We start from the raw sequence: 115,343 nt of genomic DNA on the forward strand, positions 1-115,343 counted from the left end.
GGAACACGCGGTGCGGGACCTTGCCAAAGTTCGAAGTTCAAGTGAGGCGGCACTTCGGCAGGTTGGCCGACGCCGATGCCGTTGCGGGTGTTGGAATACCAGCCACGGGAGTAGTAAACGTCTCCAATGGCCCCGGACTGAATCGCTTCAATCGCAGGAATGATAGCGGTTCCACTACGACGTTGAGTCCCCATCTGGACGGCTCGTTTGTACTTACGAGCCGCAGCGATCATGAGTTCGCCCTCATGCGGATTGTGACTGCACGGTTTCTCGACGTAAACGTGTTTGCCGGCCTGACAACCGAGAATCGTCGCTGGGCCGTGCCAGTGGTTCGGGGCGGCACATACGAGTGCGTCGACCTCGGGGTCATCGAGAATTTTGCGGAAGTCGCTGATGGATTCGGGTTCCTGACCGTCCATCTTGCTGATGAGATCCAGACAACTGGCTCGTCGTGTTTCATCGACATCGCATAAATATTTGACCACAACGTTTGGTTGCTTCGCGAACGTCGTTGCCAAGGAGCGACCACGCGACAACCCCATCACACCGACAACCACCCGCTCTTTGTCAGCATCGGCATCAGCAGCGGATACAAACGCACCGGGGAGCACAATCGCGGCTCCACCTAGTGCGGCACTTTTCAGAAAATCACGCCGTTCTGCGGAAGGAGCGTTGGAAGAATCGTTCATGAGTCGACTTTCGAATGAAGAAACTCGCTATGGAATTTGAGCACTATTCTGCGCGCACTAATCAGTGGCGGCTTATGTTATTAGAATCGAGAAGCGTTTGAAGAGCAACCAACCTCTGGCCGACTTTGAAAAATCAAAAGAGATTCTCTGCGGATTGTGGAATCCGTTCACTAGGATCTTGCTGGTAGAATTCGCGGAGACACGTATACCACTCGGGGTGGTAGCGCATGAAGGCGTGCGGGCACTCGAAAAACGTCTCTGTCGACACCGCGAAAAACTCGCCACGATTGGTGGCGCCGTATGAATCGAGGAACGTAGCGTACCCGTGTTCCACCGCCTGGACCAGACGAGCATACTCGGCCTGAATAACGGCTTCCCATCTCCGATATCTCGCGGCAGACGTTAGCGGTGGCGTCCCATCGATGAAACCGTCGAGCATATCGAGAACGTGTGCGATCTCATGATAAACCACGTTTTGCCCGTCGCCTGGATGACGACTTCCCTGCAAGACCAACGGCCAAACATACCGGACCGGACCACCCATCAGGGCTTCACCATGCACGACACTGAGTTGCTCGGTGACGACACCATGGTGGCGGGACTCCCTCGGCTTCGCTTGGCTTTGGGGATGAACAATGATCGTCCGTAAACGATCTAAATAGTCGGTCCGGAAGCCCATCACAACGACACCGATCTGAGCCGCGATCGTCACCTGAATCTCGGTGGAAATGGACAGTCCGTCAAGTCCTTCCCAGTATTTCTCCGGGATGAAGATTTGCATCCAACGGTCGAGCCATTGCCGATCCGTCTGGGAGAGCCATCGCAGTGACGGAACATTGACCCGGAGAATCTCATCCCAGTCCGCCGGAACCGCATTCGATAGCCGACTTTTTCGTCGACGTTGTTTCATCCAAGAGAAAAACACGAGCGGACCGCGGGTGGATGGTAAATAGTGAGAACGAATTCCGGTCAATGCCCCAACGGGACTTGCACACGAATTCTACGACGTTCTTCGGAGAATCACCAACCACCAACCGCGAAATTGGACGTTACAACGCCGTGACTTTGGATTTCGTGATGGCTTCCAAAGCGTCTTCGGCTGCATCGGCCACTGTCGTGAAGCGGTAGAGTTCCCAATCGCGAACGAGTTGCGGATCGACACGGATCGCCAGACCGTTCCGCCAAAGGATTTGGCTCGCACGGTCGTTGACAACGTCCGTCAAATGGGAGACTGCAGTTTTGCCAAACGGGCCTTGCTCGGCGAGTCCGCGACAAGCAATCAGACGAACCAGCAATTCCTCATCGCTGAGGCTCGTGATGAGTCGATCGATCACGAGTTCCGAGTCGAGCGGCGACCGGGCCAGCAGACTACATGCCATCGCCCGAACTTCGCTTCGTTGATCCGACTGACCGATCTCATAAAGCTCAAGTCGCTGTGACTGCGTTAACTCCAATTTTGCGAGCAACTGCAAAGACTGACTTCGAACGTGGGCGGATCGCGACGACTGGAGCACGCCGAACAGAACTTCAATCGTGCTTGCATTGTTCGGAGCCAATGCAGCAAGTGTCCGGACCATTTCAAGTTGTACGCTGGCCGATTTGCGTTTATTTTCCCACCACTTCAGAAGGTCGGGAAGCATGGGTGAGGCAGTTGGCCCGAAGGCACGGATAGAAACGAGAACCTCAGCTTGATTGTCTGCCGATTCTTCGCGGTCGTTTAAACGCGACTGCAGGACATCTTGTATCTGAGACGTAAACTCATGGGCTTGGCCCAACCCGCGAATCGCCCAAAACCGTGTTTCGGAGTATTGATCAGCCGCGGCTTCCACAAGGAAATCGGTCGTTTGAACCGACTTCGATCCTGATAGTCCGGCCAATGCCGCTACCGCTGAAGCACGGTCCATATGCAAACCGCTCTGGAATCGGTCTTCCAGAGTTTCTGCCAAAACTTGTTGGACTTCCGGCGTGGTACGGGCTGCCATCTGACCGGCGTGAAATGCGACGGAAAGATTGCTGTCGTGGGTCAAACGCTCTAACACCGGCTTCAACTCCGAACTGTCGGCTCCACAATCGACGAGAGCCGCCAGTGCTATCGAACGCACGCCGGACCGTCGATGCATGGTCCAACCGACGAGTGTCTCCGAATACGGTTTGCCGGCTGTGCCGCACTGTGACATCGCTCGTAGAAACTGAACGGAAAGTCGGGAGTCGTGCCGGAACCGCTCGAGTGCCGCCACCAATTTCGAGGCAACAAGTTCCGAATCAGGGTATCGCGACCAATCGAACCGCAAGGCGTATTGCACAACTTCACTGGACGGATCATCCAGCGCCAGAAGTCGAGCATCGGCTGTCAACATGCGATACTTCGAAAGGGAACTGAAAGCCAAGTACCGCACGTTCTCACTGGAATCGGTGGTGGCTTGCCAGAACAACTCGTGGACGGCCGGGTCGCGTCGCAGGTTGTACTCGAGAATGGTGAGGACGGCGAACCGCACTTGCTCGTTCTCATGCTGCGAGAGTTCAATTAAACGAGCCACAGGCGGAGTTTGGCTGCGTTTTAAGATGTCTTGTGCGGTCTGGCGCACGGTTGCAACCGGATCGACCAACAGATCCAAAGAAATCTTCGTGACTTGTGGATCGTCTCCGGCCACCTCTCGCAACGCGTAAAGTGCATTGCCTCGCACTTTTGCCGAAGAATCCGCAGTACATTTGACAAGTTCCGGAAGTGCCGGTGTGGCCGACTTGCCGATCCGCGCCAAGGCGTACGCTGCGAACGCCCGTGTACGAACGTCGTCATACGCGAGCCCCTCACGCAATCGCGGGACGGCCTTTTCTCCGAGTTTCACCCATTGCTCGGCGGATTGTACACGGTCGGTCAGTGAGGCGGACTTGTCGAACATCGCCTCGAGTTTTTCGGAGTCTGTTTCGAGGAAACAAATCGACCAAACCGTAAAGCCGACACATAACATGCCAGACCAGGCCCAGAAATTCGGCCACGGTACGCGAATTACAAGTTGATCCGAACGCGACATGGAAAGGACATCCAAGGGTGGGGTTAGGAAGTCGTGGAGGGCAGGCAGGAGGCAAATTGGTGGGATTCGGCATAAACCGACTTTTGCCACTACACACTCTACACGGTTATTCAACCCCGTGTCCACCCGGATGATTCGGACCAATTCGAAAAAGCTCGAATCTTTTCCGTTCCATGCCGTTCGAACTTACTTTTTGGCCGTAGTTTTGCCGTCGCCCGACTGTACCAGTACGTGAACACCTTTTTTGTTTGAAAGTACAATGTCCGGACGCCCGTCATTGTTGACGTCGGCGATGGTGAACTGGGTTCCGACGCCTGTTCCACGTCCGGCTTCGATTTCATGACGAATGAACTGGGGAGCATCGCCGTCATCGGACTTTTGAATCTCATACCAGTACATTCCGACCGGATCTTTCCCGCCGGGATCGTTGCCATTGTGGGCGTAGAACCGCTTGCCGGTCACGAGTTCCTTTTGACCGTCTCCGTTCAAATCGACGTAGGCGTCGGCATGCGTTTGCGAGTAACTATCGTCGATCAGATGGTACAAAAACTCAGATGCCACCTCGGAACCGGCTTCCTTTGGCGTCATATTTTCCAGCCACCACACACCATACGCGTGAGCGGAACTCATGAGCAGATCCGCGTCGCCATCGCCGTCTAAGTCGTCAGCGAAAATGTTGGCAACCTTCTGCACTTTGGGTTTGCCATCTTTGCTCTCGCGGCAGGTCATGGGGTGAAACTTCCACGTTTCCGTAGGGGAAGGTTCGGCGGGTTGTTCCCACCAGCCGTGTGCGATGATCACGTCCATACGCCCATCGCCATTCATGTCTCCGGTCCCCAACCCGTGATAGTACTTGAATGTACCGTTCTCGTTGGGATTCCCTTTTGTGGAGACCGCATGGAAATCCCATTTGCGAGTGGCGAACTTGGTTTCCGGGATTGGGAGATAACCCATTTGTTGCTCGGGTTGGGAGCCCATAATCAACTCGGGTTTGTCGTTGCCGACGAGATCGGTGAACAGTGGTGTTTCGTTACAAGCACTGGTCCAAATCATGTGCTCTTTCCAGTGACCCGACTTGTTCTGGGGATTCTCGTACCAATGACAGGGCGCTCCTGGGAATCCGATATGGACTAAGTCGTCCCAACCGTCACTGTTAACGTCGAAGGCCCACATCGCGAAGCTATTGCTGTAGCCCACACCCGCCACGAATTTTCCAGGTGTGCGAATTTCGTGCGTCTTCCAGTCCGGCGCTTTGTACCACAAGTCACCGACGAGGATGTCCATTTTGCCGTCGTGATTGACATCGGCAGCGGCGACACCTTCGGCGCGGAATGCTTCATCGAGAACGAGCTTCTGCCAATTGGAATCGACACGTTGCTCCAACTCGCCAGCAAACAGCCCCGTGACACCGACAGACATCCCGAGGATCAATCCCAAAGACTGCAATGGTCTATTGAACGTCATGACTTCTCTCCTGAGAGCGCGTTTTTCGTGAGGGATTCAGGGCGATAAACACGAACTTTGTTGTTCGAACTATCGCCGATATAGACTTGGCCGGCCTGATCGACGAACACGCCATGCGGGCGTTTCTGCCGACATTTGAGCGGATCGCCATCGGGACCGTCGCCGGGTTTTCCGTCGCCGACAAGCGTTTCGATTGTTCCGCTTTTCATGCGAATCACACGAATGGTATGGCTTTCCGTATCCGCTAGATATAAGTCGCCATCCGGGCCGACGGCGATACCTTTTGGCCCGGAGAGTTTTGCGGTTTTGGCGGGTCCACCGTCGCCGGTGTAGCCACTTTTACCCGTGCCTGCGAGATGTTTCAGGGTAGCCGCCACCGGATCAATCGCGTACACCGCGTTGCCTTCGCGAAGTGCCAGATACAAGGTGCCATCCGGGCCGATATCCAATGCTCGCGGACCACTCAGTGGAGTTCCTTCGAGACTGGCACCGTCCGGCGTTTGGCCTTTCTTACCAGTGCCTGCGAAAGTCGTGATTTTCCCGGCTTGCAAATCGACTCGACGAACTCGATGATTCCCGATGTCACAGATGTAGAGTTGGCCTTTACCATCCAACACGATCGAGTGCGGTCGGTTTAACTCGGCGTCGGTGGCTTCACCGCCATCACCGGAAAACCCTTGCCGACCGCAACCTGCGACAGTGGAAATGATGCCGGTCTCGGCGTCCACGCGGCGAACGATGTGGTTCTGCATCTCGACAAAGAACATGTTCCCGTCGGCATCGAAGCGAACTTCGTAGGGTTCATTGAGTGTGGCTTTTGTCGCAGGGCCGCCGTCACCGGAGTACCCTTTCCGCCCCGAACCCGCAACGATCGTCAGGCGTTTCGTATCCGGATCCCATCGCCGGACCACATGCCCGGTGGTTTCGCAGATGTAAAGTGCTTCGTCAGGACCAATCACGACGCCAAACGGTCCGCCCACCCCCACACTCGTGGCCGGTTCGGTCGTGGAATGTTCGAAGTCGTCACCATTCCCAGCGATTGTTTCCACCTGTCCTGCCGACAGCGATTGCGGGAGGACGAACAGGGCAAGAACCGTCAGCACAAAGCCAACACAGAAGACCCTCATTCTCGGGCACCTTTACCAAGAGATTTCATGCAATTGAAGTTTGAACGATTTGCGAATCCACCATACGGTTCGCGGTTTATCCTGTCCACCAAACCACGATGTGTCCTGATTGTCGAAGACACCAGCGTTGCGGATGTCCTATGAAGACGGCATAGTACAACGCGACCCACACTTCTCGAATCTCGGTCTCTTTCGACGGTTGGACTCATGCGTATCGCCGCCCTGTTTTTCGCGTTCCTGTTGACGACTCAAACGGCCTTCGCCGCCGATCGGCCGAACATCGTGTGGATTCTGTCGGAAGACAATTCGAAGCACTATCTCAAGCTGTTCGACAACGACGGAGCCGAGACGCCCCGCATCGCGGAACTCGCCCAAAACGGACTCATTTTCGACCACGCATTTTCTTGCAGCCCGGTGTGTTCCGTTGCTCGAACAACCTTGATGACGAGCATCTTCGCTCCACGATTGGGCACCCAATACCACCGCAAGATCGAACCTGTCGCGATGCCGACGGGTTGGCAGATGTTCCCAGCTCTGTTGCGGTCGGCCGGTTACTACACCTCGAACAATTCGAAGACGGATTACAACACCTCCAGCAGTCAGGGCGTGTGGGACGAATCGTCGAAGCGAGCCAGCTGGAAGAAACGCCCCAACGCCGACACACCATTCTTTCACATGCAATCGCACGCGCAATCCCACGAAAGTTCCTTGCACTTTTCGAAGATGCAGATCAAACCTGAGAAACTCACCCACGACCCAGCGACCGTGTCCGTCGAACCGCGGCATCCCGATACGGAGTTATTCCGTTATACGAACGCGTACTATCGCGATCGGATGCAAGTGATCGACGGAATTGTCGGCGGCGTGATTGACGACCTGAAGAAAGCCGGCGTGCTCGAAGACACCTTCATTTTTTACTTCGGGGATCACGGCGGAGTGCTGCCGGGGAGCAAAGGGTATCTGCGTGAAGTCGGTTTGCATGTACCGCTCGTGGTGCGAATCCCTAAGAATTGGCGGAAACGGATCGAAGTGCCGGTCGGCTCGCGTGTCGATGGTTTTGTCAGTTTCGTCGACTTCGGACCGACAGTGCTCAATCTTGCGGGTGTCGACGTCCCCGATTACGTCGACGGCAAACCGTTCCTTGGCGAAGGTACGTCGCTGGCAGAAGTCAATCAGCGTCAAGAAACGTTCGGCTATGCGGACCGGTTCGATGAGAAATACGATCTCGTGCGAAGTCTGCGAAAGGGCAAGTGGAAGTACATCCGCAACTACCAAGCGATTTATCCCGATGGTCTGCGGAACAACTACCGCTATCGCATGTTGGCCTATCAAGAATGGCAAGACTTGCACGCGGCCAGGAAACTTTCACCAACCCAGTCGGCATTCTTCGAACCGAAACCTGTGGAAGAACTTTACGACCTGGAATCCGACCCGTGGGAAATCAAGAATCTGGCGAGTCACGCGGAGCATCAAGAGAAGCTTCACGAAATGCGGAACCGGCTGACCGAACGCGTCAAGAAACTTCCTGATTTGAGCTTCTACCCCGAGAACGTACTCGTCGAGGAAGCCGCGAACAACCCGATTCAGTTCGGCGAGGATCATGCGGACGAGATCAGCGAACTTATCGATGTGGCGAACCTGAGTTTGCAGGCATTCGCCGACGCTGAAGAACCGCTGCAAACGGCGATGTCGTCCGACAACCCGTGGAAACGCTACTGGGCACTTATGGTGTGCAGCACTTTCGGCGACAAAGCAGCCCCCCTGACCGAAACCGCTCGCAAGCTGACCAGTGATTCCAATTTGCTCGTCCGACTCCGAGCTGCCGAGTTTCTCGGATTGATCAAACAAGACGATCCACGACCGACGATTCGTCAAATTCTCAAAGAATCCACCTCGCCGGTTGTGAATCTGATCGTCCTCAACACCGTGGTCTTCTTGGAAGACGATTGCGGCTACGATTTCGCACTCACGAACGAATCCGTGCCTGTCAAAAACGATGAAGTCAAACGACGAACCGAATATCTTGTGGATTGATTATTCCACAATGTCCGAAACGTGTGGTACCCGTGTGACTTTCGGCAGGACCTTCGGTTGGTAGATTTCCGTGTAGGCTTTCGCGGTGCGGTGCACGTCGAGAGCTTCCGGTGTACTCCAACGCTCGACGAGAATGAACGTCTGCGGATCGCGTTGCGAGTGGTAAACTTCAAACCGTTCGCAACCCGGTTCTGCTCGCGACAGCCGACCTTGCTCCCGCAGCAATTCCTTGATCTCCGGCACATCGGCAGCGTCGGTCACAGTCAGCACAATGTTCGTGTAAATCATGATCTCTTCTTTGGTTTGAGTCGAAGTTTGCCGGCAGGTGAAAATCCCACCCGTGTTGATTGAGATGCACGTAACTTAGCCGAACGAGTGGTCATCGCCAACCTTTAAACATCGTCGTCATCCGGCGGAGCGATCGTGCAGGTGGCATCCACTCCGAGGGCACATACGGCTGCGATGACAAACGCGCCCAGACAAACAAGGAACATGTGGTTCCAATCATCGCCGGTGGGGTTTTCGCCGAGATAGAAATTGTAAATCAGCGGCGACACGGCCGCCCCCAGGTTGCCCCACATGTTACTCCACCCCAGCACCGAGCCAACATATCGCCCGCCCACATCCTGATTGAACGCCCACACCGCCCCCGTGCCGGAGTCCGTCGAAAACGAAACCAACGAGAATGCCGCCACGTACATCCACACGTTCTGCAAAGGCGAACTCGTCGGCAATGTCGACAACCATAGCACTATCACGTAACCCAATGCGGCCGTTCCGCGTGTGATCAACAATGGCCAGCGTCGGCCCCACTTTAAACCGGCTCGCGTGGTGAGTGAATCCGTCAAACGCCCCCCGAACAACACCCCCGCAATGCCGAATAACAACGGAATGCTGGCGAGAAATCCTCGCTGCAGAATCGGCACGCTATGGACTTCCAACAGATACCGAGGCAACCACGTCACTAGAAACAGCCAACCGACATTCGTGCCGAATTGACTCAAACACACTAGCCACATGCTGCGGCTTCCCAGGAGTCGGCCCAATGGCACTCGTCCGGGTTTTCCGTGGGGACTGGGAGCGTTCGCAGGGCGACTATTGGCGATCATTTCCGCTTCGGCTGCGTTGCACCACGGATGACTTTCCGGCCGCGTGCGAAACACCAACCACACCAAACCCGCGACGAAAACTCCCAGACTTCCGTATAACAACATCACCGGCCGCCAACCGGGTGCATAAAGCTTGCCGATGGCATTCGGAAAACTCTCTTCGAGCAAAAACCGATTCAATCGCTGGCGGTCCGCGTCAGACAGTTCGCCTTCGCCACGGTCGCCGATCAACGAAAGCGCCTCACGCGGCAAACTCGATGACCGGAACGCCGTCGCATCGTAAAGGTCGGAATCAGCAATCAACCGGTTCAAGTCGCTGAGCAACTCGGCATCGGTCTCCCACGCCAGATACGATGGCCATTGATCCGCTGGAATGAGAACCGTCGCGACATGGAATTGCGGTGTCGAACCCGCATCGCTTGCAATGGCTGTCTTCAATTCCGCAATGAACTGAGATCGGTTTAACATGTCGTCGGGTTGCAGGGTCGTCGTGGCGTCCGCAGGGAGGAAGAACACAATCAAAGAAGCCGTCAATAACGGAGCTAACGCGCCACCGGCTCGTCCGCCGAAAGCTACAATCGAACTGGCTAATCCGCGGTTTTGAAACGGCACCCATTTGCTGACGACACTGGCACTCGTGGGATACGCCCCGGCTTGGCCGATTCCACAACCGACACGGGCGAATAACAACATCGCGAACGAATACACCGCTCCGATCATCGCCGTGAACACCGACCATGAGAGCACGTAAATCGCCAGCATGATTCGTGCACCGTAGCGGTCGCTCAGCCACCCCGACGGAACTTGCGCGAGTGCATACGACCAGAAAAACGCACTGAAGAACCAGCCAATCTGCGTCTGCGTCAGTCGCAGGTCTTCGCGAATGTAATCGACGGCGAACCCAACGCAGAAGCGGTCGAGATACAACAAGACCGCCATCAGCATCGCCACGAACACTACGAGGTGACGGATTCGAGTCGGCTGCTGGGAATGCCCGCTTGTAGTTGAATCAGCCACGGTGTCCGTCTTTCGTCAAGGTTCCCCGAACGCATCGATCGACACGACGGTAAACCGGACACACGCTCGATTCAAGCAGAGGGATGAATCGTCCTCGAAATCCTGGCCCCGAACGACCGCGATTGAATTTTTGCGACATCGGATTCGCATCGGCAAACTCAAATGGTTATTCTCGTGTCCTACGCACTCGAATTCTTTTCGGTTCCTGCAGCGAAAGTTGATCCATGAAAGCGATGCTTGGAGTCCTCCTTGCGTATCTCGTTCTGTCATCCGGATTGGTCTTGGCGGATGAACCCCTTGAAGTTGACTCCATGCGTGTGTTGCCCGATGGGGAACGCCCGAACGATTCCCGTCTCGGTGACCTCAAGGACTTGAACGCGTACTTTCCGATGGCACCACCGGCGACACCGGAACAATGGGCCGACCGAGCCGAGGAATTGCGACGTCGCGTGCTGCTGTCACAAGGGTTGTGGCCGTTGCCGGAGCGTCCGCCGATTCAGGCAACCGTGCACGGACGGGTGGAACGCGATGGGTACTCTGTGGATCGCGTGTTCTTTGAAAGCAGTCCGGGGTTGTATGTCACCGGGAGTCTGTACCGCCCGGACGTGCCCCAAGGAACTAAGATGCCGGTCGTGCTTTGCCCACATGGTCACTGGGCCGACGGTCGATTTTATCGTCACAGCGATGACGTGCTGAAACGCGAACTCGAAACCGGTGCGGAACTCTTCGAGGTCGGTGGTCGCACCCCGATTCATGCCCGTTGCGTGCAACTTGCTCGCATGGGATGCCTAGTGTTTCATTACGACATGCTCGGATATGCCGATAGTGTCCCGTTGACCTACGACTTGGCACACCGCTTCGCAACGCAACGCGAACATCTCAATCGCCCGCAACGTTGGGGACTGTTCAGTGCCCAGTCCGAACTTCGGCTCGTCAACGCGATGGGGCTCCAGACTTGGAATTCGCTTCGGGTCGTCGATTGGGTCTTGTCGCTTCCTGAAACGGATGCCACACGGATTGGCGTGACGGGTGCGAGTGGTGGCGGCACGCAGACCTTCGTCATTGCGGCCATCGATGACCGTATCACTGCCGCTATGCCCGCTGTGATGGTCTCGACTGCAATGCAAGGGGGATGCACCTGTGAGAACGCCTCCTACTTGCGGGTTGGGACCGGCAACATCGAATTAGCCGCGTTGGTCGCACCGCGTCCGCTGGGTCTGACGGGCGCGAACGACTGGACCGTCGAAATCGAAACTAAGGGACTGCCAGAACTCAAGGAACTGTACGCCATGCTCGGCGTACCTGATCGCGTGGAGGGCAAACACTTCCCGTTCCCGCACAACTACAATGCAGTCAGTCGGAACTTGATGTACGAGTTCTTCAACAAGCACTTCAACCTCGGTTTCGAAACGCCAATTCAAGAGGCCGATTACGAACCGCTTTCGCGTCAGGAATTGACGGTCTGGACCGACGAATACCCGAAGCCAGCGATGGACGAAGATGCTGAACTTGCTGCAATCAAGGCGTTCTACGAATTGGCAGCCAAACCGGTTGAAAAGACCATGACGCCGCAAACAGCGGCCGAACGAGAGCACTTCCTGAGTGTTGTCGGTGGAGCCTGGAAGACCATGATCGGTCGCGAATTACCTCGGAAAGACTTTGTCGAAACCAAACTGATTCGGGAAACGAAGACAGCGGATGCGAAAACGGATTTTCAGATCGCTCGATATTTACCGGGCGGCGAGGAAGTGCCTTTTGTGTTGATCACACCCGCCGAATGGAACCACCAGACCGTCATCCTGACACACGGACAGGGAAAAGCCGCTTGGTTCGAAAACGGGAAACTTAGCACCGACATTCAGAAATTTGTATCCGCAGGCTATGCGGTTGCCCTGCCAGACTTGCTGTATCAGGGCGAGTTTCTCGAAGACGGCCAAGAGTGGAACCAGACTCGCACCGTCGAGAACCCTCGACAATTCGCCGGCTATACCGCCGGGTATAATCACCCGCTGTTTGCCAAGCGAGTACACGACATCCTGACTGTCACTCAAGCGTTGCCGGTCGAAACTGAACGTGTCCACCTCGTCGGAGTCGAGGGAACCGGAGCGATTGCGGTCGCGGCGAAATTCATTGTGGGACCGGCAATTTCGTCACTCGCAGTCGACACCGAGGCATTCCGCTTTGCAGAAATCACCGACGTCCGCGATGTCAACTTCCTTCCCGGCGCGTTCAAGTACGGCGACCTGCCAGCGCTGCTCACACTGGCAAGCCAACAACCACTCTGGCTCGCTGGCGAAGGAAACGAAACACCATCAGGCACGGTTGCCCTTGCCGATCGAAACATTCAAGTCCAAGCGGACTCCAACGAAATGTTCGAATCCCTTCGAAACTGGCTCGGCAAGATTCCAACGCCATAACCCGCTGGAATCAAAAGCCGAGCGGGACTAGCTCTCACCCTCCCTCTGGGAGGGTCGGATGCGTCAGCATCCGGGGAGGGACGATCACGGGAAGACTACGAAACGTTGAAACAAACGATTGACCCTCGCCGACCGCTTACGATTGCGAGGCCAACACGTCGATCATCGCGCGACAGAATGCGGGCAGATCGTCGGGGCGTCGACTGGATACGAAATGCCGATCGACGATGACTTCGGCATCCTCGAATTCAGCGCCCGCGTTGACGAGATCGTCCTTGATGCCCGGTGATCCGGTGACTTTCACGTCGTTGTAGACCCCTGCGGAAATCGGCATCCAACCGCCGTGACAAATCGCGGCCAACAGCTTGCCATGATCGTGAAACGCTCGGATCAGTTCCAGCACTTTCGAATCTCGCCGCAGCTTGTCCGGCATCCAACCGCCGGCACATAGCACGCCGTCGAAGTCACTCTCGTTCAGCGAGTCGATCGCGACGTCCGCCACACAGGGATACCCGTGTTTTCCCAAGTGTTTCTTGCCCGCTTCGGGACCAGCGATGGTCACTTTGGCACCGGCTTCTTCCAGTCGTAATTTCGGATACCAGAGTTCCAAGTCTTCGTAGTCGTCGTGGACGAAAATCAGAACGTGTTTTCCGCTCAAGCACACGGGGGAGTGGCTCATGAAATTGACCTTCCGTTGGAGTTCGGGACTTCGTTGTTTTAAGGATCAGGGGGACGGAAAAAACGGCCAGACTATCGGCGCAAGCAACACGGTAATCAGCCCCACCAACAGACTCAGCGGACCGCCGAGACGGAGATAATCACTCGCTCGATAGCCGCCCGGTCCGTAGACCATCAAGTTCGTCTGATACCCGACCGGTGAGGCAAAGCTCGCTGCAGCCGCGACGATCACCGCGATTGCGAACGGCATCGGATTGACGTTGCTGCCCAATGCAATCGAGAGATTCGATGCCGCTGCCATTGCAATCGGAAAGAACAATACCGCCGCTGCCTTAGCGGTGATGATGTTCGTGAAAATCATCGTCAACACATAAATCACCGCAAGCACAGCAAATGGACTCGTGCCGACGGCGGATATCAAACCATCCGCGAGAAACCGGTCGGTCTGTGACGCCTTCAAGGCTTCGCCAATTCCCAGACCTGCGCCCATTGTGAGCAACACAGTCCAATCGATACTCCGTCGCGCTTCCGAACCGCGACAACACCGAGTCATGATCATGAAACCGGCCGCCAGCATTGCCGCTCGTAACATATCCAGCTTTTCAGTCGCTACGGATATGACCATCCCGGCAAGGATAAGCTGGGCGACCCAAGCCCGTTCGTGTCGCAACGGTGTAGAGTCTTCGACCTGACTGACGAGGAAAAAATCGCGGTTGTTGCGTTGCAGTTCTGTGAAACTCGGTGGGGCCTCCAAGAGGAGCGTATCCCCAGCTTGCATTTTGATGTCGCCGATTTTCTTGTTAATCCGTTCGCCATTTCTCGCCACCGCGATCACGACGGCGTTGTAACGGCCGCGGAAACGCGCCTCACGAATCGTCTGATTCAAAATCGGGCAACTGTTCGAGACCACGGCCTCCACGAGAGATCGCTCGGAACGTGGGGTCGAGAGTTTGAAGGTTTGATCCGTTGCCGGCGTCAGGCCTGGTATTTTTTGCAGGTCGACAATCGATTCGACGATTCCCACGAACAATAAACGGTCGTTTGCTTGAAGCGGTTCGTTAGGTGAGACAGCCACAATCACATGTTGGCTTCGTTCGATTTCTGCCAAATACATGCCTGGAAGATGTCGCAAACCGGCGGTTTCAATCGTCTTTCCTACAAGCGGACTCGTGGGAGCGATGATCATTTCCACGGTGTACTCGCGGGGATCGTCCAACCGGGCCATCGCGGGTTTCCGTTCGGGAATCAGCCATCGCGTGCAGATGATGAGATATCCCAACCCCGCCGCCGCAGCCGGGATTCCGACCGCTGCCAGTTCAAACATGCCAAGACCAAGCCGGTCTTCCCGCAGGTTTTCAAATTCGATAACCGGACGAACCGCGACCGGCGGGGTGACCGTACGTCCTGCCCGTGCGTCGAGTGTCCGTTGTTGCTCGGCGGCAAGGAGTCCGTTTACGACAAGCGTCGTGCTGGTTCCAACCAAAGTGCACAGTCCACCGAGAATCGTCGCATAACTCAACGGCATCAACAGGTGTGATACCGACATCCGGGCTTTGCGTGCCCAGTCATTGATGATCGGCAGCGTCATCGCGACCACCGGCGTATTGTTCAGAAACGAACTCATCACAGCCGCTGCAATCGTCATTCGCGATTGGGCGACCCGCAACGATCGGGTCCGTCCCATCAAAGCCGGGCCGATAAAACTGATCGCCCCGGTCTGCCGGAGCCCTTCGGCAACCACAAACAGGACCGCCACGGCGATCAAACCGGGATTGGCAAACCCCTTGAGAGCGGCGTCTGTCTCGACGACTCCGGAAACGAGCAGTATCGTCAGGCCGCCGAGTAATACCAAGTCCGGCCCGATATGCAGAAACGACAACGCCAAGACGACTATTGTCAGGACCGCAAGTGTCAGCGCAATTTCCCAGGTCATTGGCGAGTGAAACAAGTCAGGATCAACAGGTTATGAGTTTCCGCTCGACGAAGTTATACTGACCGGACACCCGAATCACCAGTCATTGCATACAGACCAAAACCGATGTTCATTGCCGAGCTGTTCGAATCCATCCAAGGTGAAGGCCGGTATGTCGGCGTTGCGAGTGTGTTTTTACGCACATCAGGTTGTAATCTGCGATGTTGGTTTTGTGACACGCCGGAAACTTCCTGGCAACCGCGTGGCCAGCGACTTTCGCTAGCAGATGTCACAAAAAGTCTCCTCGAGTCTGACTGCGATCACGCCGTGCTGACCGGTGGCGAACCGTTTCTGGTACCGGAGTTAGTGCCACTTACAGAGTCACTCAGGGCAGCCGGGAAGGTCATTACGATCGAAACAGCGGGCACGGTATTCCGGCCGGTTCAAGCGGACTTGATCTCACTGAGTCCGAAATTGGCCAATTCCACGCCCTCTTTGGAACGGTCCGAGCGTTGGCATCATCGACATGAAGAATTGCGACACCAACCTGCCGTAATCGAACGCTTTATTCGTGAATACGATTACCAAATCAAGTTTGTGCTGGATCACCCCAGTGACATCGAAGACGTGCTGAATTGGTGTCAGGAGTTTCCTTCCGTCACGCCGGATCGGGTGTACCTAATGGCTCAAGCGGTGGAAGTCGATGTGCTGGAAACGAAAAATGCGTGGCTGAACGACTTGGCCGATCAGCATGGTTTCCAAGTGAGTCCGAGGTTGCACATTGAACTCTTCGGCAACACGCCCGGAACGTGATCAGGCTGAATGTGTGTCAATCAGCAGAATTTGCTCGGCCAGTTTCGCGTCAGACGCATAGATTCTGAGCAGATCAACCGTCTGAAACGGACTTACCATTTCCGCCGCCCATTTGCGGTATTTCCGCAGTACGCTGAGACGATCGAAATCGAAGCTTGGATCACTCGCCACGCGATGCAGAATTCGTGCGAGTTCTCCAGGGGTCACTCCTAATAGCGGACGATCGCGTGTGGCGAAATACAAACCGTGCACGAAATGTCCCGTCGACGACGCCCGTCGAAACGATGAAAACGACGAGGTGTCGAACAGGTCGGTCCGGCCATCGGCAGTATGAGCGGCAATCCGATCGAAGTGTCCACCTGCGTAGATTCGCGTGCGATATTCGGTTTCGTCGTAGCCCTTGATGTCGCCGGTCAACCAGGCGAGGTTCTCTTGACGCATCAGGAAGCCTTCGGCGAGGTCGTTGATGTTGCGTTTGGCTTCGACGATCGCCCGAACATCCGCAACCTCGGCGGACCGTTTCCGGGAAACGATCACACCGTCTAGTTCCGCTTTGGCGCTGTCTAAAGTGACACCACTGAGATAGTCCAACTCGTCCGTGTTCCCGAGCTCTGGGAAGACAAATCGACGAACGGCTTCTTCGGTGATCGATTCAAATGCTCGCCCCGATTTTCCGACTTGGCCCCCCTTGTGACGTCGCAGTTGTGCCAACTCGCGTTCGGCATCCGCGAGTCCAATTTCTTCCCGAAACCGTGATAAAGAAGCCGCCGCCCGATCACGTTTCTGGCGTTCGGGGGTTGATTCCACCAAGCGACGATGCTCCTCTCGAACATCGGCAAGTTGCTGCTCGAAGTCGGCAAGTTTCTCCGCGTCTGCCCGGTTCTCAGCGACCGCTTGTGTTAGTCCTGCGACGGCACGTTCGAGACCTTCGCGTTTCGATTCCAATCCTTCGAGCAGAAGTCGATTGACATGATTGTGATAGTCGGCTTCCGCTTTATCGAGGTTTCTTTCTCGGCGTCGCAATTTGTCTCGGTGTTCCCGAACCAAGTCGCGAATGGCAAGTTGCTGACGGAACGCCGGTTGTCGAGAGTGTTCTTCGACGCGTTGTCGAAGCCAATCTCGAAACTCCTCCAACGAAGCGGTTTTGAGATTGATAGGACACGCTGCGATTGTTTCACGCAGCGCGTCCTGTCCGCGACGGACGGTGATCATAAATCCCGTCCATTTCGCTTACGATCCATCGGCGGTCTCACTCATTCTGCTGCGGGAAAATAGTCGCGAACATACTCGCAAGGAACCCGAGCATCATGTAGCTGAGCAACATCTGCGTCAACATCACCGTGCGACCGAAGTCGTCCGTACCTTTATCAACGGCCAAGTCCAGGGTCACGAAGACTGCCAAGCTGTTCCGCAAATGATCGACAAAGTCCGGCTTCGGTTGACCGAAATCGAATGAACCAGGAGACGCCGCCATGATGCCTGCGTACAGAAAAACAATCGCGGCGATCCAGAAGATCAACAAATAATTTCGTTTACCACAGCCCAACAACAGCCACCAAAAGAACCCGAGCAACGGTCGCTTTCGGCGGAACTGTTGAATCGTCAGTTCGTGACTGCAATCCGCGCAACGTTGCCGCATCGCCCAGTTGACGTTGAGATCCACGCCGATCGTTTTCGCAGCGTACATGCTCGTGTGGTCGTCGACGATTGCATCGGCTACTTCCGCAGCTGTGAGGTCGGCACCGTCGAGGTTCGCACCGTTCAACTTCGCTCGTCGAAGATCGGCACGTTCCAACTCGGTATGGGACAAATCGGCGTTTGTCAGATCCGCTCCGTTGAAGATCGCGCGTTGCAAATTCGCACGCGATAACGAAGCTGACGCCAACTGCGTATTGTTCAGCCGAGCCGCCTCCAACAAAGCGCGTTCCGCTTTGATGTCGGCCAGTTTGGCGTCGGTCAGATCGGTCCGTGTGAGGTTGGCCTCTACGAACGTCACATGATCGCAATCGACGCGGCTAAGCTGCGCTTCCGTGAGATCCACACCGTCGAACGTGCAGTATTCCAACCGGGTTTCGGTGAGGTTGATTCCCGCAAGTCGAGAGTTCTGAAATCGACAGCACGAAATTTTCGCGCCGCTGAAGTTGGCTTGTTCCAAGAACACGCCATACCAACCCCCACCGATAATTTCGGCTTGCTGAAAATCACCGTCACCGACGGACGCTCCTTTGAGACTGCAATCTTTCAACGTGGCTTCGCGGAAATCGACTTTGCCCATGCGAGCGGCTTTGAAGTCGATGCCAGTCCAATTGACTTTCCGCATACGACATTCGTCGAGTTGTGCTCGTCGGACGAGAGCATGAGACAGCTTCGTCTTTTCGAGAAACGTCGAACGCAAATCAACATCACAAAGATTCGCACCTTCCAAATTCGTTTCAAAGAGTTTCGCTTTGCGAAGGTCGGAACCACTGAAGTTCGCATCTCGCAAATCGAGACGTGCCAAGTCGAGCCCCTTGCCCCGCAGGTTACGAAAATCGCGTTCGCCAGCGGCGTACATCTCCGCAATTTGCTCGCGTGACAACGTACGCGGAGCCGGTGGCGGATCGAGACATTCGAACGATTCTGAACTCGATAGTCGGGTTTTGACTGACGTATTCATGTTGTCAAGACGTTGGTTATCATCAAATGGGTCGAGAAAGCCGATGAACTCACGCCCGCCGTTGGCCCAGCGTGCACCATGTCCGCTCGGGCGTCGCACTTCAAAGACGAGTTCATGTTTGTAATGCGTGAAGACGTTCCACCAGGTGCAGTCGTCCAACAACGTTTCAATGATGCGAATCGCTTCGACGTTGCGGTCGGAGGGAGCCCCCTGTGGCTTCGGCCAGAAATCGTTGCTCGATCGCAACGCGTGTTTCTCCAATGCGCGAGCGGCAACCGATAGGGAATTCGACGGATGACACGGCTCGAGTGCTGCGTCCATCAAGACTTTTCGATCCGGCGGAATCGCACGGTGGTCGGAAACGCTCGCGGAGGTCACACGTTGCCCCATCAGAACCAACAGGTCTCCCGATGTTGTGGACTTTAATGTCTCCGCCCAGACGGAAACGATCTCTCCGTCCGTGTTTCCCCCCACGCGAATCCATTCCTCCATGACGGGTTGGAACCGATCGTAAATAGCCGTCAACGATGGCGTAGATTCATCCGACCACCGCGGTTGAGGAAGTTCCGGCACGCCATGCTGATGAAATTTCCACAGACGTTCCGCCAACCGCCGCGATGGTTCCAGTTCGAACAACCGGCCGCTGCGATCCCAGAAATCATTGGAGAGGTGTGGCTGAGTGGCTCGGAGAACCGCGATCAAACCGTCAATCATAGTTCGAACCAAGAATTGGACTGAGAAGGAAATGAGACTATTATTCTGACACACTCGGGTTCGCGTTTCGACCGACCCGCCTCCCGACGATTCACGGGAACGCAGATCGTTTGAGAATGGATCACTACGTGTCCCGGATTTCTTGTGATACGAAAAGAAAACCCAAGCCAATGAGCCGATCACGCTGGCTGTTCGAGACGAAACTGGTGAATCGTCGCGGGTTCTACACCCTGACTTTCGTATTGCTATGTTACATGAGTCGGGCTGCGGGGGCAGAGATTGCTCCGGCGGTTGCGGAGAAGGCAGCACAATTGCTTTCCCCCGGAGAGCACGTCATCGAGCTACAAGTTGACGGTGTGCAACGATCCGCATTGGTCCATGTGCCGCGGAATTACGAACCAACGCAGCCAACGCCGGTGGTTTTGCTCTTTCACGGAGCTGGGCAGACCAAAGAAATCATTCTGCGTTACACCGACCTGACGAGTACCGCCGAGGATGTCGGGTTCATCATTGTCGCTCCCGATGGCACCGGTTACATCCGGGCGTTCAACGCGGGTGGCGTCCGCGGTTTGACTTGGCGTGGCTCGCTCGATGACGTGAAGTTCGTCGACCAACTGCTCGACAAGCTAAACAACGTCCTCAACATCGACTCCCGCCGAGTTTACGCCTGCGGACTTTCGAACGGGGGGATGTTCGCGTATCGGTTAGCTTCAGAACTTTCGCATCGCATTGCTGCCATTGCATCGGTATCAGGCACGCTCGCTGTCCCGAAGATCAAAGCCACCCGTCCGGTTCCGGTTCTGCATTTCCATGGAACTCGCGATCACTTGGTGCCCATTGGCGGACCGTTTCAAGTGACACCGTTTGTGACTTTTCACTCGGTCGCGGAGACGCTTCGCCTTTGGACCGAACACAATCGCGCATCAGCTCAACCGACCGACGTCAAAACCATCGATGTCGCGGATGACCGGATGAAGGTCGTCAAATCAACATTCCGCCCGTTAGCCGGGAAGGCCGGAGCGGAAGTGGTGTTCTACAAAATCGAGGGGGGAGGACACACCTGGCCCGGTCGCCCGCCCGGTTACCCGATGGTCGGCCGCTCCACCGACGACATTCAGGCCAACGACATCATTTGGAAGTTCTTCCAAAAGCATCGGTTGCCGGACACCATGCCCATGGGTCGGCAAGATTGACCGCTCCGAAATAGCGGGAGGTCCAACGCTCATTCGAGGCAAGGCGATTGGAAAATTGTCACGAGAACGAAGTTGCCCCCTTTACGGGTGGTAAACCTCCTGGTACCTTTGAGTTTCCGGTCTGTGCACCAATTTCCTGGTCGCCTTTTCTATGTCGACTCGAATTCCAACAACTCGACGGATTCCCAATGGGCAGCGTTGGCTGCTCTTGATCGGGACCGGTCTAGTCTTTTGGTGGGGTTCGAACTCCCAGCTCCACGCGAGTTGTGGCGATTATCTGGCCCACGTTGCTCAATCGCCCGATTCAAGTCCGATGCAAGCAACTGCGGACCGTTCCCAAATCACGGTCCACAACACGCTTCGGGATATGCGTCCCGACACCACGGAGTTTCCCTGCATCCGATGTGGAGGACACTTGCCAACTCCGGCCTCGCAAGACGGAGTTAGTTCCTCCGATAGCCGAGTTGCTGTGGCGTATCAAGGCCGCGACTTGCTGGGAGTTGCCTCGGAACCGCTATCGTCGGGTCAGATTCAGGCGAGACTGCACTTCGGCTTTCCCGAAGAAGTGGAACGACCTCCGCGTCGAATCTCTGCGGCTTAGTGACAACGGTTTCCGGTCGGTCAATCATCCGTGACCCGACTGTTGAAGCGTCACGCCGGATCCCAGGTGGATTTCGGTGACCGCGTCCACGTAATGTTTGCGCGGGGGATCTCATTTCACGAGGGGGAACGCATTCGATGAGTGCGGTTAAAATTGACGAGCCCAAAAAGCGTCGGAAATACGAACCGGCAGTTGGGCCGAAGTTGCGAAAACTGCTGTATGTGGTGTTTGGCCTGTCCGCGTTGCTGGCGGCGACTGCGATTTACTTGGCCTCGATCACGTTCATGGAAGCCACCAGCGGGCGGGTTTATCAGAACTGGTTCTACCAGATCGTGTTTTTGGCTCACCTGGTTTTGGGGCTGATCTTTATTCTCCCGCTGATCGCGTTCGGAGTTATCCACCTCCGGAAAACACGACACCGCAAAAACCGGCGTGCGATGAAAGCCGGCATGGCGTTGTTCATCGGTTCGATTGTCGTGTTGATCACCGGGCTGTTGCTCGTCCGTTTGGTGGGGGTATTCGACCTACGACAACCACTCACGCGGGCGACCGTGTACTGGTTGCATGTCGCGTCGCCGATCGTTTGCATCTGGCTGTACTGGTTGCATCGTCTGGCCGGTCCGAAGATTCACTGGAAGATCGGTATGATCGGTGGATCGGTGATTGTCGCCGGGGTAGGAGTGATGGTCGCCGTTCACTCCCAAGACCCACGAGAGTGGAACACTGTGGGACCGGCTTCCGGCCAACAGTACTTCGAACCCTCGCTCGCCCGGACGGCAAACGGCAACTTCATCCCCGCGTCCGCTTTATCGAACGATGAATATTGCAAACAGTGTCATCAGGACGTCCATGAACGCTGGGAACATAGCGTTCATCATCTCAGTTCGTTCAACAACCCAGTGTACTTGGCGAGTGTCCGTGAAACCCGCGAAGTTGCGTTCAAACGGGATGGCACCATCAAAGCTAGTCGTTGGTGTGCAGGGTGTCACGATCCTGTGCCGTTCTTTAGCGGCGCCTTCGACGATCCGAACTTCGACGATGTTCGTCACCCCACTGCCCAAGCGGGCATCACTTGCACGACTTGTCACGCGATTACGCACGTCAATTCAACACGTGGCAATGCCGACTACACGATCGAGGAACCGTCCCATTACCCGTTCGCCTATAGCGATAATCCCTTTCTGAAGTGGGTCAACGGTCAACTCATCAAAGCGAAGCCGGAACTCCACAAGAAGACATTCTTGAAGCCGTTCCACAAGACTGCAGAATTCTGTTCCGTTTGCCACAAGGTTCATCTGCCGAAACCCCTGACGCACTACAAGGAATTTCTGCGCGGCCAGAATCACTATGATTCGTACTTGCTCAGCGGTGTGTCCGGGCACGGAGCACGCAGCTTCTATTACCCCCCCAAGGCGGCGGATAACTGCAGCGTGTGTCATATGCCCTTGCAACCGTCGCAAGACTTCGGCGCCAAACCGCTAGGCGAATCCGGTGAATTGTCCGTGCACGACCACCTCTTCCCGGCAGCTAACACCGGCATCGCTTGGACTCGCGAATGGAAAGACATCGTCGAGGAACAATCCGACTATCTCCGGAACGAGATCGTTCGCGTCGATCTCTTTGGTATCCGCAAGGACGGCGAGATCGATGGCGAATTGATTGCCCCGCTTCGGCCGACGGTCCCCATGCTGGAGCCGGGAAAACGGTACCTGTTGGAAGCGGTGATCCGAACGTTGAAACTCGGTCATCATTTGACACAGGGCACGGCCGACTCAAATGAACTTTGGTTGGAAGTGACCGTCCGCAGTGGTGATCGCGTAATCGGTCGCAGTGGGCATCTTGATGCAAAACAGAAGGTCGATCCGTGGTCGCACTTTGTATCGGCGTTTGTTATCGACCGAAACGGCGATCGTATCTCGCGGCGGAATGCTCAGGACATTTTCGTTCCGTTGTATAACCACCAGATCCCCCCCGGCGCTGGCCAGACCGTGCATTATGCCTTAGAGATTCCGGAAAACGTGACAGAGCCGATCACAGTCGATTTGCGACTGAACTATCGCAAGTTCGACAATGTGTTAATGGAATTCGCCGCTGACTCTGCTAAGCCGGATGATTTAGATTTCCGTGGCAAAGCCGAGTTTGCCGACGGCGCAAACCCACTTCCAATCGTGAAGCTCGCGGAAGATTCCATGACGTTTCCAATCGCCGGAAGCGATCGGCAAACGCCGGAGCAGTCGACGAATATTCCTGAATGGCAGCGTTGGAACGATTACGGAATCGGACTGCTGCTGAAAGGAAAAGCGGAACTTCGCCAGGCTGCTGATGCGTTTTCGCAAGTCGAAAAGCTCGGACGATATGACGGCCCATTGAACTTGGCACGCGTTCTGGAATTGGAAGGACGAATCGACGAGGCGACCGACGCTCTGAACCGAGCCGCTGCTCACACCGATCCGGCTGCCCCGCAGTGGACGGTGAATTGGTTAGCGGGTGTATTGAACCGTGAACAGGGGCGTCTTGCGGCTGCCCAAGAGAACTTTCGATCCGTGCTTTCTCGACCAACAACGGAGATGAAGACACGCGGTTTCGATTTTCGGGATGACTATGTTGTCATCAACCTGCTTGGGCAAACACTGTTCGACCTAGCTCGGCAACAACGGGGAGACGAGCGTCAAGCAGAACGCGAGCAGTTTCTCAAGGCAGCCGTCGAACAGTACCAGAAGACGCTCAAACTCGATGCCGAGAATGTCGACGCGCATTACAACTTGGCCCTGCTTTACCGGGAACTCGGCGACACGGAGAATGCCGAGAAACATCAGGAATTGCACGCCCGGTACAAACCCGATGACAACGCCCGCGACACGGCGGTTCGGTTGGCTCGCGAAAAGTATCCGGCAGCGAACCATGCCTCGGAGGCGGTCGTCATTTACCCGCTCGATCGCCCCGCGACCGCAGAGTAAAACGCTTTCAACATAACCGATAGAGACGGCAAACGTTTGCCGAGTTCTTGGAAATTAGGTGTCCTATGTCCGATGATTCACGTCCCGAAAACAGCGACGATGAGGTCATTCAAGCCGCATTTCGTCGTTCGGTCATTGTTGCGGGAACGGTTGCTGCCCTCGGCTTGATCGGCGGCGGTATTTATTGGTGGATTTCACAACCCACCGAGCAAGTCGTCGAAGCGGCTCCCACAAAGTTGCCCGAAATTCGCGAGCAGCCGAAGATCGACTTGCCATCGATTCCCTTTGTCGACATCACCTCCGTTGCCGGGATTGATTTCGATCATGAGAATGGCGCAACCGGTGATAAGCTTCTCCCGGAAACCATGGGCGGAGGCTGTGGTTTTTTCGATTACGATAACGACGGTGATGCCGACTTGTTGTTCGTCAACTCGCGTCGTTGGACCGACCGAAAAAACAGTGATACCGCCGCAACTCAGAAACTTTATGCCAACGACGGTACCGGAAACTTCACTGACGTCACCCAAGCCGCCGGCCTCGATGTTTCACTGTACGGAATGGGCTGTGCGATCGGTGACTACGACAACGACGGCGACTCGGATTTGTACCTGACGGCCGTCGGATCGAACCGGCTATTTCGTAACGACAACGGAGTCTTCGTAGACGTCACCAAATCCATGCGGGTCGCCGGGCCTGATGATGCCTACAGCAGCAGCGCGGGCTGGTGCGATTTCGACAACGATGGCGATCTCGATCTCTTTGTCTGCAACTATGTGGTTTGGTCTCGTGAGTATGACTTGGCGCAGAACTTTCAACTCACCGGCGGCGGGCGGGCCTACGGTCGGCCGCAAGACTTCGCCGGGGTTTTTCCAATCCTTTTTCGCAATGATGGCAAACGATTCACAGATATTACGGAAACGTCCGGCCTCCAAGTTCGCAACCCCGCGACAAACGCACCGATGGCGAAATCGCTCGGTGTGACATTCGCCGATTTCGACTCTGACGGGCTCATGGATATCTTCGTAGCCAACGATACCGTGCAGAATTTCTTGTTTCACAACATCGGTGGAAATGCCTTTGAGGAGATTGGTGCGATCAGCGGAGTCGCTTTCGACATTGACGGCAGTGCGCGAGGTGCGATGGGTGTCGATGTGGCTCGGCTGCGGGATCGTGCGGACTGGGCTCTCGCAGTGGGTAACTTCGCCAATGAAATGACGGCCCTCTATGTCTCCCCAGCAGATCAAATGACGTTCTCCGATGAAGCCGTTTCCAACGGACTGGGTCCCCAAACGCGGCTTGACCTCACCTTCGGCACGTTGTTTCTCGATCTCGATCTTGATGGTCGTCCGGATCTGCTCTCAGCGAATGGTCACTTGGAAGAGGACATTCATCGCGTCCAGCCGAGCCAAAACTACGCCCAACCTCCGAAAATCTTCTGGAACGCGGACGCAAGCCAGGCCACGGAGTTTGTTCCACTGACCGAAGAACAGGTTGGCAAGGACTTTGTTGCTCCAATGGTTGGTCGTGGCGCCGCTTATGCGGATATCGACAACGATGGAGACCTCGACGTACTCCTAACGGCTTCTGGCAAGGCGGCTCGTCTCTTGCGGAACGATCTTGATCTCACCCAAAGAAACTGGGTTCGATTCCAACTGATCGGCACAAAATCCAACCACGACGCCATCGGAGCAACGGTTGTTCTGCAAGCCGGTGGAAAGAAACAAATTCAGACGGTCATGCCAACTCGAAGCTATTTATCACAAGTCGAGAAAACAGTCACGTTCGGGCTCGGCAGTGCTGAGGAGATTGACGAAGTCGAAATCCTTTGGCCATCCGGCACAAAAACGGTTCTTACGTCACCCGCGATCGATCAGCTTCATACGATCCGCGAAGAGTAACGGCGAGTCTCCAAACGCCAGATTCGGAAACAAAAAAGAGCTTCGAGATGAACTCTCGAAGCTCTTAGAAGTCAATTTGCGTCCGGAAAGCCTAGACCACGCCGGAACTTTTCACAGTGGCGATAATCGCCGAGGCGACCATGTACGGGTCAGCATTCGATGCTGGTCGACGATCTTCCAGCCAACCTTTCCAGCCATTTTCGACGGTTGCGATCGGAATCCGAATCGACGCACCACGGTCGGACACGCCGTAGCTGAACTTGTCGATGGCTTGGGTTTCGTGAAGACCGGTCAAACGCATGTTGTTATCGGCACCGTAAACATCGATGTGTTCTTTGATGCGTGGCTCGAATGCTTGGCAGATCTTCTCGTAGGTCGCTTTATCGCCGCATTCACGCAACGTAGCGTTCGAGAAGTTCGCGTGCATCCCGGAACCGTTCCAGTCACCTTTGACGGGTTTACAGTGCCAGTTGATCGACACAGCATGTTCTTCGGCAACACGTTCGAGCAAGTAGCGAGCGACCCAAACTTCGTCGCCAGCAGCTTTAGCACCTTTGGCGAAGACTTGGAATTCCCACTGACCCATCATCACTTCTGCGTTAATGCCTTCCACGTTCAGACCGGCTTCGAGACACAAATCGAGGTGTTGCTCGACGATGTCCCGTCCGACAGCCTTTCCGGCCCCAACTGAACAGTAGTACGGACCTTGCGGACCAGGATATCCGATCTTCGGGAAACCGATCGGCTTGTCGGTATCTGGATCCCAGATCGTGTATTCTTGCTCGAAACCGAACCAGAAATCCCCGTCGTCATCGTCGATGGTCGCCCGACCGTTGGTACGGTGTGGGGTTTTGTCGGGGTTCAACACTTCGGTCATAACCAGCCAACCGTTTTTCCGACCTGGGTCGGGGAAGACTGCAACCGGCTTCAACAGACAGTCCGACGAACCGCCGGGTGCTTGTTCGGTGGAAGAGCCGTCGAAAGACCACATCGGGGCGTCTTCGACCTTACCACTGAAGTCTTTGACGATCTTCGTTTTGCTACGTAGGCTTTGGGTCGGCTGATAACCGTCCAGCCAGATGTACTCAAGTTTCGATTTGGTAGACATTCCTACTATTTTCCTCTCGTCGAATCGAAGGGTCGAAAAAAGGCCTGGCGACACCATGCCATGCCTCAGTATTACGCACTGATGCAAAAAGTTTAGGCAGAGCGGGTTGCTGGAAGATTCAGCAAGGAGGCTAAAAACCAGTCATTCTGGATCTTCACAGCCGGTCAAATGTTGAGAGCTCGTCGCCCGTTCTAATCGCAAAAACCGTGCCACATTCACATCCATCACTCTCCGCATGCCAAGCATGCATGATCTGTTGGCAGAACTGGGAACAGAATGCGCAATAGCCCGTGATCACTGGTTTCGTACTTCTCTGACGAACTTGCAAAATCTGATCACCGCTATGATGTGGAGATCGGCCCGCCAATGCAATTCCACGGACGCGGATTTGTGGTGACAGTGCTCGCATGGGCATCAAATCTTCTCCGGCTTACCCAGCCCGGTGAAAGAACGCCTCAAAACGGCAAAACCCGGCCTCACAGGGAATTGTCCACTGTTTCTCAGGAGGTATAAGCTAAGATTTTTGCAGCGAACGACGTTTTCTGATGACGGTTCCGTCTGAGGTGGAGTGCAGCTGTGAGTTTTGACTCGAACCGGCGATCCCGATTTTCAGCCTGGGTAATTTGCCTGCTGTTTAGTAGCGTTTTGATCGGGTGTCACCAACTATCGCCGCGACCGGTGGCGACATACAGTCAACCGCCGGCTTATCAATACGCACCGGCAACACCAAGCTACAATACGCCCTCTCCCGATCCGGCGTATGGTTCGCCGACTCCGGTTGACCCGAACTATGGAGCCGCCCGGCCGGTTACACCGACTCTTCCACAGGCTGCTCAGCCTTCGTTGAGCGGACGCCCAGCGGAATCCTACAACCGACGTGTGCCTACGCCCGTCGAACCGCCAGAGGAATCGTCGCCATCGTCCAATTCATTTGTCGGGCCAGTCCTGACACCGCCGACCGACCTGGAAGATTCCGACGCAGATAGTGGTAGCTCGAACTCGTTTCTCAATTCACTGGGGTCGACAGAACCACCCGATTACCCCAGTCGCCGCCCTGTGGAACCGAAGACCAAGCCGGCGGAACTCGAATTGAGTGTCCGTGTTCCCGCCAATCATCGCCTGGGAGCAGCCATCGAGTATAAATTGGTCGTTCAAAACACCGGCGATCTTCCGGCCAGCGAAGTGACCATCGAAGCCGAGTTTGACAACGCCCTGATTTTCCCGGGCCGATCGGACAAACGCGTCCGAAAAGTCCTAGGCGATTTTGCCGGTGGCCAGTCGCAGGACATCCCGCTGACGTTGACCTCCGATGAAGCCGGCGTGCACTGTGCTCGATTCACTCTGAGTGCGGGTGATCTCAAGCCGGTCACGAAACAGGTCTGCGTGACGATCTCGGCCCAAGCGGCAACTCGGTATCCGTAGTCGCCGGGGCGTTATCGACTCAGGGAAATCCGCATGTCGGCGGTTAGGCCGTCTTTGAGCATGTTGCCCTTGTTTTCAACTTCGGCTCGCACTTTGACGAGCAATGTCACCGGTTCGACTTTCAAATCGATCGATGTCACTTTGCCGGAAAATGGAATCGAGCGATCCGATTCGGTGATCCCGTCATAGCTCAAATGGACAACGACCGGCATGCCGACCTGGAGACGAGACGCTTCACTAACGTGAATCTCACCTTCGACACGCACACGGTCCGAATTCACCAGTTCCATGACCGGTTCGCCCTCTTGCACAGCTTCGCCTCGTCGCTTGTGGAGGGTGCGAACCGTCCCGGCGAACGGAGCACGTAGACGGTGCAAAAACAACCGTTCCTGGGTTTCTTTGAGCCGCAGACGTTCGATGGCCTGGGAGTTTTCGGCTTGTTCCAATTGCAGAAGCGACTTTTGTACGGCTAGCCGTTGTTCGTTCAGCGAGAGTTCCGAAACCGTACCAGGAACCGACCGGTTCGCTCGCAGGTCGCTTTCGTATTCCAACTGTTGAAGCTCACTCGCTTTTTTTGCGTACCGAACTTCGATGTCGTTTTCCGCCTGTCGTTTGACGACTTCGAAAGAAGCCTGAACGACCGCATCTTGGATATGGGCGACAGTTTCCCCGTCCTCAACCCGATGCCCCTCGGCAACGATGAAGTCGAGTACGCCGCCTTGTTGGAACGCCAGTTCGACATTATCGACGAACGACAGCGAGCAATTCTTGAGAATCGCCGTTTTGCCATCCGCGGTGATGCTCTTTGAAACCGCACTCGTTCGTGATGGAAAACCTTCGAGCCCAAGGGACTGTGCAGTCGCGTTGCTTGCGGAAATCAACAGCAAAACGACCGACAAGACAGCAGTACGCACGCGAACATCCATGATTCGTCCCTCGCCGAGAATCGATTGAACTCTAACGCGCGGGTGCCCCACGACGCCGTCAACACTTGACCATTGCGGCCGAATCTTAAATCGGGGCGCAATACAGGACAACGTCAATTTCGCGAAGCAATCGATTGCGTCATAAGGTCTTGATGCAGTAGACGCTTACCCTTCCGGGGGCGGCGGTTGCTGACGCTTGCGGAGGTGTTGGTCATAGGCGTGCGTGAGAGAGTTTAGCAGGATCGGTGCAGACCCTGCCGACATGAACACACGACAGGCCACCACAGATCGCGGGAAGAAGGTCGTAATGAAGTCGAACGAGAATTCGGATGGCGTATGCCCAATCATCACAGCATTTGCGTAAACACCGGCGAGCATCTCATCGGGAAACTTGAGCGAGTCGTACAGTTCGGTAATCGAGGTTCCGGAATTGGACGACTGATTCGCGGACTGACTGCTTCCTGACTTCTCCGGCGAGTCGATTCCTGCTCCCGCCATCGCGATATTCGCTTCCGGGATCGAACCTTGGGAGGCGGCGGGAGAACTTCCTTCGGGTGCTTGCGACTCGGGTGTCGGTGAGTCTTCCGACTTCGATGGCAGAGGTTTGATCCGTTGATCGGTGAACTGATTCTCGTACATTCGCAAGTTTTCACGGAGTGCATCCGCAAAACGCTTGAGGACATAGGGCGTCAGAATCACTCGGGCGACGACTTGTTGCGGCTTGGCCATTCGCAGGAGGAAATCCAACGCGAATTCCTGAGCACCTTCGAGGACGACCGCCCCTGTCGAGAACACCCCCTTGGCCACATGTGACGGAACTCGAGCACCAACCTGGGAATGCCGGATTTGCTCGCTCCAAGGTTGATCCGAAGGCTTGGATTGATCGTCGGGGTTGGCGTCGTCGGTCATAATTGATTTCTTCAAGAGCCAAGGCGGCGCAGGCGAAAAGCCCCGAGGGTATCCTCAAGGGCTTCATTGTCGATTCGATTCACGAAATCCGCAAGTTGATAGAGCGTTTCGCAACTGCGAAAACGCGATCAACTATTGTTGCTTCACGCGTTTGCGGACATCGGTTTCCAGAACGCCGAAGGCTTGCTCGTGACGTTGCAACGCCATGCTCAATGCGCTCAACAGACGCTTGGCGGTGTAGTGGTTCATGATGATCCGTTGCGAAACGTTGACCGTTTGTTGGCCGGTCGCGTACGGTTGGGGGTTCAGACCCAAATCGAGAATCAACTCTTCCGGCGTGCTGGAGACGCGACAGAAGTTTGAGTACGCGGCGATCACGTTTTCGTCTTTGACTTGGATCGTCGTTTGAGCCGTTTGGGCTTGTTCGGCGGGGACCGGTTGGGTTGGCTCAGAGTGTTCCACTGTTTCTTCCGGGTTTTGTTCGTCGGCCATGTTGCCTCTCCTCAGGATTGCGTCTGGTTTTTCGTATCCAGCAGTTGACTCGTTATAACAGTCGTCAATCAGGTGTTCAACATTCTGAACGTGCCGATTAGCCTGCATTTCCACAATTTGAACCGGAGAGAGCACACAGGGTTTCTCTATCCCCCGCATCTTCACAATCCAAGACAATCGTCGCTGCAAAGATGACTTAAAAGAGAGGATAAATGAACGGTGCTGCCACCGAACCGGACAGCATGACTAACACCCCGAACAACAGCAGCGAGATTAGGATCGGTAACATCCACCACTTCTTGTTCTCACCGAGGAACAATAGAAACTCGGCAAAGAAACCGGGCGGCCGCTCGTTGGCAGCTTGTTCAAAGGGTGTGACTTCCGAATCGTCTGTGGGGTTCTTCATCGGAATGATCGAATCCGCAGGAGGCTACTTCCGGGGACGTTTTTGCTTGGCGACTTTTTTCCGCTCGGCTTCCTCGCGTCTCTCCTTGCCCTTGCGGTAGGCGAATGGCAACCAAATTACCGCTGCACCGATACCGGTCAGAGTCCCAATCCCCGTGCCGAGTTTCTCGACTTTCGCTTGCGTGACCCGGTTGGGAGCACTTTTATCGATCGTCAAGAACATCACCAGCAATCCGCCGCCGATCATGACAACGAACCAGATGGCGGTCAGCACAAATAACTTCTTTATAGATGCGGGTTTCTTCGGCTTGGACATATTTGTTCTCAGTGTAGTGAGGAATTGATTCCAAACATTTTACCGAACTCCAAAACCAAATCCCAGCAGTGGCCGGAAAGAACGTCTCGGCGAAAATTGATATGTGCGGTGCATCCACGGTCAAAACCATCTTGACACAAAATTCAGAACCGCATAGTTTCCGGCCCTTCTCTCGCCTTATTTCGGCTTTTCGACATCCTGATGCGAATGGAGTCGCTGATGGCTCAGGGTTCTCAGTACGCACCGACACCGGTTCCGTTGATCGATTTGGTCGCTCAGTATCAAACGATCGAACAGGAAGTTCAAGAAGCGGTTCAAGCCGTCTTCGCCAACCAATCTTTCGTGCTCGGCGACAACGTCCTCGAGTTCGAACAGGAAATCGCAAAGTACTGCGATAACCGACACGCGATCGGTTGTGCCTCCGGAACGGATGCATTGATCTTAGCGTTGATGGCGCTCGACATCGGTCCCGGTGATGAAGTCATCACGTCCCCGTTTACGTTCTTCGCCACCGCGAGTTCGATTCACCGCGTGGGAGCGACACCGGTCTTTGTCGACATTGAACCGGACGGTTTCAATCTCGACCCGGCTCAGGTTGAAGCGGCCATCACCGAGCGGACCCGTGCCATCATGCCGGTTCACTTGTTCGGTCAAACGGCCGAGATGGAACCGCTGTGGCGTTTGGCCGTCGAACACAAATTGAACATCGTTGAAGATGCCGCTCAAGCGATCGGGGCCGCCTATCGTGGTCGTCGTACCGGAGTGCTGGGCACGGTGGCATGTTTCAGTTTCTTCCCGACGAAAAACCTCGGCGGTGCTGGTGACGGTGGCATGGTCACCACCGACGACGCCGACCTCGCCACACGACTTCGCAGCTTGCGTGTTCACGGTGACGTCGGGCGGTACGAGCACATCGAAGTCGGATTGAACAGCCGACTCGATGCGCTTCAGGCAGCGGTTTTGCAGGTCAAACTGCGACATCTCGATGACTGGTCAGAGGCGCGTCGTGACAATGCGGCTCGATATGAGGAACTGTTCGAGCAATACGGTTTGACCGACATCGCCACCCTGCCACCGACATTGCCGGACCGGACACACGTCTATAACCAGTACGTCCTCCGAGTCCCTGGAGACGGCCGACGAGATGCGTTGCTAAATAGCCTCCGCGAGCAACAAATCGGAGCAGCGGTTTACTATCCAAAGGCGTTGCACCAACAAACCTGCTTTGCCAGCTTGGGATACAAAGCCGGTGATTTCCCCGAAGCCGAGCGGGCATGCCGGGAAGTCCTCGCGTTGCCGGTTTACGCAGAGCTGACCAACGAACAGCAAGACCGCGTCGTCGAAGGCATTGCGAACGCCTGCGGACGGCTGGGCTCGAACTCCGTTCGTCGCGCCGCATAGAAGATCGGGAAACGAGTCCTAAGAAATTTTAAGCCCCCGTCCGACCGAGTTTTGGTCAGACGGGGGCTTTGTCATTTTCTCGGTTTGAACGCGTTCTATAAATATTCGATCCCGCCGGATTCAACCTGGGCCGGCGTGAACTGCGGGCATTGGCCGAATTCCGGATCGTCCAACGGCAACGTGGTTGGTCCGTTGCGAACGATCACACGTTTGAGTTGGCAGCCCGCTTCCTGTGCCGCCCGCGCAAGATCGCGTCGCGATTCGTCCCAGTCCAACAGTACGCAAATGACTGTCGAAATCTGCCCGAGTTCATCGACGATTCTCGGAGTGATTTTTGCGAGTGGATTCTCCCGGGTCGCTTCTACACACGAGAGGATTTCCAACAGGTTTTCGAAGTGAGCCAGATTGCGACCGGACCGAAACGCGTACAATTCCGGACCGGCGGCGAAGAGATCGATCAGGTACTCTTCGCGTCCCAAGGCGTCGGCGATCGAAGCCGTGAGACTGATGGCAGCTTCCAACTCGGCGTATGTTTCTGGGCCGTCTTCGTGCGGGAAGTACCATTCATGGTCCCACTTTTTGAAGCCGATCCAAAACTTTCGCGGAGTAACGTGCGTGTCCAGCACGACGGCCACCCGGCAATAATACTCCTCTTGATACTCCCGCAGCACCGGTTGCCCGGTGCGTGCCCACGCACGGAAATCGATCCGCCGTACAGGTTCGCCGGGCACGTAGTCGCGGTTGCCGATGTACTCCGAAGACTCTCCCACCCGCGAGGTCAGCGCGATTCCGCCCGGTTGATGACGCGTGTTCGCCGGTACGTCGAGATCCGTCAACGGGTAGAACTTGGGCACCACCAGCAACGGCGGTAGTTGCGTCCGCGAAGACCCGCTCCGAAACAGGTGGAACGGGAACGAACTGTAAGCCCGCAATTCTTTGAGTTGATGCAATCCCCGGCGATGGGCTTCAATCGTGATGGGCAAGTCCACAGAATCTGTCGAGCCAATCGCGATGGTCGAGACCTCATGATCAAGATGTTTGAGCGTTCGGGTAAGATCGATGAAGCCCACGGAAATATCGAACGCGGGCCATCGGGAACGATTAGTCACACGGACCCGCCCTTTCACTGATTCCCCGACGGAAACACGACTTGGGAGGGTGACGTCCAACCGCACCCGCGGGCGGAAAAGCAACCCCACGAGAAACGCCAAAATCAGCAAGGCTGACAAAGCCGAATACGTGAAGAAAATCGGCACTTGAATGGTAATCAGCCCAAAGGATGCGAAGAAAATACACCCCAAGAGCATTCGCCCGGTGAGCGTCATCTTGAATCGCCAGAAGTCCCAGACGAATCTTGGGACAATCAGTCGATTGAGCCAATGCCGACTCATGCCGTCGCATCCTTTCCGCGATTGCCAAACCACACGAACGCACACCCGACGGCCGTCCCCAATAGCGAACCAACCAGCCACTCCGTCGGCAGATGCGATTGTTCAATATTCCCCAAGCCCCACCCGGTCAGTTCATCGCGGAACGACGCAATCGTGAGTAGAGTCGAGTTGTGAATACAGTGCATGACAATCGACGGCAAAACACTCCCACTCGACCACGCAACCCAACCTAAGATCAGCCCCATAAGTGTGCTCGGCAGCAAGCGTTCGGGAGCCGCTCCACCGGCAAGCACGATATGAAACACACCGAACGCGACTGCAGCCGCCACAATACTGCCCCGCCCCTTGGCCTGCGTCTGGATCCCGGACATAAAGAAGCCGCGGAAAAAAATCTCCTCGCAAACCCCGGGCAAAATTCCCAAGCAGAACACCACAATAGGCAACGGAATCGCTTTCCAAGCGAGTAACAAAGACTCGACTTGCTGACGTTTCGCTTCTTCGAGTGATGCGAGCGTCCAACTTTGAAGCGAGACGACGAGTTCAAACACCCACGGCCAACAGCTCAGTCCCAATAGCACAACACCAAGCCAAGTGAGTGGTGATGCCCTGTGAAGTCCGAGTCCGCTCGAAAGCCGGACACGTCGCCAAATCATGACGACGATCGGAACGACCGCGAACAAGGTCACTGTGAGAATCCCGGACGAGACCAAACGGACGATCATCGAAGTCCCTGCGAACCGACCGAGCAAGCCAGACGCTACGAAAAACGCGGGAAACAAGGCGGCCATCGTCATTAAGACGGTCGCACATTCCGGGCGAGTTTGTTCGGAGTCCGGGCGTTGCATCAAGTCGTTCCAACCGCCACGACTACCCACCGCGACTGCGTCCGCACCAAAGACTTTCGCCGCCATCGCGAGTGCCGCCACCGAATAAAGCAACGTCGAAACCGTCGCCACCGCAGCCGGCAATAACGTGGCAGTGCCTTCGAACAACCCCCGTGCGAGCAACAACATATTGATCACCGGCACGATGGATGTGGTCTGATTCAACTGCCAACCTGGTAGGAAAATGATGAGCCCCGGTGTGAGCGAAACTAACAACAAGGGAATCAGATATGCTTGAGCCTCTTTGAAACTCTTGGCGGAACTCGTCAGCACCAAGAGGACGGCGGAGTAAAACACCGCGAATACGCACAGCACCCAGAACAACTGAAGGCCCAGCACCAGCGTTAAACCTTGCTCGCCGAATAACGTGTTCTCAAGCGACAATGCGAACACTGTCGCAGTCATCGCGACAAGATTCATCACACCCGTCATCAACGTGACGGTCAAGACGGCGACGAACTTGGCAATCAGAATCCGAAACTTCGGGATCGGCATTGCCATCAGTGTTTCCATCGTGTCGCGTTCACGTTCACCGGCAGTGAGATCGATCGCCGGATACACCCCGCCCGTTACCGTCATCAACAGCAATACCAGCGGAAGCAAACCGAGAATTGCAGACGTCGACTCTTTGCCTTCGATCCATTCCGTCCGCTGCGAGAAAGGACGATCGAAATTCCGATCCACTCGTTTGACAACTTGCGTGAGGAGATCGAGTTCGAGCACACGAAGCCGATCTTCCACATACGCGGCGGCATCCTGGCTGTACTTCGAATTCGACTTCTGAATGAACGTAATTACCGCGGAATTGTCTCGGCGATTTTCGTCAAAACTCACCCGCACGCCCAAGTCGGCTTGGCCATTGACGATGTTTTCCCGCAATCCACCTCCGCTGGGATCTTCCAGCATCATGTATTGCACGGTCGCCGTGTTCTTCGTGGGTGACTCGGCTTGGAGCAGTTCCTCGCCGCGTTCGAGCACGTCACGCAACCAGGTCGCTTCCTCTTCGGTCGCCAAACCGATCCGAACTTCCGGATTCTCTTGTGCGATTTCCTGAACGGCCAAGAAGCGAAACCCCAGCCCGAGCATGGGGTACAGTAAAATCGGCATCGCCAGTAACGTGATGATCGTCCGTCGATCCCGCAACGTCTCGCGGAGTTCCTTGGTGATCAACTCGCGTTGCAAGAACGAATTGAGATGTCTTCCGTCGGTGGCGTCGTCCGACTCGGGAGGCAGCGCGGTCATGAGTCGGCACCTGGGTTATGATCACTCTCGAGCAACATCAGAAACATCTCAACCAGCGAACCTCGTCCGGTTTGCTCGGTCAATTCGGGGAGTGTGCCCTCGTATCGCAACCGTCCGCGATGCAACAAACCGAATCGGTCGCACAATCGCTCGGCTTCATCGAGTTGATGAGTCGACACAACGATCGCTTTCCCCTGACTGCGAAGCAGGGCCGCATATTCGAACACGACCTGCGAACCCACGACATCCAAACCACGCGTCGGTTCGTCGAGCAGTACCACTGGCGGATCGTGTACCAACGCCCGAGCGAGATTCACTCGTTGTTTCTGACCGGTGCTTAAAGTGGCACAACGACGATCAAGAAACCGCCCGAGGTCCATCAGTTCGGTCAACGTCTCGGTACGTTCCTGAATGCGACTGGCGGATAAGCCGTATGCAGTCGCGAAATAATGCAACATCTCCCGTGGCGTGAGCCATTGATACAGCCCCGCGCTGGCCGACACCAAACCGATCTGGCGTTTGACCATCATCGGTTCCGTGGACACCGAACGCCCCAGAATCGAAGCGTCACCACGAGTCGGTTCGAGCAATCCGAGCACCATCCTCAATGTGGTCGTTTTACCGGCACCATTCGGGCCCAGTAACCCATAAACTTCGCCACCCGTGACCGACAGCGATAGGTCTTCGACGGCCACAACGTCGTGCCCATAGTATTTTGTCAGACGATTCAGCGTGATCATGCACGGCCATCAGAGAAAGGAGTTTCGGGTTAGAGCTGCTTCCAGATGTCGTCGTCAAAGAGGTTCACCATTTTTGCAAGACCGGCTTCGACCAACTCAGGCCCAGTGATGAACCGCCCCGGACGGGTCCATTGCTGCAATTGATCGAAATCCATTCCGAACAACCGAGCTAACAACTGATCGAGATCGACTTCCAACGTTCTGAAATGTCTGGCCCATTCGACGGCTTCTTCGTAACGCACGTCTTCATCGCTCTGCCATCGAATCGGATGAAACAACAACGTGGAATGCGGTGTTACGTAACGCTGTTGACAGGCGGCGAATGGAAACAAGGCGGCGGAAGAACATTCGCCCGCCACCACTCCAATCGCCTGCAACCCGCGTAAGCGGATCAAACTGGCCAACCCGAGTCCGGTATAGACATTGCCGCCATTGGAATCGAAATAGATCAAGCCACGACTTCGCCGTGGTAGTTCGACGATCCGACTAATCAAGTCCGACTGCCGATCACTCAGGTCACCACACAGCGTGATTTCCCATTCCGAGTTTTGCCGATGGGCGGGTGGAAAAAACGTGGTTGTCGGGTCGAGGCTGGATGTCCGACGACGACGGGGAAATCGAGGTGAAGTCGACATATGAGATTCGAAAATCGTCCAAGTTAAGAAATGAATTGCGAGCGTAAGGCTACTTCGCCCCGTTTTGGTAAGCGGTGACGATGTCCTTGTCGAAGTAATTGACCGACATGCCGGCGTCGATGACTAACCCCTGCGTATTGATACCGGACGAACGCGGGCTGAGCAGGAACGCCACCGTGTTGGCAACCTCCTCCGTCTGGACGGCTTCCCGTCGAAGTGTCGCTTGTTCGGCGAATAAGTAGCTATCGACATACCCCGGAATTCCCGCCGACGCACTTGTCTTCAACAACCCCGGACTCACCGCATTGAACCGGACCTTCGAATCCGTCGAAAAGGACTTCGCCAAGAAACACAATGACGAATCGAGAGCCGCTTTCACGGGTGCCATGAACCCGTAGTTTTCGGCGGCCATTCGCGTTGTCGAAATGGAAATCGCGACCACACTCCCGGTTTCGGGATCGAGCATGGGCCGAAACGCATTCGAGACGGCAAGCAGCGAATAACAGGACACATCGACGGCTTGCAGAAATGCGTTTCGTGGTGTTTGTTCAAACGGCAATGGACCAGCGGAGTAGTCGGCAAACGCCACCGAATGCACGAGTCCTTGAAGTTTCTCACCGTCGAGTGTGTTTGCGACATCGATTTGGAGTTGTTCAATCTGCTCCGGATATTCGAAATCGCAGACGAACACCGGCGAGTCGCCGACGAGTTTTTGGACTGACTCTTTGCGAGCGGGTGAGCGAACGGAATACAACACCTTTGCCCCGGCTTCCGCGAGAACTTTGCCAACGTGGAACGCCACGCTCTTGCGGTTTGCCAATCCGAATACAAGTACCGGTCGCCCGGCAAGTTGAAGAAAATCTGACACGCTGATTTGTTTCCTAGAATCCTACTGATTTCTTTGAGACTTCAAGTTCCGTGATGCCGCCGGTTCCGCGACGGCAGGTTGTTTTTCGTCGAGGATATGTCGCCTGAGTTTGAGGTCGTAGCGGTCCCCTGCTTCAAGTTTTGTCACTCGGACCTGGCGAGTGCTTGCATCGATCGGATCCGCGTCGAGGAAGAAAACGTGATGATCCCCGAGCACCGTCGCAACATGTCCGCGAACCATAATAGCGGTCGCTTCGTCAATTCCGATACCGAGAAACTGTGGGTACGTTTTCACGAGTTGCAACAGATCGTCAAACCGGTTCCGCTGCGAAAAATGCTGATCGATCGCGACACCTGGCAGGAAACCGAAACCGCGTTCGTAACCTTCGGCCATGATGTCTAAATTGCCCAGCGGGTTAGCGCGGGCGAGGTATTCCCCTTGAATGGAGGCCCCCGCCGAACTTCCACACACGACACCGCCGCGTTTCAACACCGCATGAAATTCGTCCACGGCCGGCGAGCCTGCGTACGCATCGACAAATCGCCATTGTCGACCACCGCCGAACCACAAGCAGTCGGCCTCACGAATGGTCTTCAAGTACGCTTTGCGACTGACTTGCTCGTGTCCGACCTGCGGAAGCACGGTCACGTCGAGCGCCCCGAACTGGGGAAAAAATCGAGGCACTCCCGACCGCATCGCAAGCAGTTCGGGCACAGCAGTTGGTAACACCACGTACTTCGCATCCGGTCCACCGGCGGCATCGATGATCGCTTGCACGATGTCCTTCGGCATTCCGCCCCCGCCAATAATGACCAAAGTCCCATTGGGGACCTCAGGCACACCGGTCTTCACAGGCGGAAAATCGTTAGTGTGACGTTCATGAGCCGAGCGGCGTAATGCTGTCAGATCGACCACGCGATTCGGCGGAACTTGGGCTGACATCGCCGGACGCTGCGAAGACTTCGCCAGTGACACTGTCACAGGATCCGTTCCAAGCGTGTAGATCGTCCGCCCACGATCCAGATTCCCACCACCGTACGCACGACGATTCCGGAGATCGAGCTGGCCGGGATCACAGCCGACCAACAAGGCGGCATTCGGCGGCAATGAATAACCGACGTGACCGCCCATAACACGGAGATCACTGGATGTTTGATCGATGTCAGTTCGAATCATCGAATCCGGAAGTAGATCGAGCCCGGCGACGCTATCTTGGTCATTAAGTTGCACTCGTGAACCGATGAGCTCAGCACCGCGACCGATACCGGCGACCACACCACCACGTTTCAACAACTCCTTTAGGGAAGCTTCAACGGGTGAACGTGCAAAAGCATTCAATAGGGAGTCCCGCGAACCGTCGAGTATCCAAACGCCCGTCACGGTTTTGAGTCGCTCGAGAAGTTCCTCATCGTTTCGCGTCACCCGCTTGTCGGGTTGCGAAATCGTAACGTCTTTCACCCCCTGTTCTTTCCAGAAACGCAAGATGGCGAGCGGATCGATGGGGTTGTCATCGGCGAGTCCGGTCAGCACAGCGACTTTGGCTTGCTCTGCACCACCAGCCAATTCCAGAAACCGCCGGACCGAATCTTCGTCCGCTGTTTGTCCGCCGTGTAGCAAGATGCTTCCCGAGATGCCACGCGGATTGAAGGGTTTCTCCTCCGCGACCGCTTCGAACTTCCCGAAGCCAACGATCGACATCACCAAGACGAAATACCTCAGTGACACATTGCCCGAACGGAGCCTGGGGAAATCCAAATTCATCGATGATTCCGGAGAAATGGCACGGTATTTCCTAGTTAAAGCCAACCGGGGCATACCGTGTCCCGAATTGACTGGGACTCATTCAAGTTGTGTTTCCGGTATACCGCATTCGACCGACGGTTCGCAACGCGGCAACCGTTGGCCGTATATTTTACCTGACCACGTCAGCCTCACCGGAACGGGTTTCGAATGTCATGGAATCGACATGATCCGACCGTGGGCCATTGACAAAAGTCGGTTTGTGAAGCATCGTTACTGTTGAGGATGTAGTTTTCCTCGGATTCGAAAAGATGGGAACGACTGATGAGCGAAAAACCTCATTCTATTCACTTCGCATTCCTGGCTGCTTGCGTGCTTGGTTTGAGTTCGGCTGCGCACGCACAGAAACCGGCTGCCGCCGAAAAAACCCCGGCTCCCACGAGCATCTCCGCCCCCGGTGCCCCAGAGTTTTTGACGGCTCTCGAGAACGAAACCGATCCGTCTCCGTCCGATCCTGATAGCTCCAATACCGATGGTACCAACACGGAAGAAACAGAGACCGAAGTGGAGACCGAGACCGCCAAAAAGGTCGTCGCTCCGGCAACGCAAACCTCTTCCGACCCGATGGAAACCGTTGTAACTTCGGATGCAGAGACGATTACCATCACGGAGTGGACAAACTTGCTGGCGGACCTTCGTGAGCTGCGAGCGACCATCGCAGAGTTAAATCAAAAAGTCGATGGCTTGCAGAAACAGAACGCCGATCTTGTCCTGCTGAAGGATCAGGTCCGAACGCTGGAAAAGGCGAATCAGGACTTGCGCGATGAGTTGCAAACGCTCTCGACGAACGATCCCACAGCGACCCTACTTACCGATGCCAAGCAACGAATGGAGTTACGTCGGGCGCTCAAGGTCAGTGCGGAAGTGCGGCTGTACAACTGGACGGAACGATCTGCACGTATGAACGTTAATGGTACGTGGCATGAGTTAAAACCGGGGTTGAACACCATCGCGGTCCCTTATGGTCCGGTCACCATGCATCGCTGGACCGCCGGCACACCTCGCAGCTTCGACCGCTGGAAAGAAGACGGCGATACGCCTTACATGGCCTTCGACGTCGGTCTACCACCCTCGAAGTAACATTGCGACCATCGGTAATCTGTGAAAACCGATGGTCTGGCATGCCGGTTGCATGGTAGCTTCGTAACGGTTGATCGTCGGCCAATTGACTGGGATGATCCGAGTTTCTCCTGGCCTGAACAACGCGGCAACGTCACGGATCGACATTGTCTGTTGTAAATTGATCGCCGATTCTTGGACAATTTACAATCGGTCGAGTGAAAACTTGGCCGTTCGGGCAAGGAGGCCTGGACCATGAATCAATCTCTCAGTTTTCTCGCGTTGGTCAATCCAATTCCCGATGTCCTGCATCGACCATTCTGGCAGTGGAAGTATGTGTTCTGCCTCACTTGGGCTTGAACCGAATCTTGCTTCCCATCACGCGATTTCACGTTCGCTGATATCGCATGGCACTTCTGCCCGAACCTCTTCGACATCGATCCAGGAGTTGACCGATGAACGCTCTTGCACTCATTGTGCTGTCCGCTATCAGTGCGGAACCGGCAAACAGCCGCGGAGTTCTTCTCGATTTCACCGCGACTTGGTGTGGCCCTTGTCAGCAGATGAATCCTGTTGTTTCTCGATTGAAACGCCAAGGATATCCCATTGTCAAAGTCGATATTGATCAGCGTCCCGATCTGGCCAAGAAATACAATGTCCGCAGTATTCCCGCCTTTGTTCTAGTGATTGACGGCAAAGAACGGACACGTTCGGTTGGGATGACGGCGGAAGCACAACTCAAGCGAATGCTGACTCAAATTCCGACCGGACCGCCACCGACCCGCGAACGAAAAGCCCCTGTGCAGGTTGCTAGCAGTGAAGGAAAGACTCGCGCAGCAGCCGATTCCAAATCTTCGTTCGATTTCCCGTTCCCGGCCCCGTCAGAGAATCGTCCGCCTCAGGGAAAACCTGTTGAAATGGCGGCCGCGACAACCATTCCGCTGGAGAAAACAACAACGACTCCGTCGCAGCCTGCTGGCAACGATCCCTTGCTCTGGAGTGTTCGGATTCGACTACAAGATGAGCAGGGCGTGAACTTTGGTTCGGGAACGGTTGTCGGTCAAGACGGCGACCGTTTTTTGATTTTGACCTGCGGCCACCTATTCCGCACCCTGAGCAGCGAAGCCGTTATCGAGGTCGACGTTTTCCAGAACGGCACTGTCGACACGATTCCTGGTGAGTTGATCGACTTCGATCTCGACGCCGACGTCGGTCTGCTTTCGGTCGTCAGTGAGAAACCATTGCCGCAAACTCAGATCGCCAGTTTCAACACGGCGTTGCAAGTTGACCAGGCGGTCACAAGTGTCGGTTGCGGCGGTGGCGAAAATCCGTCCGTGCAGAATGTCCAAGTCACCGCGTTAAACCGATACGACGGCCCTGCGAACGTCGAATGCACCGGAACGCCAATTCGCGGGCGATCCGGTGGCGGGCTGTTTTCCAGCGATGGTCAAGTTGTCGGCGTTTGCATCCGCTCGAACTACAAAGAGCATCGGGGATTATACGCAGGGTTGGAAGCGATTCATGGATTGCTTCGTCGTTGCGGCTACGGTCAACTTTTTGAAGACCAACCCATCGGCGAGACACAATTGGCCTCACACACGGACCGTAACAATTTCGTCGGCGAAACCCGGAATTCGCTCACACAAGCCAGCCAAGAATCAGAAATTCCCGACGCTCTAAAGAACGTCGGGAATGCAGAAGTGATTTGTATCGTACGACCGCTCAATCAACCAGAGGCCCAAAGCCAAGTGATTATCATCAACCAGGCGAGCCCACGATTCGTGAGCTACCTCACCGATGAAGTGAACCGAAGTGGCAGCGGTCATTCAGCCAAACCTGTCGGCCCTCCAGATTCATCGAGCGAGTTCGGACCGTCCCCATTTGAGTTCGGCAACTGAAACGGTCTTTCACCTCAACCGTTTTCCAGATTTTCCTTCATGAACTTCTTGTAAGCCTCGACTCCCGGTTGGCCATAAGGGTTGATGTCGATGAGTTGCCCTTCCAACACCGTGGCGAGCATGAACATCTGAAATGTCTGGCCAATGTGGTAAGCGTCGAGTTTTGGCATGATCAAGTCTGCGGTCGGTCGCTCGACTTCGCGATACGCTTGATTGGTGCCTTCGATCGCCGCCCGCAAGAATCGCGGCATCGTTTTGCCTGCGTGTTGATTAAGCTCGTCTTCGTTCCGTGTCGCTTTGGGAAGTGCGAGCGGATCGCTACTTGGTTCTTCGGCAATCAAGTTCGTGAATAATTTGTCGGGACAACCTTCCTGATGTTGCTGCCCGCGGCTATGCAAGTCACGTGTGTTGACCACCGTCAGCGGCAACGCGCCTTGATCTTCCTTCCCAAGACTTTCAGCCAACAACTGATCATACCACAAACCAACTGATTCCAGTCGAGCCCCCCAAGTCGTGAGGACTCGCGTCATCAAGCCCTGGTTCTCCGCAATGTGACAGACGGCGGTATAGTCGAGAACGGGGTTCTCGTTCGGACCTGCAGTGCGGAACTGATCGGTGATATCGGCCGCTCCCCGTAATAGCTCGACGATATCGATTCCCATCACCGCCGCCGGCAGCAATCCGACCGCGGTCAGCACAGAAAATCGACCGCCGATACCATCGGGAATCGGGAAAATCGTTGGGTAGCCACGCTCATTCGAAAGACTTCGCAGCTTGCCGGTTTCGCCCGTAATCGGAATCACCAATTTCCGGCTGTCTTCCGAATCGGCACCGTAATAGTTCTCGAGCGCTTGCCGGAACAAACGGAAAGAAACCGCGGTTTCGAGTGTGCCTCCAGATTTACTGATGACCGACAACGCCCAACGTTGATCACGGTCAGATGTGTCTTTGCAGGTCGCGCTCAACAGATCGAGCAAACCGGTCGTCGTGTCGTTGTCGAGATTGTTTCCCTCGAAATAAATTCGCGGGATCGTCGTCTCGCCGGATTGCCGGGAGGCACTTGGCAACTCGTTGTGATAAGGCACGCACAGCGATTCGAACATCGCTCGCGCGCCCATGTACGAACCGCCAATTCCCAAAATCACGAACCGGTCCGCTTCGGCTTGAATCGCTTTGGCGGCTTGTTGAATCTGCCCGACAAGCGAGCCGTTCGGGTCCGCTTCGTAGTCCGCTAACCGTTCTTTCGGCCACATCAGGAAACCGGCATCGAGCGGTGACTTGCCGGTTTCCTCTTCGGCCCCTGAACCTTTCTCGGCCCACAACTCGGCATCGCGAAACACTTCGGTGCGTTTCTCGAGGAGTTGGTTTTGTGCGTCTTGAACTTGGTCTTCCGGCAACACTTTGAGTGCGTCGGTGGCATCATAACGGAGCATGGGTCTCCCTCGCAGGAAAGTTTCGGCCGGATGGGTGATTCACGTCAACTAGAACGTGTTTTGTTTGTGGATCGCGTTTGCAACTAGGCAGGTCCTAGTGTCAGCCGCTCCACTTAAACTCGACACGATCTAGCATTCCAAACCGCGAGGCATTGTAACGACGTCGCTTCAGTGAATGTAGTCAGCGGACATATTCCAAACCGCCACAAAACCACTCCGACTGAAACCCAAGTCCGCTCGTTTGCGTCCGAGACATTGACGAGCGAGTCGTTATCGACCGGTTGCAACGAGGCAGAGACCACTCCGATCAGAAGTTCCGTTCGCTAATAAGAGAGTGTCACGATTCGACCAGGAATCATGCGAACGACGCGAGAATCTTCACCGACGCCAGGATCACCATCGAATGCGATGACCTCATAAATATGAGGAACGCCTGGCGTCAATGGCCGTTTGCTTTTGAAGTGCCAGACACCGTCGCGATCGCGGAAGCCTTCGAAATCGACCAACCCGACAACATCGACGTATTTCGCCGTCACGCCTTCGATCTCGATTCGTGCTGTGCGTGGGTGTTCGTCGCGGGGGATCAATGCCGAGGGACGAGCGTACGTTTGCCCAAGAGTTCCCGGTGGCGGCATGGTGGTCCAGGCTTGCGGACGTGGTTCTGTCCAAGAGGGCGGCGGACCGTTATGCGGGACAGGGTTATGTTCTACTGGGCCAGACTCCCAAGACGGTTCCGGCGTTGGAATCAAGCCATGAGGATAAGGTGGCGGGTCAGCAGCAGCGGCAGTGCCAAACAAAAAGCCTGTGAGTATCAAGGTCGAAAGACTGGTCCGTAGTGACGGCATGCGGGATCTCCGAATTCGGTTGGGGCGAATGTGCAACGCTATCGCCGTGACACCCAAACGTATCACTCAAAGTGATCCGCCGTCGGAGGAAGCCACAATCTGCAAACCGCATTTTCGTAGACTTTCAGATAGCCAAGCGCAAAGTTTCACTAACTCGCAAACTTTCAGGCAAAAGCTAGACGCGATGAGTCTGTCCTCACTGACAGACTAGACAGTTGCCATACTGCTGATCGGCTGGAGTTGTTCTTGCAATTTTTCGATGGCCCGAATCTGAATTTGGCGGACACGTTCTTTGCTGATCCCCAAACGCTGACCGATTGCACGCAGCGTGTTGGATTCCGACTCGTCACCCAATCCAAAGCGTGCTTTCAGAATCAGCTGTTCCCGCTCATCGAGTTCGCTCGAAATCAGCGAATAGAGATTTCGAATTTGTGACAAATCTGCATGTTCTTCCTCCGCCGAGTCCGACAGATCGGGCAATTCTTCCATGAGATCCGCCGATGCTTGCGAAACACGGCCAGACTCCCGTTGCTTCTTTTTGATTCGCCGGTAGAACGTCCGCTGAATCGCATGAGTGGCATATGTGCTGAACCGAAAACCACGCGAGTAATCGAACTTTTCGATCGCATTCATCAAAGCCACTTGTCCATCCGAAACAAGATCGTCGAAGGTGTGCGAAACGTCGACAAATCGACGTGCAATCGAAACCACCAACCGGAGATTCGCTTGCACCAACTCGTTCCACGCCTCATGCGACTGGGCCATCAGCGAATCGATTTCCCGAATAGTCTCGGCGTCGTAACCGTTCGTTTCTAGCCCTTTTCGCAGCTTCTCCGCTTGGTACTTCAAAAAGTTAAACCGGCGAAAAAGGTCAACTTCCTCGTCCACCGTGAGCAAGGGGGTTTCGTACAACGAGGCGAAGTAAGCCGGGATATTGTCGGGGCGTTTGTTCCGTCGACGCCTAGGCGATTCCACATGTTCGCGTTGACCGAGGATTTTCGTCTTGGCGTTTTGTTTTTTGAATTCTGGGCTGTCGATGTAACTGAGTTTTCGAGACTCGATCTCTTGGCAATTTCGGCGGTCCGTCGCGGGAGTTGTCTCTTGTCTGGCGGGCTTGGTGGTATTGGACATGGTTCGAGTCGCACAAAATGTTTCCAGAAATGGGCCGCAGTGATGACCGACCCGTAAAAACGTTCAAATCGTTCACCCTCATACTATGCAGCCAAACTTTGAGGTCAACACAAAAACGTTCGAATCGTTCATTTTTGGTCAAGGTCGGAAATTTCGCCAAAACCAAGCGTTTTTTGGGCTGGCCTGGGTTGATATCTTTGGCCTATGATAAAGTTGTCCCTCAACCCACTCTTAAAAACCGACCAAATCGGTCACGATATGAGTCAATCCGTCCGCGAAAACCTTACACCCCGACAAGTCGCTCAGGCCATTGGCGTCAGTGAATCGTCATTGAAACGCTGGTGCGATCGTGGGATTATTGAAACAGTCCGAACCGGAGGTGGCCATCGGCGTCTCCCGCGTTCGTCGGTACTCGAGTTCATACGGAAGAATGGTCACGAGTTAGCCGATCCGGGGATTTTGGGACTGCCAAAGAACAGCGGGCAGGGAAGTTCGGATGCCCTCTCGACACGTGAAAAATTCGTCGATGCATTAGTGAAGGGACGCGAGGAACTTGCCCGTCAGATCATTTGGGATCTCTATCTCGGCGGGCAATCGTTGGACCACATCTTCGATGGAGTGATTGCTCCGGCGATGAGTGATATCGGGCAACAGTGGGACTGCGGCGACGTGGCGGTTCATCAGGAGCGTCTCGGCGTGCAGATTGTACTGCGAATCCTGCATGAACTTCGCCAGAGTCTCCCGGCTGTCGAATCAAGTGTGATTGCAGTTGGCGGGACTATCGAAGGCGATCAGTATGTCTTGCCAACGACAATGGTTGAGCTCATGCTGCGAACACACGGCGTTCGAGCCACTTTGCTGGGAACATCGTTGCCATTCGATACTTTGTGCGATGCGATTCAAAAGCATCAGCCAGCTTTATTTTGGCTGAGTGTCTCTCACATCGTGGACGAACAACAATTCCTGACCGGTATTCAACGATTATCCGACGAAGCCCGTTCGCGGAAAATTCCCCTCATCGTTGGGGGCGCGAAACTCAGTCCCGAACTTCGACGAGAAATGCCGTTTGCGATCTACTGTGATTCCATGAGGCAACTCGTGGGCTACCTGGAAACACATCCGCCCCAATCACGGCAGTAGTGTTACTTCTTCCCGAGTGCGCGTTGTTGTCGGAAGAAAGACCGCAGAATTTCCGCGCATTCATGTTGCAACACGCCCGCCAGAGTCGCTGACTGGTGATTCAAACGCGAATCGCTAAGCAGTTGAAACATGGAATCGCACGCGCCGGCTTTTGGGTCGTCTGTTCCGTACACGACACGAGGCACCCGGGATTGCAGAATTGCCCCCGCACACATCGGGCAGGGTTCGAGTGTCACATACAGTGTGCAATCTTCAAGCCGCCATGATCCAAGTTCCTCGGCGGCTTGAGTGAGTGCGATCATCTCGGCATGAGCCGTCGGATCGCAAAGTGTTTCCCTTTGGTTGTAACCTTCGCCGATGATTCGGTCCCCATGGACGATGACCGCACCGACGGGAACTTCGTCTTGTTCGAATGCGACTTGCGCGAGATCCAAGGCGGCTCGCATCCAACGTTCATGCGGATTGAGGGGGTTCAGTACAAAATCGTTCATCCATGAATGTTAGCGATTTTTCACCGACATCGCACGGCCATTTAACGCCCGAAGAATTCTTCCTCACGAGGCAAGGCAATAACGGGCCAGTTGCCGGGGAACACACGCACGATGCGTTTCGGTCGATACCCTTCCAACAGCAAATCCGGCTGGACCTGAATCTGTACGCCGCTGCTTCCGGGTTCAACTGGCACGGTTTTGATGTCGAGAATTGGTCCGCGTTTGCGATCGTTGACGGGATCGTAAGTGCGGGTATTCTCCAGCGCGACTGCAACACCGACGGACCCGCCTTTCTGCAAGTCATCGAATAGAGTCGGGTCGACACCACCGAAAAATGTGACGGTGACCACGCGGTTTTTGTTGTCGACGGCATCCACCCAACCGGCAAGTCCTCGCTGACGGATGTAGAGCCGATGTTTCTTCAGTTGGTGCTCGGTGGCGAGTGAACGGCTTTCCTCGTCCAACCAGATTTCCACAATCCGCCCCGGACCATACAACGTCGCCCAGGTGATATTGAACTGGACCAGTTGGCCCTTTTGGAGATCATCAAACGTCGTGAAACCACGTCCCTGCCAAACCCGTGTGCTTTCTTGCAGGTCGTAGGTCTCCGGCTTGCCAACGGGTTTGCCGTCGCGCATCAGTTGCACGGTGAGTTGGTTCTCGTCGGTGTTAACCTCTTCGATCCGCCAAATTTCCTTCCGCCGCACTCGATAACTAAAATCATCTTCCAGGCGAAAACACCGGGTGAAGTCGGCTTCGTAACTTCGGCGATTGTGAAAGATTTCGAGCGGCTTAGTTTTGTCGTTGGGATCTTTGACGTAGAACCAACCATGCAGATGCGTGCCCAATGGCACATCTTTGAGAGCGGCAGGAGCGCCGTGATACGTGACCGACCCGTAAGGAATCATGCGAGCCGCTACGGGCAAATCAAAATGGCTGCGGTTTTGGCTGTCCGTTCGGTCGACCCGCATGACGAATTGTCGTTCGATGTGATCGACGTCGAACAACTCCCCCGAAAAATAGTGAGCCGACCCTTCCGGCGGAAACCCCCCTTCAACCAACTGAAACCACGGTAGTTTGTCGTCCGCGCTTTCGTCGGTTCGAAACGCCAGTTCCTCAGCGTACGCGACACACGCCGAACATGCGAGGAGGATGCTTATTCCGAGTCGGATCATTGGACACAATTGATCAAAAGGATTCGAGACGCTGCCGATGAATTTCACGATCAGATCACCACATCGCTGATCGTGGTTGTGCTGTCGTAGAAGTTGTCGGTTTCGACGTCCATGCATTGCATCATGGTGAGTAGCAGATTACTGAGGCGGGCGTTGGTATCGACCGGTCGCGAACAAATTTGGTAGTGGCCTTTGGCGTTCGTGACGTCGTATTGTTGAATGTGAGGCAGGTTGAAGTCGACGTGTTGACCATGCTTCATGCCAAGGGCTTTGCCGCCGGCGAGAATCAATGGCAAGTTGGCGTTGCCATGACTGTGTCCGTAAGCCATTCCGCTGCCCCACAGAACTTGCGTGGTGTCCAACAACGGACGATCGCCGTCGGTGTGCGACTTGAGTTGGTCGAGGAAATAGCTGAATTGTTCAATGAGGAAGGTGTCAGTTTGCGTCAGTCGCCGCATCTGCTCTGGGTCGCCGTTATGGTGTGACAATTCGTGTCGCGTTTGCACGATGCCAATCTCCGGAATCGCGAGCCCGTGACTTTCGCTGCCGGTCATGCAAGTGATGACGCGGGTCATATCGGTGCGAAGGGCGAGTACCATCAAATCGTAGATTGTGCGGTAGTAATCACCGGCGGCTTTGTAATCGATATTGCGAGTCAGGTGAGCTTTAAGTTTGTCATCGACTTCGGGTTTGGGCACGTCCAGCCAACCTTCGGCTCGTTCCGTCCGGACTTCGACTTGGCGGATCGCGGTGAGATATTCGTCGAGTTTGTTGCGGTCTTCACTGCCGATGTTTTGACGGAGGGAATTCGCATCGTCGAGGACGACATCCAGTACGCTGCCACGACGTCCGAGATTCCGCCGAGCGAGTTCTTTTCCACCGGGTTCAACGCCGAACAGCCGATCGAAAATCGTCCGGGGTCGGCGTTCGGCAGGGAGTTGAATTCCCTCGCGTGACCATGCGAGCGAACCGCCAGTGATGGCAATTTCGAGTGATGCAAATCGCGTGTGCACACCTTGCACTTCGGCCATGAGTTGGTCCGCCGAAACGGAATTGCGGAACGCCCCGCCATCGGCCGGCACATTGGCCCCGGTCAGCCACACTTTGTCGCAGTTATGGTGTTTGCCGAGTACGTCGGGATGATGCAGGCCGCTAATCGGTGTGATTTCGCTACGGTGTTTTTCGAGCGATTTCAGTGGTGCGGTGAACTCGTAGTCGGCACCGGCTTTTTCAATCTGCCAGGTCAGTGTGTTGACGCCATTCGGAATGTAAACGAACACGCTTCGTTTGGGCATTTTGGCAGATGCGGATGGTGCGGCGTGCAGCGGCTGCATGCAGTTGAGCAACGGCAATGCGATCGTCGCTCCCGCGCCTTTCAGAACGTGACGTCGATCGAGTAGCCAACTTTGCGAATTGAAATTGCTCACAAGGAAACCTTTCCAGTGGGACGCATCGCGCCGCGTTTAACGTTTTTGAAACAAGTCGGAGAGGATGAACGCTTCGACAATCGCCCGCACTTGATAATCGTTGGATTTCGATTCGGCCGCGATTTTGGCGATGTCGTCGTGATCTTCGAAAGTGATGGCCCGCCGAAGACCGTAGGTGGCGAGCTTTTCAATGAATGTGGTGTTGAAGCTGTCGATGTCGTTGAGCAACAGTTTCTTGAATTCGTCGACGCCTGCGAACTCGCGACCATCGGGGAGTATGCCACTCGGGTCGACCGGAGGGTTGGCTCCTCGACCGCGTTCGACTTTTTCATGCGTCCGCCAACTGCCAATCGCATTGTAATTTTCGAATGCCAAGCCCAGCGGATCGATTTTACGATGACACGACGCACAGCTCTCGTGCGACTTGTGCGCATCGAGCTTCATTCGCAAAGTGGCCTTCGGGGCATCGGCTGGGTTCGGTTCGATCGGGTCCACATTCGCAGGCGGCGGGGGCGGCGATTTGCCAAGAATCGATTCCGACAACCACACGCCGCGATGCACCGGACGATGTCGAGTGCCGTCGGAAGTCAACGAGAGAATGGCCGCTTGTGTCAGCAGACCGCCACGATGCAAATCTGGCGTGAGCGAGACTTTTTGAAACCGATCGTCGGAGATACCTGGCACGCCGTAGAACTCCGCCAGCCGCGGATTGAGCATCGTCCAATCGGAATCGAGAAACACCTGCAAAGAGAGGTTGTTGTCGAGAACCTCGCGGAAAAACGCCTTTGTCTCGCCGATCATGCTTTGTTCGAGGTGGCCGTCGTACTCTGGGTAGAGGTTCTCATCGGGCGGGAACATGCCGACCTTATCGAGCCTTAGCCATTCGGTGGCAAAGGAGTCGGCAAAACGACGGGCTTTGGCATCGGCTAACATTCGGGAAATTTGCCCCCGAAGGACGTCCCGTTGATGAAGCGTTTGGTTCTCAGCGAGTGTGAGTAGTTCCTCGTCGGGCATTGTGCTCCAAAGAAAGTACGACAACCGCGAAGCCAGTTCGTAGTCGGTCACGGTCTGTGAGTCGTCTGGTTCGGAACCTTCGACGAGGAACAGAAAACTCTTCGAACACAGAATCGCCAGCATGCCGGTTTTGACGGCCGAGCGAAAATCCGCACCATTGTTCAATTCTTGCTGCACCAGACCGAGGTAGCGATCGACTTCGGTTTCGGTCACTGGCCGGCGAAACGCCCGACTGGCCAACCGTGTGAGACCTGAACGCACTGCTTCGATATTGCCTTCTTCTTTCGGCATGTAATCGTCACGGAGTTGCTGTTCGCGTGCTGTGATGATGGGCCCGGTCCATTCCGCCCAATCGAGAATCAGGAAGGGATAGAGAGCGTTGCCTTCCTCGTCTGTCAGCTTGAGTTGCCAGGGAATCCGGCCATTTGCGATGCTCACGAACGGTTTGCGACCATGTCGGCCTGATCGGGGCAAATTCGACGGACCGGGCACATCGTTGAAGAGTTCGATTTGCTGGTTTCCACCGGGCAGATGGGTTTGGAACGAAATGATTGTCGGTTTGTCTTCCGGGGCGATAATGTCCTGCTCGAACAGCACACGGTCGAGTTTCGAATGGTAGACCTTTAATCGCGGAGCACGACCGTCGACCGGCTTCAATCCACTGAGCTGCATCCGCATTTGGTACACACCCGGAGCCGGCAAACGGCCGGGATTTGAATACCGATGCTTGTCCTGCGGCCAGAGATCATAGCGGACTTTGTCCAACAGCCCCTGGGCTTCGAGTTGCGACTTGTAGGGTTCCTGAACGGTGTTCGGGGGGACGGCGGGCTTGAGAAGTTCTAATGGTTCGACCGGTTTGTCCGGGTAGGCTTCGGCCAGGATAGTTTCGGCGGCATCGAAATACTTCTCGATGTGCGAAGCGGAGAGCGACAGCACCGAACCGATGCGTCGAAACCCGTGCCATTGCGGGTCTTCACTGAATCCGCCGGGGTCGGCAGCGTCGAAGTGGACGCCCAGCAAATCGTAGACGGTGTTGACATACTCGTCGCGGCTGAGCCGATAGAACGACACCCGATCGCGTTGGGCCATCCGGTAAGCTTCGCCTTCCTTGATTTTGGTGGTCAGCCACTCGACAACTGCAGCACCTTGCTCGGCGGTTGGCTGATTGGCGGCGTCGCTGGGCGGCATCTCACCGGAACTGATTCGCTCCCGCACTTCCGCCCACAATGCCGTATCTTCGCGTCCGACATGTTTCGAGAGCGTGTCGACACGGAATTCGCCTTCCTGCAAGTCGGCATTGTGACAGTCGACACAATACGCCTTCAGGTATCCACCGACGGCGGCTTCGAAATCAGCCGCGGAGACCGACCGCAGACACAGGAGACAACCTGCAACCACCCAGTACTTCATAAAACCTCAAACCGCTGAATCTATGAGTGGAGAAAGTTTGCCGGGCTGACATTCCTAGTTACTCGGAATCCCACCGATACGTGAACCCCCATAACGATTCCCTTCAGAATCATTTGTCCGTGTATTCGTCGAAGTTACGGTAAATTGAGACGAATCGCGTTCGGTCGGAAATTATGGCCGGTTTTCTCGATTGTCGCAGTTCCAATGAGCTCACTCAACTCCAATCTGACTGAGGATTCCACCATACATCAGAGGCGAACGTATCTCGGCATACCGAAACCGACCAAATGCGAACGATAAGCGAAGTGTTTTTCCTCAGCGATTCCAAGGCATCTTGGCTAACATCATTCCCATTCCGCAGGTATCGGTGACACCGGCAAATGTGAGACCAGCTCCGATAAAACCAGGCACGATCAGAAAACGTTCATCCACGAACGCTCCTAGCAACGTGAAAACAAAAACCAGCAGCCCCGCCACAATTCGCACTTGGCGTTCCAGAGAAATCGTTTTCCGACCTCTGACGACCGGTAGACTAGCCGCAACCCAGGCATCGGTTCCGCCTTCGACATTCACGACGTTCGTGAATCCAGCCGCAACAAATTTTTGACGAGCCTGCTCTCCTCGTTTCCCGGACTTGCAAATGACGTAAATCGGGCCATCGGCATCTTGGTTCGACATCTCGGTTTTGGGGTCGAGTTGATTGAGCGGGACATTTCGAGCCGGTTCCGCGTGGACTTCGCGAAACTCTGCTGGCGTACGCACATCGATAAGTCGTCCGGACATTTCGGCCTGAGAATCTTTCAACTCCAGAACAGAAACACACGACTGGCGATCATTCGCAGGGAGTACTGACACTTCAAAACCTCACGATATCACGATATTTAAGAAACAAAAAAATCACGACGCAAAAAAACGGGATTCAATACAGCTCATCATTTTTTGAAGATGCGGCTCGCAGACGTGGTAATAAACTCGGCGTCCGTCACGTTCACTGTCGAAGAAGCCGCAACGCTGCATCAACCGCAAATGTTCCGATGCGACATTATCCGCAATCTCACAATCCGCGGCAATCTCGCCGACTGTGTAGCGGCCGTTCAAAAGTAATTGCACCATCCGCAATCGCACCGGATGGGCGAGTGTCTTAAGACATTCGGCCGCCTGAGCGAGTGCATCGGGATTTCGTGGTGGCACGGTTCCAGCCATACCCTTCGATCAACTTTCGTTTTTCGCAGACAAACTCGCCGCATCGGGTGCAACACGGCCTTAGGCATTCACCTGACAATTCCAATGTTCGTTAGGCAGTCGTTTCCTAGGGTTTGATTCGGGTCGCGGTTCCGGTCATGAATGTGTTCCAACTACCGTCTTCGGCTTGCATCAGTGATGTAACCTTGATGTCATCATCCGACACGAACTCGTAAACGTCACGAAACTGAGATTTCTCACCGGCGGCCATGAAATTCGGTCCGGTTGCTTCCAAAGTGAGCGTATCGCCTTTTTCAGTTCCTTCGTACTTCCACATGTGATTGACCATGGAATCGATCCATGTCCCTACGTATTTTTTCGATTCCTCGTCGTAGCCAATCGTCTGAACCGCAGTGAATTTCATCCCGGGAAACGAGGCTTCCGTTTCGGTTACGACCCAGAATCCGCCTACCATTCGTGACTTCATTTTCCCTTCGCACTTCATTTTCGGTTGGTCGGGAGACGCGACGGAATAACTGGTCGTAGCCCAGTCCCCCACGAATTTCTTCAGGAAGGCATGTTCGGCTGTTGGCTTGGGAAATTCGATTTCCTGTGCGTACGCCACATGGACGACGGCGAGCGGGATTGCAATTACAGTGAAGAAGATGGTTTTCATTGTCGGGACCCTGAAAAGGTTCACAAATCACCGAAGCGAATAGCCAACGATCAGTATAACGGTCCGGCGGCGATCAATACCATGCTGATTCCGCTGCAGGCCTTAAAACCCTTCTGCGTGAATATTTGCACTTGCAACGCAGCGAATGAACGATTCCATCTTTAGTCCCTATACAGTTTCAGCGAAGCCATATTGAATTCCTTCGAGGAAACAACGTTTGAGCAGATCGCGATCTTCTTGCTGAGAATGTCCGTGAACTCACACTCGATTATGATGTCACGATTTAGCCCATGCCTTTGATTAAATTGCGGCTAGTGACTCTCCATATAGAAACACGCACACCGGCCAAACGGGGCCGATCTGCGTGAGTTTTTTCGGACTAGCAATGGGACATCAGGCCACTAGCCGAGGGTGATGCTAGTCCTAAACGGCAGGGTATGGATTCTTGGAAGAGTCTTGAGAGCGAGTTATTCGCGGTCGCGGTCGCGTCGATCTTCCTTTGGCCGGTCACTGTCACGCGGCCCGTCTTTCGCACGCTCGCCATCGCGTTCGCCAACTCTAGGACGCTCACCATCGCGTGGACGCCGTTCCGTGTCGTCGTCATCACGTCGGCCACGTTCGTCTTCACGATCCCGACGGTCGCCGTCTCGCTCACCACGAGCACGTTCTTCAACGTCACGGTCTCTTGGTTGTTCTTCAGTTCGATTGTGACGGCCAATCTTGTACCACCAGACGAATTCCGCCGGCATGAACTTGCCATCACCACTGGGCTCGGCCTCTCGGAAGCGTCGGGTTTGAACAGCACGACGCGCGTCGTTGATGTTGCCATTGGTCATGGCGAGCCATTCTTCTAAGTCGACAACCTGATCACCGTTTTTATCGTAAGCTTGAAAAACACGCCCTTCTTTGGTGCGTTGCCAGTTCTCTGGCAAGTCGAGTTTCACAGATTCCGCTTCTGGAACACGATCGCGATCGACTGGTCTTTCCCGTTCGCGGTTGGCTCGCACTTCACGTCTTAATTCCGCCATTTCCTTTTGCAGACGTTCGATCATCTCTAAGAGAGCGGTTTCCCGTTCCGTTTGCGGACGGAAACCTCGAAACGGATTGATGGCCTCGTCGCGTGCATCAGTTTCGGAAGATCGTCTTCTCTCTGCGTCACTCTCTGCGGAACGACGCGGACCGGCTTCCGCTTCGGGTGACCGACGTGGCCCGGCTTCCGCTTCTGGAGAACGTCTTGGTCCGGCTTCGGCTTCTGGAGAACGACGCGGTCCGGTTTCGGCTTCCGCGGACCGTCCGCCCTCACGCTCTTGTGCAATCGCTTGGACGCTCGAATCTCCAAATCCTCCGAACGCACAAAGAAATGCAACTGGCACCGCAATCGCTACGACACCGATCAACCAGGCCGGTTCGCGACTCGGTTGGCCAATCTGCAGCACATGTTTCACACGACGCAACAAGTTCATTTGCCGATCTCCTCGAAAAGGGGTCGCTAAACGATACGCACCGTTTAGCTGAAGTCGTCCGACCTGCTCTAAGGCCATTGCATAGACTTTGCGTTGGCCCGTGGCTTGAATGGCGAGTTCGTCACAGCACAGTTCACGTTCCATCCGCGCTCGATTGGACAACCACCAAACGGCGGGATGGTAAAACAGCAGCGTTTCGACAATCCGCTGAAACAAGTTGATCCAAACATCATGTCGCCGAATATGAGCCAACTCATGAGCAATGACTGCTTCCAACACATCGGTCGGGAGCGCGACAACCCAGGACGCCGGCAGCAAGACCACGGGCTTCCAGAACCCAACGACAGCTGCCTCGCGAATTCGATCGGATGTAAACACGTCGGCATTGACCAACCCGATTCGTGTGGCGAGTTGTTGCGATCGCAAAGCTAAGTCAGCACCAATTTTTACCCGCCCCCAACGCAGCCAGGCGATGTTGAAATAACCCGCGAGCAACCGCATGCCCGATAACAACACACCGGCCAGCCAAAGCATCAGGGTGAAAGGCAAAAAAGAGGTGTCACTTGAAGACGGGTTCAAAATTGCCCGGGCACGCTGTCCAGTATGAGGAGCGATGGACTGGCTTTCGAAATCGTCGGTTTCTCTCATCGAAGCGACTTCCGCAGCCAAATCCTGCTCATCGGCCGACTCGTATCGTCTTGAAATTTCGTCCGAGTCGAGAGGTTGATAGACGACACAAAACGTCACCACCGGGCAAACTGCCATCACGGACAGAGTGCCTAATGCAGCCAAATATCGTTTGCTCGGTGACTGGAAACCGAAGGCGTCTTGCACGATCCAATAGCCGATCGCAAGAAGCAATCCCTGCCACAGAAAGTGAATCAACGTTTCCGCGAAAGCATTCGCGATTGGGGAGGTCAATGCTTCGCTCATTCCTCGCCCTCCTGCCAATCCTCGATGGTTCGCCGAATCTCTTTGAGTTCCTCAGCGGTCGGTTTCGACTGTTCGAGCACATGGGTAATCAACGATGTCGTCGATCCCTGAAACGCACGACCGAGCAGATCTTTGACGACCGAGCCGAGCGTGCGTTCCTTCGACTTCTTCGCCCGATAGAGATGCGCACGGCCTTGCGGTTCCCGTACGACAAGTCCCTTCTCGAACATTACGTTGAGCATGCTGAGAATCGATGTGTAGGCACGCGGTCGCGTCTGATTGAGCACATCGACGACTTCCCGGACCGTCATCGGTTGGTGTTCCCAAAGCACGTGCAGAATTTCCAGCTCGACATCCGTCGGCGTGGCCTGTCGGTGACGCGGCATCGCGAAGCCCTTGCATGAACAGCAATCTCAAGATGCTCTCAATCTACCAATTCATTAGTAGTTGTCAACTAAAAAATCAGTAGATAACTCGAAGCGAGTCCAAGAATGCAAAGTGATGACGATCTTAAAGAAACGCCTCGGTCACCGGCCCACCACCGACAACGCCCAGCGGCGTTTCTCGCAATCCGTGATGATTGAACACGAGACGGTCGGAATCGAGACCCAGAGCATGCAGAATGGTCGCATGGAAATCCTGCGGGGTAACGGGTCTGTCGGTAACGGTGTAGCCTAGCGCGTCCGTTTGTCCGATCGTTTGGCCGCCACGAATTCCCCCGCCGGCGAGCCAACAACAGTAGGCAGCGGGAGAATGATCGCGGCCTTTCCCACGACCTTCCATGGTCGGCGTACGACCGAACTCACCGCCCCATACTACGAGTGTCGAATCGAGGAGTCCGCGACGAAGAAGATCCTCCAACAACGCGGCGATCGGTCGATCGGTGCGGGCAGCCATTCGTTCGTGATTGCCGAGGATGTTGCCATGTGCGTCCCAACCGCCGACGCGAACTTGCACAAATCGTACGCCGCGTTCGATCATCCGCCGAGCGAGCAAACAACCACGACCGACCGTCGCAGAGTTCTTTTCGTGTAGCCCGTACATTTGATGTGTCTCTTCGGTTTCGCCACTCAGTTCGAACAACTCCGGCGTGGCGGATTGCATTCGGAATGCCATTTCGTAGCTTTGAATTCTGGCATCGAGTTCACTGTGCCCTTTCACGGCGCTGGCAAACTGTTGATTCAAATTTCGGATGACGTCCAGTTCCCGGCGGCGTTGTGCGGACGTGACTCCCATCGGCATTTTCACGTGCTGAATTCCACGACTGGGATCGACCACAGTGCCTTGAAATCGTGCGGGGAGAAACCCGGTTTTCCAACCGGCTGCCTGGGGATATTGCATGCCGTCACTGTGCAGGTTCATCGTGACGAACGCCGGCAGATTATCGGTGGCTCGCCCCAGTCCGTAGACCGACCACGCCCCCAAACTCGGTCGTTCGCCGTTCGCCGAGCCCGTCATCGCGACGCATTCACCAGGGCCGTGCACGGGGTTGCGATGTGTCATCGAACGGATTACGCACAGATCATCCGTATGCCGGGCGACTTGCGGAAATAGCGTGGAGACGGACAAACCCGATTCCCCATGTCGATGAAATTTCCAAGGTGATGCCATCAGGTTTTTAAGGCCAGCCCGTTTGATCTTTGGGACGTTATCCGCGATGGAATCGGGCACGTCTTTGCCGGCGAGTTTGTCGAGTTCCGGTTTCGGATCGAAAGTGTCAACTTGGCTCGGTCCGCCCGCCATGAATAGAAAAATCACCCGATCGGCAGTCGGCGGATGATGCGGACGCAACACGCGGGATTGCGAGGATTCTTCACGGGCTAGCAAAGTCTTCAGCGCGAGTGTGCTCGCCCCCAAACCGGATGAGGCTAAGAACAGACGTCGGTTGAGCGGATGCGTGTTCATGGAATGTAAAGAAATTCGCTGGAGTTCAAAATCGCCAAACACGCGCTGGAAAGTCCGTATTTGATGGCGAGTTGGTGCAGAGGTTCAAGTTCCGCTGGTTGGGGTGTTCGCCCCACACAAATCGCGAACGCTGTCTCAACGGAACCGGCTCGCTTGGCCAAGGCAGCGGCGGCATCTTGTGCAAATTCGCTGTTCAACAACCACAACGGTTGGACCGGCGTGGTGGATGTCTCCCGCCGTGTGCAACTGACGAGCGCCGTGACCCCGTCAAAGAGTGATTGTTGCTGTGGAAAATCGTTGCGTCGCTGCTTCAAGTATAAGCTACGTCGGGTCGACGATGTGGGCTCGCTTGGACCTCCGAGTTGCTGATCAAGCAGTCCACCCGCGGCAAGAAACGAGTCGCGGATTGCTTCACTCTCAAGTCGGCGAGGCGTCCAACGCCAAAAGAGACGATTTTCGGGATCGAGCGCGGCATTCGCGGAGGAATAATTTGATGACTGACGGTATGTCGCTGAATCGACAATCAGCCGATGAATCTGATTCGTGTCCCAACCACTTTCGATCAATTCGCTCGCTAGAAAATCGAGCAACTCTGGATGCGATGGTTTCGTGCCTTGTGTGCCGAAATCGCCGCTGGTCTCGACAAGCCCGCGTCCAAAATGCCATTGCCAAACTCGGTTGACCCACACACGCGCGGTTAGCGGATGCTGGGGGTTGGTCATCCAATTCGCCAGCTGCAATCGGGAACCGTTAACGTTATCGGGCGTTGGTCCAAACACCATCGGCCAACCGGCCTCAACACGCGGGCCCTTCGATTGCACGTCGCCGCGAATCAGCATGTGAGTGCGAACCGTCGAGAGTTGCGAAAGATCGTGCGGCAGCGGCCAACGCATTTCATGCGGCGCAATCGTGAATGGCTGCTCCCCATTGGCGAACGGGTAATAACTCCAACTCTGTGGCAAGGCCGCGATTTGTTTTTCGAGCTTTTGAAACCGCGACCTTTCCGCCGGTTTCATCCCGCCGATGACACTGCTGGGTTGAATCAAGATCGGCTCGGGGTGTCCCTGCTTACGTTTTGCTTTCACAAGCCGATCGTGAACTGCATCGAAGATTTGCCAACGCTCATTGACGAGACTTCGCGTGGTTCCATCATCATCGAGCACGACATTGCCAGGCTGTCCGTGCGCGAAGAATGCTTGGAAACGGTAGTAATCGCGAATCGAAATCGGATCGAATTTGTGAGTATGACACTGGCAGCATTCCAGCGTCAGCCCGAGGAACGCCTTGGCGGTCGTGTTGGCGATGTCGACGAGAATATCGTTGCGTTGGATCTCTTTGTCTAATTCGTTGCCACTGTAACGAGCGGCGGACAGAAAACCGGTGGCGACAACGGTATCGTCGCCATCTGCGGCGATTTCATCACCCGCGAGTTGTTCGCGAAGAAAGCGGTCGAACGGCATGTTTGTATTGAACGCCTCGACCACCCAATCCCGATACCGCCACGCATGGGGACGGTCGCGGTTGTGCTGATGCCCGTTGCTTTCCGCCCAACGTGCGACATCCAACCAATGCCGCCCCCAGCGTTCGCCATACGCGGGATGATTCAGTAACTCGTCCAGAGTCAATTTCGTCCCGAACGCAGACGGCGGCAAGCCGGTGAGATCAAGCGTCATACGTCGCATCAGAATGTCTGGTGCCGCTTCCGGTGCCGGTTGCAAACCAAGTTGCTCATGTCGACGAGCGATGAAGGCATCCACGGGGGTCCTGACCCATTCGGCTGACCGGACCGTCGGGATGGCCGGCCGTGTGATCGGTTGAAATGCCCAATGTTTCGTCTGCGGAGTTGGAGTCGGAAACTGCTCTTCGTTCCATGCGAGTCCTTCGTCAATCCACGCGTGCAGGATATCTAACTCGGCATCCGTCAACGCATCGCCCTCCGGGGGCATTTCACCGGTTTTGACGATATCGAACAACCGACTGGCTTTCGCATTTCGTGGCGAGGTTTGATTGATGACTTCATCCCACACATCCAACCGGACACCGGATTCAGGATCGTTGCCCGAATGACATTCGAAGCAGCGAGCCTGCAATAGTGGCAAGACATCGCGGTCAAACGAAACCGTGGGATGAACTGCCGATTCCGCCAGTGCCGGCGGCAATACAACTGGTGCAGGAAGATCCAGAATCTCATGCCAGGTGTGAGCCAGCTTGATGTCACTCACCACAATTTGATCATCGACTTCCGTTTTCCCCCCGGTGGAAAATCCGATCCAACTCACACGCCGAATCGCACGAGCGGCCCGCACCGATGCGTCTGGAGATGGTTCGCTGTTAGCCGCCGGGTTGATCCACAAATCCAATTGATCGAATGGTTCCTGCGGACCAGATTCCGACTTCCATAACCGCGCGACCAGCAAGAACTCACGGTCGCCCTGCAGTTCGGCCGCGTATTGTTCTGCGTTGGCGGCGTACCGCACCATGAAGCGATTCTTCATGCCTGACACATGAACGCCCACATTCGGCACACCGCCACTATGCGTGTTTGCATTGCCACCATCGACATCGTCCAACCACAACACGAAGAACTCGCCTTCGTCTTCGGGCGGCGCATCCAAACTGCGACTATCATATTGCAGCCGATACCGCACGAAGATTTCGTCCGCGTCAATCGGTGTTTCCAACCGACGTTTGAGCGGATTGCTACGAGCCTCGGTTCCGCGAATGACGAACTGCTCACGTACCAGGCTGTTAGTCTGCCAATCTGCGGCGTATGCCGATAACGTGTTGACAACGACGAAGCCACACCAAAAAATCGGCACGACTCGCGAGACGTAGTCACGACGAAATCGGACACGCATAGCGGAGATGCTCTTGGGAATCATCGGAGTTCCGGGTCAGAACGCACAAACAGATCGACATGTAATGTAACGCAAACAAGACCTGTTCGCGATGAACATTCAGTGATCAACACTGAACAAGGCTAGATCCTATCGACTATCATTGATATGATCATCATGGTCGAAAAAGGCTGCTCGATGACTCCCACCAACCAGGACTTCGCATGCTCTCCATCAACACCTCGTCTTCCGGCAACGCAGGTTTTTGCGACGGCATCTCGCGGCGAAACTTTCTCCGCATTGGCACACTGGGGTTGGGTGGACTGACGTTGCCGCAACTGCTGCGTGCGGAGTCCGCCGCGGGAAATTCATCGCGACCCAAGTCGGTCATCATGATTTACCTGGTCGGTGGTCCGCCGCATCAGGATATGTTCGACCTCAAGCCGGAAGCCCCGAAAGAAATCGCCGGTCCATGGCGGCCAATCGCGACCAATGTTCCCGGCATCGAAATCTGCGAAGCCTTCCCGAAAATGGCCGGGATGATGGACAAGTTCGTACCCATTCGCTCCATCGTCGGTTCGCAGAGCGGTCACGATGCGATTCAGGTTTTCAATGGCTTCGATCCCAAGCAAGCGAAGCCATCGGGCGGTTGGCCGCAATTTGGCTCGGCAGCTGCGAAAGTCTTGGGTGGCGGTAGCGGAACGACCTCGCCATCGTTTGTCAGTCTGTGTTATCCCTGCACGCACGGCCCATACAACGAACCAGGTCCCGGTTTCCTCGGACCGGCAGCAAACCCGTTTCGCCCAACCGGACCAACACGGAACGATATGGTCCTCAACGGCATCACGTTGGATCGGCTGGCCGACCGACGGGCACTCCTCGCCAACGTCGACAACTTCCGCCGGGTCGCCGATTCGTCGGGCATGATGGACGGTCTCGATGCCTACACCGAACAGGCAATGGGCTTGTTGACATCCTCGAAACTTGCGGATGCGCTCGACCTTTCCAAGGAAGACCCGAAAGACGTCGAACGCTATGGCACGGGTGACACGACAAAATTCATCGACGGCAACGGTGCCCCGCGTGTGCCGCAAAGTTTGTTGGTGGCTCGACGGCTTATCGAGGCGGGCGTTCGCATTGTGACACTCAACTACAGCAAATGGGACTGGCACGGTGGAAAGAACAACTCCATCTTCAAACGCGAAGCGGAAGACTTCCCGATTTTCGATCAGTGCGTCAGTTCCTTGGTGACCGATCTTCACGAGCGTGGTTTGGCGGACGACTGCACCGTGATCATTTGGGGCGAATTCGGACGGACGCCAAAGATTAGCGCTCAAGTCGGCCGCGACCACTGGCCCCGCGTCAACAGTGCGTTGATGGCGGGCGGCGGAATGCAAACCGGACAGGTGATCGGCGCGACTGATCGGCTTGGAGGCGAAGCGGTTTCACGTCCCGTGACGTTCCCAGAGATTTACTCGACGCTGTATCACAACCTTGGGATTGACACTCAAACCACGACGCTGACCGATCTCAACGGTCGACCGCAATACCTTGTCGAAGGCAATGCGAACCCACTCCCGGAATTGGTGTGACGGTTGCGATCCGAGTCGATGCCATTACACAATGTCATCACACGGAAATAATCGACTACTCACATCAAACAAGAGGTTCCCATGCTTTCTCGACGCTCGATGATTTTGCCGCTCGCATTAATTTGTGTGACGGCATCGGCCCACTCCGCCACAGCTGCGAAACCTCCGGGTGAAGCTCATGTGTATCGTGTTGTCGACGATCGTGAGCTATCGCTGTACGTGACCAAACCGGACGATTGGAAGCGTGGCGACAAACGGCCGGCTGTTGTGTTCTTTCATGGCGGCGGATGGGTCGGCGGAAGTCCCGGGCAATTCACCGAGCACGCAAAATACCTAGCGTCGCGAGGCATGGTAGCGGTTCAAGTCGAGTATCGGTTGCTCGATAAAAAGTCGAATGATCCGCCGACCACGTGTGTCGATGACGCCCGCACGGCCATGCGTTGGGTTCGCAGCCGAGCCGGCGAGTTGGGAATCGATCCCGATCGCATTGCTTCGGCTGGCGGGTCCGCAGGTGGACACCTGGCAGCATTTGTGGGAATGGTCGACGATGCCCAAGACTCGTCCGACAAACCATTGGTTTCTTCAAAATCGAATGCGATGCTGCTGTTCAACCCTGTGTTTGACAACGGTCCAGATGGTTGGGGCCAAAAACGTGTGGGCAACCGCTACAAAGAATTCTCGCCGATGCACAACATCTCCGAGGACGATCCGCCCGCCATCGTGTTTCTGGGGTCCGAGGACAAGTTGATCCCCGTTAAAACCGTTGAACAATTTCAGCAAAAGATGAAGGCGGCGGACAATCTCTGTGAAATCCACATCTACGACGGCCAACCGCACGGGTTCTTTAATCATGGACGAAGTGGGAACCGCTATTACTTCGAGACCGTGACTGCGGCCGATCGGTTTTTGGAATCGCTCGGCTGGCTCACCGGCGAACCGACACTCGCGAAGCCGAAACAAAAATAGTTCGCCACTGCAGAGTTCACCGAACCTGTTGGCACGATCGGTGTCCCTCCACGCCAATAGGCCGTCCAAACGTGTGACGCGGATTCTGCCGGAGATCACGATGTCGTCAACGAAATCCATGCGTGCGCGGTTAGCCCTGGATGGGCTGTCCGTCGGGGATGCGTTCGGCCAACAGTTCTTCTATCCGGGGATTCTGGAAACCGCGACACGCGACAATCCGCCGCCGGCTTCGTGGAACTACACCGACGATACCGAGATGGCGATTTCCATCGTGCAGACACTCGAACAGCACAGCGAGATCGACCAAGACTCGCTCGCCAAACGTTTTGCCGACCGGTATACCACGAACCCGTATCGTAGTTATGGAGCCGGAGCGCAGCAGCTTCTACGTCGAATTAGCGATGGGGTCTCTTGGCAGCATGAAAGTCGGGCGATGTTTGGCGGTTCGGGTTCCTACGGAAACGGGGCCGCAATGCGTGTGGCTCCGCTCGGTGCTTGGTTTGCCGACGATTTGGACGCCACCATTCAGCAAGCCAAGTTGTCGGCGGAAGTCACGCACGCTCATGCCGAGGGAATCGCAGGAGCAGTCGCGGTGGCATTAGCCGCCGGTTGGGCGACTCGCCGACAGGAGTCTGGTCAGAAGACGCCAGGAAGCGAGATGCTCGCATGGGTCATTTCACAACTCGAACCGTCCGAAGTTCGTGAGCGGCTTGAGTGGGCCAGTTCCTACGATGCTGAGACTTGGCCATTCACGGTGGCGTCCCAGGTCGGGTGTGGCGAGCAGATTAGTGCACAGGACACGGTTCCATTTTGCCTCTGGATGGCGGCAACTTTCATCGACGACTATTCGGAAGCAATGTGGACCACCGCCCGCATTGGCGGCGATATCGACACCAACTGCGCCATCATCGGCGGCATCGTCGCCATGAGCGTCGGACGCCAGGGCATCGACGACAAATGGATTGCTTCACGAGAACGGTTCCGCCTCTGAGTCTTTGTCAGCTGATCAGTTCCGGGATCGGGTGGCCGTGATCGACGATTGGGGTTGGGCGACCGTTTAAGTCTTTGATGAAGATCTTGGACGAGTCGATCCCCAGGTGGTGGTAGATCGTGGAGAGGAAATCTCCCGGTGTGCAGATACGTTCGATGGAATCTTCGCCACGTTTATCGGTGGCTCCGATGTAACGCCCGGTTTCGATTCCCCCGCCGGCCCAGATATTCGAGAACGCTCGCGGCCAGTGATCGCGTCCCGGTTGACGCGTTCCCGCCGGTGCGCTGGCGTTACCCGCTCCGGTGCTCGGTTGATAGCTAATCTTCGGGGTGCGACCAAATTCGCCGGTCACCACGACTAACACACGGTCGTCTAAACCGCGTTCGTAGATGTCTTCGATCAATGCGGAAACTGCTTGATCGTAGGCTTGTGCTCGGAAGCGGAGTGCGTCAAAGACGTGATGATTGACGGCATGGTCGTCCCAGTTATTCACCCGGCCACACAACGGACCTCGTAAACTCGTCGTCAGAATATCGACACCCGCTTCGACCAACCTCCGTGCGAGCAACAACTGCTGCCCCCAAGAATTTCGACCGTAGCGGTCCCGCGTGCGATCATCCTCCCGTGAAAGATCAAATGCCTCCTTCGCTTTCGGATTCGTGAGTAACGTCATCGCTTGCGTCTCGAACTCATCGAGGGCTTGCAGTTCACCGACCTGATCGAACGAGCGTTCCAATGAATCAAGGTTTTCCCGAAGCGAAGAACGCCGACTGAGGTGTCGAACTTCGGACGCATCCGAAAGGCCAATGTTCGGAACTTCGAAGTTCGGTTGACTCGGGTCGCCGGTGACGGAGAACGGCGAATAAGTGTCTCCCAGATACGCGGGGCCGTTGTAGGTCGTCGGCGGATTTACACCCACATACCGAGGCAACGGGTTTTCGCGGGAACCCTCTTTGGACCGCAGGTAATTTGCGATCGACATCCAATCGGGATATTTCGGTTTCGGTTTGTCACGGGTGTCGGCATCGCCAGAGAGCATTTGCATCGATCCCGCCGGGTGCCCGCCCGCACCCTGCCGCATGGATCGCAGCACGGTGAACTTGTCGGCGATTTTCGCCTGCATCGGCAGCAACTCGGTGAAATGCATACCGGGCACGGCGGTTGGAATCGTGCCAAACGGCCCGCGGTACTCGGATTCGGCATTCGGTTTGGGATCGTAGGTGTCGATGTGCGAACATCCACCCGGTTTCCAGACCATAATGACTGCGTTTCGTTTGCGATCCGTTGAGACTGGTGTCTCTGCCCGCAATCGCAAGACGCCCGGCAAACTCAAACTGGCGAAACCGGCCAAGCCCATTTTCAGGAAACCGCGTCGACTTTGCGGACCAGGGCAGTACGGCGAGTGCGACGCTTGAAAGGGATGACTGCTCATTTCTTCTCCGCGGGTTGGACGCGAATGGTGATCGGGTGGGAGACGACGATGTCGACAATGTCTTTGGGTTTGGCGTTGTTCGTCGCTTGCTGTAACTGTTTCTTAGTTGCAGCGACGGCTTGCTCGGCCGTCTTTTGACGGGTCGCGGCTGCTTCGGCGGTTCTCGTCAATTCGGTTTTCTGGTCATCAGTGGCAGTTTTGACCGCTTCGGCCAGTCGAGCGGCTTCAGCGGCAGCGGTTTTCGCTTCCTCCTCAGCCAACTGCAGTGCGATTTTCGCGGCGTCGACGGCTGGCAAATTATCGCAGTACTTGGCGACCGCGCTGCCACAGAACGCGATCGTGTAGTCGCCCGGCGGAGTTTTCAGCTTTGCTAAGTCCAACACGGCTTCGGACGAGTCAGAGTCCAATGCGAGATCGAATGCGGGATTACTTTCGAAACCCGTGCCGAAAGTTTTCACACTGAGTTTCGTTCCCGAAAAATCACAGCGACGGATTTGTGTGAGCGGGATGGTCAGTGTCTCACCCGCCGTCACGATGTACGGTTCAGAATTCGCCGGAGCGATGGTGACGGGAGCTTGCTCGGAATCGCTGACGGACACAGGGACATCAGCGACCAGACGCGGGCTGGGAATTTCGGCCCACGCATTCGCCACCGGCCACGCCATCGATGCCAATCGCACAGGGCGGCGAATGGTTTCGCCATCGATGGTGCTCTCGCCAAAGAACGTGGCCCGCGACAACCCGCGTGGGGCATTTTCGTCAGCGGTGACAAGCATGATTCCTCGTGTTTTGCCCGCCGGAATTTTCAGACCCGTCGCGGTGACGCCTTCGGGAAGATTCCCCATTTTAAGTTCGATCTCTCCATCAAATCCGTCGCGACGAATGACCACCACTTCGATCGGCATTGTCGCGCCCCCACGCAGAGCCATCGGCTTGGACAACGCGTTGCGGTCGCCATTGCGGAGATTCATGTGGAGTGCCCAACCGGCCAACGCGAAATCGGGAGCGGCTTTGCGAATGATGAGCCGATACACATTTCGACGGTCACTTCGAGTCCCGCCGAACAAGTCGGACAGTTGCAGCCGATGCACGCCATCTTGCTTGATTTCCAGTTTGCCCAGGATATCGGTTGAACCGGCGTTGTAGGGTGGGCCATCGTATGAGTAACCGTTGCTGGAAACTTTGACTGGGCTGGCAATGTCGGATAGTTCGACCACATCGGTCAATTTTTCTTGTCCGTCGGCTTCACCGACGTGTTGCACGATGATCGAAGGATCGGTCGGACGCCCCAACCGTTCCGACGCCACTTCCACCCACCAAACATCCCCCTTCTTGGCGGTGAATTCGAAGGTGTCCACATCGGCGGCCGGGTAGAAACTCCCGGAGATATCGCAGGGCAACGTGACGGCTTGGGCGACTGTCCGTTCGTTGTTCGGTTCAGCTTCCAAAGTGGCGGCAACTTCCGCCAAACCCGCTGGTGGCCATGAACACGAACTCACAGAGTGCGTGGATGGAAGACGCGCAATGACCTCACCCGCACCGGCCTCCTGTAAGACCAGGCGATAGAAATAGTAAGGCCCGCCGTTGAAGGTCAGGTCGTGAACTTTAATGACGTACTGTGCGGTTTCGGGAGCTGTGAAATCGATGGCTCCACCACGCCGTTCGACGACTAAGTCGTTCCCGTCCGCATCGGCGATGATGACCACTGGGTTGAGTTTCGAATCAATGCCCTGAGCGGCACAGTCGACGACCATGCGTTGCCCTTGTTGCATCGCGACCGTGTAGAAATCGACCGCTCTCGGAGACATTGCAGCATTGCAGGTCGAGTTGATCTCCAACGGCATTGCAGTTTCAAGCGATGTGTTGGCCTTCGACTGCGTGACTTCCGGAAGTTTGCCGACATTAAAAACCCGCGAGGACGAAACACCCAATCGCGTCATCACACGGGCTTCATGAATTCCCAGTGGGCAGTCGGCGGCAATGGTGACGGTGAATTGATTCGCAATCGGTTGGCCGTTCGCATCGCGTTTTGGTTCAGCGGCGATGCCGGGATGAGAGAACGTCAGCACGTCGGCATCGTCGATATGATCACCAGTGATCGTCACGTCGACCGCCGTCCCGACTTGGCCGCCCATCGGCTTTGTCGTCAACAATCGTGGGGCCGGCAAACAAACCGCTTGTGCCCAAACCGTCGTCGACAAACTCAGTCCCAAAAGACAACCGAGCGTCACATGACACATTCGATGCATTGACCGATGAGCGATGGATGGAACAGTGTTGCGAGTACTCTTCATGATTTCCTCAGAGAAATCGGAGCAAAATGACGGCATCACGCCCGATTAGTGGTTGAATAAAAATTCTTTGGTGTTCATCAATGCCCAGATCAAATCCTGCATGTTTTGTCGAAACGCTGCCGCCTCACTGAGCGGTTGACCTTTGGCATCGATTAACGGCTCGCGGAGGTATGCAGTGGCGGTTTCGAGTTCGTCGGTATTCGGCTGACGTGAGAACGCCAGCAAATACAACCGCCGAACTCGTTCTTCGTCGGTGATCTCGGACTTCACCAACTCCGCGGCTCGGCCTTGTGCAATCGTGAGTTTCGACTTGATTTCCGAGGAGTTGAGCAGGTGCAAACTCTGGGCCAAACTCGATGACTGCACGCGTTCGCATTCACAGACGCTGAGGTTTTCCGGTCGCCCGAAGACCTCCAGAAACTTCGACGCTTTGTTGTAGCTGTTATCGGGCAGAGCGACGGCTCGAGTTCCCGGTGGCAAATTCGCAAAGGAAGTGGTGGCACCGGTCAGGTCGTTGATGGAATCCAACAGCACCTCGGCTTCCAATCGACGCGGATAAAATCGCGAGTAGTTTTGCCGATCAACCAAGTTGTACTCATTTGGCGATGCGGTGAGTTGATAGGCTTTCGATTGTGTAATCACACGCACCAACTCCTTCAAATCAAAACCGCTTTCGATGAAATGTCGCTCCAAAGCGGCGAGCAGTTCGGGATTCGTTGGTGGGTTGGTGTCGCGGATGTCGTCTTCGGGTTCGATCAATCCCCGGGTGAAAAAGTGCTTCCAATACCGATTGACCAAAGCTTTCGCGAAGAACGGATTCTCCGGTTCGCTCATCCAATCGGCGAGACGTAGTCGGGGGTCTTCATCGGGTGGAATCGTGCCGACGTCATCGCCCAACGCCATCGGCGGGAGCATAACGCCAGACTTCACATTCTTCGCCGTTGCGGTGCCACGTTGGTGGAAGATCAGATCTTCCCCGCGAATCGCTGTTGGCTTTCGGCCAACCTGGCTGAAGAATGCCTGCAAACTGTAGTAATCGTCCTGGCTCCAGCGTTCGAACGGATGATGATGACACTGAGCACATTGCAGCCGCACACCGAGAAACAACTGCGAGACGTCTTCCAACTGTTGCTTCGGATCTTTAACGCGTTTGTACCAGGCCACTGGCGGATTGGCGATAACGGTGCCAGTCGCTGCAAGCAGTTCCCGTACGATCTGGTCATAGGAAACATTCGCCAGCAGACTATCGCGAATCCAGGCATGGAACGCGAAGTTCGATGTGATATCGCTGGCATCGTCCCGACGGTTCTTCAGGAGAGCCGTCCATTTATTGGCGAAGTAGTCGGCATAACCGGGACTTTTCAACAGCCGTTCGATGACTTGCTCACGTTTGTGTTCGTCTTCGCTCGCGAGAAAGGAATCGGTTTCCTCGGCTGTGGGGAGACGACCGGCGATGTCTAACGAGACACGTCGGAGAAATGTGGCATCGTCGCAAACGGGCGATGGCGGGATTCCGATTTGTTTCAGGTTTGCGAAGACCAGTTCATCGACGAAGTTTTTCGCCGGTGGGAAACTTTCCTCAGGAACCGGTGCCCCCAGCGGAATCGCAGCAGTAAACACGGCGACTTGGCCCTGGTACCGCACCATGACTGCAACTTTGCCGGGCAGATCATGAACTTGCACACGTCCTTCGCCGGACACCTCTGCCAACGCATCGGAATTCGATTCGAACAAAGCCCAATCGGTCACATCCCGTGTGGTGCCGTCAGAGTATTTCGCGAGTGCCTTCAGTTGCACACTTTGGCCGCGTTCGATGACGCCGCGTTTCGGTTCTACAGAGACGGATTCCAGCACGGCTTCGTTCGGGTTACCGAAGGGCATGCCGTCTTCGATCCAACCGATCAAGCGGTCGTAACCGGGCGAGCCAACTTTCAGCCGGACACCACCACCATGAGGCACACGACCGATGGCTTTCTGCAAAATCAAACTTTGCGCGGGATCGGCCGGGAACAATCGTCGGCCCCGCGCTTCCCGCACGAGGCTGTCGTAATCTTCGGACGGCTCGAACCCCAACAGCGACAGTTGAAACCCGTTTTGCCCGCCACCAGCTTTCGCATGACAAACGCCGGTATTGCAACCGAACTTTGTGAAGATCGGCATCACATCGTTGACGAAACTGATCTGAGGCTGCTCCGCGAATGCGGTTTGCCCAGACAACGGCAGCAGAGCGATCGTCGCAAATAACCAACGATGTTGGATTCTAGCCAACCATTTTCGGTCCATGATTGGGCCAATCGTGTTTCGCGATCCTTGATGGATCAATGGAGGGAACTTTCGGCGGGCACTTTGTCAATCGCGGTCGATCTCTGCAGAATAAGACCCGCGGTTACAGCGAAAATCTCGGGACTTGACTGCAAGTGTATTCACATTAACCGATCAATCGACACCGATGCAATAGTCAGTCGCCGAAAAAACTTCTACGGACGGAGAGACGGCTTTGCGACCTCATGCAAGGATATCGTGAATCACGTCGCCTTCGACGTTTGTGAGACGTCGCTCGATCCCGTTGTATTGGAACGTGAGTCGCTCATGATCCAGGCCGAGCAAGTGCAGAATCGTGGCGTTGAAATCATAAAGCGGACGAACATTTTCCACCGCTTTGCGACCGAGATCGTCGGTGCGTCCGTGTCGTACACCGGGTTTGACGCCCGCTCCCGTGAGCCAGCAGGTGAATCCATCCGGGTTGTGATCGCGGCCTTGGGCTCCCTTTTGGAACATTGGCATCCGACCGAATTCAGTGCACCACACGACGAGGGTGTCTTCCAGCAAACCGCGTTGCTTCAGATCACGAATCAAACCGGCGGCTGGTTGATCGAGCACAGCCGCGTGGACATCGTATTGCTCTTTGAGTTTGCTGTGTCCGTCCCAATTTAGTCGGCCACCGCTGGCATACGCACCATTGAAGAGTTGCACGAACCGCACGCCTTTTTCGATCAATCGCCGCGCCAAAATGCAGTTCCGTGCGAAGGCGGCTTTGGTTTCGTTCTGCGTGTCGTCGGCTCCATAGAGTTTCAGAATGTGAGCGGGTTCCGAGGACAAATCCGTCACTTCCGGCACGCTGAGTTGCATCCGGGCGGCTAACTCGTAACTCGCAATCCGGGCGGACAGTTTGCTGTCGGACGCGTGGGTTTCGAGGTGCCGACGATTCATCTGGTTCAAAATCGTACGGGTGACATCGTCGGCTTGTTGCGCGATGCCGGGTGGGGTGAGATGGCGAATCGGTTCCTTGGACGACATCGTCGTGCCTTGGAAGGCAGCGGGTAGAAATCCAGGCCCCCAATTGTTCGAACCGCTCTGAGGCACACCGCGAGGATCGGGAATCGCCACATACGCAGGCAGGTTTTGGTTCTCACTTCCGAGGGCGTAAGTCACCCACGACCCGAGACTGGGAAATCCGTCGAGCACAAAACCGGTCGACAGAAAATTCTCCGCCGGTCCGTGAGTGTTGCTCTTGCTGGTGAGCGAATGCACGAACGCAATGTCGTCGGTGAGTTCAGCGAGATGCGGAATCATCTCCGAGACCATCATCCCCGTTTCGCCACGCGGCCGGAATTTGTACTGGGGTCTCGCGAGATTACCGGCCGGTCCTTGAAACGTGACCGCCGGACCGCCTGCAAGTGGTTTGCCATCCTGCTTGATCAGCTCGGGTTTGTAGTCCCAAGTTTCCAGCTGACTCACCGCCCCGGCACAGAAAATCACGATGACGTTCTTCGCTCGCGGAGAGAAGTGCGACACCCGGGAATCGTACGGTTTGTCGGGATTGATCTTTAACGATTCCGCTGCCAACAAGCCGTCACCACTGAGTAAATTGGCCAAGGCAATGGAACCCAACCCCGTCGCGGCGTTTCCGAGGAATCCCCGTCGATCCAAGAAAGCCTGACCGGATAACGGGTGAATGTGTTTCCCAACTTTTGACACGACTGCCTCACGGGATGAACAAGAATTCGTTGGAGTTGAACAACGCGCGACACAGCGGTTGCAAACCGTGTTTCTCGACAACTTCACGTAATTCGCGAGTCTCGCTGGCACTCGGTTCGCGACTGAGGGCCAACACGAACGCGGCTCGGATTTGCTCGTCGACGTCTACGGGGTGTTCGGTTGCCACACGTTTTGCGAACGCGGCCGATTGGTCGATCACGAAGCGACTGTTGAGCAGGTTCAACGCCTGAATCGGCGTGGTCGAGTTTCGACGTCGCGGCGCACTTTGACCACCGTCGGGGCAATCGAACGCGCCGAACACACGATCGCGTTCTCGGCGAACCCGGTGCGCGTAAATCATCCGCCGTAAACCGTTCCGCGGGAAAACTTCAATCGGCTTAAAACCGGTGAGCCCCCCACGTTTGTCAAACAGATCAAACCCCGGACCGCCGGATTTTGGATTCAACTCTCCGCTAATTTGCAGAATGGAATCGCGGATCGATTCACCATCGAGTCGTCGCGTCGGATACCGCCACAACAACCGCACGTCGGCGTCTCGTTCGGTTCCACCGGAGTGGGACAAACTTGACTGCCGATAGGTTGCCGATAGCACAATGCGACGGTGCAATGCTTTCATCGACCAGCCCGACCGCATGAATTCACGGGCAAGATAGTCCAGCAATTCGGGATGCGAAGGAGTGGTTCCGATGCGACCGAAGTCGTTCGGCGTATCGACCAGACCCACGCCGAAATGGGATTGCCAAATGCGGTTGACCATGACCCGCGTCGTAAGCGGATTGTTCGGGTCGACGATCCATGCCGCCAACTCGCTTCGACGGTTCGATTCCGTATCTTGACGAGTCGGTGAGATCGAGCCGAAGACGTCCGGGATGTTCGCGGACACCAACTCCAACGGTTGCTCGGGATCGCCTCGGCGGAGCACATGAATCTCGTCAGGCTCGCGAAATCGGCCGGCGAAGATCTTAAGCCGCTGGGACAACCGCCGAATGTCCGCGTCGAGATTTTTCTTCTCTTGGAGTAATCGGCTGGATTGTTTTTTCTGTTCCTTGTTGAGCGATTCGGGACTGAACTTCCAACCGTTGTCTTGCGGATTGTAGGCCCGGCGGTCTTGGGAACTGGCGACGAGTTGCCATTCGTCAGCGGCTGTTGCCACGGAAATCTCGTAAGCCGTCGGCAAGCGATCTTTGAATTGTTTGTTGCGATCACGTCCCCATTGGACCCGTTCAATCTCGACCGGTTCGGGAAGCGTGAACTCCAACCAGCCCTGACCGACTTCGTTCGACACCCAACTTCGGGAATTTCCATATTGGCCGTCATTCACAAATTCGAGTTGATGACGGTTCGGCGAAATCTTGCTACCGGACGCTAGCACCGTTGCTCCGAGACTCGCCAACGCCACGTTTTCACCACTGGTGCTGATGATTTCGAATTCATCGATACATGGCTCAAGGTTGTTCGTCGATTGGATCGAAAACCGCATGCGTTGCGTGATCACCGGCGGAAAGCGATCGATGTTCAACTCGGCGTTCACGGGTGATCGTGTCGGCGAATCGGCTTGCACATTGGCCACGGGAACGAAGTTTCGCAACGCAGTATCGATGGTTGCGATCCGCTTTTCGCATTGAGCGATTTGCTCTCGTGCGGCGTTCGCCTGCGGTGTGTTGGCATCACGATCGAGGTATTCGACACCGGCGACGAACGCCTGCATCGCGTAGTATTCCTTCTGCGAAATGGGGTCGAACTTGTGATCGTGACAACGAGCACAGCCGATGCTCATCCCGAGAAACGTTTGTCCGATATTGGTCACAATTTCATCAAGCGAATCTTGCCGGGCAAGCCGTTTGGACTCTTCGTCTTTCCCAATCTGCCCCGGTAATAAGACCGATGCCGTCACCAGAAATCCGGTCGCGGCATCTTGTCCGAGTTGATCGCCCGCGAGTTGTTCTTTCACGAATTGATCGTAGGGCGTGTCCCGGTTGAAGGCGTCGATGACATAATCCCGATACGGCCAAGCGTTCGGTCGCTCTGTGTTGACCTCAAACCCATGCGTGTCGGCGTAGCGTACAACATCCAACCAATGCTGAGCCCATCGCTCGCCATATTTCGGCGATGCCAACAATCGATCGGTCACCTTTTCAAATGCATTCGGTTGGTTGTCGTCGAGAAAGTTTTTCAGTTCGGCCGGGGTTGGTGGCAGACCGGTTAAGTCGTACGTGACCCGTCGCAACCATTCTGCTCGTGTGGCCGGAAGCGAGGGTGTGAGTTCAGCCTGTTCGAGTTTCGCAAGGATGAAGCGGTCGATTTCATCGCGCGGCCAATCGTCGGCTTGCACGGGCGGCGGAACGGGGTCGGTGATCGGTTTGAACGACCAGTGATCGCGTTTGTCGACCAGCGTAGCCAAGTCCACACCATCCGGCCAATTCCCACCGTTGTTGATCCATTTCGTGAGCGTTGCCACTTCATCGACAGTCAACCCGTCACCCTCCGGTGGCATCACGAGTTCACCGTCTTTGTTGCGGGTAAACTGAATCAGAAAACTCGCATTCGCGTCACCGGGAACGATCGGGCTTTCATACAGGTCGCCCCCGGCGAAGGCGGCGGATTTGACGTCCAACCGAAAACCACTTTTTTGCTCATCGCCCGCGTGACAGGCGTAGCAATGTTTTTCGAAGATCGGACGGACGTCTTTCACGAAATCGACTTCCGCCGACCACGCTGTGGATGTCGGCAAGACCGCGACAGTGAAGACTACGAATTGCTGGCGGAGTATTGACATGGGTTTCATCGATTCTCAGCGCTTGAGCGAAGCCAACTTTTCACGAACGAGAGCGGATTGCTTCTCATCGAGAATCTGCCAACACGCTAATCCATTGCCGACGAGATCCCACTCATCAAATTCCCACACGACTTGCTTGTCTTTCGTGATCTCGAAAATCTGGGGATTGTTCTCACCAGCATGGCAGTTGCCGACAACGATGTTGCCGTTGGGAAGTTCCTGAAGACACGTCATCCAACCGAGCGTGATGTCGGTTTTGGGAACCGTTTTCGAGACCTCCCAAACAACTTCTTTTTCCGGTGTCACTTCAACCACACTATTGCCATTGCCGGAGCAGATCATTGTATTGCCATTGGCCAGCCGGATCGCACCGAAAACCCGCGTGCCGATCTCGTACTCCCACACGATGTTCCCTTTCCCGTCGTATTCCGTGACTACGCCAGGATCTTCCGCACAGACGAGGTAATGGCCGTTTTCCAGAACCCGTGTAAGCCGCGTATGCTTGCGTCCGCCATCGCCGAGAGGGATTTCCTTGACCAACTTTCCACCGCGATCGACGTGAATGATGCGTCCCACTCCGCTTTCGACAATCACCGTTTCCCCATTCGGCAAACGATCGAACGCGTGGACATCAACCCGACGATCTTCGTTGCCATTCTGTTGAGCGCTGTCGTATTCCCAGACGATTTTCTTATCGAGCGTGATCTCTTTGAGTTTGGTCCAGGAATCGTGGAACAGGATGGTTCCATTCGGAAGCAAATGCACATCGTGATGGCCGGCGTGCCCGCGTTTCGGTCCGGCGGTTTCGTGTTTCCACAACACCTTGCCGGTGGCATCGCAGATGGCAAGCACGTTCTTCTGGTAAGACGCCCCAACCAACACGAGCCGATCATCCGGTTCAGCCGCGACACAAACAGTCGTCAGCAGACACAGCAAAATTGCCCAACACGAAAATGTCTTCATTGAGTAGAACGCTTTCATCGAAGAATGACGGAGAGAATTGAAACCACAACCGAGCTGAAGGGTCTGTGGAATTTATGTTGTCGCAGCATCGCCGCACTTCATCAACCGTATCGAGGATTTCCGCGTGACTTCGAGTCGTCCATACGCATTGTGATTCCGTGTGGACTGGTATCCATCCCTCGACCCAGGGTAGACTAATCCATCATCAAATGCACATACATCGTTCGAGTAACGGAGAACAATTGGTTATGCTTCCTGGATTTGGTTGGTCCTTCGCTCTCGTGGTCATGGCGTTCTGCCTCAACATTGCGACGCCGGTTATCGCAGCGGACGAAAACGCTTCTCACCCGAATTTCATCCTGTGTATGGCGGATGACCAGGGCTGGGGCGATGTCGCGTATAACGGGCATCCCGTGCTGCAAACGCCCGTCCTCGACGAGATGGCACGCACCGGTTTGCGGTTCGACAACTTCTATGCAGCATGTCCGGTTTGTTCACCGACGCGCGGGAGCGTTCTGACCGGTCGGCATCCCAATCGTTTCGGTTGCTTCAGTTGGGGACATACCCTCCGTCCACAGGAAATCACCATTGCCGAAGCGTTGCAAAAGGCCGGTTATACGACCGGTCACTTCGGGAAATGGCATTTGGGTTCGGTCCGCAAGAACAGCCCGGTCAATCCTGGTAACAGCGGGTTCGACGTATGGGCTTCCAGTCCGAACTTCTACGAGAACAGTCCGCTACTCAGCCAGAACGGCGAAGTCATCGAAACCGATGGCGAAAGTTCGATGGTCACGGTGGACCTTGCACTCGATTTCATGAAATCAGCCGCCGACCGCAAACAACCGTTCCTAGCGGTCATTTGGTTTGGCAACCCTCACACGCCGCATGTCGCTCAAGATCATCTCAAGAAACTGTACCCGGAACAAAAACCCAGCCTGCAAAATTATTACGGCGAGATCACCGGCATCGACCAATCCATGGGGCATCTCCGTAAACAGTTGCGTGAAATGAACATCGCCGACAATACGCTGCTGTGGTACACCAGCGACAACGGTGCCCGCAGACCCGGTTCCACTGGCGGACTGCGTGGGCAAAAAGGCAGCCTCTGGGAGGGCGGTTTGAAAGTGCCCGCCATCATCGAATGGCCGGCCGTCGTCAAGTCGCCACAGCGAACGTCGATTCGGGCCAACACCGTGGATATCTTTCCGACGCTAATCAGTCTTGTCGATGCCGATCTCGGTGAACTCGGAAAACAGATCCCGGTGCTCGATGGTGTGAGTCTGAAACCAACGATCACGGGATCGAAACAACAACGTCCCGGCGTGGGCTTCTGGCAATATCCGGTCGGCGGGCGTGGTCGTAAGAGTCACGAAATGTTGCAGCAATATCGCAAGGAACTTCAAGCCGGGACCGCATTCGATAACCCAGAAATGCTCGATGCCGATGCTGGGGAAATTGTGCCGATCGAAACCTCCGGCGAGTTCCCCGGACACGCTGCCTGGATTAAAGACGATTTCAAGCTGCATCGAATTCCGGTCAAAGGCGGTCAAATCCGGTATGAATTGTACAACCTCAAATCCGATCCGAAGGAAACCGAGAACATCCTCGAAGATCATGCCGACAATGTCCGTTCGATGAAAGCCGACTTAGCTGACTGGCAGGAGTCGGTCATGCACAGCCATAACGGACAGGACTACCAAGACTGACTATGTGACGCCGCTGGCACTTTTCGCATCATTCGCTCCCTCGTCACTCGGGATGAACCATGTTCAACAACCCATCTCCGTTTGATCGACGTCGTTTTCTCGCCACCGCCGGGGCGGGATTCGGGGCAATCGCCCTGTCCGCGATGCAACCGACGGGTTTCTCGTCAGCAGCATACGCGGAAACGCAGAATCGCTCCTGGTTCGATCCCGCACGGGCGAAGGCTAAACGGATCATTTGGTTGTTCATGCATGGTGGGCCGAGCCATGTCGACTTGTTCGATCCAAAACCCGAACTCAAACGCTTAGCCGGGCAGCCGATCCCGGAAAGTTTCGGGATGATTCGCACCCGTCGCAAAGTTGCCAGCAATCCGCTATTAGGACCAATTCGGCCATTCCAACCGCGAGGCGATTCCGGGATTGAAATCAGCGACTTCCTACCAGAGATCGCGAAACATGCGGACGATTTATGCGTCATTCGGAGCATGCATGGCGACAGCGTCAATCATCCGCAGTCCGTCTATCAGATGAATACCGGCAGTATCTTGATGGGGCGACCCAGTGTCGGCAGTTGGGTGGCATATGGCCTGGGTTCTGATAACGAAAACCTCCCCGCATTCGTCGTGCTACCGGACCCGAAAGGTGGACTCAAAGGCGGTCCACCAGCCTGGGGGAACGGGTTTCTACCCGCCACTTACCAAGGAGTCACAATGCGGGCAGGTGCGGAACCCATTTTGCACCTCAAACCCCCGAAAGGATTCTCGCAAACTCAACAACGTGACACACTCGAACTCACCGGATTTTTGAACCGCGAACACCTCGCGATGCGAAACGGTGACGACGAATTAAACGCTCGTATTCAAGCCTACGAACTTGCGTTTCGCATGCAGTCGGCTGCACCGGAGTTAGTCGATATTAATCAGGAAACCAAAGCCACGCAGCAGCAATACGGTCTCGATAGAAAAGAGACCCAAGACTTCGGCCAACGCTGTCTACTCGCGAGACGCATGGTCGAACGCGGAGTGCGATTTGTGCAAGTTTACTCGGGCGACACCAACGGATGGGATGCTCACAAAGATGTGAAGTCCAACCATACCAGCCATTGTTTGGCGACTGATCAACCCGTAGCGGCCTTGTTGAACGACCTCAAACAGCGTGGGCTCTGGGATGATACGCTCGTCGTGTGGGGCGGCGAATTTGGTCGCATGCCGATGAGCGAATCCGGCACGGGTCGGGATCATAATCCGTGGGGGTACAGCATATGGCTCGCCGGTGGTGCCGTCAAAGGTGGCATGGTGCATGGTGCGACCGATCCCGTCGGTTTGCGTGCGGCGGGAAACCCCGTCCACATTCGCAACCTGCATGCCACGCTATTGCACATTCTTGGAGTCGATCCGGAAGCACTGTCCTACTACCACAACGGCCTCGATGAACGGCTCATCGGCCCCACCGACGACGTGGAGATTGTCCGGGAGATCCTCGCATGACGCGTTTCACTCAACTGGTATTCCCGCTCGCGATGCTTCTCAACTGGTCCGGTTTCTCTGAAGCTGAAGAGCGCAAAACAGAATCGGATGCGGAAATCTCAGAACCGGCCATCGACGATGTGGATCGCGATCACTGGTCGTTCCAACCCATCACACGTCCTGATTTGCCGGCACTGAATGATTTATCTCGCGTTCAGAATCCGATTGACATCTTCATTCAAAAGCAACTCGAAGAGAACAATCTCGCGTCAATGCCACGAGCATCCCGGGCCACGCTGCTCCGACGCGTCAAGTTCGATCTTCTCGGATTGCCACCGTCGCCACAGGAACTGACGGAATTTCAGAACGATGACCGCCCCGACGCATACCAACGGCTCATCGAACGCTTCTTGAGTTCCCCTGCATACGGCGAACGGTGGGCACAGCATTGGTTGGATTTGGCCCGCTTCGCCGAGACCGATGGTTTCGAGCACGACAAAGTCCGTAGCGGTGCATGGAAATATCGGCAATGGGTCATTGATGCGTTCAACCAAGACATGCCCTACGACCGCTTCATCAAACTGCAATTAACGGGCGATCAAACCGGCAACAAGGACGATGCCATCGCCACGATGTTTTGTCTCGCCGGCCCGGACATGCCTGATATTAACGAGCAAGATTTGCGTCGACATGACAAACTCAACGAGATTGCCTCAACCATCGGGGCATCTTTGCTCGGTTTGCAGATGCACTGTGCTCAATGCCATGACCACAAGTACGACCCTATCAGCCAAGCCGACTTCTACCGCTTGCGTGGGATTTTCGAGTCCGCGATTCCCGAGATGAAACGCGATCGACCGGTTTTGCAATTGGCGACGCAACAACAATCCGTTTCTCCCTATCTCTACCGTCGCGGCGAATTGTCGAACCAAGGGCCACGAGTTCAACCCAAACCGCCACGAATCGCATGCACGGAATCAACGCATCAGGACTTTGATACTAAGCATCCAAGACAGGAATTTGCCGAATGGCTTTTTCAGGAAGAAAACCCGCTCACTGCCCGTGTTATCGCCAACCGTGTTTGGCAGCACCACTTCGGCATGAGCCTCTGTGAAAATCCCAGTGATTTCGGTGTCGTCGCCGTCGGGCCGTCACATCCGCAGTTGTTAGATTGGTTAGCTTCGGAGTTACGCGACAATGGTTGGAGTTTAAAACATCTACACCGCTTGATTCTATCTTCGGCGACATTCCAGCAAGCAAGCTATCTTCGTTCCGCTGACCCGACCGAACAAGTCGCATTCGAATCGGCATTAGAAGCGGATCCTAGTAATCAATTTTATAGTCGCTTTCCCCGTGTTCGCCTGGAAGGCGAGATAATTCGAGATGCACTACTATCAGTGAGTGGGCAGTTGAACCGCGAGTACGGCGGCCCAAGTGTCATGCCCCCCTTGCCTCAGGAATTGGTAAAAACGCTTCTCAACGGACAGTGGAAGACAGACAGCGACGCCCGCAATCATTATCGACGCAGCATCTATGTGTTCGCGCGGCGAAATCTCCGTTATCCGATCTTCGACGTCTTCGACCGACCGGATGCGGGCGCATCATGTGCACGTCGCAACCGCTCCACAACAGCTACCCAATCGCTGCAAATGCTCAATAGCGAACTGACGTTGCAAGCCGCATCGGGTTTACGTGATCGACTTCTAGCCCAAGGCTTCGAGAACTCACCAACCGGGCACCAGGCGTTGATCGACGAACTTTTTCGAATCACCCTGGCAAGAACAGCCCGAACCAGCGAACACAAGCACATCCAAGAATTCCTAGAACAAGACCAAACGCGGCTTCGCGAGAACATACTCAGTGTCTGTATGGCCATTTTGAACTCAAACGAATTCGTATACCTCGACTAAACGGCATCACGGTGTCACGAGCGATAAAACTTGGTTGGTGCATCCAACAACTTATGCCAAGACGTACCATGATCTAATCGCTTAAAAAAACCGCCTGCAACTACGAAATCGCACAGATCCTCGTCATTGATATCAGATGGAGTTAGTGGTGCGATCAAAGCTTTGTCAAACTTTGGAGAACGAACTGAATCAATGGTCCTAGAAATAAGTTGCTCCGACCGATAGCACCATCGACCCTTTTTGTGTTTGCGTTTCAGCAATTCACTGCCCCTATAGACGACCGGCGTATTGGTCAGGGAAGTTCTGCAGCGATTCCTTCTGCTTTGGTCGAAAGATGCCGGTAGGTTGCCAGATCGACGTTTTCCGATAGAAAACGCACGGAACCATCCGCCCATAGGAAGTTCACTCCGCCGGGATGGTCGCTCCGAAAATTGGCTGTGCTGTGCGTGCCTCCCTGATGACTGGGGCGACAGTCATTCATCGCAGGAATATCGATCCAACTATCTGTCACCGGTCGCTTGTTCGGAGGTTCGATCGTGCTCCCCCACAACCCGCCCGTCAAGAAACCTAGGCTAGAGAACCCGTCTGACCCTACAGCACCTAGTGGCCAAGCCCCAGTCGCTGCTTGGACTCCTAGTCCGCCGGAGAAAGCAGTGTTACACCCCACTCCCCGACAAAGTAGCCACTGCGAACCGCCGGCTCCCTCGCCCATACAGATTGTATTGCTTGTACCGTCCGTGATATGTTCAAGACGAACGACTGAGTTGGAATAAAAGACCCCCGCCTCAGGACGAGTAATGAAAGCGGGTGAATGACAGAAAGAGTCATTCGCTCCCTTGCAGTAGATGTAGTCAGTACTTGCATAAGTTTGGGGCACACCGAACGAACCAAGAATTGCGAACGTGACGGTCGCTTCCTTCGAGTTCGAGGGGCAGTTGAAGATCGGCACGGGTGTCGCGAGGACGCTCGGGTCCTGAAAAAAGACTTCACGTGTAGGATCGTACTTGTCGGCCAGGTTCCCCTGTTCAAAGTATGGCAACAACATAGCGTGACCAGTCGCGTAGATCCGCGTGCTATCACTACTAGCTACGACGGCTGGTGGGAAACTTCCGTGAGGATCATGATAGTTCTGCAAGGCGAGGCCAAACTGTCGCAGGTGGCTTCGACATTGGGCTCGACGTGCGGCCTCACGAGCACTTTGAACAGCCGGCAACAGGAGTGCGATGAGGACGCCAATGATAGCAATTACCACTAGCAACTCGATCAAAGTGAAACCACGAAAGCGGATACGAATTCGAGTATTTCCCGTGCCTATGGTTGGGCAACGGGATTTTCGAATGTCTCGCAGGCGATGCCCCAAAGCCTGCAACAGCGGTCCGCCTAAGACGTACCGAGATAGAGGCTTGTTGCTGTTCATGCTCCGCTCCGATTCCTAGGTTTGCCGTATGCAAGATGGAGCATGTCGACAGCTCCTACGCTGACCGTCACCATCAAAGACAAAGCAGAATGGGTTGCGTTTTTTACTGCTCTCTACTCCGTATGCGAGAATTGCCGCGGACCGAAAATACCGACTGAGTCGTTGTAGAAAACCACCGTCGTGTGATCGGCTAACCCATACTACAAATTCTTAACCGCCAAATGATGCAAGTGAAATACGTGCCGGTTTTCTCAGTGGATAATCAACGGAAGCCAGAAAAATCAATTGGCGCGATCTTACGACCTTAGAAAACATCATTGAAGACTCCACACGATACTACAGTTCGCAGATCTCCATCGCGATGAACCAACTATGGACAAAGCCAGACACAGCAGTCTTCAAGACAGACAATAAAAGAGGAGCGGGCCAGAAGTGAGTTCGCAGCCATGCACACGAAATTCGTCGATTCCGCACCGCGACAACCTGAAATTGGACTCCTGGGAAATCGGGAGAGATCAATTCACCTGTAGATGGTGTACACACGAGCGAGACGTTTTGTCAACGGTTTCCCACCCTATTTCACGCGTGGAGTGTTTCACGGCCAAACATAACTGGGGGATTGAGCCTGCCTCATCGCCGACGAAACCGTATCACGGTCTTGCAGGTGACGCGACAAAAGCGGAAGTGCCTTTGTCTTTAGGCTTCGACCATGCAGAAGCCACCGGCAACTTCCTTGTGTTCCTTACTAGCTTTCAAGCCGACTTTATGGCATAAGGAAAACCATCAAACTTCTCATCACAAGTACTAAGATCGACCGATCCAGCAAGCCGCTTCGGTGAGTGTTCTACATCCACCAGGACATCAACAATGACCACAAGATCCTCAAAACCTGTTTGGCTTTCGATCATAGTCGCATTCGTTTTCTTAGCGGTTCTGTTCTCTGTTGTCGAAACTGTGCATCCCGTGTTTCAACTTCCGGAAGAATTTCAGAATCTACCGGCTGAGATATCCTCTGAGTTGTTGACGAAGTACCTAGCTGCGTCGACTCAGGTTACAACTTGGAATACGATATTAATCGCGGCGATCGCTGGCGGCGGACTCGCCTTGGCACACACAGCTTGCGGATGCTGCTGTCGATCGACACTCGGGCAAGGAATCGCGATAACGCTCCTTGGATTAGTTATCGGAATGTCATGTGGTGCATTGGGTGGATGGGGCGGTCGTTACGTGCGTCTCAATTTCGTTGAATCCGTGCGTGATCTTGGAGGGTTGATGTTCGCCCATTCGATCATGTTAGGATTGATCGGTTTTGGAGCGGGGCTTGCGCGGGGGGTTGGTATTGGAACCCGAAAAGCAGTCCTCATGTCAGCTGCAGGCGGGCTTCTTGGGGGAGTCGCTGCTGCTATTGCCTATGTACTCATTATTTCAATTGCTCTCCCCGGTGAGAAGATTGAATTCTTAATTGCTGATAAAACGACCATTCGCATGATTTGGTTCGCCTTAGCTACCATTTTGGTCTCCATCGCGATTGTGCTAAGTGACCGAGTTGGAAGCCGACCAAACCTTCCTCCGCCCGAACCGGCCGGAAGTGAACCCGTCTAGATCCGGCGAAATTTCGCTCCAATCGCTGCGGTCGCGGACGTGTCGTTATTGACTGTCTCTCACGAATCAATAGTGTTTAGCAACAACCAGTCGTTCTCGATTTACTTCATCGAACTGGCAGCTTTTCGCCACGCGGCCGCCATCTTTGGGCGTTGGAGTTGATCGCATACATCCGCCATCTGCTCTCTAATGGTTGAGTCGTATGGTTCCTTCATCGCCTGCTCGCTCAGCACCGTCAGTTCGTCTAGCAACTGCTTGGAACGCTCGAACTTTTCAATCTCGGATTGACTTTGGTCCTGGTCACCTAGTGCGCGATAGGCCAGTGCTAATTGGTATCGAGCAGTGGTATCATGCGGCTCTTGATCGAGCCCTCGTTTGAGCAATGGAACGGCCTCGGCGGTACGCCCTTGTTCTATTAGGACGTGGGCTCTCCAGAACAACACTTCAGGATTGTCCGAGTTCTGCAGCCCTTTGAGTTGCGCGATTGCCTCTTCTTGCTGACCAAGTGACCATAGACATCGGCTCTGCATGACTTTTATCCGTGGTGTCGAGCTGGTCTCAGCTAAAACGGTCAACGCCGCCTCATAGTTTCGCTCGGCAATCAAACATGTGGCGAGTTCGGCGGCGACTTCTTGGCGGACATGAGGAGAAGGATTGCGTTCAAGCGCATGTTGATAGTCTTGAATAGCTATGGGGTATTGCTCGAAATCTTTATGAATTAACCCCATCAACCGATGGGGCGAGGGATCGTCCGGGACGTGCTTGACTAATTCATTCAATAATGCGACGGCTTTATCCATTCGTCCACAGTCGTAAGCAATCGCGGCGAGCCAACGAATTGCATCAACCTCGTTGGGCTTTAGTTCTCGCAGTTGCTGAAAACACGTTTCCGCTGGTTGAAATTGCCCAGTTTTGTAGAGTGCTTCGCCCGCATAGAGTAATGCCGGTTGACGCAATTCACCCTCAGGAGCAACTGCCGCAAAATGCTGAAGTGCCAACTCAGGATGTCCGTTCCGTAGTAGGACAGCCCCTTGCAACAATCGGGCGTGGCGATCGTAGCCAGGCTGAGATTCTAGAAAATTGATCGCAGCCTTGGCCTGGGGAACGTCGCGGGTCGCAAGAGCATCAAGACCGGCTTGGAAAGCTTGATCTGGCGACCCAAAGTTGAAGCTCGGTTCCGCCGTTGTGTTGGCAAGAACCAAAACCAGTCCGATCCCAATAACGACAAGGAGGCCGATGACGGCTACAAGCTGACGAACTGGCGACTTTGGCAAGTCTCTTTCGCTTGGTAGATTGTCCACAGGCACGATGTGGTCTGTTTTTCGCGACAAGTTAATCTACTTCTCGATTTCAATCACGAAGTGATTGTCTTCGCCGTTTATGACTTCATAAGACAGCGGAGTTTGCTTGAGATCAGCGTATTTTTTGGGAATTAGCGACTTAGGACCTTGTTGTTTGTCTTTGTTTTGTTCGTACGCTTTCATCGCATTTGCCATCGACGCGGGATCGGTTTCGTCATACTGCGGCACGTCGGGTTCTTCACTACCAACGATAGCTTCGACGGTCACCTTCACGGGACCAACAACCACGCCGTTAGGTATGTCGAATTTTCCCTCACCATCCGTTGTAGCCGCAGCGACCGGACCGTCCGACGGAACAATCATGACGACCGCTTCGGGGAGGGGGGCACCTTGGAGCTTGACTTCGCCACTTACTGGAGCCTTCTCGGGGCCGTCTTGACCCCCGCATCCAGGAAATGCAATCAGCATGGCGAGGAGTGAATTGGCAACGATCAGACTTCGAATACGAGACATACCGGCATGGTCTCCCGATGATGTGGCGGCGATGAAATACTGTGATGAACGAAGGCTACACAAAGGACTATTGATACAAGCAAAAATACAATGACCGTAGAAACAGCCGCCGGCGAATATCCTTCGCTAGCGGCTATTGGACCTTGAAGGAACGAGCAGTCAGTGATCGTGCTAGAACCGAGAAGTGCAAACTATGGGAACGCGACGGTTTGTCCGTCTGCACGTCCACCCAGTCTTTGGTAGGATTCGTGGTCGATGTTCTCACTGATGAAGTGGGTCGAACCATCGACGAATAAGAATTGAGCTCCCCCAGCATGCTCCGAACGGAAGCCCCAAGAGTAGTTCCAGTTGTTCTGGGCCGTACAGGACGGATTTGTGGGGTTCGGTTCGTTCGGGCAGGTTGTCATGTCATTCACAGGCACAACGGTCGAAGCGTGGGCATTTCCCCCTCCGTTATAGTTCCACCAGCCGGAACCATGGTCAGTGCAGCGGTTGAGAATCTCACCGACGAAGATTGTACTCGACGTTCCGTCTTGGACGTTAGCCATATTGACCACAAGTCCGATCCGGGAAAACATTCCGGAAATCGCCGATTTGCTAGTCGAGTTTCCATGCCCCGATGTTCCAGGATCGGCCCAGCTTTGCCACGTATTACAGCTGCTGTCGGCTGACGGCGTGCTGTTCGAACCTAGCGAACCACAATAGCTCGATTGAGCCCATCCACCGCGGATACTCTCAGACGTATCTGAAGGACACATGGCGTAAGGAACTTGATGCGCTCGGGCTTCTTGTCCGTCTGACAGAATCTGACGAGAACAGTCGCCTGTTCCACCGGCCCAGTTTGTCGTTGACAGGCCCTGGAAATCTAGCTGATCGAACAGGTTGTTTTGTTCGGTGAAGGGCAAGATCCGAACCTGCCATCCGACCAACGGGTTCCCCCCCCAACCAGAACCACCGATCGGAAACGAACCGTACGTGTCGTGATAGTTGTGCAAAGCCAATCCATACTGCTTCAGGTTATTCTTGCACTGGGTTCGACGAGCGGCTTCACGCGCTTGTTGGACTGCCGGCAATAGCAGAGCGATCAGAATCGCAATAATCGCGATCACAACGAGCAGTTCAATCAACGTAAATGCCAAGCGTCGTTTGTTCCGACAAACCATTGGATCACTTTCCAAAAAAGAAAAATTGAGAGAGGCATTGGAAACAGGTAACAACACCGAGAGTATCGGCGATGAATGTCTGGTTTTTAAGAAAGAACTGTCGGATGACGAGAAGTGATGTCGGAATGACGAAAGAATTGACTTCTCGAACATGGTAGAATAGTTTAAGCAACACCGTATGACACTTTATAAGGAAACATAAATAATCTCCTTTGTCAACACTCCAATTCTTTTTTTCGAATGATCGATTGTCTGAACGGGAGCGTACACTAAGAACAGACAACTGGCGGTCTTCATCTATGAACTGGCAAGCTTGGCGATTTCTTGGTCTTATGATCGTCTTAGCGGCACTGGGCGCTATTTACCTTTACAGCCCCTTCAGGCAGCAGGATCTCGCTGATGCTGAGGCAGCGTTGCAGCAGCGAGATCTCGAAGCGGCCTTGGTCTCTCTGTCTCGTGCAGAACAAAAATCCCCGGACAACCCCGAGGTGCAATTTTTGCTCGCACGGACCGCACGACGAGGCGGTGACATCGATCAGATGCAAGCACACTTGAAGAAGGCCGCAAAGCTGGGATACCCGGCCAATCGCCTGGACCGCGAACAGAAACTTGCTCTTGCCCAGATCGGGCGTCTGTCTGAGGTCGAACAGCAATTACCCGATCTGCTGGTCAATGCCGGTGAAGATGGCCGCGAGATCTGCGAAGCTTTCGTCAACGGATACTTGGTCGCCTATCGGTTTCAAGACGCACTCGGGCTCCTTGAGCCTTGGCAAGCTGAGTATCCGGAGGATCCTCAGCCTCATTTTGTTCGTGGACTCATTCAGTTAAACATGCGGAATGAAGGCGAAGCGATTGATTCGTTCGAACATGCCTTGAAGCTAGATGCCAACCACAAAGAGGCGCGTCTAAACTTAGCTCTGCTGTTGGTCACGCGACATCAATATCAGCAGGCGATGCAACATTTTCGATTGCTGCTTGAGCGTCATCCCGATGATCCCGATGCACGGTGTGGCTTAGCGGAATGCTTGATCGGGGAGGGGCACATCGAAGAAAGTCGTCGCGTGCTTACGGAGCTGCTCGAATCCGATCCGGAGTTTGACAAAGCCCGGCTTACGCTTGGTCGATTGGAACTCGATGCCGGTCAAGCCGAAGAGGCAGTGCGAATATTGGAACCGCTTGTGAAGTCAGAGCCAAAAAACAGTGAGGCTCGGTTCATCTATGGATCGGCTTTGCAAATGGATGGACAAAACGCCGAGGCCAAACACCATCTGGAGTATGCTGCCGAAGCGCGACCGGCTTTGCAGCGAGCTCGCCGTTTGATGGAAGACGTACTGACGGAGCCCGACGATGCCGATTTGCGGTTTGACATCGGTTCGACTCTGATGAAATACGATTCGCCCGTCGATGCCGCCGAATGGTTGCGAAGCGTTGTCGATATCGAACCCGACCACGCTGAAGCGCATCGAATGTTAGCTGAGTATTATCAGGCGGTGGGTAAGGATCAGCTTGCAACTTATCATCAGGAATTAGCCAACCGGCACATGCCGAACGGAACTTCCAATTGACCTTTGTCGGCGAACATTCTTTGAGTTCGCGGTATAAATAGAATTCGAAATCGAATGGCCCAAGTTTCGCCAGCGTTCGCCGTAGTTTGCCTGATTGCTTTGACCGGAATTTGCTCGAGCTGTTCGCAGCAGGAAGTCGATCCATCCGACGAAATCACTTCCGGTCAACAGTCGGACGTTGAATCATCGCGACCTTCTAAGAATGCTAGCATCCCGAAGTCTTCCAATTCAGAAGTCGCCGCGACGATTATTCGCTTCCGTGACCGAACCGCCGAATCTGGCCTTCGAGGGACTTACAGAAACGACGAGGAAGCTAACCATTACTCGATTCTGGAGTCGCTTGGAGGCGGAGTCGCCTTATTCGATTTCGATTTGGATGGCGACCTCGACGTTTTCGTTCCTACAGGTGGAAAGTACGGTCCGAACGGTGAGATTCGGGGGCTTCCTCCGAAGTTGTTTCGTAACGAGGGCAACTGGCAATTCACCGATGTCTCGCTGGAAGCCGGTTTGGAAGCGGATTGGCATTACAGCCATGGAGCGGCCGCCGCAGACTATGACAACGATAGCTATCCGGACATTCTAATCACCGGATACGGGGGCCTAACGCTGCTACGAAACCAAGGCAACGGAACGTTCAAAGAACAAACCAAGACGGCCAAGCTCGACGATTCTCTGTGGAGTTCCAGTGCTGCCTGGGGAGACATCAACGGAGACGGCCATCTCGACTTGTATGTCGCACATTACGTCGATTGGTCGTTCGACAATCATCCCTTCTGTCAGGGACCAACCCGCGACAGCCAAGAGATTTGCCCCCCGAGGCGTTTTGAGCCGCTGAGGGATATCCTCTACCTCAACAATGGCGACGGGACTTTTCGCGACGGCAGCGACGATTGCGGATTGCGGTCGGATGGCAAGGGTTTAGGGGTAATCATGGCGGATATCGATGTGGATGGCGATCTCGATTTGTATGTCGCCAACGATACCGTATTGAATTTCCTCTACCGCAACGACGGCCAAGGAAATCTCAAGGATATTTCTGTTACCAGCGGCACCGGATACAGTGGACGCGGGACGCCCGACGGAAGCATGGGAACTGACCTCGGCGACTACAACCTCGACGGACTTCCCGACATCTGGGTTGCCAATTATGAACGCGAAAGTTTCGGCCTTTATCGGAATGTCGGCGACGGTTTGTTTCGTTATGCTAGTCTCGCAACTGGTGTCACGGCTGTGGAGGGGTTGTTCGTCGGTTGGGGTTCCGTGTTCGCGGACTTTGATTTAGACGGCGATGAAGACGTATTCACATCGAATGGTCATGTGCTTCGGCATCCCTCCGGCGTCCCCGTGCGGCAACTTCCTTTGCTATTCGAGAACCTCAAAGGGCAGCGTTTTCGGAACGTCGCTGACGACATCGGAGCATATTTCGCAGAACCACACTCAGGGCGGGGTGTCGCGGTCGGGGATCTCGATAACGATGGTGACCCAGACTTAGTGATTTCGCACGTCAATGAGCCCGCGACAGTTCTCGAAAATATCACCCCTCATGCCGATCACCATTGGCTGGGAGTCATTTTCGCATCCGAAAATCCCGCACGGAATTTGATCGGTGCAGTCGCGAAAATCCAGACCTCCTCCGGCGTTCAAATTCGACAGGTTAAAGGAGGTTGTAGTTACGCGTCGACGAATGACAATCGGCTGCTTTTCGGGTTAGGGGCAACAAAGGACGTGCAAGTACTCTCTGTCCGTTGGCCAGACGGAAGTGAGCAAACCATTCACCAGCCGCCCATCGACCAATATGTCACTGTGACCTATGATCCTGAGACAACCAAGTAGTCGAGAACTCTAGCGGAAACAAATTCCAATGCGATGGCTTTGGAGATTGCTGCTCGTTGTTTCATTGATGGAGGGCGGATGCCATTCGTCACCGGACTCAAATGACGATCGTGATACGACGATGTCCGATCCTCGGAACGACGACCAATCGAGCGACTTGACTCGGCTCGACATGAAAAAGTTGCGTCCCCGAGTCGAGGCATTCTGCGGGGATTGTCATGCGATGCCGGCCCCATCCACTTTTCCCCGAGCAGCTTGGCATGCCGAGGTCCAACAGGGTTACGATTTCTACTATGCGTCCGCACGCACGGATTTGAAGCCACCGCCAATGCATGATGTGGTGGCGTACTACCGAGCGTTGGCTCCGGAACGACTTGAGCAACCGGTGATTGAAACCGCATCAGAATCACCAATTTCGTTCACTTCTCAATCGATCGTGGCTCCCAATCAGCAAGACGCCATTTGTGTCTCAGGCTTAGCATGGGAACCAGCCCGACCAGATACGCCGGCATCACTCTGGCTCTGCGATATGGGCAGCGGAGTGGTCGCACGAGTGGAATTCGACGGTCGCAATCCGAAAGTGACAAACGTAGCCAAGGTCCAGAATCCGGCAAGTGTCACACTGACGGACTTCGATCGCGATGGAAGCCAAGACCTTTTGATTGCCGACTTGGGAAGTTTTAACCCCGAAGATCATCAGAACGGGCGGGTCCACTGGTTACGACAACCATTCCAACAGAACTCACAACCTGTGCTGCTCGGCAACGAATTTGCCCGTGTAGCAGACGTGCAAACCGCCGACTTCGACCAGGACGGCGATGAGGACGTGCTCGTCGCAGAATTTGGATGGCGAAAAACTGGTCGTATCCTGCTATTGAAAAATGAAGGCTTCGAGAATCGTCTCCCGCGACTAACCCAACAGGTCCTCGATCCACGACATGGCACCATTCACGTCGAAATCGCCGACCTGGATGACGACGGCGATCTTGATTTTGTCGCCTTGATTAGTCAAGAACATGAGGTTGTCGAAGCCTTTCTGAATCGCGGTGACGGAACCTTCGAAACGCATCGTATATTCGAAGCCAATGACCCCTCATACGGTTCGAGCGGAATTGAACTCGTCGATCTCGACCACGATGCAGATCTCGACTTGCTATACACGAACGGCGACACACTTGATAGTTTTTACCTCAAACCTACACACGCCATTCATTGGCTTGAAAATACCGGGAATCTTCAATTTGAAGACCACATCTTGACCCACGTTCCCGGCGTGTATCGTGCCGTCAGCCAAGACTTAGACGGCGACAATGATTTGGACATCGTCGCGGTCACGAACTGGCCAAACAACTTGATCGATCGCGACCGGCAAGCCGTTTCCGATCGGGTCCTTTGGTTGGAACAAACAAGCCCCGGAAAATTTCTGAGACACACGATCTCAACTGACAAAAACACGGGGCACTATACAGTCGCCGTCGGAGATTTCGATGCCGATGGAAAGCCTGATCTCGCCGTCGGCAATGCAGCCGTGAATCCAAAGACTAGTCCCGAGTGGATCTCGATTTGGTGGAACGAAGGCTAATCCCATCGGATCTGTACCGGACTGCTAGGCCTAACAATTCGACGACGAATCTCATAGGCAGATCATCTGCATAACCAACTTGTAGTAGGAAAATTACAAAGTTTTGAAATTGAAAACAGACAAACCTTTGTGCACGTGTTACACTCTAGTCTTCCGTTCGGAAAACATCCCCACTCCACTTGATGAGGCCACAAAATGAGAGTGACTGTCTGCGCATTGTTTGTTCTGGCATCCGGGTTTTTCTTGACACTTGGAGCCGCGAGGGCCAACGCCGCCGGATGTGCCTGCGCCTACTATGACATGGGCCCTTACTGGTATGGCGAGGTCTACGAAGAATGCAACATGGTGGGAGAAGGGTGCGAATGTCTCAACCCCCAACCCCAACCGATCTACTCACCAATTGGCGCTCCTCATAATTGCGTAAATTGCAACTGCGAAGCGGTTGTTTTCGCAGCAGAGAAAGAAGATTCGCAGCCACTCAAACCAGAGCCAGAGAAGCAGGATACTAGCGATCCATGCCTTTCCAAGAAGAAAGATCCCGGACAGGTACTATCGCCCCTGCCCAATCACGTTAAGAAGATCAAACGACATTTCTACAAAATCACAAAAGTCGATGGCGCTGCCCCGGCTCGCGAGGTTTTCGTGATTGTGTGGGACATCCAATTGGAAAAGGGACATTCCCCCAACAAGGAAGAGGAATTCAAGTTTCGAGTCGGTTTTGAATGTCATGAACCGTCAGAGGCATTGCAAATCGAACACGGCCGTGTCAAGCCTATTGCAGTGCGAGTTTATATTGGACGGGATGACGGGCCACACGAATGTGCGGTTCTGCATGATCATGGGAAAAAGAAGACCGCTGTGATCGCCCTGACTAAAAGTCTGACTTCGCCCTAATCGGACGACACCAAAGGTTTCTCAAAAGCCACGATTCCGCCGTTCTTTGGCGGAATCGTGGCTTGTATATGACATCAGCATACGAAGACCAATTTGGGCCACAAGGAGAGACTCAACTCCGGCCTGTCTTATTCCGACTTGCCTTGGTAACGTTGAAAGTCTTCTGGCTTGAGCCGCGGTTTGGCGCTGCGTGCAAATCGGACACCCAGTCCAATATCGTACTCGGTTCTTGGATAATAGACCTGCTGACGCGGGTTTCTCATCTTCGCGGTGACACGAAAATCTCCATGAATCACATCGCGGTTTCCACCTTTGACACCAAAGTGGTTCACAAGCAAATTCGGAATATCCCGGTTGTCTTGCCTAGGAAATCGAATGACAGGCTGACTGTCGACCCATTCCGCAACACCGGAACAAAGACCATGAATCGGGGAATCGTGACGAGTCCGATCAAATGGCGGTTCTCCGACCACTCCTAACCCCGATGTTGTTGGGTCTTCTTGATCGGGTATCTCGTCTCCCCAAGGAAATTGAGTGCGATTTCCGTTCGTTGCTGCGTACTGCCATTCGAGATCTGTTAGCAGCCGCTTTCCGGAAAGTTCCGCGTAATTCAACGCCCGATCAAAGGATAAATTGGAAAAGGGATGGTCCGGTTGGTTGAAACCGGGTTCGTCCGCTTTATCCTTCGGGTTCAAGAAGAACTCTCGGGCTTGTCGTTGAGTCAATTCATACGGTTCGATGTAAAAATCCGGAATATGGACATGCCGAACAGTTTCTGCGGGATTCTGGGGCAAGAGGGTCAGGTTTTGAGTTCCTCGAACGAGGACCATGTTGTCCGCGATGGACGCATCGGGAATTCGAATCTTGGGTAAGACGAATCGATCGCCGACTTTCCGCCAGCGGATGTGTGCCCATTGGGCTTCCGGTATGGTTGCTCGCGCTTCCGGCACTCGGCGATAGACTTCGTGAAATCGGCCGTCAGCCAGATACGCAACAACAAGATAATCGCCCGGACGAAGATCGACTTGAACGGGTGTTACTTGCGAGATGGGAATGGCTTCGGTCGGGTTCACTTCACCGGTTGATGGGTCGATCGGATAGACAGCCAACTTGGCGCCCACCGGTTCCGTTGGAATTTCGACGTGCACTTCTTCGTTCAATGCGGTTGCCGCCGCTGCTGCGACTGTGGCCTCGGCATTTCCGTCTCCCGACAGGTAGATCCCCCCAAAGATGACTAACGAGATGAAGGCCACTGCAACGCCGACGAGCAGCCACGCCTCGGGAGACTTTTCTGTCTTTTTTTGCACCGGGGGCGGCGTTTCTAGGAGTGATTTCAGAATGGCCGTCTCGCCACCAAGATAGTACTCGAGGTCGTTTCGTAGTTCCGTCGCCGATGCGTAACGTTGAGTGGGGTCACGGTGCATGGCTTTCAAGCAAATATCTTCCAACGCTGCAGGAATCTTCCGTTGGTAGGCATGCAGGGGGCGGAAGTCCCCTTTGATGATCTTCTGAATGACGGCTTCCTGTGGACCCTCGTAAGGCAAACAGTTCACGAGCATTTGGTAACAGATTATGCCGAGGGCATAAATGTCGGAACGTGGGGTCAACTCCTGTCCCGTCAACTGTTCAGGCGACATGAAGGGGACGGTACCTAGGATCTGTTCGCTTTGAGAAATCGTGCTAGAATGGCCAATTTGGCGGGCTAAGCCAAAATCAGCGATTCGAAGGTTGCCATCTGATCGAATGAGAATATTCTTCGGTTTCAGGTCGCGATGAACAACTTTCGAGGCATGGATATGCTCCAGTCCCGTGGCTAATGCCAGCATGATCTGCACGATTTCTTCGTTGCTCAGTCGCTTCCTTTTGAGATATTCGGAGAGGTCCTCCCCGTCCACGAACTCGAACACAATGAATGCGAGATTTTCATGGATGCCGAAGTCGTACACACGAACGACATACGGGTTATCCAACTTGGCTAACGCTTGCGCTTCGTGTCGAAACATCTGACGGACCACGGGGGAGTCACTCACCCGAGCCAACTTCACGGCCACCCAACGACCGAGCACGTTGTCCCAAGCCTTCCAGACGACCCCAAAACTTCCTTTGCCTAACCGCTCATGAAGTTCGTACCGTCCGAAGTACATAAATGGATGGGGCCGCTGGTCGTGGACTTTGAGTTCAACGACCTCGGTTTCCAGATCCTGAGCGAACGACAAATAGACCAATGTGCTCGCATGTTGCGGAAGACGCGAAATATAGTCTTGCGGTTCCGGGTGTTCCCCAGCACGACGACGATACGCAATATCGACGGGTACGAGTTCACTCAAGAGTTGATCTTGGGGGAGATTTGTCGCCTCTTCGACGAATCGAACGACATCGGGACGCTGGCCTTCCCGCCATTCGTGTTCCAACCGGTCGCAAAGTTCATCGATTCCGTTTGCAACGGCCAGGGCTTCACGACGACTATCTTCGTACAAATTTGGCTGAGAGAATCTCATAATTGGCCTCGATACGCCAAGTGTCTCGAATAATCCGAAGTTTTCGGATTATGGTTGAAGGCACGACCTGTAGGCGTTCGGCGATTTCCCGAGGCCGACAGCCTTCAATTGTGGCCACAGCAATTCTGCGTTGCTTTGGCTCCCTCAAAACGCGAATCAAGTGCCGGAAAACCTCACGACTCGCATCGAGGAACCGCTGATCGGGATTGGTCGAGACCAAGGCGAAAAATAGTTCCTTGGTCGGATTCTTGGTACCGATACCGTCCGCGTTGTGTTCGATTTCCGAAAGCTTGTCTTGAGCCACGATTTCTGTCTCAACAGACATTTGCACTTTGATCGTGCACAGTAGTAACCACCATAAGTCGGATTGTCGGTTGACTTGCTTGAAGCCTTCATTCCCGCGGGCATTCAGCAAGACTTGAATGAGATCAGGGCAATCGTCGCCCGCGTCCGAAGGGCGTGGCTTGGGTTGACTGCAAACGATCGAAAAGAGAGCCTTCATGAATCGTTCCCACTCGCTTTGCATGCGATCGGCCTCGACTGGGTCCAGTCCGCGTAGCCAAGGGCCAATGGAAGCGTCATCGAACATATTGCTGGTTTTTGTTTACGAAGACGAAATTACTCGGGCAATAACGACAACCTTATCCTGCAGCGACAACGTCCAACTCTTTCTCTGCCACAACGATCAAGTCAGCCGGGGAATTCCCGATGATTTCATTGCAGTGTACATCATCGCGGTTCGAGCGTCGTATCGCAATGGTATTCATCATGTGAACATGACGATTGTCCATGACACCCCATGGCCCCGTTTCCGTGACACCTCAAAGACCCCTGAGCGAATCGCTCAAATCGGACCGGACTTATGAGCAACCTACGATTCTCGATAAAACTGTTAACCCCAGCACGTTTCCGCGTATGCCCACAGACCGCACAGTCCTCGCGAAGCGGTTCGCCTTTGACGTTCAAAGGTCTTTCATCGACTCGACATCGTCAACCGCACGGAAGTTTGCAAGCCTCAAAACCGACCTAGGGCAGTCTGCCGTCTTCGGATTCATCCGACACGTTCAACTTCTGATGACGTGCGTGAGCGTCTTGTCGGCGTGCCCGTATTTCCAACAGCAACAAGCATTTGGACTCCCGGGCTTCACAAAATTCGATCGGGGTTCTGAAAAGAGGCGGATTCCGTGTCTCGCCATCTATTTCGATACGCTACCCAAAATACCGGTGAGTGCTATCAGATTGATGTCGCGGATTACAGAAGTGAAAGAAAGACGGGACAAAAAAGAAGGCGACCCGTCAGGAAACGGGTCGCCAGTCTTTCAAGCGGAGAGAGCGGGATTCGAACCCGCGGTCCGGGTAAACCCGAACACCGGATTAGCAATCCGGCCCATTCGGCCACTCTGGCATCTCTCCGGGGTTTTCTTAGTTCACGAGCGACGATTATCGCTTCCAAACTGGGAATGTCAAGTTCAAGCGCTGGTCTGGCTGAAATGCCTAAGAGTTCCGTTGACGGGGTCGTCGAAATTCCCAGTGCTGGTCCTGGGTTGTGATGGTCGCCCTCTCGGTGTCGCGAGTTCGTTGGACGCTGGCGTACCACGGGCGATTGCCGTCTGTTTCTATTTGGTTAACCAATAGAAAACGGATGCCGACCTAACGCCGCGCATCCGTTTTGTGGATTCTTCATCGCAGTCGTCGACTTAACGATCAACGAATCGCGACTACGGGACCAGACTGGAGACCGATTGCGTTGTGACTGCCACGTCGCGAATGACGGCACGAGTCAACCAATCGCGGGGATGAACCATCGGCACAATTCCGGTTTCCGTGTCTCGTGTTCGTTTCAGCACAAAGGCATCGGTTGTGAGTGCGAGGTTAGCAAAACACCGGACTTCGTCGTCGGTCGTGATATCGAACGTGAACTGATAGAAATTGTGCGTGACTGCAAGGAATCCGCCATAGCCATCGTAGTCGGTGTAGCTCGGATTGTCCCAATCGGACCAGATTCCGGTCGCTCCGATTTGCAGGTTGGGTGTGAGGTACGTTCCCAATCGGAGTTGCACTTCTTCGTCTGCAATGCCGGTGGCTGTTCCAATTTGGCCGGATGGGCCGGCAAGAATCGGGTCACCGTTGCCATAAGCGATGGCCAAATCGAAGCTGATGGGGTGTTGGCCATTGGCGAAGAACAACGCACCGATTTCCGGACCGACGCGGCTGAAGTCTTCTTGAAAATCGTAGAGAACACCGGCTTTGAACCAGTGTTCCATGACGAATTCCGTCTTAAACCCTGCGAACAAATCGCCGGAGAAGCTGAAGGCGTCGTTGCGGTCGTCATTGATCGCACCGCCAAGCAGGGCGCGTCCCGCGAGACCGACACGATCCTCGTAGGTCAGCCCGAGGGTTCCCCCACCGTTGACGAGCGTTTGATTGTCGTTGTGGTAGGCACCGACTTGGATATCGCGGACGTCACTCCAAACGGCATCGCCTTTTCCCGACGTCAGGGATGCCCCCACGCTGAACATGCCCGCGTTCGGACCGGCGAAGACGTTCACACCCGGCGGGACAGATTCGTTGGAACCGTCTGGCTGAAATTCGCCATCCGGACCAATCCCCGCACTGGCGTAGGGATCACTCCCGAATTCGCCTTCGGGAGTCATGCTCGCGTAACCGGAGGGATCGTAGATTCCGGCTGAGGGATCGGAAACGGTGGGTGGGTAGGCACTCGGACCAGTCGGTGGTGCGAACTGGGCATCCGCCGTGTTTGGTGTCATCAGTGACCAACAAAAACCAGCAGCCGCCGCAGCGCGGAAGATCATCTTCCCTCGCGCGAATCGTCGGTTCGTTCCCATAGATGGTTTCCCCCCGGAAATCCGTTGTCAGTAGTTCAGCGCAGTCCACTCCGCATCGTTGAGAACGGACGCTTTTCGTGGCACTTCAGACAGTGCTCAGAATCGTTATCGTCCGAACTCCTCGACCAACTGGAATAAAAGGATTGATCTTGACAGACCAACTCAAGAGAACATTCCGCAGAGGCAAGGATTTTTCGTGCGGTCAGGGTACGTGAGACGAGAGACAGCGTGACCGGTCCGAAGATTTAGGGGGGGAATGATCAAGGAAGTGACCAAAGAAACAAAAAAACACCGCCATCGGTATACGACCAATGACGGCGTTTTAGTTTTGCCAACAAGGTAAGTGCGGGCCAACGCTTGCCTTGCGACACCACACCTATAGTGCAATCACCGCGCCAAAGACGGTTCAAAAACCAAAAAAACCTTAAGTCATTTCACATAGGCAGCTTATGACACTAACCCTCTGATCGCTCAATTCGCTGTATTGTTTGCAGGTGTCCCATATTGCAACGCAGTGTGCGGTTTCGCCACACTTTTTTGATACACCGCTCTACCACAAGACTTCCATGGAATTCCCCAAGCGACGATCGGCTGACTCTTGCGATCATGCACGGTGATTTCGATACTGACTTCGAGTACCTCGCCCGATCGAATTGCTTCACCAAACAGTTGTTTGCCAAGCACGAAGTTAGTGCTGATCCCCGCCCGCAGGAGTTTTCCGCTGATGTCTGCACCCGACCAATCACAGCCTTCTGCGAAACCGATGACTGTGCCTCGGTTTGTGGCGGCCAAGTCTCAGGGGCGAAAGTTGACGATGATCACCGCCTACGATTTCCTGTGGGCGCGATTATTTGACGATGCGGGGATCGATAGCATTCTCGTGGGCGACACATTGGGGATGGTCGTCCAGGGCAAGTCGACAACATTGCCGGTGACGGTCGACGAGATCATTTACCATACGGAAATGGTGACCCGTGCGGTTCGTCGTTGTTTAGTCATCGCGGACATGCCTTTTATGTCGTTTCAGGAATCGCCACATAATGCGGTCCACAATGCCGGTCGACTGCTGAAAGAAGGCGGTGCGGCAGCCGTGAAGTTGGAAGGCGGCGTGAACCAAGCGGCTACGATTGCAGCACTCGCGGCTGCGGACATACCCGTTGTTGCGCATATTGGCTTCAAACCGCAGTCAGTTCGCAAGGTCGGGTCGATGGGCAAGATTCAACGCGATGAAGCCCAACTTCTCGCCGATGCGAAAGCCGCGGAAGACTCGGGGGCGTTCGCGATTGTGCTGGAAATGATCCCTCAGCAAATTGCGAAGAAGATCACCGAATCGTTGGCGATTCCCACCATCGGCATCGGAGCTGGTCCCGAGTGTGACGGTCAGGTTCTTGTCAGCCAAGATTTCCTCGGCCTGACCACCGGTTTCCAACCCAAATTCCTGAAACGTTATGCCGAGTTGCACCAGATTGCGACGGACGCCACACGGGAATATATCCAGGATGTCCAAAGCGGTCACTTCCCTGGCCCTGAGCATAGCCACGATTAAAGGCGGCGTCTTTTTCGAGACGAATGCAGAGCGGATCTTTCCACTTGGTCTCCGACGCGAGTCAAAAAACTTCGTGGAACATCAATGACTTCGCAAATCGGTCCGGCTAGACTATGGAAGATCACCAGAATCATGTGATCAGCAGCTGGTATTCCATTCGAGATCGTGCATGGTATGCATTGTCGATCGAAAATGAGTTGATCGAACCGGGGTCGAACAGGAACGGCCGGGGTCATTGTCAGCCATCAGGAGGGAGTCGGGCTGGTTTAGAGTTCTTCGTCCATGAGGAAGGGGTTCGATGTCGAATTGTCCGATTAAGGCCGTCCAGCGACAACAGGGAGGCGTCTTTGCCGATGCCGACGCTGCCGCGACCACAACGCTGCAATTTGTCAGTGGCGAATTCGCCCTGATGACCGCGTTCGAGCCGTTCGACGATTTCGAAGAGGCCATCCACTTCGGCGACCCGGTGGCTGAAATCACCGCTGCTCGAGAGTCGGCAGCAATGTTCGATTTCTCCACACGCGCCCACATTGAAATCACCGGTGCAGACCGCGTGAAATTCCTGAATAACTTTTGCACCGCCGACATCCAAAGCCTCGCGCCGCGTCAAGGGTGTGAAGCATTCGTTACCAACGTGAAGGGGCGTGTCCTCGCTCATATTTTCGTGTTTGCGACTTCGGAATCCTTGTGGTTGGAGACGGTTGTCGGCTCTGAGGAATCATTGCTGGAACACTTCAATCGCTACGTCATCACCGAGGATGTCGAGTTCAAATCTTGGACAAGTGAGCTCAGTGAAACGCTCGTCTGCGGGCCGGATGCCATGAAGCAACTCGCGGCACTCAAACTCCCGCTGCCCAATCCCGACCCGTATCATCATCGCGAAGACGAGTGGTCGGATTCGGCTGTCTCCGTCCGTTATGTTGAATGGCTGGGAATTCCAAGCTTTTTGGTTGCGGGCGACCGGGACACAATCGCCAGTCTGTGGAATGTCCTGCACAAAGCCGGTGTGCAGCCGGGCGGAGCGTTCGCGTTTCACACGCTCCGAATCCAGGGCGGGTTTCCGCTTTACGGGATCGATATCACCGAGGACCACTTAGCCCAGGAAGTTTCCCGGACTCCGCAGGCGATCAATTTCAAGAAGGGCTGTTATCTCGGCCAAGAACCGATCGCCCGCATTGATGCTTTGGGTCACGTCAATCGCGAACTTCGTGGATTGCGTTTGGATGTCGGCGATTTGCCGTCACCGGGTTCCAGCATTGCTGATCAAGAAGGCCGAGAAATCGGACATATCACTTCGTATGCTCTCTCACCGATTGACGGACACGCGCGGGCGTTGGGTTATGTCCGGAGCGAATTCATTGCTCCCGGTCATACGGTTCTCGTGCGTTGCACTGATGATTGGACCCCCGCTGTCGTGTACTGGCCTCGTGATGCGGATGCTACATAAAGTTCAGCCATCGGTTTAGCTGCCGATGAATCGCAAATTGAAAGACCTCAATGAGTACCACAACCGCTGACAAAATCCGCTCCGTGCCCCCTTGGGTCGATCGAGTCGCCGACTGGTGCAACCCGATTCTGATTAAAGAAGTTCGGCAGTCGCTTAAGAGTCGTCAGTTTGTGGTGACGTTCTTCCTCTTAGTCGCCGGGGCATGGTTGACGGCGGTCTTCGGCTTGCTGATGTGGGGCGAACGAATCGAATACGAAGCCGCCGGTCGCGACTTCTTCTTCTACTTTTACATTGCGCTCGCGATCGCCACGCTGATCATTGTGCCGTTCAATGCGTACTTGAGTTTGAAGTCGGAGCGGGATTTTCTGACGTATGAAGTCCTCAGTGTCACCACATTGCAACCGGGGCAAATCGTCAACGGGAAACTGTTGGCGGCAATGGTGCAACTTTTCATCTATTACTCCGCCATCACGCCGTTCATCGCGTTTGCATCCACGATGCAAGGCTTCGACACCGCGTTAGCTGCGTACCTGCTCGTGCTCTCGTTCTTGGTCTCACTGTGTCTGTGCTGTATCAGCGTGACGGCGAGTACACTCACGAATAACCGTTCGCAACAAGCAGCACTCGCTGTCGGATTACTCATGGGCGTGATCGGTGCGATGTGGGGGATGGCCATCTTAGCGTATACGGCCACTTACTTCGCCCCACTGCCATTCGACAACGCCGAATTTTGGTTGGGCAACGGTTTGTTTCTGGTCGTGGCGACTTCCTACTTCATTTTGCTACGGCAGATTGCAATTGCTCAATTGACGTTCGAGACGGACAACCGCAGCACAGCAATTCGCGTGACGATGACCGCTCAATTCCTGTTGTTCTGGATTGTGACCTTTGTCGTGTACGCAACAGTTGATCTCGGCCGAATCGATCAAGAGATGTTCTTTGCCTATGTCATTATGTCTTGTGTGCACTGGGGAATTTTCGGTCTGGTGATGACTGCCGAACCCGATGCCCTTTCCCGTCGGATTCGTCGGCATATTGGGGGAAGTGGTGTTTGGCGGCTGATCAAAACGCCGTTCATGCCCGGCGGTGCCCGCGGCTATATTTTGCTGCTGATGAATGTGCTGCTAATTTTTGCATTCTATTTGATTGGCGTAGCTGCGTTTGGCGATGGTCGTCGCGGAGGAACAGGAATCGCACCGAACTTTGTCGGGCGGCTGTCCCTTGAGATGTCCCAGTTCGATGCCGAGATGCGAGGCGTCTGGGCAATTTGCTGCTATCTCGTGATGTACTGCGGAATCAATACGGCATTCGCTCGCTGGGGACATGCAGCCGGTGTAGGCATCAGGCCCGGTCATGCGCGTCTGGTCACGTTCATCCTGATGATGGCGTGTGTTGCCGGCCCTCAACTTCTGCTAAGCCTAGAATACTTCCGGCAATACCGTCGTAGCTACCATGCCATGCAGCTTTTCGATCCGTTTACGACCGTGCAGCGAGTCATCTCCGGCTACAGCGATATTCGTTACGTGATACCAGTACTCTCGACGTTTGCGGTACTGGCAGTGTTCTTGAATTTCATCCCGATGCTGCGAGGCATTTCGACGATTCTAAACGCCGGTAAGTCCGACCAAGTCGCTCGCGAAGCCGACTCGCCCTTTATTGACGAGTAACGGAGTTCGGGCCATTCGCGGAGTCGTCTGAAGCGGAATCGACAGGGCGACTCCACTGCGGATTTTCTTCGGGCGTCGGGTACCACTTCAAGACCTCGTGTGGTCCGAAGCGGTTCTTGTAGGCCATCGACTGACATTCCTCGATGTGATAGCCCAAGTACACCCAACGTTTGCCATGGGTGCGGGCGTACTCGATCTCCTGCAAAATCGTGAACGTCCCCGGACCACGTGGCCGCCATTCCGGATCGTGATAGAAGTACACGCTGGAGAGAGAATCGGCGAGTATATCGACCAAGCCCACACCGATGAGCCGGTCGTTCTCGTAGTACAGAAACTCGTGAGCGAACTTCCATTCGCCCATCAGAAACGACTCGAAGTATTGGTTGGCATCGATCGACTCCGCCCGCCAACCGCTGCGGACGTGCATATCCGCATGCCATTCATTGTAGAGCCGAAGATGTTCCTCGGTCACACTCGCGCGTTGCACAACCAGCTGCACGTCGGAGTTACGTTTGATCGTCCGTCGCTGACTTTTCGTGGGTTGGAACGCGGCGACGTCAACCCGTAGCGACCGGCACTTCACACACTCCCGACAAGCCGGTCGAAAGAAGTGCCAACCATGTCGTCGCCATCCGCGTTCCAGCCATGTTTCGTAGGTGTCAGCCGAGATCTGCCCCAGGACACGGTATTCCAGCGAAGCTGTCTCGTCAGGCAAATAAGAACACCGACGCGGCGGCTCGACCGTCCGATAAAGCTCAAGAATCGGTTGGGTCATGAAGTTCGCACGGAAAACAAGGGAATGGAATTCAGGAACGAGGAAATAGGGATCTCGTTGCAACGAGGAATCCCTAAATCCTAACTCCCAATCCCGATATTCTACTCTTCATCTTCATCCATGATAGAAAAGCGATGCACGGTTGTGTGCTTGTAACTCTGCCCCGGTTCCAAAATGCTGGAAGGAAATTCCGGTTGGTTTGGCGAATCGGGCAGGTTCTGCGTTTCCAAGCACAATGCGTGGTGCTGCGGGAATCCCGCGTCAGACGGTCCTCCGCTCAGGAAGTTGCCCGTGTAGAACTGAATGCCCGGTTGATCGGTTTCAATTTCCATGACCCGTCCCGATTCCGGATCGGACAGCCGAGCCACAAGCGTCAATCCCGGTTGTTCCTTGCCCAGATTTGGCGTGATGAAGCAGTGGTCATACCCGCCGTTTTCGGCATCGCCTTTCAACTCTTTGAAGTCTTTGTTGATCGGGTGAGCTTTGGTGAAATCGAACAGCGTACCCTGCACGGACTTCAGTTCCCCAGTCGGAATCAGCGTGTCATCCACCGGCAGATAGCGTTCGCAGTTCAACATCAGCACGTGATCGAGGATGCTGGCTGAGTCTTTCGGGTTCTGCAAATCGACGCCGCCAAGATTCCAGTAACAATGGTTCGTCAGATTGATCGGCGTAGCCTTCTCGCTCACGGTGGCGGTGTACTCGATGCGAAGTTCGTCGTTGGGGGTCAGCCGATAAATGACATCACTTTTCAATTGACCCGGGTATCCTTCTTCGCCATCCGCGCTGATGTAGGTCAGATGCACCCCAACGCTGCCGTCGTCGGTGACATCAGCCGGCATCATTCGGGCTTGCCAGAGCACATCGTTGAAGCCGCGGTCTCCACCGTGCAGGTGGTTCGGATCGTTGTTCGTCGCCAGTGTGTAGCTTTCGCCATTGTTTGTGGCGGCCGTTCCCTCGGGCAAGTTGATCGTGAATTTCCCCTTGGCAATCCGGTTGCCGTATCGTCCGACGATCGCACCGAAGTACGGGTCTTTATTTTCCATGTCCGCATAGGGAGCCAACTCATCGAAACCGAGCGTGATGTTTTCCATCTCGCCGTCGCGGTCCGGCGTCATTAACGATTGCACAATCGCACCGTAGTCAAGAATCGACACAGTCACGCGACCATTGGAGAGAATGTACTTGGTGACTTTGTGAGTTTCGCCGGCGGGGTCGGTCCATTCGCCGAACGGTTCGGATTCCAGTCGCATCATGGGTTTCTCTGTTGGTTGGTCGGAGGAAGCATTCGTCTCACCAGGTTGTGTGCCTCCATCCCCTGGTGGTTTCTCGCCACCACCGCAGCCCGCTACCATCAACAACCCCGTCGCCGCCACCGCAGCCCACCAAGAGCGCTTACGCATGTCTATCCTCATCAGTCGAAAGATGCCGAAGATCCACGATCCTATCAGATCCAGACGCCCAGTGTGCGATTCGCGTCAACTGTGGTCAAGTCCGTGAAAACTCGGCCGAAATCACGACATAAAAATCACTCGTTCGCGAAGCCACGGAAGATGGCTCTTCGCAGCGGATTCTGGCGGTCAGTGAATTCGGAATCGGGTGGGGAAGTCGACAATGCCATCGCAACCATGTGAAATTTGGCGTCGGCATCGTCAGCGATGTGGACGAGCATTGCTTCAGGTGTGTGCGGGGCAATCGGCGAGCCCCACTCCGGCAAGTTTTGATGAGCGACGATAATGTGCTCCAACCGAAGCAACACTTCGGTATCGAAATCGGGAATGGTGGCGGCTTTATCGCGGACCATATCCCGACCGAGCAGAATGTGCCCAATGAGTTTTCCCTCAGCCGTGTATTGACTGCCCTGCGGCCGATAATGAAGCTCCGCGATTTTGCCAATGTCGTGCAGAATCGCCCCCGCGACCACCAACGATTTCGACAACCGCGGCTGCATGTTCGGATAATGAACATCGTACTTGTCCGCCAGATACACCGCAGTCTCCGTCACGGCGACGACATGCTCCAGATACCCGCCCGTGTAGGCGTGATGGTTCCTGGTGGCGGCGGGAAGTTTTCGGAGAACTTCCGCGTTGTCGACCAGCAACTCCAGCACCAGCCGCTTGAGAGCCGGGTCGGCGATCTCGTCCTGGGCAATCCGCCGCAATCGCTGCTCTAATTCATCAATGTCGAACCGCGTGCGCGGGTGGAATTCCCCCAAATCGAAACCGTCGGCTTCGTCAGCCTCGACGACTTCGCGAATCCGGTCGATATCCACTTGCGGACCATACGAGGTGTCCTCATAACGACAACGAATCTTATAGAACAGGTCCGGCTGCCAACGGGTTTCACACTCCTCGAACCAGGCGGAATCCTGCCAAACCATGGCCGTCACTGTTCGCGCCGCATCACGGAACCCAATGCGGTAGAATGGTTTACCGTCGCGAGTGGTATGCCGATTCTTCTCTGTCATTAGCACGAAACAATCGCCACTTTGGCCGTCTTCCAAGTCGGATAAGCGGACAATTCGCGAATCGGCGGCCATCGTCGGATCCTTTGAACATCAATGGGGCGTGATTCATGATACATACGAGCACTTCGCGAAAATTGCAAATCTAATCGAACTTCCGCCTGAATCCTGGCTTGCAATCTGAAAAACCCCTCGTCAATCTGGCCACGGACGTTTATACTACGATACCGATTCGCGGATGGCCTGCGTGTCGCGTTTCCTCATTAAACACTGAACAGCCGAAATTACCTGCTCGATTCGCTCAGGAGAAATTCCAACATGACCGTTCAATTGACTGAAACCTCCTCCATCACCCTGACCGAGACCGCCGCGAAGGAAGTGAAACGAGTCATCAGCGAAGGCGGATACCCCGAAAACACGATGCTTCGCGTCGGTGTGGCCGGTGGCGGATGCAGCGGCTTCCAATACGCTCTCGGTTTCGATGACAAAGCCGACGCCGAAAAAGATGCCGTCAGTGAACAACATGGCGTCCGCGTGGCTGTCGACAAGAAGAGCGCCCTGTTCCTCGACGGCACCACAATCGACTTCCACGAAAGCATCGAACGCCGCGGCTTCACCTTCAACAACCCCAATGCCGTTAAATCCTGCGGCTGCGGCAGCAGTTTCTCCGCCTAGACCGATCAGGCAGCGGAATCAAGAACTGGTAGGCTGGGTCCCGTGCGATTTCGCATTGGTCAGCGTTAACGGGTGCCACTGCTGGCTCGTCCAGCAGTGTTTTTAGCGACGCCCGGACGGCTGGTCACTCGCACTGCTAAGCAAGCTCGCAGTGGTACACAACTTCGTCCTTTGTAATAGGTTGTGTTCCTTGTAATTCTGCACGACCCAACATCACGGCAAATCAAACAGTACCGAGAGCTGGGCAACACTTCGTTGTCCCAGCTCTTTCGGTTGGTTGTTTTGAGAGTGTCTATCGCAGCTCTCTTTTCTCACGCGTCTGATTTCCGCCAGCATCGACAACGATCAACGTGAGATTCAGCAAACCGTCTTTCGGTTTGCCAACGACCGTCACTTCTTTCTCGAATTCCTGGCCTTCGATCGCATCGCCTGCAACATAGGCTTCCGCATTCTGATCGTGGATGGCGAACGCACGAAGACCATTGTCGTCGCTCGCGGTCAGCTTGAGTGTTACTCGTGCGGTGGTCCGGTTGACGGAAAGCACTTCGATGCCGATTTTCGGTGGTGTGTTGTCTTCACGGTCAATTTTGGAATTGAGATATCGCGATGACATGAGCAGTAGCGTATTGATGTCGGAGAATGTCACGCGTTTTGATTTCGGCGTTCGCGATGTCAAGTTGCGACGAATTTGCCGGAAGCCGTTGCTCATGACATGCCGATCGTGATCGCGGAAATCGTGCGGCAGTCCGAGGGCATGACCAAGTTCATGGATCACCGCCCCGAAACCATCTTCCACGAATTCGGCACGCGGCGAATTCATGCGGTGCCCCATCGCGCGACGACCGGCCACAGGCGTTTGGTCGAAGAACCGCGCGATCTGACGTTCGGGCGTGATATCGCAAAACTCATCCCGCAGGATGTGAGCCGAGAACATCGCCAAACCACCGCGGGCGGACTCGTATGCTCCTAACGCCAAGGTCCCATTCCACAGCATATCCGCTGGGCCGAGATCGTAATTCTCACAAAACACGAGCCGTAGTTGCCCAGGCCCGAACCCATTCTCTCGCAACTCTTTTCCGACAAGCCGAAATTGTTTGTTCTTGTCATAGGCTGGTGCGGCATTGTAGAAACTCGCCGGTTGCGAGCCACGCACGAGATGAATTTTCTTCTGCTCGCCTTCCATTTCCCAGATTAACCCATCGGTTTTGAGCCGTTTGGATTGCAGATCGTTCTGGTACATCGAATCCACAAAATGAACCACGGTTCGCGTTTTCTCTTCCCAATTCGCAGTCGGTTCGCGATCGCTGGGGACGAAATAGATCACACGGACTTCGTAGGCATTGTCATCAGTGGCAGGCGATTTTGGTTGTTGGCTCTCGATCCAGTCCTGAACTGTTTTCGCGGGAATTGACCAGGATCCCATATAGTACTTGGTCCACGTTTCTTGTTTCGGTTGTCGCCAGAACGCTTGTTTGTCGGTGAGTTTGATGAAGAGTTTTGACTTCACATTTTGCAGGATGATTTCATCGTCGGACCGCTCAACTTCTTCGAGCGGATTGATCGACTTGCCTGGTCGCGCGAAGATCCATTGGCCGTCCGTCTGCTTTACGTATGCAACGTCTTGGCCCATCATGCGAAACGACCACGCGTCCCGCTTTGTGTCCGCCGCGAATACGAAGCTCGCTGCCCACAAATTCCAACCGAACAATAGCAATGCGAACCGTGGATGGCTGAGCATGGGTGTCCTTCTCAACAATTCATTGATGACTCGTCATCGAAGCCAGATCAGAATAGATTGATGTCGAACATCGGCGGAACGTTCCCACAAACCATCGCAAACCCGAAACCGTTTTTGAGGTCAATGCATGCGAAAAGTTGCAGGCCGAACGCTTTGGATCGGAAACGCGGGTGATTTGTGGAATCCTCGCGTGGTGTGTGATGCCGGGATTTCAGCCGTTGTGGAGTTGCCCGACAACGAAGCATTCGTTTCGCTGCCGCGAGAGTTGATTCGCTGTCGGTTTCCTCTCTCGGATGGTGGTGACAATCCGAGTTGGTTACTTCGACTGGCCGCGCAAACCGTTGCCAGTCTCATCAAAGCACAAGTGCCCGTTTTGGTTTGTTGTTCGGCGGGCATGAGCCGATCGGTCTGTGTGGCTGCAGCCGGAATTTCGTTGGTGGAACAAATTCCGTTTGCCGAGGCCGTGACCGTCCTGTGTGAGGACGGCCCCGCCGACATCTCGCCACGTTTGTTTCAGCAGATACAAAACGCGATTGTCACCTCAGATTAGTCATCGTCTGTGCGGAACGGTGAAGCCGGGAGTCCGGCCGCATTCGTCAGGTTGACTTCGGGATTGGCCTTCCACGCGTACCGCACTGCGACGGGGTTGCTGACTTCCGGATGGGACACAACCACCGTGTCGCCATTGATTTTTGCCGTCGCCGGTTTCCACTCGCCATCCGCACCAGCGATGACGAACCCTTTCGGTTCTCCGCTCTCCGCGATCAGCCCGCCGTCTGCGTGATCAAATTGGATCGTCACTTGCCCGCCCTTGATCTCGTGACTCTTGGGAATCGGTCCGCTCGTGACGACGTCAAGATTGTAAACGTCACCCAATGCCCAGAATGCCAACCGTCGGCCGACATCTTGTTTGTTTCGAGGGTGAATGTCGTTGGCTTCGCCGATATCGATCGTTATCGCCATCCCCGTTTTCGGCAGCCGCAGGGTTTTCAACATGCCCTCGCGGACGAGCATCCAACCTTCGCCGGCGCGTTCAAAATTCGGCAATTGAACCCAAGCGAATGGGAAATCCTCGCCCCAACGTTCCCGCCAATCTTGGACCAACAACGGCAACTGATATTGATAGAGATTTCCTTTCCCCGGTTGCGAATTGGCTTCCCCTTGATACCACACAGCCCCCCGAATCGCGAAGGGAATCAGCGGTGCGATTTTGCCATTGAACAACCCGCCCGGGCCGCTGCGTCGTTTGTGTCGTTCGGCTAGGCTTTGCGGTCGTCGTGGAGTCGGCTTGCCGTTGGCTTTGGCCTGCGCTGCTCGCGTTTTCCACTGGACGAGTGCCGTTTCATATTGAGCCTCCGCTTTCGCGACATCGAAACTCTCATAGGCTTCGACCGCAGCCGCATGACTCTCCTGAAGTTCGGTCGTCGCGGCCTGCGCTTCGGCTGCGATCCAAGATTCAATCGGTGTGCCACCGACGGATGAGTTGATCAAACCGACCGGCACGCCAAGTTTCCGATGAAGTTCCCGACCGAAGAAATACAGCGTCGCCGAGAATCCACCAACATTGTCTGGCGTACATACCGTCCATGTCCCCTTCGCATCGGTTGCTGGTTTGTCCGCTCCGCCGGAAGACTCTTTGAACATGCGAATTTCGGGGAAATCGGCATTCGCTTTTTCGTTTTCGAAGGACAAAGCCCGCGATACCGTCATCGCCATATTCGACTGACCAGAACCCAGCCAAACTTCACCGACCAGCACATCGGAAACCTTCACCAAACCGTCTTGCCGATCCGACCCGACGTTAAGTGTGGTTGGCTTTGCCGAGGCTTTAAGTGGGTCAAGTTTGACCATCCACTTGCCTGCATCATTCGTGGTTGCGGTCTTGACCTGATCGGCAAAGGAGACCGTCACTTTCGAGCCAGCATCGGCCCATCCCCAGACGGGAACTGGTTTGTCACGTTGGAGTACCATGTGATCGGAGAAGATCGTCGCCAGTTTGACGTCCGCCACCAAACTCGACGGCACCGCTACGATGGAACTAACTAGTAACGCGACAGCCAACGGTATGTTTCGCATTGGGGTTCTTTCTATGATGGGAGCGACGTGCGGTTTGATTCGACCACAACATGAGAACCGAAATTGTATCAGTATGTCTTGCGGATCCCAAACGCGACAATGAACGAGCCCAACGATCGAAGCCAAACGGTTGTTGACCTACGCTTCGCCGATTGTAGACTGAGTTGAAGATCCCTTCGCCGCATTTCGAAGAACCGGCCATCGCCCTTTCCGTATCCTTCCTGCGTCATAGACAGAAAGTTGTCATGCGAAAGCAGTTGTTGATTTTGCTTGGACTCCTGTCTGGTGTGGTGGTCAGCACCGGCGTTTTTGCGGACGAGAAAACCAACCTAGCAATTCCGGTCGCCAACAAGCAGGATCTCCAGAAAGCAGTTGGCAAAGAGATTTCCGTTGTCGGCGAGGTCTCACGGACCGGAAAATCGTCTTCCGGGCATGTGTTCTTGAACTTCGTGGCGAACGGAGAGTTCGTCGTTTTCATCCCAAGTGAGGTCGCGAGAAAGTTTCCCCAAGACGCCCTGGCAACCTCGCTTCAAGGGGACTCTGTTCTGGTTCGCGGACGGCTCGAACGGTTCCGCGGGAAACTTCAGATCCGTTTGGATTCCGCCAGCCGGTTGAAAACAATCAAACCGAAACCTGGCAGCAAAGTCGACGAACTTCCCAAACCGGTCGCGTTGAAATCGATCGGTCGAGACGCTTGGATCAGCCCGGCCGGTGTGCGTTACAGCGGACGTGATCCGATGGGGCTGACTCGGAAAGCCCACGTGCTCCGACATGCCCGGGATATCCCCGACCGCGACGGTCCGCATGGCGTTTTCGACGGGGGCGACGAAGTGGCGTTTGGATGGATCGATGAGGCTTGGAAGAAGATCAAGACCAATCGCATCCGCCCGCAAACTGACGACGGTCGCGATGTCTACACGGTATCGATGGGTCGTCGCGTCGGATTCTTGGGTGGCAAAACCGGGGCCGAACGCAATCACCCGCCGCTCACGAAAATCTTCATCGTCGTCCGCAAAGGGACCAGCGAGGTCATCACCGCCTTCCCCCGTTGACCGACCACACCCCGATCAATCTACAAACCTGTTGACACGAATACCCCGAGGAAGACTCGTGAGTGAAGCAAAACCTTATCTCAGAATGTGTCCATGTTGCGGCCAGGGAATGGTTCGCATTGCGGAATGCGACGGTTGCAAGATGTTGTCGGCGGTGTGCGATGAATGTGAGGCGATCTGGAAAGATCCCGCACAGCTTAAACAATCCACCAACTTGCGACCCGACGCACAACATCCGCGTTGCCCACACTGTAACCACGACGTTTCTGAGTGGCGGTTTCTGTCGACCGAAGAACTGGAAGCAGCCGGTCAAGCCGATCTGATTGGCGGCCAGTCGGTCTAAACCGTCAGTGTGCTCGGCTTAGAGCGAACGAGTCGGGATCGACTTCGTGAGTGGTTGCCACCGCATCTGACGCTCTCTAAGGCTTTGCATATCATGCTCGAACAGCAATTCCCCATCTAATTCCATCACTGCGGGTGTCGTGGGATCGAAGCCATCTTCAAAGATGCGGGCCACACTTTGAAACGACAGGACATGACTAATTGACGGCAATGGACGGATCGACAGACAAAGTCCACAGACTACCACCAAGAGTGAAATTGCCCCCAGGACTCGTTCTCGCCACCGGTCATGTTGGCAAGTGCGTTCGACCCGTTGCAACGTTCGACTCCGCAACGTCGCCGGTAACGCCGGCCCGTCGTCAGCGGCACTTCGGATCAACTGCTCGAGTTCGGTCCACTCGGATTCGTGATGATCACTCATACGGCACCTCGTCGGACAATGGTTCCAACATCGGCTGCAACTTCTGTAAGGCGTAGCGATACCGGCTCGCGATTGTATTCGGCGATTCGTCCATCACTGCGGCAATTTCGGCGAACGTCATTTCCTCCCAGACTTTCAACACAACGACTTCCGATTGAGCGACCGGTAACTTTGCAAGTGCCAATTGCACGGAGCGTCGCAAATCTTCCTGATCGAGTTCTATCCCGACATCTGTGTGAGACTCAAGGACGACCGTCGGCAACGGCACCGGGGTGCGACGACTCAATAGGCGGAAAGCTTCGTTCCGTACAATTCGCAGTAAATAAGGCCAAGGGTAATCTGCACGAATCAACCCATGCGGCCGACGCGCCACTCGCACAAACGCTGCCTGGAACACGTCTTCCGCATCATCGCGATGCCGCGTGAGCGTGTACGCATACCGCACGAGCCGCGCGGCGGTCAAGTCGTAAAGCGCATCGAGAGCATCCGACGATCCTGCAGACAATCGCCGTAAGCAATCTCGAACTTGGTCGGATATTTTGGACATCGGATCTTTCACAATACCCGATGGACCTGCCTCGCGATGCAATTTGTCTATAAATTTTTCCCGTCACGGCAAAAAAGCTGTAACGCGTTATTTGTCTAGGAATTGCATCCGCTTGTGGACATCGACGTGCACGCTTTGATAACGGCTTTGGAGATTTCCTGGGCTGAACACGGTGTGCAAAATGTGCTCGACATCGTCCGAACCGATCGCCTTGGTGAAGATCGTTTGCAGGAACTCACGTCCCAATTTCGATGGCTGCATGCGATGCGGGTCGTAGAAAGACGGGTGTAGCCGCCGTGCGTGAATGTGGTTCCAACGGTCGCACATCTTGTTCGCATGAATGGAATCCACATAGAAGCCCCGTGGTTCCGACCATTGCAACGTGGCGATTTCGTTATTGCGTCCTTCGTTGATGAGG

The 115,343-nt window shown here is 54.8% G+C and carries 89 protein-coding genes and 1 tRNA gene (2 of these 90 running past the window's edge); 31 read left to right on the plus strand and 59 right to left on the minus strand.

Going from position 1 to position 115,343, the window contains the following annotated elements; all coding sequences use genetic code 11:
- The 5 genes from AC5DDB_RS17490 to AC5DDB_RS17510 form a co-directional block, all read right to left on the minus strand.
- A protein-coding gene (locus AC5DDB_RS17490; protein ID WP_491741034.1) for a Gfo/Idh/MocA family oxidoreductase crosses the window boundary here: on the minus strand, window positions 1–689 show its 5' portion. Its footprint begins 622 nt before the window's first position; the window shows 689 of its 1,311 coding nt (coding positions 1–689); it begins with the start codon at window positions 687–689; its stop codon lies off the left edge, out of view.
- Window positions 690–822: 133 nt separating this feature from the next.
- Window positions 823–1,599, minus strand: coding sequence for a M90 family metallopeptidase (locus AC5DDB_RS17495; RefSeq protein WP_491741035.1), 777 nt, complete (start codon window positions 1,597–1,599; stop codon window positions 823–825).
- Window positions 1,600–1,738: 139 nt separating this feature from the next.
- Complete coding sequence (locus AC5DDB_RS17500; protein WP_491741036.1) at window positions 1,739–3,721, minus strand: HEAT repeat domain-containing protein; 1,983 nt, start codon at window positions 3,719–3,721, stop codon at window positions 1,739–1,741.
- 186 nt (window positions 3,722–3,907) lie between these two features.
- Window positions 3,908–5,185: an FG-GAP repeat domain-containing protein gene (locus AC5DDB_RS17505; protein ID WP_491741037.1), complete on the minus strand. Its 1,278-nt coding sequence runs from the start codon at window positions 5,183–5,185 to the stop codon at window positions 3,908–3,910.
- Window positions 5,182–6,312: an NHL domain-containing protein gene (locus AC5DDB_RS17510; RefSeq protein WP_491741038.1), complete on the minus strand. Its 1,131-nt coding sequence runs from the start codon at window positions 6,310–6,312 to the stop codon at window positions 5,182–5,184. Before AC5DDB_RS17510 ends, AC5DDB_RS17505 begins: the two co-directional genes overlap by 4 nt.
- 207 nt (window positions 6,313–6,519) lie before the next feature.
- Here AC5DDB_RS17510 and AC5DDB_RS17515 point away from each other — a divergent pair, with 207 nt between their 5' ends.
- Entirely contained in the window at window positions 6,520–8,346 is a 1,827-nt protein-coding gene (locus tag AC5DDB_RS17515; RefSeq protein WP_491741039.1) for a sulfatase-like hydrolase/transferase, read from the plus strand.
- Here the strand turns inward: AC5DDB_RS17515 and AC5DDB_RS17520 are convergent, their stop codons facing one another.
- Both AC5DDB_RS17520 and AC5DDB_RS17525 read right to left on the minus strand, forming a co-directional pair.
- On the minus strand, window positions 8,347–8,634 hold the full coding sequence (locus AC5DDB_RS17520) for a putative quinol monooxygenase (RefSeq protein ID WP_491741040.1): 288 nt from the start codon (window positions 8,632–8,634) through the stop codon (window positions 8,347–8,349).
- A 104-nt stretch (window positions 8,635–8,738) separates the two neighbouring features.
- Entirely contained in the window at window positions 8,739–10,472 is a 1,734-nt protein-coding gene (locus AC5DDB_RS17525; protein WP_491741041.1) for an MFS transporter, read from the minus strand.
- 224 nt (window positions 10,473–10,696) lie between these two features.
- On the opposite strand from AC5DDB_RS17525, the gene AC5DDB_RS17530 reads away from it, so the two are divergent.
- The gene (locus AC5DDB_RS17530) at window positions 10,697–12,889 is read left to right on the plus strand and encodes an alpha/beta hydrolase family protein (RefSeq protein WP_491741042.1); all 2,193 of its coding nucleotides are present in this window, start codon (window positions 10,697–10,699) and stop codon (window positions 12,887–12,889) included.
- A gap of 136 nt (window positions 12,890–13,025) precedes the next feature.
- On the opposite strand, the gene AC5DDB_RS17535 is transcribed toward AC5DDB_RS17530, so the two are convergent.
- Both AC5DDB_RS17535 and AC5DDB_RS17540 read right to left on the minus strand, forming a co-directional pair.
- Window positions 13,026–13,568: a type 1 glutamine amidotransferase domain-containing protein gene (locus tag AC5DDB_RS17535; RefSeq protein ID WP_491741043.1), complete on the minus strand. Its 543-nt coding sequence runs from the start codon at window positions 13,566–13,568 to the stop codon at window positions 13,026–13,028.
- Window positions 13,569–13,613: 45 nt separating this feature from the next.
- Entirely contained in the window at window positions 13,614–15,515 is a 1,902-nt protein-coding gene (locus AC5DDB_RS17540; protein ID WP_491741044.1) for an SLC13 family permease, read from the minus strand.
- A 90-nt stretch (window positions 15,516–15,605) separates the two neighbouring features.
- Here AC5DDB_RS17540 and AC5DDB_RS17545 point away from each other — a divergent pair, with 90 nt between their 5' ends.
- The gene (locus tag AC5DDB_RS17545) at window positions 15,606–16,292 is read left to right on the plus strand and encodes a 7-carboxy-7-deazaguanine synthase QueE (protein WP_491741045.1); all 687 of its coding nucleotides are present in this window, start codon (window positions 15,606–15,608) and stop codon (window positions 16,290–16,292) included.
- Here the strand turns inward: AC5DDB_RS17545 and AC5DDB_RS17550 are convergent, their stop codons facing one another.
- On the minus strand, window positions 16,293–17,504 hold the full coding sequence (locus tag AC5DDB_RS17550) for a hypothetical protein (protein WP_491741046.1): 1,212 nt from the start codon (window positions 17,502–17,504) through the stop codon (window positions 16,293–16,295).
- Window positions 17,505–17,541: 37 nt separating this feature from the next.
- Window positions 17,542–19,662 (minus strand): pentapeptide repeat-containing protein, encoded by a 2,121-nt coding sequence (locus AC5DDB_RS17555; RefSeq protein ID WP_491741047.1) that lies wholly within the window; start codon window positions 19,660–19,662, stop codon window positions 17,542–17,544.
- A 170-nt stretch (window positions 19,663–19,832) separates the two neighbouring features.
- Between AC5DDB_RS17555 and AC5DDB_RS17560 the strand changes: the two genes are divergently transcribed.
- The 4 genes from AC5DDB_RS17560 to AC5DDB_RS17575 all read left to right on the plus strand — a co-directional run bounded on the left by AC5DDB_RS17560 (window position 19,833) and on the right by AC5DDB_RS17575 (window position 26,311).
- Window positions 19,833–20,855 (plus strand): CE1 family esterase, encoded by a 1,023-nt coding sequence (locus AC5DDB_RS17560; protein WP_491741048.1) that lies wholly within the window; start codon window positions 19,833–19,835, stop codon window positions 20,853–20,855.
- A 151-nt stretch (window positions 20,856–21,006) separates the two neighbouring features.
- Window positions 21,007–21,456 carry a hypothetical protein gene (locus AC5DDB_RS17565; protein WP_491741049.1) on the plus strand — a complete coding sequence of 150 codons (450 nt, stop codon included), beginning with the start codon at window positions 21,007–21,009 and terminating at the stop codon, window positions 21,454–21,456.
- A gap of 137 nt (window positions 21,457–21,593) precedes the next feature.
- Window positions 21,594–24,413, plus strand: a complete 2,820-nt coding sequence (locus tag AC5DDB_RS17570) for a tetratricopeptide repeat protein (protein ID WP_491741050.1) — start codon at window positions 21,594–21,596, stop codon at window positions 24,411–24,413.
- A gap of 65 nt (window positions 24,414–24,478) precedes the next feature.
- Window positions 24,479–26,311, plus strand: coding sequence for a CRTAC1 family protein (locus tag AC5DDB_RS17575; protein WP_491741051.1), 1,833 nt, complete (start codon window positions 24,479–24,481; stop codon window positions 26,309–26,311).
- Window positions 26,312–26,402: 91 nt separating this feature from the next.
- Here the strand turns inward: AC5DDB_RS17575 and AC5DDB_RS17580 are convergent, their stop codons facing one another.
- Window positions 26,403–27,419 carry a glutamine synthetase beta-grasp domain-containing protein gene (locus AC5DDB_RS17580; RefSeq protein WP_491741052.1) on the minus strand — a complete coding sequence of 339 codons (1,017 nt, stop codon included), beginning with the start codon at window positions 27,417–27,419 and terminating at the stop codon, window positions 26,403–26,405.
- Window positions 27,420–27,995: 576 nt separating this feature from the next.
- Between AC5DDB_RS17580 and AC5DDB_RS17585 the strand changes: the two genes are divergently transcribed.
- Entirely contained in the window at window positions 27,996–28,841 is an 846-nt protein-coding gene (locus AC5DDB_RS17585) for a hypothetical protein (RefSeq protein ID WP_491741053.1), read from the plus strand.
- An 11-nt stretch (window positions 28,842–28,852) separates the two neighbouring features.
- On the opposite strand, the gene AC5DDB_RS17590 is transcribed toward AC5DDB_RS17585, so the two are convergent.
- The 5 genes from AC5DDB_RS17590 to AC5DDB_RS17610 form a co-directional block, all read right to left on the minus strand.
- Window positions 28,853–29,755, minus strand: a complete 903-nt coding sequence (locus tag AC5DDB_RS17590; RefSeq protein ID WP_491741054.1) for an efflux RND transporter periplasmic adaptor subunit — start codon at window positions 29,753–29,755, stop codon at window positions 28,853–28,855.
- Window positions 29,756–29,932: 177 nt separating this feature from the next.
- Window positions 29,933–30,676, minus strand: a complete 744-nt coding sequence (locus AC5DDB_RS17595) for a DUF3467 domain-containing protein (RefSeq protein WP_491741055.1) — start codon at window positions 30,674–30,676, stop codon at window positions 29,933–29,935.
- Between the two features lie 132 nt (window positions 30,677–30,808).
- Window positions 30,809–31,168 carry a DUF3467 domain-containing protein gene (locus AC5DDB_RS17600; protein ID WP_491741056.1) on the minus strand — a complete coding sequence of 120 codons (360 nt, stop codon included), beginning with the start codon at window positions 31,166–31,168 and terminating at the stop codon, window positions 30,809–30,811.
- 196 nt (window positions 31,169–31,364) lie between these two features.
- The gene (locus tag AC5DDB_RS17605; protein WP_491741057.1) at window positions 31,365–31,574 is read right to left on the minus strand and encodes a DUF5989 family protein; all 210 of its coding nucleotides are present in this window, start codon (window positions 31,572–31,574) and stop codon (window positions 31,365–31,367) included.
- A gap of 24 nt (window positions 31,575–31,598) precedes the next feature.
- Window positions 31,599–31,889: a hypothetical protein gene (locus AC5DDB_RS17610; protein WP_491741058.1), complete on the minus strand. Its 291-nt coding sequence runs from the start codon at window positions 31,887–31,889 to the stop codon at window positions 31,599–31,601.
- Between the two features lie 219 nt (window positions 31,890–32,108).
- Here AC5DDB_RS17610 and AC5DDB_RS17615 point away from each other — a divergent pair, with 219 nt between their 5' ends.
- The gene (locus tag AC5DDB_RS17615; RefSeq protein WP_491741059.1) at window positions 32,109–33,290 is read left to right on the plus strand and encodes a DegT/DnrJ/EryC1/StrS family aminotransferase; all 1,182 of its coding nucleotides are present in this window, start codon (window positions 32,109–32,111) and stop codon (window positions 33,288–33,290) included.
- 95 nt (window positions 33,291–33,385) lie between these two features.
- On the opposite strand, the gene AC5DDB_RS17620 is transcribed toward AC5DDB_RS17615, so the two are convergent.
- Genes AC5DDB_RS17620 through AC5DDB_RS17645 form a run of 6 tightly spaced genes read right to left on the minus strand, consistent with a single transcriptional unit; the run spans window position 33,386 to window position 40,811 of the window.
- Entirely contained in the window at window positions 33,386–34,681 is a 1,296-nt protein-coding gene (locus tag AC5DDB_RS17620; RefSeq protein ID WP_491741060.1) for a DUF58 domain-containing protein, read from the minus strand.
- Entirely contained in the window at window positions 34,678–36,807 is a 2,130-nt protein-coding gene (locus AC5DDB_RS17625; RefSeq protein ID WP_491741061.1) for an ABC transporter permease subunit/CPBP intramembrane protease, read from the minus strand. Before AC5DDB_RS17625 ends, AC5DDB_RS17620 begins: the two co-directional genes overlap by 4 nt.
- Complete coding sequence (locus AC5DDB_RS17630) at window positions 36,804–37,547, minus strand: ABC transporter ATP-binding protein (protein WP_491741062.1); 744 nt, start codon at window positions 37,545–37,547, stop codon at window positions 36,804–36,806. Before AC5DDB_RS17630 ends, AC5DDB_RS17625 begins: the two co-directional genes overlap by 4 nt.
- Window positions 37,548–37,576: 29 nt before the next feature.
- Window positions 37,577–38,182 carry a ClpP family protease gene (locus AC5DDB_RS17635; RefSeq protein ID WP_491741063.1) on the minus strand — a complete coding sequence of 202 codons (606 nt, stop codon included), beginning with the start codon at window positions 38,180–38,182 and terminating at the stop codon, window positions 37,577–37,579.
- A 49-nt stretch (window positions 38,183–38,231) separates the two neighbouring features.
- Window positions 38,232–39,050, minus strand: a complete 819-nt coding sequence (locus AC5DDB_RS17640) for an enoyl-ACP reductase FabI (protein ID WP_491741064.1) — start codon at window positions 39,048–39,050, stop codon at window positions 38,232–38,234.
- Window positions 39,051–39,071: 21 nt separating this feature from the next.
- Window positions 39,072–40,811, minus strand: coding sequence for a Type 1 glutamine amidotransferase-like domain-containing protein (locus tag AC5DDB_RS17645; protein ID WP_491741065.1), 1,740 nt, complete (start codon window positions 40,809–40,811; stop codon window positions 39,072–39,074).
- A 303-nt stretch (window positions 40,812–41,114) separates the two neighbouring features.
- Between AC5DDB_RS17645 and AC5DDB_RS17650 the strand changes: the two genes are divergently transcribed.
- Window positions 41,115–41,930, plus strand: coding sequence for a hypothetical protein (locus tag AC5DDB_RS17650; protein ID WP_491741066.1), 816 nt, complete (start codon window positions 41,115–41,117; stop codon window positions 41,928–41,930).
- Window positions 41,931–42,364: 434 nt separating this feature from the next.
- Window positions 42,365–43,807 carry a trypsin-like peptidase domain-containing protein gene (locus AC5DDB_RS17655; RefSeq protein ID WP_491741067.1) on the plus strand — a complete coding sequence of 481 codons (1,443 nt, stop codon included), beginning with the start codon at window positions 42,365–42,367 and terminating at the stop codon, window positions 43,805–43,807.
- Between the two features lie 14 nt (window positions 43,808–43,821).
- On the opposite strand, the gene AC5DDB_RS17660 is transcribed toward AC5DDB_RS17655, so the two are convergent.
- The 3 genes from AC5DDB_RS17660 to AC5DDB_RS17670 form a co-directional block, all read right to left on the minus strand.
- On the minus strand, window positions 43,822–45,240 hold the full coding sequence (locus AC5DDB_RS17660) for a phosphoglucose isomerase-related protein (protein ID WP_491741068.1): 1,419 nt from the start codon (window positions 45,238–45,240) through the stop codon (window positions 43,822–43,824).
- Between the two features lie 323 nt (window positions 45,241–45,563).
- The gene (locus tag AC5DDB_RS17665) at window positions 45,564–46,085 is read right to left on the minus strand and encodes a hypothetical protein (RefSeq protein WP_491741069.1); all 522 of its coding nucleotides are present in this window, start codon (window positions 46,083–46,085) and stop codon (window positions 45,564–45,566) included.
- 207 nt (window positions 46,086–46,292) lie between these two features.
- Complete coding sequence (locus AC5DDB_RS17670; RefSeq protein ID WP_491741070.1) at window positions 46,293–47,216, minus strand: sigma-70 family RNA polymerase sigma factor; 924 nt, start codon at window positions 47,214–47,216, stop codon at window positions 46,293–46,295.
- Between the two features lie 258 nt (window positions 47,217–47,474).
- Here AC5DDB_RS17670 and AC5DDB_RS17675 point away from each other — a divergent pair, with 258 nt between their 5' ends.
- On the plus strand, window positions 47,475–48,356 hold the full coding sequence (locus AC5DDB_RS17675) for a cobalamin B12-binding domain-containing protein (protein ID WP_491741071.1): 882 nt from the start codon (window positions 47,475–47,477) through the stop codon (window positions 48,354–48,356).
- 2 nt (window positions 48,357–48,358) lie between these two features.
- Here AC5DDB_RS17675 and tadA read toward each other — a convergent pair whose 3' ends face one another.
- The 11 genes from tadA to AC5DDB_RS17730 form a co-directional block, all read right to left on the minus strand.
- A complete protein-coding gene (gene tadA, locus AC5DDB_RS17680) occupies window positions 48,359–48,847 on the minus strand; it encodes a tRNA adenosine(34) deaminase TadA (protein ID WP_491741072.1) in 489 nt (162 codons plus the stop codon).
- 41 nt (window positions 48,848–48,888) lie between these two features.
- Window positions 48,889–50,022, minus strand: a complete 1,134-nt coding sequence (locus tag AC5DDB_RS17685; protein ID WP_491741073.1) for a hypothetical protein — start codon at window positions 50,020–50,022, stop codon at window positions 48,889–48,891.
- A 50-nt stretch (window positions 50,023–50,072) separates the two neighbouring features.
- Window positions 50,073–51,449 (minus strand): DUF1552 domain-containing protein, encoded by a 1,377-nt coding sequence (locus AC5DDB_RS17690; RefSeq protein WP_491741074.1) that lies wholly within the window; start codon window positions 51,447–51,449, stop codon window positions 50,073–50,075.
- 36 nt (window positions 51,450–51,485) lie between these two features.
- A complete protein-coding gene (locus tag AC5DDB_RS17695; RefSeq protein WP_491741075.1) occupies window positions 51,486–53,873 on the minus strand; it encodes a DUF1592 domain-containing protein in 2,388 nt (795 codons plus the stop codon).
- Between the two features lie 315 nt (window positions 53,874–54,188).
- Window positions 54,189–54,683, minus strand: a complete 495-nt coding sequence (locus AC5DDB_RS17700) for a rhodanese-like domain-containing protein (protein ID WP_491741163.1) — start codon at window positions 54,681–54,683, stop codon at window positions 54,189–54,191.
- 87 nt (window positions 54,684–54,770) lie between these two features.
- Window positions 54,771–55,076, minus strand: a complete 306-nt coding sequence (locus AC5DDB_RS17705; protein WP_491741076.1) for an ArsR/SmtB family transcription factor — start codon at window positions 55,074–55,076, stop codon at window positions 54,771–54,773.
- Window positions 55,077–55,182: 106 nt separating this feature from the next.
- Window positions 55,183–55,731 (minus strand): DUF1579 domain-containing protein, encoded by a 549-nt coding sequence (locus tag AC5DDB_RS17710; RefSeq protein ID WP_491741077.1) that lies wholly within the window; start codon window positions 55,729–55,731, stop codon window positions 55,183–55,185.
- A 467-nt stretch (window positions 55,732–56,198) separates the two neighbouring features.
- Complete coding sequence (locus tag AC5DDB_RS17715; protein ID WP_491741078.1) at window positions 56,199–58,127, minus strand: M56 family metallopeptidase; 1,929 nt, start codon at window positions 58,125–58,127, stop codon at window positions 56,199–56,201.
- The gene (locus AC5DDB_RS17720; protein WP_491741079.1) at window positions 58,124–58,513 is read right to left on the minus strand and encodes a BlaI/MecI/CopY family transcriptional regulator; all 390 of its coding nucleotides are present in this window, start codon (window positions 58,511–58,513) and stop codon (window positions 58,124–58,126) included. The genes AC5DDB_RS17715 and AC5DDB_RS17720 overlap by 4 nt, the downstream gene beginning before the upstream one ends.
- A 124-nt stretch (window positions 58,514–58,637) precedes the next feature.
- Window positions 58,638–60,032: a DUF1501 domain-containing protein gene (locus tag AC5DDB_RS17725; protein WP_491741080.1), complete on the minus strand. Its 1,395-nt coding sequence runs from the start codon at window positions 60,030–60,032 to the stop codon at window positions 58,638–58,640.
- Entirely contained in the window at window positions 60,029–62,890 is a 2,862-nt protein-coding gene (locus AC5DDB_RS17730) for a PSD1 and planctomycete cytochrome C domain-containing protein (RefSeq protein WP_491741081.1), read from the minus strand. The genes AC5DDB_RS17725 and AC5DDB_RS17730 overlap by 4 nt, the downstream gene beginning before the upstream one ends.
- A 203-nt stretch (window positions 62,891–63,093) precedes the next feature.
- Here AC5DDB_RS17730 and AC5DDB_RS17735 point away from each other — a divergent pair, with 203 nt between their 5' ends.
- The 3 genes from AC5DDB_RS17735 (at window position 63,094) to AC5DDB_RS17745 (ending at window position 66,418) form a co-directional block, all read left to right on the plus strand.
- Window positions 63,094–64,461: a DUF1501 domain-containing protein gene (locus AC5DDB_RS17735; RefSeq protein ID WP_491741082.1), complete on the plus strand. Its 1,368-nt coding sequence runs from the start codon at window positions 63,094–63,096 to the stop codon at window positions 64,459–64,461.
- Window positions 64,462–64,542: 81 nt separating this feature from the next.
- Window positions 64,543–65,427 (plus strand): alpha/beta hydrolase, encoded by an 885-nt coding sequence (locus tag AC5DDB_RS17740; protein WP_491741083.1) that lies wholly within the window; start codon window positions 64,543–64,545, stop codon window positions 65,425–65,427.
- Window positions 65,428–65,527: 100 nt separating this feature from the next.
- Window positions 65,528–66,418 (plus strand): ADP-ribosylglycohydrolase family protein, encoded by an 891-nt coding sequence (locus AC5DDB_RS17745; RefSeq protein WP_491741084.1) that lies wholly within the window; start codon window positions 65,528–65,530, stop codon window positions 66,416–66,418.
- Window positions 66,419–66,425: 7 nt separating this feature from the next.
- On the opposite strand, the gene AC5DDB_RS17750 is transcribed toward AC5DDB_RS17745, so the two are convergent.
- The 6 genes from AC5DDB_RS17750 to AC5DDB_RS17775 form a co-directional block, all read right to left on the minus strand.
- Window positions 66,426–67,850: a DUF1501 domain-containing protein gene (locus AC5DDB_RS17750; RefSeq protein WP_491741085.1), complete on the minus strand. Its 1,425-nt coding sequence runs from the start codon at window positions 67,848–67,850 to the stop codon at window positions 66,426–66,428.
- Window positions 67,847–70,144, minus strand: coding sequence for a serine protease (locus AC5DDB_RS17755; protein WP_491741086.1), 2,298 nt, complete (start codon window positions 70,142–70,144; stop codon window positions 67,847–67,849). The genes AC5DDB_RS17750 and AC5DDB_RS17755 overlap by 4 nt, the downstream gene beginning before the upstream one ends.
- A 45-nt stretch (window positions 70,145–70,189) precedes the next feature.
- Window positions 70,190–72,427 (minus strand): DUF1549 domain-containing protein, encoded by a 2,238-nt coding sequence (locus AC5DDB_RS17760; protein WP_491741087.1) that lies wholly within the window; start codon window positions 72,425–72,427, stop codon window positions 70,190–70,192.
- Between the two features lie 222 nt (window positions 72,428–72,649).
- Window positions 72,650–74,122 (minus strand): DUF1501 domain-containing protein, encoded by a 1,473-nt coding sequence (locus AC5DDB_RS17765; RefSeq protein WP_491741088.1) that lies wholly within the window; start codon window positions 74,120–74,122, stop codon window positions 72,650–72,652.
- 7 nt (window positions 74,123–74,129) lie between these two features.
- Window positions 74,130–76,919, minus strand: coding sequence for a PSD1 and planctomycete cytochrome C domain-containing protein (locus AC5DDB_RS17770; protein ID WP_491741089.1), 2,790 nt, complete (start codon window positions 76,917–76,919; stop codon window positions 74,130–74,132).
- 15 nt (window positions 76,920–76,934) lie between these two features.
- A complete protein-coding gene (locus AC5DDB_RS17775; protein ID WP_491741090.1) occupies window positions 76,935–77,882 on the minus strand; it encodes an outer membrane protein assembly factor BamB family protein in 948 nt (315 codons plus the stop codon).
- 248 nt (window positions 77,883–78,130) lie between these two features.
- On the opposite strand from AC5DDB_RS17775, the gene AC5DDB_RS17780 reads away from it, so the two are divergent.
- Genes AC5DDB_RS17780 through AC5DDB_RS17790 form a run of 3 tightly spaced genes read left to right on the plus strand, consistent with a single transcriptional unit; the run spans window position 78,131 to window position 82,961 of the window.
- On the plus strand, window positions 78,131–79,588 hold the full coding sequence (locus AC5DDB_RS17780; protein WP_491741091.1) for a sulfatase-like hydrolase/transferase: 1,458 nt from the start codon (window positions 78,131–78,133) through the stop codon (window positions 79,586–79,588).
- 59 nt (window positions 79,589–79,647) lie between these two features.
- On the plus strand, window positions 79,648–81,072 hold the full coding sequence (locus AC5DDB_RS17785) for a DUF1501 domain-containing protein (RefSeq protein WP_491741092.1): 1,425 nt from the start codon (window positions 79,648–79,650) through the stop codon (window positions 81,070–81,072).
- Window positions 81,069–82,961, plus strand: coding sequence for a DUF1549 and DUF1553 domain-containing protein (locus tag AC5DDB_RS17790; RefSeq protein WP_491741093.1), 1,893 nt, complete (start codon window positions 81,069–81,071; stop codon window positions 82,959–82,961). Before AC5DDB_RS17785 ends, AC5DDB_RS17790 begins: the two co-directional genes overlap by 4 nt.
- Window positions 82,962–83,253: 292 nt before the next feature.
- On the opposite strand, the gene AC5DDB_RS17795 is transcribed toward AC5DDB_RS17790, so the two are convergent.
- Window positions 83,254–84,378 carry a DUF1559 family PulG-like putative transporter gene (locus tag AC5DDB_RS17795; RefSeq protein ID WP_491741094.1) on the minus strand — a complete coding sequence of 375 codons (1,125 nt, stop codon included), beginning with the start codon at window positions 84,376–84,378 and terminating at the stop codon, window positions 83,254–83,256.
- Between the two features lie 867 nt (window positions 84,379–85,245).
- Here AC5DDB_RS17795 and AC5DDB_RS17800 point away from each other — a divergent pair.
- Window positions 85,246–85,980, plus strand: a complete 735-nt coding sequence (locus AC5DDB_RS17800; RefSeq protein WP_491741095.1) for a hypothetical protein — start codon at window positions 85,246–85,248, stop codon at window positions 85,978–85,980.
- Between the two features lie 101 nt (window positions 85,981–86,081).
- Here the strand turns inward: AC5DDB_RS17800 and AC5DDB_RS17805 are convergent, their stop codons facing one another.
- The 3 genes from AC5DDB_RS17805 to AC5DDB_RS17815 all read right to left on the minus strand — a co-directional run bounded on the left by AC5DDB_RS17805 (window position 86,082) and on the right by AC5DDB_RS17815 (window position 88,957).
- Window positions 86,082–87,311 carry a tetratricopeptide repeat protein gene (locus tag AC5DDB_RS17805; protein ID WP_491741096.1) on the minus strand — a complete coding sequence of 410 codons (1,230 nt, stop codon included), beginning with the start codon at window positions 87,309–87,311 and terminating at the stop codon, window positions 86,082–86,084.
- A gap of 6 nt (window positions 87,312–87,317) precedes the next feature.
- A complete protein-coding gene (locus tag AC5DDB_RS17810; protein ID WP_491741097.1) occupies window positions 87,318–87,794 on the minus strand; it encodes a carboxypeptidase-like regulatory domain-containing protein in 477 nt (158 codons plus the stop codon).
- Window positions 87,795–87,985: 191 nt separating this feature from the next.
- Window positions 87,986–88,957, minus strand: a complete 972-nt coding sequence (locus AC5DDB_RS17815; protein ID WP_491741098.1) for a DUF1559 domain-containing protein — start codon at window positions 88,955–88,957, stop codon at window positions 87,986–87,988.
- A 299-nt stretch (window positions 88,958–89,256) separates the two neighbouring features.
- On the opposite strand from AC5DDB_RS17815, the gene AC5DDB_RS17820 reads away from it, so the two are divergent.
- From AC5DDB_RS17820 to AC5DDB_RS17835, 4 genes are all read left to right on the plus strand, one after another.
- Window positions 89,257–90,522, plus strand: a complete 1,266-nt coding sequence (locus tag AC5DDB_RS17820) for a tetratricopeptide repeat protein (protein WP_491741099.1) — start codon at window positions 89,257–89,259, stop codon at window positions 90,520–90,522.
- Window positions 90,523–90,576: 54 nt separating this feature from the next.
- A complete protein-coding gene (locus AC5DDB_RS17825) occupies window positions 90,577–92,355 on the plus strand; it encodes a CRTAC1 family protein (RefSeq protein WP_491741100.1) in 1,779 nt (592 codons plus the stop codon).
- Between the two features lie 121 nt (window positions 92,356–92,476).
- Window positions 92,477–93,937 (plus strand): FG-GAP repeat domain-containing protein, encoded by a 1,461-nt coding sequence (locus tag AC5DDB_RS17830; protein WP_491741101.1) that lies wholly within the window; start codon window positions 92,477–92,479, stop codon window positions 93,935–93,937.
- Between the two features lie 195 nt (window positions 93,938–94,132).
- Window positions 94,133–94,831, plus strand: a complete 699-nt coding sequence (locus AC5DDB_RS17835) for a hypothetical protein (protein ID WP_491741102.1) — start codon at window positions 94,133–94,135, stop codon at window positions 94,829–94,831.
- Window positions 94,832–94,959: 128 nt separating this feature from the next.
- Here AC5DDB_RS17835 and AC5DDB_RS17840 read toward each other — a convergent pair whose 3' ends face one another.
- Window positions 94,960–97,329 carry a protein kinase domain-containing protein gene (locus AC5DDB_RS17840; RefSeq protein WP_491741103.1) on the minus strand — a complete coding sequence of 790 codons (2,370 nt, stop codon included), beginning with the start codon at window positions 97,327–97,329 and terminating at the stop codon, window positions 94,960–94,962.
- Window positions 97,295–97,831 (minus strand): ECF-type sigma factor, encoded by a 537-nt coding sequence (locus AC5DDB_RS17845; protein ID WP_491741104.1) that lies wholly within the window; start codon window positions 97,829–97,831, stop codon window positions 97,295–97,297. Before AC5DDB_RS17845 ends, AC5DDB_RS17840 begins: the two co-directional genes overlap by 35 nt.
- Between AC5DDB_RS17845 and AC5DDB_RS17850 the strand changes: the two genes are divergently transcribed.
- Window positions 97,830–98,195 carry a hypothetical protein gene (locus AC5DDB_RS17850; protein WP_491741105.1) on the plus strand — a complete coding sequence of 122 codons (366 nt, stop codon included), beginning with the start codon at window positions 97,830–97,832 and terminating at the stop codon, window positions 98,193–98,195. The two genes, AC5DDB_RS17845 and AC5DDB_RS17850, sit on opposite strands and share 2 nt — an antisense overlap.
- Window positions 98,196–98,653: 458 nt before the next feature.
- On the opposite strand, the gene AC5DDB_RS17855 is transcribed toward AC5DDB_RS17850, so the two are convergent.
- Window positions 98,654–98,742, minus strand: a tRNA-Ser gene (locus AC5DDB_RS17855).
- Window positions 98,743–99,047: 305 nt separating this feature from the next.
- Window positions 99,048–100,175: a hypothetical protein gene (locus AC5DDB_RS17860; RefSeq protein WP_491741106.1), complete on the minus strand. Its 1,128-nt coding sequence runs from the start codon at window positions 100,173–100,175 to the stop codon at window positions 99,048–99,050.
- Between the two features lie 724 nt (window positions 100,176–100,899).
- Between AC5DDB_RS17860 and panB the strand changes: the two genes are divergently transcribed.
- The 3 genes from panB (at window position 100,900) to AC5DDB_RS17875 (ending at window position 104,835) form a co-directional block, all read left to right on the plus strand.
- Entirely contained in the window at window positions 100,900–101,721 is an 822-nt protein-coding gene (gene panB / locus AC5DDB_RS17865) for a 3-methyl-2-oxobutanoate hydroxymethyltransferase (protein WP_491741107.1), read from the plus strand.
- Between the two features lie 298 nt (window positions 101,722–102,019).
- Window positions 102,020–103,168, plus strand: coding sequence for a CAF17-like 4Fe-4S cluster assembly/insertion protein YgfZ (gene ygfZ / locus AC5DDB_RS17870; RefSeq protein ID WP_491741108.1), 1,149 nt, complete (start codon window positions 102,020–102,022; stop codon window positions 103,166–103,168).
- Window positions 103,169–103,218: 50 nt separating this feature from the next.
- Window positions 103,219–104,835, plus strand: coding sequence for an ABC transporter permease (locus AC5DDB_RS17875; RefSeq protein WP_491741109.1), 1,617 nt, complete (start codon window positions 103,219–103,221; stop codon window positions 104,833–104,835).
- On the opposite strand, the gene AC5DDB_RS17880 is transcribed toward AC5DDB_RS17875, so the two are convergent.
- From AC5DDB_RS17880 to AC5DDB_RS17890, 3 genes are all read right to left on the minus strand, one after another.
- A complete protein-coding gene (locus AC5DDB_RS17880; RefSeq protein WP_491741110.1) occupies window positions 104,822–105,610 on the minus strand; it encodes an arginyltransferase in 789 nt (262 codons plus the stop codon). The two genes, AC5DDB_RS17875 and AC5DDB_RS17880, sit on opposite strands and share 14 nt — an antisense overlap.
- A gap of 101 nt (window positions 105,611–105,711) precedes the next feature.
- Window positions 105,712–107,013, minus strand: a complete 1,302-nt coding sequence (locus AC5DDB_RS17885; protein WP_491741111.1) for an aldose epimerase family protein — start codon at window positions 107,011–107,013, stop codon at window positions 105,712–105,714.
- A 125-nt stretch (window positions 107,014–107,138) separates the two neighbouring features.
- Entirely contained in the window at window positions 107,139–108,149 is a 1,011-nt protein-coding gene (locus AC5DDB_RS17890; RefSeq protein WP_491741112.1) for a 3'-5' exoribonuclease YhaM family protein, read from the minus strand.
- Between the two features lie 243 nt (window positions 108,150–108,392).
- Here AC5DDB_RS17890 and AC5DDB_RS17895 point away from each other — a divergent pair, with 243 nt between their 5' ends.
- Window positions 108,393–108,749, plus strand: a complete 357-nt coding sequence (locus tag AC5DDB_RS17895; RefSeq protein WP_491741113.1) for a HesB/IscA family protein — start codon at window positions 108,393–108,395, stop codon at window positions 108,747–108,749.
- A gap of 292 nt (window positions 108,750–109,041) precedes the next feature.
- Here AC5DDB_RS17895 and AC5DDB_RS17900 read toward each other — a convergent pair whose 3' ends face one another.
- Window positions 109,042–110,487, minus strand: coding sequence for a hypothetical protein (locus AC5DDB_RS17900; RefSeq protein ID WP_491741114.1), 1,446 nt, complete (start codon window positions 110,485–110,487; stop codon window positions 109,042–109,044).
- 127 nt (window positions 110,488–110,614) lie between these two features.
- On the opposite strand from AC5DDB_RS17900, the gene AC5DDB_RS17905 reads away from it, so the two are divergent.
- Window positions 110,615–111,037, plus strand: coding sequence for a dual specificity protein phosphatase family protein (locus tag AC5DDB_RS17905; protein WP_491741115.1), 423 nt, complete (start codon window positions 110,615–110,617; stop codon window positions 111,035–111,037).
- Here AC5DDB_RS17905 and AC5DDB_RS17910 read toward each other — a convergent pair.
- A complete protein-coding gene (locus AC5DDB_RS17910) occupies window positions 111,034–112,563 on the minus strand; it encodes a sialate O-acetylesterase (protein WP_491741116.1) in 1,530 nt (509 codons plus the stop codon). The two genes, AC5DDB_RS17905 and AC5DDB_RS17910, sit on opposite strands and share 4 nt — an antisense overlap.
- 245 nt (window positions 112,564–112,808) lie before the next feature.
- On the opposite strand from AC5DDB_RS17910, the gene AC5DDB_RS17915 reads away from it, so the two are divergent.
- A complete protein-coding gene (locus tag AC5DDB_RS17915; protein ID WP_491741117.1) occupies window positions 112,809–113,615 on the plus strand; it encodes a single stranded DNA-binding domain-containing protein in 807 nt (268 codons plus the stop codon).
- A 58-nt stretch (window positions 113,616–113,673) separates the two neighbouring features.
- Window positions 113,674–113,958 carry a hypothetical protein gene (locus tag AC5DDB_RS17920; protein WP_491741118.1) on the plus strand — a complete coding sequence of 95 codons (285 nt, stop codon included), beginning with the start codon at window positions 113,674–113,676 and terminating at the stop codon, window positions 113,956–113,958.
- Window positions 113,959–113,976: 18 nt separating this feature from the next.
- Here AC5DDB_RS17920 and AC5DDB_RS17925 read toward each other — a convergent pair whose 3' ends face one another.
- The 3 genes from AC5DDB_RS17925 to AC5DDB_RS17935 all read right to left on the minus strand — a co-directional run.
- Complete coding sequence (locus AC5DDB_RS17925) at window positions 113,977–114,378, minus strand: hypothetical protein (RefSeq protein ID WP_491741119.1); 402 nt, start codon at window positions 114,376–114,378, stop codon at window positions 113,977–113,979.
- Entirely contained in the window at window positions 114,371–114,925 is a 555-nt protein-coding gene (locus AC5DDB_RS17930) for an RNA polymerase sigma factor (protein WP_491741120.1), read from the minus strand. The genes AC5DDB_RS17925 and AC5DDB_RS17930 overlap by 8 nt, the downstream gene beginning before the upstream one ends.
- Before the next feature lie 87 nt (window positions 114,926–115,012).
- Window positions 115,013–115,343 carry the 3' end of a 6-phosphofructokinase gene (locus AC5DDB_RS17935; protein ID WP_491741121.1) on the minus strand. Its footprint extends 1,049 nt past the window's final position, so the window shows 331 of its 1,380 coding nt (coding positions 1,050–1,380); its start codon lies off the right edge, out of view — the gene reads right to left on this strand; the stop codon is at window positions 115,013–115,015.

The sequence above is a fragment of the Thalassoroseus sp. genome, assembly GCF_984380535.1.

Excerpts from the sequence above, each read along its gene's own strand:
- AC5DDB_RS17495 (WP_491741035.1), bottom strand. The coding sequence starts at position 1,599 with ATGAAACAACGTCGACGAAAAAGTCGGCTATCGAATGCGGTTCCGGCG.
- AC5DDB_RS17500 (WP_491741036.1), bottom strand. The coding sequence starts at position 3,721 with ATGTCGCGTTCGGATCAACTTGTAATTCGCGTACCGTGGCCGAATTTC.
- AC5DDB_RS17505 (WP_491741037.1), bottom strand. The coding sequence starts at position 5,185 with ATGACGTTCAATAGACCATTGCAGTCTTTGGGATTGATCCTCGGGATG.
- AC5DDB_RS17510 (WP_491741038.1), bottom strand. The coding sequence starts at position 6,312 with ATGAGGGTCTTCTGTGTTGGCTTTGTGCTGACGGTTCTTGCCCTGTTC.
- AC5DDB_RS17515 (WP_491741039.1), top strand. The coding sequence starts at position 6,520 with ATGCGTATCGCCGCCCTGTTTTTCGCGTTCCTGTTGACGACTCAAACG.
- AC5DDB_RS17520 (WP_491741040.1), bottom strand. The coding sequence starts at position 8,634 with ATGATTTACACGAACATTGTGCTGACTGTGACCGACGCTGCCGATGTG.
- AC5DDB_RS17530 (WP_491741042.1), top strand. The coding sequence starts at position 10,697 with ATGAAAGCGATGCTTGGAGTCCTCCTTGCGTATCTCGTTCTGTCATCC.
- AC5DDB_RS17535 (WP_491741043.1), bottom strand. The coding sequence starts at position 13,568 with ATGAGCCACTCCCCCGTGTGCTTGAGCGGAAAACACGTTCTGATTTTC.
- AC5DDB_RS17545 (WP_491741045.1), top strand. The coding sequence starts at position 15,606 with ATGTTCATTGCCGAGCTGTTCGAATCCATCCAAGGTGAAGGCCGGTAT.
- AC5DDB_RS17550 (WP_491741046.1), bottom strand. The coding sequence starts at position 17,504 with ATGATCACCGTCCGTCGCGGACAGGACGCGCTGCGTGAAACAATCGCA.
- AC5DDB_RS17555 (WP_491741047.1), bottom strand. The coding sequence starts at position 19,662 with ATGATTGACGGTTTGATCGCGGTTCTCCGAGCCACTCAGCCACACCTC.
- AC5DDB_RS17560 (WP_491741048.1), top strand. The coding sequence starts at position 19,833 with ATGAGCCGATCACGCTGGCTGTTCGAGACGAAACTGGTGAATCGTCGC.
- AC5DDB_RS17565 (WP_491741049.1), top strand. The coding sequence starts at position 21,007 with ATGTCGACTCGAATTCCAACAACTCGACGGATTCCCAATGGGCAGCGT.
- AC5DDB_RS17570 (WP_491741050.1), top strand. The coding sequence starts at position 21,594 with ATGAGTGCGGTTAAAATTGACGAGCCCAAAAAGCGTCGGAAATACGAA.
- AC5DDB_RS17575 (WP_491741051.1), top strand. The coding sequence starts at position 24,479 with ATGTCCGATGATTCACGTCCCGAAAACAGCGACGATGAGGTCATTCAA.
- AC5DDB_RS17580 (WP_491741052.1), bottom strand. The coding sequence starts at position 27,419 with ATGTCTACCAAATCGAAACTTGAGTACATCTGGCTGGACGGTTATCAG.
- AC5DDB_RS17595 (WP_491741055.1), bottom strand. The coding sequence starts at position 30,676 with ATGACCGACGACGCCAACCCCGACGATCAATCCAAGCCTTCGGATCAA.
- AC5DDB_RS17600 (WP_491741056.1), bottom strand. The coding sequence starts at position 31,168 with ATGGCCGACGAACAAAACCCGGAAGAAACAGTGGAACACTCTGAGCCA.
- AC5DDB_RS17605 (WP_491741057.1), bottom strand. The coding sequence starts at position 31,574 with ATGAAGAACCCCACAGACGATTCGGAAGTCACACCCTTTGAACAAGCT.
- AC5DDB_RS17610 (WP_491741058.1), bottom strand. The coding sequence starts at position 31,889 with ATGTCCAAGCCGAAGAAACCCGCATCTATAAAGAAGTTATTTGTGCTG.
- AC5DDB_RS17615 (WP_491741059.1), top strand. The coding sequence starts at position 32,109 with ATGGCTCAGGGTTCTCAGTACGCACCGACACCGGTTCCGTTGATCGAT.
- AC5DDB_RS17620 (WP_491741060.1), bottom strand. The coding sequence starts at position 34,681 with ATGAGTCGGCATTGGCTCAATCGACTGATTGTCCCAAGATTCGTCTGG.
- AC5DDB_RS17625 (WP_491741061.1), bottom strand. The coding sequence starts at position 36,807 with ATGACCGCGCTGCCTCCCGAGTCGGACGACGCCACCGACGGAAGACAT.
- AC5DDB_RS17630 (WP_491741062.1), bottom strand. The coding sequence starts at position 37,547 with ATGATCACGCTGAATCGTCTGACAAAATACTATGGGCACGACGTTGTG.
- AC5DDB_RS17635 (WP_491741063.1), bottom strand. The coding sequence starts at position 38,182 with ATGTCGACTTCACCTCGATTTCCCCGTCGTCGTCGGACATCCAGCCTC.
- AC5DDB_RS17645 (WP_491741065.1), bottom strand. The coding sequence starts at position 40,811 with ATGAATTTGGATTTCCCCAGGCTCCGTTCGGGCAATGTGTCACTGAGG.
- AC5DDB_RS17650 (WP_491741066.1), top strand. The coding sequence starts at position 41,115 with ATGAGCGAAAAACCTCATTCTATTCACTTCGCATTCCTGGCTGCTTGC.
- AC5DDB_RS17655 (WP_491741067.1), top strand. The coding sequence starts at position 42,365 with ATGAACGCTCTTGCACTCATTGTGCTGTCCGCTATCAGTGCGGAACCG.
- AC5DDB_RS17660 (WP_491741068.1), bottom strand. The coding sequence starts at position 45,240 with ATGCTCCGTTATGATGCCACCGACGCACTCAAAGTGTTGCCGGAAGAC.
- AC5DDB_RS17665 (WP_491741069.1), bottom strand. The coding sequence starts at position 46,085 with ATGCCGTCACTACGGACCAGTCTTTCGACCTTGATACTCACAGGCTTT.
- AC5DDB_RS17670 (WP_491741070.1), bottom strand. The coding sequence starts at position 47,216 with ATGTCCAATACCACCAAGCCCGCCAGACAAGAGACAACTCCCGCGACG.
- AC5DDB_RS17675 (WP_491741071.1), top strand. The coding sequence starts at position 47,475 with ATGAGTCAATCCGTCCGCGAAAACCTTACACCCCGACAAGTCGCTCAG.
- tadA (WP_491741072.1), bottom strand. The coding sequence starts at position 48,847 with ATGAACGATTTTGTACTGAACCCCCTCAATCCGCATGAACGTTGGATG.
- AC5DDB_RS17685 (WP_491741073.1), bottom strand. The coding sequence starts at position 50,022 with ATGATCCGACTCGGAATAAGCATCCTCCTCGCATGTTCGGCGTGTGTC.
- AC5DDB_RS17695 (WP_491741075.1), bottom strand. The coding sequence starts at position 53,873 with ATGAAGTACTGGGTGGTTGCAGGTTGTCTCCTGTGTCTGCGGTCGGTC.
- AC5DDB_RS17705 (WP_491741076.1), bottom strand. The coding sequence starts at position 55,076 with ATGGCTGGAACCGTGCCACCACGAAATCCCGATGCACTCGCTCAGGCG.
- AC5DDB_RS17710 (WP_491741077.1), bottom strand. The coding sequence starts at position 55,731 with ATGAAAACCATCTTCTTCACTGTAATTGCAATCCCGCTCGCCGTCGTC.
- AC5DDB_RS17715 (WP_491741078.1), bottom strand. The coding sequence starts at position 58,127 with ATGAGCGAAGCATTGACCTCCCCAATCGCGAATGCTTTCGCGGAAACG.
- AC5DDB_RS17720 (WP_491741079.1), bottom strand. The coding sequence starts at position 58,513 with ATGCCGCGTCACCGACAGGCCACGCCGACGGATGTCGAGCTGGAAATT.
- AC5DDB_RS17725 (WP_491741080.1), bottom strand. The coding sequence starts at position 60,032 with ATGAACACGCATCCGCTCAACCGACGTCTGTTCTTAGCCTCATCCGGT.
- AC5DDB_RS17730 (WP_491741081.1), bottom strand. The coding sequence starts at position 62,890 with ATGCGTGTCCGATTTCGTCGTGACTACGTCTCGCGAGTCGTGCCGATT.
- AC5DDB_RS17735 (WP_491741082.1), top strand. The coding sequence starts at position 63,094 with ATGCTCTCCATCAACACCTCGTCTTCCGGCAACGCAGGTTTTTGCGAC.
- AC5DDB_RS17740 (WP_491741083.1), top strand. The coding sequence starts at position 64,543 with ATGCTTTCTCGACGCTCGATGATTTTGCCGCTCGCATTAATTTGTGTG.
- AC5DDB_RS17745 (WP_491741084.1), top strand. The coding sequence starts at position 65,528 with ATGTCGTCAACGAAATCCATGCGTGCGCGGTTAGCCCTGGATGGGCTG.
- AC5DDB_RS17750 (WP_491741085.1), bottom strand. The coding sequence starts at position 67,850 with ATGAGCAGTCATCCCTTTCAAGCGTCGCACTCGCCGTACTGCCCTGGT.
- AC5DDB_RS17755 (WP_491741086.1), bottom strand. The coding sequence starts at position 70,144 with ATGAAGAGTACTCGCAACACTGTTCCATCCATCGCTCATCGGTCAATG.
- AC5DDB_RS17760 (WP_491741087.1), bottom strand. The coding sequence starts at position 72,427 with ATGGACCGAAAATGGTTGGCTAGAATCCAACATCGTTGGTTATTTGCG.
- AC5DDB_RS17770 (WP_491741089.1), bottom strand. The coding sequence starts at position 76,919 with ATGTCAATACTCCGCCAGCAATTCGTAGTCTTCACTGTCGCGGTCTTG.
- AC5DDB_RS17775 (WP_491741090.1), bottom strand. The coding sequence starts at position 77,882 with ATGAAGACATTTTCGTGTTGGGCAATTTTGCTGTGTCTGCTGACGACT.
- AC5DDB_RS17780 (WP_491741091.1), top strand. The coding sequence starts at position 78,131 with ATGCTTCCTGGATTTGGTTGGTCCTTCGCTCTCGTGGTCATGGCGTTC.
- AC5DDB_RS17785 (WP_491741092.1), top strand. The coding sequence starts at position 79,648 with ATGTTCAACAACCCATCTCCGTTTGATCGACGTCGTTTTCTCGCCACC.
- AC5DDB_RS17790 (WP_491741093.1), top strand. The coding sequence starts at position 81,069 with ATGACGCGTTTCACTCAACTGGTATTCCCGCTCGCGATGCTTCTCAAC.
- AC5DDB_RS17795 (WP_491741094.1), bottom strand. The coding sequence starts at position 84,378 with ATGAACAGCAACAAGCCTCTATCTCGGTACGTCTTAGGCGGACCGCTG.
- AC5DDB_RS17800 (WP_491741095.1), top strand. The coding sequence starts at position 85,246 with ATGACCACAAGATCCTCAAAACCTGTTTGGCTTTCGATCATAGTCGCA.
- AC5DDB_RS17810 (WP_491741097.1), bottom strand. The coding sequence starts at position 87,794 with ATGTCTCGTATTCGAAGTCTGATCGTTGCCAATTCACTCCTCGCCATG.
- AC5DDB_RS17815 (WP_491741098.1), bottom strand. The coding sequence starts at position 88,957 with ATGGTTTGTCGGAACAAACGACGCTTGGCATTTACGTTGATTGAACTG.
- AC5DDB_RS17820 (WP_491741099.1), top strand. The coding sequence starts at position 89,257 with ATGAACTGGCAAGCTTGGCGATTTCTTGGTCTTATGATCGTCTTAGCG.
- AC5DDB_RS17825 (WP_491741100.1), top strand. The coding sequence starts at position 90,577 with ATGGCCCAAGTTTCGCCAGCGTTCGCCGTAGTTTGCCTGATTGCTTTG.
- AC5DDB_RS17830 (WP_491741101.1), top strand. The coding sequence starts at position 92,477 with ATGTCCGATCCTCGGAACGACGACCAATCGAGCGACTTGACTCGGCTC.
- AC5DDB_RS17835 (WP_491741102.1), top strand. The coding sequence starts at position 94,133 with ATGAGAGTGACTGTCTGCGCATTGTTTGTTCTGGCATCCGGGTTTTTC.
- AC5DDB_RS17840 (WP_491741103.1), bottom strand. The coding sequence starts at position 97,329 with ATGAGATTCTCTCAGCCAAATTTGTACGAAGATAGTCGTCGTGAAGCC.
- AC5DDB_RS17850 (WP_491741105.1), top strand. The coding sequence starts at position 97,830 with ATGAATCGTTCCCACTCGCTTTGCATGCGATCGGCCTCGACTGGGTCC.
- AC5DDB_RS17845 (WP_491741104.1), bottom strand. The coding sequence starts at position 97,831 with ATGAAGGCTCTCTTTTCGATCGTTTGCAGTCAACCCAAGCCACGCCCT.
- AC5DDB_RS17860 (WP_491741106.1), bottom strand. The coding sequence starts at position 100,175 with ATGGGAACGAACCGACGATTCGCGCGAGGGAAGATGATCTTCCGCGCT.
- panB (WP_491741107.1), top strand. The coding sequence starts at position 100,900 with ATGTCTGCACCCGACCAATCACAGCCTTCTGCGAAACCGATGACTGTG.
- ygfZ (WP_491741108.1), top strand. The coding sequence starts at position 102,020 with ATGTCGAATTGTCCGATTAAGGCCGTCCAGCGACAACAGGGAGGCGTC.
- AC5DDB_RS17875 (WP_491741109.1), top strand. The coding sequence starts at position 103,219 with ATGAGTACCACAACCGCTGACAAAATCCGCTCCGTGCCCCCTTGGGTC.
- AC5DDB_RS17880 (WP_491741110.1), bottom strand. The coding sequence starts at position 105,610 with ATGACCCAACCGATTCTTGAGCTTTATCGGACGGTCGAGCCGCCGCGT.
- AC5DDB_RS17885 (WP_491741111.1), bottom strand. The coding sequence starts at position 107,013 with ATGCGTAAGCGCTCTTGGTGGGCTGCGGTGGCGGCGACGGGGTTGTTG.
- AC5DDB_RS17890 (WP_491741112.1), bottom strand. The coding sequence starts at position 108,149 with ATGGCCGCCGATTCGCGAATTGTCCGCTTATCCGACTTGGAAGACGGC.
- AC5DDB_RS17895 (WP_491741113.1), top strand. The coding sequence starts at position 108,393 with ATGACCGTTCAATTGACTGAAACCTCCTCCATCACCCTGACCGAGACC.
- AC5DDB_RS17900 (WP_491741114.1), bottom strand. The coding sequence starts at position 110,487 with ATGCTCAGCCATCCACGGTTCGCATTGCTATTGTTCGGTTGGAATTTG.
- AC5DDB_RS17905 (WP_491741115.1), top strand. The coding sequence starts at position 110,615 with ATGCGAAAAGTTGCAGGCCGAACGCTTTGGATCGGAAACGCGGGTGAT.
- AC5DDB_RS17910 (WP_491741116.1), bottom strand. The coding sequence starts at position 112,563 with ATGCGAAACATACCGTTGGCTGTCGCGTTACTAGTTAGTTCCATCGTA.
- AC5DDB_RS17915 (WP_491741117.1), top strand. The coding sequence starts at position 112,809 with ATGCGAAAGCAGTTGTTGATTTTGCTTGGACTCCTGTCTGGTGTGGTG.
- AC5DDB_RS17925 (WP_491741119.1), bottom strand. The coding sequence starts at position 114,378 with ATGAGTGATCATCACGAATCCGAGTGGACCGAACTCGAGCAGTTGATC.
- AC5DDB_RS17930 (WP_491741120.1), bottom strand. The coding sequence starts at position 114,925 with ATGTCCAAAATATCCGACCAAGTTCGAGATTGCTTACGGCGATTGTCT.